Origin of the sequence: Nostoc sp. PA-18-2419, assembly GCF_005869855.1 — a bacterium.
Taxonomy (GTDB): Bacteria; Cyanobacteriota; Cyanobacteriia; order Cyanobacteriales; family Nostocaceae; genus Nostoc.
In genome coordinates this window covers 1-115,343 of sequence record NZ_SZNH01000005.1, presented here as the reverse complement: position 1 = coordinate 115,343, position 115,343 = coordinate 1, and the positions used below count along the sequence as shown (strand labels likewise).

General features: G+C 40.0%; 92 protein-coding genes, 27 tRNA genes and 2 pseudogenes (1 of these 121 running past the window's edge). 40 read left to right on the top strand and 81 right to left on the bottom strand.

Features of this window, described 5'->3' with window-relative positions; genetic code table 11:
* On the bottom strand, positions 1 to 401 hold the start of the coding sequence (locus FCR06_RS07525; protein WP_138498198.1) for a sucrose synthase. The gene continues 2,008 nt to the left of window position 1, outside the view; only the first 401 of its 2,409 coding nucleotides appear in the window; the start codon lies at positions 399 to 401; its stop codon lies beyond the left edge, outside the window.
* 504 nt (positions 402 to 905) lie between these two features.
* On the opposite strand from FCR06_RS07525, the gene FCR06_RS07520 reads away from it, so the two are divergent.
* A complete protein-coding gene (locus FCR06_RS07520) occupies positions 906 to 1,139 on the top strand; it encodes a HetP family heterocyst commitment protein (protein ID WP_138498196.1) in 234 nt (77 codons plus the stop codon).
* A 243-nt stretch (positions 1,140 to 1,382) separates the two neighbouring features.
* On the opposite strand, the gene FCR06_RS07515 is transcribed toward FCR06_RS07520, so the two are convergent.
* Entirely contained in the window at positions 1,383 to 5,258 is a 3,876-nt protein-coding gene (locus tag FCR06_RS07515; RefSeq protein WP_138498194.1) for a PAS domain S-box protein, read from the bottom strand.
* A 1,386-nt stretch (positions 5,259 to 6,644) separates the two neighbouring features.
* Complete coding sequence (locus tag FCR06_RS07510; RefSeq protein WP_138498192.1) at positions 6,645 to 6,866, bottom strand: DUF4327 family protein; 222 nt, start codon at positions 6,864 to 6,866, stop codon at positions 6,645 to 6,647.
* A gap of 517 nt (positions 6,867 to 7,383) precedes the next feature.
* On the opposite strand from FCR06_RS07510, the gene FCR06_RS07505 reads away from it, so the two are divergent.
* Positions 7,384 to 8,616, top strand: coding sequence for a cysteine desulfurase-like protein (locus FCR06_RS07505; protein ID WP_138498191.1), 1,233 nt, complete (start codon positions 7,384 to 7,386; stop codon positions 8,614 to 8,616).
* A gap of 21 nt (positions 8,617 to 8,637) precedes the next feature.
* On the opposite strand, the gene FCR06_RS07500 is transcribed toward FCR06_RS07505, so the two are convergent.
* Positions 8,638 to 10,401, bottom strand: a complete 1,764-nt coding sequence (locus FCR06_RS07500) for a Rieske (2Fe-2S) protein (protein WP_138498190.1) — start codon at positions 10,399 to 10,401, stop codon at positions 8,638 to 8,640.
* A gap of 152 nt (positions 10,402 to 10,553) precedes the next feature.
* Positions 10,554 to 11,831: a gephyrin-like molybdotransferase Glp gene (gene glp, locus FCR06_RS07495; RefSeq protein WP_138498189.1), complete on the bottom strand. Its 1,278-nt coding sequence runs from the start codon at positions 11,829 to 11,831 to the stop codon at positions 10,554 to 10,556.
* A 383-nt stretch (positions 11,832 to 12,214) separates the two neighbouring features.
* Here glp and FCR06_RS07490 point away from each other — a divergent pair, with 383 nt between their 5' ends.
* From FCR06_RS07490 to FCR06_RS07475, 4 genes are all read left to right on the top strand, one after another.
* Positions 12,215 to 12,772, top strand: a complete 558-nt coding sequence (locus FCR06_RS07490; RefSeq protein ID WP_138498188.1) for an RDD family protein — start codon at positions 12,215 to 12,217, stop codon at positions 12,770 to 12,772.
* A gap of 43 nt (positions 12,773 to 12,815) precedes the next feature.
* Positions 12,816 to 13,010: a 50S ribosomal protein L33 gene (gene rpmG / locus FCR06_RS07485; RefSeq protein WP_138498187.1), complete on the top strand. Its 195-nt coding sequence runs from the start codon at positions 12,816 to 12,818 to the stop codon at positions 13,008 to 13,010.
* A gap of 2 nt (positions 13,011 to 13,012) precedes the next feature.
* Positions 13,013 to 13,228 carry a 30S ribosomal protein S18 gene (rpsR, locus tag FCR06_RS07480; RefSeq protein WP_073639644.1) on the top strand — a complete coding sequence of 72 codons (216 nt, stop codon included), beginning with the start codon at positions 13,013 to 13,015 and terminating at the stop codon, positions 13,226 to 13,228.
* A gap of 314 nt (positions 13,229 to 13,542) precedes the next feature.
* Positions 13,543 to 15,603 (top strand): ribonuclease catalytic domain-containing protein, encoded by a 2,061-nt coding sequence (locus FCR06_RS07475; RefSeq protein WP_138498186.1) that lies wholly within the window; start codon positions 13,543 to 13,545, stop codon positions 15,601 to 15,603.
* A 259-nt stretch (positions 15,604 to 15,862) separates the two neighbouring features.
* Here the strand turns inward: FCR06_RS07475 and FCR06_RS07470 are convergent, their stop codons facing one another.
* Positions 15,863 to 16,297 (bottom strand): hypothetical protein, encoded by a 435-nt coding sequence (locus FCR06_RS07470; protein ID WP_138498185.1) that lies wholly within the window; start codon positions 16,295 to 16,297, stop codon positions 15,863 to 15,865.
* A gap of 205 nt (positions 16,298 to 16,502) precedes the next feature.
* Here FCR06_RS07470 and FCR06_RS07465 point away from each other — a divergent pair, with 205 nt between their 5' ends.
* Both FCR06_RS07465 and FCR06_RS07460 read left to right on the top strand, forming a co-directional pair.
* Complete coding sequence (locus FCR06_RS07465) at positions 16,503 to 16,694, top strand: hypothetical protein (protein ID WP_138498184.1); 192 nt, start codon at positions 16,503 to 16,505, stop codon at positions 16,692 to 16,694.
* 89 nt (positions 16,695 to 16,783) lie between these two features.
* Entirely contained in the window at positions 16,784 to 17,929 is a 1,146-nt protein-coding gene (locus tag FCR06_RS07460) for an AI-2E family transporter (protein WP_138498183.1), read from the top strand.
* Positions 17,930 to 18,265: 336 nt separating this feature from the next.
* Here the strand turns inward: FCR06_RS07460 and FCR06_RS07455 are convergent.
* Positions 18,266 to 18,535 (bottom strand): annotated as a pseudogene (locus FCR06_RS07455) (DUF4231 domain-containing protein); the annotation flags it as partial.
* Positions 18,536 to 18,652: 117 nt separating this feature from the next.
* Here FCR06_RS07455 and FCR06_RS07450 point away from each other — a divergent pair.
* Positions 18,653 to 19,822, top strand: coding sequence for a homocysteine biosynthesis protein (locus FCR06_RS07450; protein ID WP_138498182.1), 1,170 nt, complete (start codon positions 18,653 to 18,655; stop codon positions 19,820 to 19,822).
* Between the two features lie 128 nt (positions 19,823 to 19,950).
* Here the strand turns inward: FCR06_RS07450 and FCR06_RS07445 are convergent, their stop codons facing one another.
* Entirely contained in the window at positions 19,951 to 20,967 is a 1,017-nt protein-coding gene (locus FCR06_RS07445) for a hypothetical protein (protein ID WP_138498181.1), read from the bottom strand.
* 375 nt (positions 20,968 to 21,342) lie between these two features.
* On the opposite strand from FCR06_RS07445, the gene FCR06_RS07440 reads away from it, so the two are divergent.
* Complete coding sequence (locus FCR06_RS07440; protein WP_138498180.1) at positions 21,343 to 22,236, top strand: tetratricopeptide repeat protein; 894 nt, start codon at positions 21,343 to 21,345, stop codon at positions 22,234 to 22,236.
* Positions 22,237 to 22,324: 88 nt separating this feature from the next.
* Here the strand turns inward: FCR06_RS07440 and FCR06_RS07435 are convergent, their stop codons facing one another.
* The 4 genes from FCR06_RS07435 to FCR06_RS07420 form a co-directional block, all read right to left on the bottom strand.
* Positions 22,325 to 22,945 carry a TMEM165/GDT1 family protein gene (locus tag FCR06_RS07435; RefSeq protein ID WP_138498179.1) on the bottom strand — a complete coding sequence of 207 codons (621 nt, stop codon included), beginning with the start codon at positions 22,943 to 22,945 and terminating at the stop codon, positions 22,325 to 22,327.
* A gap of 485 nt (positions 22,946 to 23,430) precedes the next feature.
* Positions 23,431 to 24,312 carry an aldo/keto reductase family oxidoreductase gene (locus tag FCR06_RS07430; RefSeq protein ID WP_138498178.1) on the bottom strand — a complete coding sequence of 294 codons (882 nt, stop codon included), beginning with the start codon at positions 24,310 to 24,312 and terminating at the stop codon, positions 23,431 to 23,433.
* A gap of 176 nt (positions 24,313 to 24,488) precedes the next feature.
* The gene (locus tag FCR06_RS07425) at positions 24,489 to 25,244 is read right to left on the bottom strand and encodes an SDR family oxidoreductase (RefSeq protein WP_138498177.1); all 756 of its coding nucleotides are present in this window, start codon (positions 25,242 to 25,244) and stop codon (positions 24,489 to 24,491) included.
* Positions 25,245 to 25,334: 90 nt separating this feature from the next.
* Positions 25,335 to 26,300, bottom strand: a complete 966-nt coding sequence (locus FCR06_RS07420; protein ID WP_223280066.1) for a zinc-binding alcohol dehydrogenase family protein — start codon at positions 26,298 to 26,300, stop codon at positions 25,335 to 25,337.
* 298 nt (positions 26,301 to 26,598) lie between these two features.
* Here FCR06_RS07420 and FCR06_RS07415 point away from each other — a divergent pair, with 298 nt between their 5' ends.
* Complete coding sequence (locus tag FCR06_RS07415) at positions 26,599 to 27,519, top strand: AraC family transcriptional regulator (RefSeq protein ID WP_138498176.1); 921 nt, start codon at positions 26,599 to 26,601, stop codon at positions 27,517 to 27,519.
* A gap of 224 nt (positions 27,520 to 27,743) precedes the next feature.
* Here the strand turns inward: FCR06_RS07415 and FCR06_RS07410 are convergent, their stop codons facing one another.
* The 5 genes from FCR06_RS07410 to FCR06_RS07390 all read right to left on the bottom strand — a co-directional run bounded on the left by FCR06_RS07410 (position 27,744) and on the right by FCR06_RS07390 (position 31,904).
* Positions 27,744 to 28,700, bottom strand: coding sequence for a protochlorophyllide reductase (locus tag FCR06_RS07410; protein ID WP_138498175.1), 957 nt, complete (start codon positions 28,698 to 28,700; stop codon positions 27,744 to 27,746).
* Between the two features lie 236 nt (positions 28,701 to 28,936).
* Positions 28,937 to 29,146 carry a DUF6887 family protein gene (locus FCR06_RS07405; RefSeq protein ID WP_189523344.1) on the bottom strand — a complete coding sequence of 70 codons (210 nt, stop codon included), beginning with the start codon at positions 29,144 to 29,146 and terminating at the stop codon, positions 28,937 to 28,939.
* Positions 29,133 to 29,324, bottom strand: a complete 192-nt coding sequence (locus FCR06_RS07400; RefSeq protein WP_138498173.1) for a DUF6888 family protein — start codon at positions 29,322 to 29,324, stop codon at positions 29,133 to 29,135. The genes FCR06_RS07405 and FCR06_RS07400 overlap by 14 nt, the downstream gene beginning before the upstream one ends.
* Before the next feature lie 82 nt (positions 29,325 to 29,406).
* A complete protein-coding gene (locus tag FCR06_RS07395) occupies positions 29,407 to 31,134 on the bottom strand; it encodes a succinate dehydrogenase/fumarate reductase flavoprotein subunit (protein WP_138498172.1) in 1,728 nt (575 codons plus the stop codon).
* A 452-nt stretch (positions 31,135 to 31,586) separates the two neighbouring features.
* Positions 31,587 to 31,904 (bottom strand): hypothetical protein, encoded by a 318-nt coding sequence (locus tag FCR06_RS07390; RefSeq protein WP_138498171.1) that lies wholly within the window; start codon positions 31,902 to 31,904, stop codon positions 31,587 to 31,589.
* Positions 31,905 to 32,598: 694 nt separating this feature from the next.
* Between FCR06_RS07390 and FCR06_RS07385 the strand changes: the two genes are divergently transcribed.
* Positions 32,599 to 33,399, top strand: coding sequence for a hypothetical protein (locus FCR06_RS07385; protein WP_138498170.1), 801 nt, complete (start codon positions 32,599 to 32,601; stop codon positions 33,397 to 33,399).
* 162 nt (positions 33,400 to 33,561) lie between these two features.
* Here the strand turns inward: FCR06_RS07385 and FCR06_RS07380 are convergent, their stop codons facing one another.
* The 5 genes from FCR06_RS07380 to FCR06_RS07360 form a co-directional block, all read right to left on the bottom strand.
* Positions 33,562 to 34,830 carry an ABC transporter substrate-binding protein gene (locus FCR06_RS07380; RefSeq protein ID WP_138498169.1) on the bottom strand — a complete coding sequence of 423 codons (1,269 nt, stop codon included), beginning with the start codon at positions 34,828 to 34,830 and terminating at the stop codon, positions 33,562 to 33,564.
* A 309-nt stretch (positions 34,831 to 35,139) separates the two neighbouring features.
* Positions 35,140 to 35,227 (bottom strand) — tRNA-Ser (locus FCR06_RS07375).
* Between the two features lie 91 nt (positions 35,228 to 35,318).
* Complete coding sequence (crtB, locus tag FCR06_RS07370; RefSeq protein WP_138498168.1) at positions 35,319 to 36,251, bottom strand: 15-cis-phytoene synthase CrtB; 933 nt, start codon at positions 36,249 to 36,251, stop codon at positions 35,319 to 35,321.
* The gene (pds, locus tag FCR06_RS07365) at positions 36,235 to 37,674 is read right to left on the bottom strand and encodes a 15-cis-phytoene desaturase (RefSeq protein WP_138498167.1); all 1,440 of its coding nucleotides are present in this window, start codon (positions 37,672 to 37,674) and stop codon (positions 36,235 to 36,237) included. Before pds ends, crtB begins: the two co-directional genes overlap by 17 nt.
* A gap of 512 nt (positions 37,675 to 38,186) precedes the next feature.
* Positions 38,187 to 39,134 (bottom strand): hypothetical protein, encoded by a 948-nt coding sequence (locus tag FCR06_RS07360; protein WP_138498166.1) that lies wholly within the window; start codon positions 39,132 to 39,134, stop codon positions 38,187 to 38,189.
* Between the two features lie 362 nt (positions 39,135 to 39,496).
* On the opposite strand from FCR06_RS07360, the gene FCR06_RS07355 reads away from it, so the two are divergent.
* Positions 39,497 to 40,585 carry a glycoside hydrolase family 3 N-terminal domain-containing protein gene (locus FCR06_RS07355; RefSeq protein ID WP_138498165.1) on the top strand — a complete coding sequence of 363 codons (1,089 nt, stop codon included), beginning with the start codon at positions 39,497 to 39,499 and terminating at the stop codon, positions 40,583 to 40,585.
* Between the two features lie 89 nt (positions 40,586 to 40,674).
* On the opposite strand, the gene FCR06_RS07350 is transcribed toward FCR06_RS07355, so the two are convergent.
* The 26 genes from FCR06_RS07350 to FCR06_RS07245 form a co-directional block, all read right to left on the bottom strand.
* Positions 40,675 to 40,745 (bottom strand) — tRNA-Lys (locus FCR06_RS07350).
* A gap of 155 nt (positions 40,746 to 40,900) precedes the next feature.
* Positions 40,901 to 40,983 (bottom strand) — tRNA-OTHER (locus FCR06_RS32240).
* A gap of 7 nt (positions 40,984 to 40,990) precedes the next feature.
* A tRNA-His gene (locus FCR06_RS07345) sits at positions 40,991 to 41,064 on the bottom strand.
* Positions 41,065 to 41,070: 6 nt separating this feature from the next.
* Positions 41,071 to 41,144 (bottom strand) — tRNA-Ala (locus FCR06_RS07340).
* A 45-nt stretch (positions 41,145 to 41,189) separates the two neighbouring features.
* Positions 41,190 to 41,263, bottom strand: a tRNA-Arg gene (locus FCR06_RS07335).
* A gap of 87 nt (positions 41,264 to 41,350) precedes the next feature.
* Positions 41,351 to 41,422, bottom strand: a tRNA-Gly gene (locus FCR06_RS07325).
* Between the two features lie 115 nt (positions 41,423 to 41,537).
* Positions 41,538 to 41,610: transfer RNA gene (locus FCR06_RS07320), tRNA-Thr, on the bottom strand.
* Between the two features lie 8 nt (positions 41,611 to 41,618).
* Positions 41,619 to 41,695 (bottom strand) — tRNA-Met (locus FCR06_RS07315).
* Between the two features lie 10 nt (positions 41,696 to 41,705).
* A tRNA-Leu gene (locus FCR06_RS07310) sits at positions 41,706 to 41,778 on the bottom strand.
* Between the two features lie 3 nt (positions 41,779 to 41,781).
* Positions 41,782 to 41,855, bottom strand: a tRNA-Pro gene (locus tag FCR06_RS07305).
* A gap of 1 nt (position 41,856) precedes the next feature.
* A tRNA-Leu gene (locus FCR06_RS07300) sits at positions 41,857 to 41,934 on the bottom strand.
* A gap of 6 nt (positions 41,935 to 41,940) precedes the next feature.
* A tRNA-Leu gene (locus FCR06_RS32235) sits at positions 41,941 to 42,127 on the bottom strand.
* 9 nt (positions 42,128 to 42,136) lie between these two features.
* Positions 42,137 to 42,209, bottom strand: a tRNA-Gln gene (locus FCR06_RS07295).
* Between the two features lie 3 nt (positions 42,210 to 42,212).
* Positions 42,213 to 42,285, bottom strand: a tRNA-Gln gene (locus FCR06_RS07290).
* A 47-nt stretch (positions 42,286 to 42,332) separates the two neighbouring features.
* A tRNA-Asn gene (locus FCR06_RS07285) sits at positions 42,333 to 42,407 on the bottom strand.
* A 6-nt stretch (positions 42,408 to 42,413) separates the two neighbouring features.
* Positions 42,414 to 42,488: transfer RNA gene (locus FCR06_RS07280), tRNA-Phe, on the bottom strand.
* A gap of 81 nt (positions 42,489 to 42,569) precedes the next feature.
* A tRNA-Arg gene (locus FCR06_RS07275) sits at positions 42,570 to 42,644 on the bottom strand.
* 4 nt (positions 42,645 to 42,648) lie between these two features.
* Positions 42,649 to 42,738: transfer RNA gene (locus tag FCR06_RS07270), tRNA-Ser, on the bottom strand.
* Positions 42,739 to 42,742: 4 nt separating this feature from the next.
* Positions 42,743 to 42,825 (bottom strand) — tRNA-Tyr (locus FCR06_RS07265).
* 7 nt (positions 42,826 to 42,832) lie between these two features.
* Positions 42,833 to 42,951, bottom strand: a tRNA-Glu gene (locus tag FCR06_RS32230).
* 9 nt (positions 42,952 to 42,960) lie between these two features.
* Positions 42,961 to 43,032 (bottom strand) — tRNA-Trp (locus tag FCR06_RS07260).
* Between the two features lie 2 nt (positions 43,033 to 43,034).
* Positions 43,035 to 43,108 (bottom strand) — tRNA-Met (locus FCR06_RS07255).
* Positions 43,109 to 43,115: 7 nt separating this feature from the next.
* Positions 43,116 to 43,188 (bottom strand) — tRNA-Cys (locus FCR06_RS07250).
* Between the two features lie 3 nt (positions 43,189 to 43,191).
* Positions 43,192 to 43,268, bottom strand: a tRNA-Glu gene (locus tag FCR06_RS32225).
* A 4-nt stretch (positions 43,269 to 43,272) separates the two neighbouring features.
* Positions 43,273 to 43,365, bottom strand: a tRNA-Asp gene (locus FCR06_RS32220).
* Positions 43,366 to 43,484: 119 nt separating this feature from the next.
* The gene (locus tag FCR06_RS07245) at positions 43,485 to 43,676 is read right to left on the bottom strand and encodes a hypothetical protein (RefSeq protein WP_138498164.1); all 192 of its coding nucleotides are present in this window, start codon (positions 43,674 to 43,676) and stop codon (positions 43,485 to 43,487) included.
* A gap of 431 nt (positions 43,677 to 44,107) precedes the next feature.
* Between FCR06_RS07245 and leuB the strand changes: the two genes are divergently transcribed.
* The 4 genes from leuB (at position 44,108) to accD (ending at position 48,147) form a co-directional block, all read left to right on the top strand.
* The gene (leuB, locus tag FCR06_RS07235) at positions 44,108 to 45,196 is read left to right on the top strand and encodes a 3-isopropylmalate dehydrogenase (RefSeq protein ID WP_138498163.1); all 1,089 of its coding nucleotides are present in this window, start codon (positions 44,108 to 44,110) and stop codon (positions 45,194 to 45,196) included.
* A gap of 90 nt (positions 45,197 to 45,286) precedes the next feature.
* Positions 45,287 to 45,547, top strand: a complete 261-nt coding sequence (locus FCR06_RS07230) for a hypothetical protein (RefSeq protein ID WP_138498162.1) — start codon at positions 45,287 to 45,289, stop codon at positions 45,545 to 45,547.
* A 144-nt stretch (positions 45,548 to 45,691) separates the two neighbouring features.
* Positions 45,692 to 46,513, top strand: a complete 822-nt coding sequence (locus FCR06_RS07225; RefSeq protein ID WP_138498161.1) for a prepilin peptidase — start codon at positions 45,692 to 45,694, stop codon at positions 46,511 to 46,513.
* A 683-nt stretch (positions 46,514 to 47,196) separates the two neighbouring features.
* On the top strand, positions 47,197 to 48,147 hold the full coding sequence (gene accD, locus FCR06_RS07220; protein WP_138498160.1) for an acetyl-CoA carboxylase, carboxyltransferase subunit beta: 951 nt from the start codon (positions 47,197 to 47,199) through the stop codon (positions 48,145 to 48,147).
* A gap of 187 nt (positions 48,148 to 48,334) precedes the next feature.
* On the opposite strand, the gene FCR06_RS07215 is transcribed toward accD, so the two are convergent.
* Complete coding sequence (locus FCR06_RS07215) at positions 48,335 to 49,774, bottom strand: MFS transporter (RefSeq protein ID WP_138498159.1); 1,440 nt, start codon at positions 49,772 to 49,774, stop codon at positions 48,335 to 48,337.
* A gap of 581 nt (positions 49,775 to 50,355) precedes the next feature.
* Between FCR06_RS07215 and FCR06_RS07205 the strand changes: the two genes are divergently transcribed.
* The 3 genes from FCR06_RS07205 (at position 50,356) to FCR06_RS07195 (ending at position 55,704) form a co-directional block, all read left to right on the top strand.
* A complete protein-coding gene (locus FCR06_RS07205) occupies positions 50,356 to 51,615 on the top strand; it encodes an ABC transporter substrate-binding protein (RefSeq protein ID WP_411267987.1) in 1,260 nt (419 codons plus the stop codon).
* 88 nt (positions 51,616 to 51,703) lie between these two features.
* Entirely contained in the window at positions 51,704 to 52,585 is an 882-nt protein-coding gene (locus tag FCR06_RS07200) for a proline iminopeptidase-family hydrolase (protein WP_138498158.1), read from the top strand.
* Complete coding sequence (locus FCR06_RS07195; RefSeq protein WP_138498157.1) at positions 52,582 to 55,704, top strand: P-loop NTPase fold protein; 3,123 nt, start codon at positions 52,582 to 52,584, stop codon at positions 55,702 to 55,704. The genes FCR06_RS07200 and FCR06_RS07195 overlap by 4 nt, the downstream gene beginning before the upstream one ends.
* A gap of 187 nt (positions 55,705 to 55,891) precedes the next feature.
* Here FCR06_RS07195 and FCR06_RS33415 read toward each other — a convergent pair whose 3' ends face one another.
* From FCR06_RS33415 to FCR06_RS33405, 3 genes are all read right to left on the bottom strand, one after another.
* Entirely contained in the window at positions 55,892 to 56,104 is a 213-nt protein-coding gene (locus tag FCR06_RS33415; RefSeq protein ID WP_223280064.1) for a hypothetical protein, read from the bottom strand.
* Between the two features lie 111 nt (positions 56,105 to 56,215).
* Positions 56,216 to 56,509 (bottom strand): hypothetical protein, encoded by a 294-nt coding sequence (locus FCR06_RS33410; protein ID WP_223280063.1) that lies wholly within the window; start codon positions 56,507 to 56,509, stop codon positions 56,216 to 56,218.
* A 201-nt stretch (positions 56,510 to 56,710) separates the two neighbouring features.
* Complete coding sequence (locus tag FCR06_RS33405; protein ID WP_223280062.1) at positions 56,711 to 57,121, bottom strand: hypothetical protein; 411 nt, start codon at positions 57,119 to 57,121, stop codon at positions 56,711 to 56,713.
* Positions 57,122 to 57,363: 242 nt separating this feature from the next.
* Between FCR06_RS33405 and FCR06_RS07185 the strand changes: the two genes are divergently transcribed.
* From FCR06_RS07185 to petJ, 6 genes are all read left to right on the top strand, one after another.
* On the top strand, positions 57,364 to 58,272 hold the full coding sequence (locus tag FCR06_RS07185; protein ID WP_189523343.1) for a carbohydrate ABC transporter permease: 909 nt from the start codon (positions 57,364 to 57,366) through the stop codon (positions 58,270 to 58,272).
* A complete protein-coding gene (locus tag FCR06_RS07180) occupies positions 58,269 to 59,105 on the top strand; it encodes a carbohydrate ABC transporter permease (RefSeq protein ID WP_138498155.1) in 837 nt (278 codons plus the stop codon). The genes FCR06_RS07185 and FCR06_RS07180 overlap by 4 nt, the downstream gene beginning before the upstream one ends.
* 393 nt (positions 59,106 to 59,498) lie before the next feature.
* Positions 59,499 to 59,696: a hypothetical protein gene (locus FCR06_RS07175; RefSeq protein WP_189523342.1), complete on the top strand. Its 198-nt coding sequence runs from the start codon at positions 59,499 to 59,501 to the stop codon at positions 59,694 to 59,696.
* 97 nt (positions 59,697 to 59,793) lie between these two features.
* Complete coding sequence (gene psbV / locus FCR06_RS07170) at positions 59,794 to 60,285, top strand: photosystem II cytochrome c-550 (protein ID WP_138498154.1); 492 nt, start codon at positions 59,794 to 59,796, stop codon at positions 60,283 to 60,285.
* A gap of 374 nt (positions 60,286 to 60,659) precedes the next feature.
* On the top strand, positions 60,660 to 61,079 hold the full coding sequence (petE, locus tag FCR06_RS07165) for a plastocyanin (protein ID WP_138498153.1): 420 nt from the start codon (positions 60,660 to 60,662) through the stop codon (positions 61,077 to 61,079).
* Between the two features lie 254 nt (positions 61,080 to 61,333).
* Positions 61,334 to 61,678 carry a cytochrome c6 PetJ gene (petJ, locus tag FCR06_RS07160; protein WP_138498152.1) on the top strand — a complete coding sequence of 115 codons (345 nt, stop codon included), beginning with the start codon at positions 61,334 to 61,336 and terminating at the stop codon, positions 61,676 to 61,678.
* A gap of 219 nt (positions 61,679 to 61,897) precedes the next feature.
* Here the strand turns inward: petJ and FCR06_RS07155 are convergent, their stop codons facing one another.
* Positions 61,898 to 63,538 carry a hypothetical protein gene (locus FCR06_RS07155; protein WP_138498151.1) on the bottom strand — a complete coding sequence of 547 codons (1,641 nt, stop codon included), beginning with the start codon at positions 63,536 to 63,538 and terminating at the stop codon, positions 61,898 to 61,900.
* A gap of 614 nt (positions 63,539 to 64,152) precedes the next feature.
* On the opposite strand from FCR06_RS07155, the gene FCR06_RS07150 reads away from it, so the two are divergent.
* A complete protein-coding gene (locus tag FCR06_RS07150) occupies positions 64,153 to 64,848 on the top strand; it encodes an esterase/lipase family protein (protein ID WP_138498150.1) in 696 nt (231 codons plus the stop codon).
* A gap of 100 nt (positions 64,849 to 64,948) precedes the next feature.
* Positions 64,949 to 65,545, top strand: coding sequence for a cytochrome b N-terminal domain-containing protein (locus tag FCR06_RS07145; RefSeq protein WP_138498149.1), 597 nt, complete (start codon positions 64,949 to 64,951; stop codon positions 65,543 to 65,545).
* Positions 65,546 to 65,575: 30 nt separating this feature from the next.
* Here the strand turns inward: FCR06_RS07145 and FCR06_RS07140 are convergent, their stop codons facing one another.
* Positions 65,576 to 67,495, bottom strand: coding sequence for a cation:proton antiporter (locus FCR06_RS07140; RefSeq protein WP_138498148.1), 1,920 nt, complete (start codon positions 67,493 to 67,495; stop codon positions 65,576 to 65,578).
* Between the two features lie 328 nt (positions 67,496 to 67,823).
* Here FCR06_RS07140 and FCR06_RS07135 point away from each other — a divergent pair.
* A tRNA-Glu gene (locus tag FCR06_RS07135) sits at positions 67,824 to 67,896 on the top strand.
* A gap of 85 nt (positions 67,897 to 67,981) precedes the next feature.
* On the opposite strand, the gene FCR06_RS07130 is transcribed toward FCR06_RS07135, so the two are convergent.
* The 3 genes from FCR06_RS07130 to FCR06_RS07120 all read right to left on the bottom strand — a co-directional run bounded on the left by FCR06_RS07130 (position 67,982) and on the right by FCR06_RS07120 (position 71,828).
* Positions 67,982 to 68,587, bottom strand: coding sequence for an SRPBCC family protein (locus FCR06_RS07130; protein WP_138498147.1), 606 nt, complete (start codon positions 68,585 to 68,587; stop codon positions 67,982 to 67,984).
* Between the two features lie 9 nt (positions 68,588 to 68,596).
* The gene (locus FCR06_RS07125; RefSeq protein ID WP_138498146.1) at positions 68,597 to 70,618 is read right to left on the bottom strand and encodes a GAF domain-containing protein; all 2,022 of its coding nucleotides are present in this window, start codon (positions 70,616 to 70,618) and stop codon (positions 68,597 to 68,599) included.
* A gap of 874 nt (positions 70,619 to 71,492) precedes the next feature.
* On the bottom strand, positions 71,493 to 71,828 hold the full coding sequence (locus FCR06_RS07120) for a hypothetical protein (RefSeq protein WP_069070862.1): 336 nt from the start codon (positions 71,826 to 71,828) through the stop codon (positions 71,493 to 71,495).
* Positions 71,829 to 71,898: 70 nt separating this feature from the next.
* Between FCR06_RS07120 and FCR06_RS07115 the strand changes: the two genes are divergently transcribed.
* The 7 genes from FCR06_RS07115 (at position 71,899) to purT (ending at position 78,330) form a co-directional block, all read left to right on the top strand.
* Entirely contained in the window at positions 71,899 to 72,147 is a 249-nt protein-coding gene (locus FCR06_RS07115; RefSeq protein WP_138498145.1) for a hypothetical protein, read from the top strand.
* 80 nt (positions 72,148 to 72,227) lie between these two features.
* Positions 72,228 to 72,428: a hypothetical protein gene (locus tag FCR06_RS07110; protein WP_138498144.1), complete on the top strand. Its 201-nt coding sequence runs from the start codon at positions 72,228 to 72,230 to the stop codon at positions 72,426 to 72,428.
* Between the two features lie 153 nt (positions 72,429 to 72,581).
* On the top strand, positions 72,582 to 72,971 hold the full coding sequence (locus FCR06_RS07105; protein WP_138498143.1) for an alr0857 family protein: 390 nt from the start codon (positions 72,582 to 72,584) through the stop codon (positions 72,969 to 72,971).
* A 395-nt stretch (positions 72,972 to 73,366) separates the two neighbouring features.
* Complete coding sequence (locus FCR06_RS07100) at positions 73,367 to 74,317, top strand: ABC transporter ATP-binding protein (RefSeq protein ID WP_138498142.1); 951 nt, start codon at positions 73,367 to 73,369, stop codon at positions 74,315 to 74,317.
* 136 nt (positions 74,318 to 74,453) lie between these two features.
* Positions 74,454 to 76,223 (top strand): ABC transporter permease, encoded by a 1,770-nt coding sequence (locus FCR06_RS07095; protein WP_138498141.1) that lies wholly within the window; start codon positions 74,454 to 74,456, stop codon positions 76,221 to 76,223.
* Positions 76,224 to 76,536: 313 nt separating this feature from the next.
* Positions 76,537 to 77,016, top strand: coding sequence for a pentapeptide repeat-containing protein (locus tag FCR06_RS07090; RefSeq protein ID WP_138498140.1), 480 nt, complete (start codon positions 76,537 to 76,539; stop codon positions 77,014 to 77,016).
* Positions 77,017 to 77,166: 150 nt separating this feature from the next.
* A complete protein-coding gene (gene purT / locus FCR06_RS07085) occupies positions 77,167 to 78,330 on the top strand; it encodes a formate-dependent phosphoribosylglycinamide formyltransferase (RefSeq protein ID WP_138498139.1) in 1,164 nt (387 codons plus the stop codon).
* 207 nt (positions 78,331 to 78,537) lie between these two features.
* Here purT and FCR06_RS07080 read toward each other — a convergent pair whose 3' ends face one another.
* From FCR06_RS07080 to FCR06_RS07030, 11 genes are all read right to left on the bottom strand, one after another.
* Positions 78,538 to 78,852 (bottom strand): hypothetical protein, encoded by a 315-nt coding sequence (locus FCR06_RS07080; RefSeq protein WP_138498138.1) that lies wholly within the window; start codon positions 78,850 to 78,852, stop codon positions 78,538 to 78,540.
* Between the two features lie 160 nt (positions 78,853 to 79,012).
* Positions 79,013 to 81,211, bottom strand: coding sequence for a GumC family protein (locus FCR06_RS07075; RefSeq protein WP_138498137.1), 2,199 nt, complete (start codon positions 81,209 to 81,211; stop codon positions 79,013 to 79,015).
* A 163-nt stretch (positions 81,212 to 81,374) separates the two neighbouring features.
* Positions 81,375 to 82,568 (bottom strand): DegT/DnrJ/EryC1/StrS family aminotransferase, encoded by a 1,194-nt coding sequence (locus tag FCR06_RS07070; RefSeq protein WP_138498136.1) that lies wholly within the window; start codon positions 82,566 to 82,568, stop codon positions 81,375 to 81,377.
* 64 nt (positions 82,569 to 82,632) lie between these two features.
* Complete coding sequence (locus FCR06_RS07065; protein WP_138498135.1) at positions 82,633 to 83,706, bottom strand: peptidoglycan bridge formation glycyltransferase FemA/FemB family protein; 1,074 nt, start codon at positions 83,704 to 83,706, stop codon at positions 82,633 to 82,635.
* A 114-nt stretch (positions 83,707 to 83,820) separates the two neighbouring features.
* The gene (locus FCR06_RS07060; RefSeq protein ID WP_223280061.1) at positions 83,821 to 84,681 is read right to left on the bottom strand and encodes a hypothetical protein; all 861 of its coding nucleotides are present in this window, start codon (positions 84,679 to 84,681) and stop codon (positions 83,821 to 83,823) included.
* Positions 84,678 to 85,598, bottom strand: coding sequence for a hypothetical protein (locus FCR06_RS07055; protein ID WP_223280060.1), 921 nt, complete (start codon positions 85,596 to 85,598; stop codon positions 84,678 to 84,680). Before FCR06_RS07055 ends, FCR06_RS07060 begins: the two co-directional genes overlap by 4 nt.
* Before the next feature lie 36 nt (positions 85,599 to 85,634).
* Positions 85,635 to 86,288 carry a sugar transferase gene (locus tag FCR06_RS07050; protein WP_138498133.1) on the bottom strand — a complete coding sequence of 218 codons (654 nt, stop codon included), beginning with the start codon at positions 86,286 to 86,288 and terminating at the stop codon, positions 85,635 to 85,637.
* A gap of 183 nt (positions 86,289 to 86,471) precedes the next feature.
* Entirely contained in the window at positions 86,472 to 87,629 is a 1,158-nt protein-coding gene (locus FCR06_RS07045) for a glycosyltransferase family 4 protein (protein ID WP_138498132.1), read from the bottom strand.
* The gene (locus FCR06_RS07040) at positions 87,629 to 88,690 is read right to left on the bottom strand and encodes an NAD-dependent epimerase (protein ID WP_138498131.1); all 1,062 of its coding nucleotides are present in this window, start codon (positions 88,688 to 88,690) and stop codon (positions 87,629 to 87,631) included. Before FCR06_RS07040 ends, FCR06_RS07045 begins: the two co-directional genes overlap by 1 nt.
* Before the next feature lie 10 nt (positions 88,691 to 88,700).
* Positions 88,701 to 89,981 carry a nucleotide sugar dehydrogenase gene (locus tag FCR06_RS07035; RefSeq protein WP_138498130.1) on the bottom strand — a complete coding sequence of 427 codons (1,281 nt, stop codon included), beginning with the start codon at positions 89,979 to 89,981 and terminating at the stop codon, positions 88,701 to 88,703.
* Positions 89,982 to 90,491: 510 nt separating this feature from the next.
* Positions 90,492 to 92,135 carry a DUF4091 domain-containing protein gene (locus tag FCR06_RS07030; protein WP_138498129.1) on the bottom strand — a complete coding sequence of 548 codons (1,644 nt, stop codon included), beginning with the start codon at positions 92,133 to 92,135 and terminating at the stop codon, positions 90,492 to 90,494.
* A gap of 935 nt (positions 92,136 to 93,070) precedes the next feature.
* On the opposite strand from FCR06_RS07030, the gene FCR06_RS07025 reads away from it, so the two are divergent.
* On the top strand, positions 93,071 to 94,420 hold the full coding sequence (locus FCR06_RS07025; protein WP_138498128.1) for a pre-peptidase C-terminal domain-containing protein: 1,350 nt from the start codon (positions 93,071 to 93,073) through the stop codon (positions 94,418 to 94,420).
* A gap of 169 nt (positions 94,421 to 94,589) precedes the next feature.
* Positions 94,590 to 96,038 (top strand): PQQ-dependent sugar dehydrogenase, encoded by a 1,449-nt coding sequence (locus FCR06_RS07020; protein WP_189523341.1) that lies wholly within the window; start codon positions 94,590 to 94,592, stop codon positions 96,036 to 96,038.
* A 139-nt stretch (positions 96,039 to 96,177) separates the two neighbouring features.
* On the opposite strand, the gene FCR06_RS07015 is transcribed toward FCR06_RS07020, so the two are convergent.
* The 10 genes from FCR06_RS07015 to ilvN form a co-directional block, all read right to left on the bottom strand.
* Positions 96,178 to 97,344, bottom strand: coding sequence for a glycosyltransferase family 4 protein (locus FCR06_RS07015; protein ID WP_138498126.1), 1,167 nt, complete (start codon positions 97,342 to 97,344; stop codon positions 96,178 to 96,180).
* Positions 97,341 to 98,561 carry an O-antigen ligase family protein gene (locus FCR06_RS07010; protein ID WP_138498125.1) on the bottom strand — a complete coding sequence of 407 codons (1,221 nt, stop codon included), beginning with the start codon at positions 98,559 to 98,561 and terminating at the stop codon, positions 97,341 to 97,343. The genes FCR06_RS07015 and FCR06_RS07010 overlap by 4 nt, the downstream gene beginning before the upstream one ends.
* Positions 98,542 to 99,690, bottom strand: a complete 1,149-nt coding sequence (locus tag FCR06_RS07005; protein WP_138498124.1) for a glycosyltransferase — start codon at positions 99,688 to 99,690, stop codon at positions 98,542 to 98,544. The genes FCR06_RS07010 and FCR06_RS07005 overlap by 20 nt, the downstream gene beginning before the upstream one ends.
* Positions 99,691 to 101,019, bottom strand: a complete 1,329-nt coding sequence (locus FCR06_RS07000; protein WP_138498123.1) for an AMP-binding protein — start codon at positions 101,017 to 101,019, stop codon at positions 99,691 to 99,693.
* A 110-nt stretch (positions 101,020 to 101,129) separates the two neighbouring features.
* Positions 101,130 to 102,242, bottom strand: coding sequence for a glycosyltransferase family 4 protein (locus tag FCR06_RS06995; RefSeq protein WP_138498122.1), 1,113 nt, complete (start codon positions 102,240 to 102,242; stop codon positions 101,130 to 101,132).
* 85 nt (positions 102,243 to 102,327) lie between these two features.
* The gene (murJ, locus tag FCR06_RS06990) at positions 102,328 to 103,698 is read right to left on the bottom strand and encodes a murein biosynthesis integral membrane protein MurJ (RefSeq protein WP_138498121.1); all 1,371 of its coding nucleotides are present in this window, start codon (positions 103,696 to 103,698) and stop codon (positions 102,328 to 102,330) included.
* Positions 103,699 to 103,830: 132 nt separating this feature from the next.
* Positions 103,831 to 104,625 carry a hypothetical protein gene (locus FCR06_RS06985; protein ID WP_138498120.1) on the bottom strand — a complete coding sequence of 265 codons (795 nt, stop codon included), beginning with the start codon at positions 104,623 to 104,625 and terminating at the stop codon, positions 103,831 to 103,833.
* 194 nt (positions 104,626 to 104,819) lie between these two features.
* Entirely contained in the window at positions 104,820 to 105,827 is a 1,008-nt protein-coding gene (locus FCR06_RS06980; RefSeq protein WP_138498119.1) for a glycoside hydrolase family 32 protein, read from the bottom strand.
* 65 nt (positions 105,828 to 105,892) lie between these two features.
* On the bottom strand, positions 105,893 to 107,932 hold the full coding sequence (locus FCR06_RS06975; RefSeq protein WP_138498118.1) for a nucleoside-diphosphate sugar epimerase/dehydratase: 2,040 nt from the start codon (positions 107,930 to 107,932) through the stop codon (positions 105,893 to 105,895).
* Positions 107,933 to 108,802: 870 nt separating this feature from the next.
* Positions 108,803 to 109,321, bottom strand: coding sequence for an acetolactate synthase small subunit (gene ilvN / locus FCR06_RS06970; RefSeq protein ID WP_138498117.1), 519 nt, complete (start codon positions 109,319 to 109,321; stop codon positions 108,803 to 108,805).
* A 353-nt stretch (positions 109,322 to 109,674) separates the two neighbouring features.
* Here ilvN and FCR06_RS06965 point away from each other — a divergent pair, with 353 nt between their 5' ends.
* Positions 109,675 to 110,031: a phospholipid-binding protein gene (locus tag FCR06_RS06965; RefSeq protein ID WP_138498116.1), complete on the top strand. Its 357-nt coding sequence runs from the start codon at positions 109,675 to 109,677 to the stop codon at positions 110,029 to 110,031.
* A gap of 68 nt (positions 110,032 to 110,099) precedes the next feature.
* On the opposite strand, the gene FCR06_RS06960 is transcribed toward FCR06_RS06965, so the two are convergent.
* Positions 110,100 to 111,011, bottom strand: coding sequence for an alpha/beta fold hydrolase (locus FCR06_RS06960; RefSeq protein WP_138498115.1), 912 nt, complete (start codon positions 111,009 to 111,011; stop codon positions 110,100 to 110,102).
* Between the two features lie 554 nt (positions 111,012 to 111,565).
* Positions 111,566 to 112,375 (bottom strand): carbonic anhydrase, encoded by an 810-nt coding sequence (locus FCR06_RS06955; protein ID WP_138498114.1) that lies wholly within the window; start codon positions 112,373 to 112,375, stop codon positions 111,566 to 111,568.
* A 684-nt stretch (positions 112,376 to 113,059) separates the two neighbouring features.
* Here FCR06_RS06955 and FCR06_RS06950 point away from each other — a divergent pair.
* Entirely contained in the window at positions 113,060 to 113,464 is a 405-nt protein-coding gene (locus FCR06_RS06950; protein WP_138498113.1) for a DUF4112 domain-containing protein, read from the top strand.
* A 193-nt stretch (positions 113,465 to 113,657) separates the two neighbouring features.
* Here the strand turns inward: FCR06_RS06950 and FCR06_RS06945 are convergent.
* Positions 113,658 to 115,343 (bottom strand): annotated as a pseudogene (locus FCR06_RS06945) (ribosome assembly protein 4); the annotation flags it as partial.

Below are 115,343 nucleotides of genomic sequence, written 5' to 3'. Positions count from 1 at the left end.
GAACCTTCGTAAAAGGGGTGGAGGTCAATTTCCAAGATGTGATTTTGGTAGCGGTTCACCAAGCGATCCCTTGCATCTAGCAATGCTTGGGGCGTCATCTGCTCAAAGCTGCGATCGGCTCTCAATAGCCAAACTTCCTGGCTAGCAATCCTGGGTCGAACAACAAACCAAGTACACTCCTCCTCCAGAATTATTTCATGGGTATAATGTATGAGTTTTCCAATAGAAGAAGAGTGATAAAAGTAAGCTGGCTTTTGGAATTGCTGACAGCAATCGGCAAAAGTGTGCAAAATTTCATTTCTCAGAAAGTAACGTTTACCTGAGAGATTTAATACATCAATTAACTCACCTAGAACAGTTTTTTCATCGCTGTTCAAGACACCTTCAAATAATTCATACATGACGAATTCCAGATATCTAATTAGTTCAGAACCTCATTCTTTTCTCCTCAACATCTGTAATTTTACTTAACGAGTGTTCTATGAGGTACATTCTTATTTTGATGGTAAATAAAGCCAAAAATCCTTGCTTCTAGCTGTGGGCTGAAATATTCAGGTGAAACTCAAACTTATAGAATCCAGAAATACAAGTCTTTTTTTCGCAAAAAACTGCCAGTTTGGCTAAATTAGCTGGAAAGACATATTATTCTAGATGTGTATAAGTTCTCAGTCAGGCATAATACACAATAGGTTTCTTTAATAGTTGAGAACTGATTTAAGACTTTGCGGGTTGAAATCGGGCATATTCTTAGTTCAATGAGTTTACTTAGCCAAGACGACGTTGTGGGATCTAAATCAAAAGTAAAAATTTCTTTTTGTCTACAGCCGAGTCACTCTATCCAGACTAAGTTGCTGAGTAATCAGTATTAAACAGCACTGTTTCGGTAAGTTACATCAGGGTTAGCTATGAACTACCAAATTTCTTCTCAAAAAAATTTTCAAAAAGCCATTAGTCCAGAACAATTTGAGCAGGTAATCGAAGCTATTACCGATGGTCGATATTCCTGGGCTTGTGTACTGATTTTACGCTTTGTGGGTTACAATCCTCTACATTTTATTCCCCAGAGAACTTACAGTCGTTTAATCAAAGAAAATAGCAATGTTTCAAACTCACCTATATCTACTAGGCAAAATTCGTAATTCATAATTACTTTTAGGCAAGGAAATATACTCATTTTCTAGCTAGACAATTCTCTTATGTCACTCTCCAAAAACATTTGTCATTTCTGATTTTTAGAGCTTTTGCTTACTCAGCGTAGGCTTAGCCCGCCGCAGGCATCGCCAGATTTTTTTATAATAATAAATAGCTTGTATTAACTACCTAATGAGCTTTTTAGCGATCGCCCTCTTGGAGAGTGACACCAGAGGGATATGCTTCAATTGTTATTTGAGTAGCTGGTGTAAACTTTTCAATAATTCTCTGGCTGTATAGGGTTTCGATAAAACTGTTTGGACATTAGCCTCAGCAGCTTGAGTAAAAATTTCGATTGAGTTGAGTCCAGTGCAGGCAATGATTTTAACCTGATTGTTCATTTTTTGCAAGGTGCGAATAGCAGTGATTCCGTCCATTTCCGGCATCATGATATCCATTAATACAGCTTGAATTCGATGCTTGTGCTGGGCATAAAGTGCGATCGCCTCAATGCCATTACTGGCTGCAAGCATCTGGTAATTGTGATTTTCGAGAACGATTTTTGCAATGTCACGAATTTCAGCTTCATCATCTACAACTAAAACTAATTCTCCCTGTCCTGGGTAAGCTTGTGAATCTTCTATATTGAGTACTTGGGTTACTTCCATTGCTGGTAAGAAAACTTGAAATGCGCTGCCTTTAAGAATTTGGCTGGACACTTTTATAAAGCCGCCGTGGCTTTTAATGATGCCAAGTGCAGTTGAAAGTCCTAGCCCAGTACCTCTATTTATCTCTTTTGTGGTGAAAAATGGCTCAAAAATTTTATCTAATATTTCTGATGGTATCCCAATTCCATTATCAGCAACAGTAATCACAATGTAATTCCCAACTTTGGCATCAAGATTCATTTTGGTATAAGCTTCATCAATGAACTGATTTGTTGCAGAAATTTGGATATTGCCGCCATCTGGCAAAGCATCACGGGCATTGACTATTAGATTTATCAGCACTTGATGTACTTGTGTGGTATTTGCAGTCATAGCCAAAATGTCTTCTGAAATCACGGTAGAAAATTCAATAGATTTGGGAAATGTTTGCTTAGCAATTTGGATAATTTCTGAAATCAAATATCCGACGTGGATAATTGTATGCTCTTGTTTAAATCCTCGCGCAAAGGACAAAACTTGCTTGACTAAAGTTGCTCCGCGTTTAGCATTGCTTTCTACAAGTGCCATTAGCTGCTGAGAATGCTCCTCATCTTGGAAAAATTTATCTTGTAACAATTGAGCGGCAGCTAAAATCGGCGTCAATATATTATTCAAGTCGTGGGCAATACCACCTGCAAGGGTACCAATGCTTTCTAAGCGCTGAGTGCGAAAAAACTGCTCTTGGAGTTGTTTCTTTTCTGTAATGTCTGTGTCAACACAGAGGATGGATTTAGGTTCGCCGTCTGCATCGTGCATTAATGTCCATCGGCTTTCAACGACAATTTTCTTACCGGATTTGGTAACTTTATCTAACTCACCTTGCCAAGAACCAGTTTCAATTACGCTTTTGAGCGGTGCTTCTAATTGCGGTTGAGTTCCGACTGGGAATAAAATCTCTCGAGAGTCTTTTGCCAGAACCTCTGTGTCCAGCCAACCGTAGATCCGCTCTGCACCTTTATTCCAGAATAAAATTTGGAACTGGAAATCTCGAACTAATATAGCATCGGTGGCAATATCAAGTAGAGCGGCTTGTTCGGAGATTTTTTGTTCGTTGAGTTTGCGATCAGTGATATCTCTGTTTGTACCAAGCATCCGTATCGGCTTGCCTAATTCGTTATAGTAGACCTGACATGTGCAGTTTAACCAGTGTATGCTGCCATCAGGCCAGATAACCCGATACTCTACGGTTCCTCTTCCTTCTTCAAGGATGCTAATTATACTCACAACCAAAAATTCGCGGTCTTCTGAATGGATTAAATTCAGGTACTCTTCAAACGGTGGACATGGACTACCCTTGGACAAACCATAAAGTAGTCCCATATTGGCGGACCAAATACCAATATTGGTAATTAGATTGCGATCCCAGATGCCCATGCAGGCAGTTTCCAAAGCTAAATTCAATCGCGCTTCACTTTCCCGTAGTGATTCTTCAGCGAGTTTGCGATCAGTGATATCTTCGGCGATACCGCCATAATAATTAATTTTTCCTTGGGCGTCGCATACAGAAAAACCCCGATTCCAAATCCAGCGTAACGAGCCATCAAGTCGAGAAATCCGGTATTCTGCTGATGCCGACTGATTATTTAGCAGTTGTTCTATGAGTTTAGTGTGGCGATGCCGATCGTCTAGATGAACTGTGTATAGCCAGGAATCTGGTTGTTCTAACAAATTCTTACAAGCACGACCCCAAATTTTTTCATAAGCAGGACTAATGTACAAAGGCTGGAATGCCTCAGGGCTAGCAATCCAGATCGCTGCTTCGGTGTTTTCGGCAAAATTGCGAAATTTATCCTCACTTTGGCACAATGCTTCTTCGGCAAGTTGGCGATCGCGCTGTGCAGCTTGCTGTTCGGTAATATCTCTTCCTACTCCTTGTATTTCAATAATCTCTCCTTTTTCATCTTTAATTGGGATGCTCTTCCATTGAAACCAGCGAATACCATTGACAGTCAAGGCACGTCGCTCACCAGTTGTCAATGAACAAGATAAAGATATTAGATTTGTCATATTTTCCATTACTTGCGGCAAGTCATCTGGATGAAGAAACTCGAAAGATGATTGACCGCGAAATTCATCTTGGCTCCAGCCAAAGGTTTCACAAGCAGCCAAATTGGCAAAGGTAATTTGTCCTTGCAAATCAATGCGGATAATGATGTCTGTTTGGCTTTCCACAAGTTGGCGATAAAGGTTTTCGCTTTGTCGTAATGCCTCTTCGGCGCGTTGGCGTTGGCTAATTTCTTGTTGCAACAGCGTGTTAGCCAAGACAAGTTCTGTTGTCCTTTGTGCTACTCGTCTTTCTAATTCATCGTTAGCTTGCCGTAGTGCTTCTTTTGCTTGTTGTCGTTCGCTAATATTGCAAATTAACCAGCGCCAGCCAACCTGCTCGCCCTGTGAGTCGTACATGGCAGCCATTTTAATGCTAGCCGGGAAAGGTTTATTTTTTCGTGGTTTTAGGTAAGTTTCCCACTCCTGCACCTGCTGCAAATTATTCAGTCGCCTGGTGAAGGTCTGGCGGTCTTCCTGAGCAATAAACACAATTAATCGTTTGTTTATCAAAAATTCTTGGGGCATAGCAAGCAACATCGCTGCTGCATGGTTAACCTCTTGGATAATACCTGCTGCATCAGTTACTAAATAACCATCTGGAGCGAATTCAAACAAATCTTGGTAACGCTGACGCTCTAATTCTACTAGCTCACGAGCTGCGAGCAGTTCTTGATTTTGTTGGCGCAGTTCCTCTTGTGCCGTCCGAAATTCCTCGAGGGCCTGCTCAAGTTCGTGATTAACTTCCATGATTTCAGTAGATTGTGCGTCAAACCAAAGTCTTAAATAATTTTGAGTTTGGCAGCGTCCTTGGTCTATTTCAATTTGCCGAGCAATCTGGGTGAATTTATCTGTGGGTTTTTGTAAAGATTGCTGTAGTCCTTCAACAACTCCAACTATTTTCACCAAGTCAAACGCTTGTAGCAAGCTAGCCTCAGTAATGACTCCTACCACTTGCCTACTATCGTCCAAAATCGGCAGATGGCGAATTTGATGTTGACGCAATAACGATAAGGCGATAAAAATATCCTGACAATCTGATTCTCTTAGGGTAACAACTGGTCGCCTCATCACCTGGGTCATTCTCAGTGTAGATAAGTCAACTCTAGAAGCTACAAGTCTAACTATATCTTGTTCTGTAAAAATACCTAATAAATATCCTCCCTCCATAACCAAGATATAATCAGTTGATGATTGACCTCCAAGGGTTAAATCCAATGAAATATCTGAGTTAGTTGGTGCATAGTTATTACATCTTTCCTGAGTCATTAAGGCAATAGCTTCGACTACATAACTATCAGAGGTAATCGTAAACGGAGTACGATTAATAACATGATATAAAGTAGGTAAATTAATTAGCTGATCGTTGAATCCCATAGTTAATTAGTCAATTCTAATTATCTTGTTGATATCAAGAGAAACTAGCATCAGCTAGCAAAATTAAAGGCAAGGAAACTGTTGAGAATTGAGATTTTTATCCTCAAAGAAACGATTAATCAGGTATATGGATAAATACACCCTGTAAATTTTACTAGGCAATACAGAAAAAACAATACAATTTAGTAACCAAGCCAGGAACAATAAGTAGATAGAATTTTAGAGTAGACAAACTCATTCTATTGTCAAACTTAAGATAGATGAGCTGCTATTTAAAGAGATTACCTTAAATAACAGTATTGTAGTATGAAATTTTTAAAATTCATAACTGGATTGGAAGTATGAAACACCATAGCAGTGAAGAATTAGGTGGAATATAATAATTAGTAGTTTGGTGTTAGTTTAACGGTGTTAAAGGTTGCTTTGAGGAGTAATTATCAAAAAAATCACTCAATTTGAGCAAATATAAGTATCTTTGTCGAAATCAAGCTGTATACTCTTACTTTATATTGTCTTTAAAGGAGAGCCATTATATTTTTCCGTTGTAGTTATATCAATAAGATATGAGGAGCTTATTTCTCTTGCATTACTTTAGAGAAAAAAATAATCACAGGTTAAGCTTATCGTGTGAAAACCCAAAAAATTAAGAATATCTGGAGTTGAGTTCGGTTTATCAAACGCCACTCAAGGAGTCGAGAAACGGCAAGGGTGCAAGGCTACCTCAACCTAAATTCATAAAAGTATTTAAAAAATCTGGGTTTTTGATTTTTCTCTGCTAAAAGTGACAAAAATACCCCAGGATCGGATTTCCAATGGATGTAAATAAAAAATGTTTCTTAAAAGTCGCACATTCGCAGCGTACTACCCGCTAGGAATGAAATAAACACTTTCTTTCCCCATTCTCTATTTATGCTCCTGACTAAGGGTATTTCTTGACAGTAGGCGCACAAGCGGCACACCACCCGCTACGAATGAAATAAACAAGTCAAATCGTCTTCCCTTGTGCCTTTTACCCTCTGCCTCCTACCTAATACCAATTACTGAAATTAAATTAAGTATAATTATTTGTTATTTTATTTCAGTGATAAATTGAGAGAAAATGTGAGGCTTTAGCCCACTTATAAAGTATTACCTGACACAGATAGAAAAAAGTAGGGTAGTTAGGAGTGGCCAGTCTTGAGTAAGGAGTTATTCTCCTTGTTCTCCTGTTTCCCCTACCCTTGTTAAACTGGCCTATACCCTTTTAACCAACAAGATTGACTATTTACTTTAATAATCTTTTATTTATAACCCTCGAAGAGTTCGAGGATTATTCGTTTCAAAAATTAATTTTTAATTTCGATTTGATTGCGATATTGCTAATGGTTTCAGCTTCTATATACAGCTTCAACCATCTTCCCAAGATTCATGTTCTAGTAGATCAACAATTCTATCTCTGAGTAGAAATTCATTTTTTTCTAGCTCAAGTTCAAAATTAGACCAGTGACGATAAGGAATATGTTTACAGAGGGTATAGATTGGCTGCTGACGGTTAACAAGTCTCTTTTTAACAAGTTCAAGTGCTTCTCCCTTGATAACATCAATATCATATTTAACCGTAGTGTTCATGGGTCGTTCCTTTATTTTAAATCAAGGAATTAAGGTAAGAATTCAGGATTGAGCAGTGACAAGTCAGAATTGAGAATAAATCTCAGATGATTGATATATTGATTTATCAAATTTTCTTTAGATTATTCAACTATTCTGACTTTATGAAATCTCAATACTCACGGCGGGTTTCACCGATGCAAAAAGTCGGCGCTCTTAATTGTGTTAAATTCTGACGCGAAGGCGTACAGCGTCTTTGGCGAGGCTCCTGAATTCTGACGCTGCTTTGACTTTATCTTAAACTCATCAAAAAAATTCGCCAAAATTGTAAAGAATCAAGACATTAATGTTTGTGGCAAACTAAATATGTCGGTAATATACTCTTCGGTCTGATAAATATACCCCCTCTAGATAGAGATTCTTTAGGAATAAAAAGGCTGGGATGACAAACTATAAATAAAAAACAATACAGAGGCTTTCTGGGCAACTTGCCAAAAGTTAGGCTAKGGTAAAAAACATTCTCTAGAGGATTTCTACCATGCTMCTGAATCTTGATAAAGTTCGTCAATATTTTCCTGCTTTAGCTGGTGAATGGACTTTTTTTGATAATGCTGGCGGGTCACAAACTCTAAAAAAAGTAGTAGATAGAATTAGCGAATTTCTTTTAACTTCTGATGTGCAATTGGGAGCATCTTACGGCGTTTCCCAACTTGCAGGAGAACGATTAGCTTTAGCAACTAGAGGAATGGCTACTTTGATTAATGCCAATTCTACCAAAGAAGTAGTGATGGGGCCATCTACTACAATGATGCTAAAAGTTCTCTCAATTTGTTTGGGTCAAACCTTCACACCTGGTGATGAGATTATTGTTACTAATTGTGACCATGAAGCGAATATTGGTGCTTGGGTTGCTCTGGAAAAACAAGGAATGAAGGTTAAAGTATGGCAAATACGCCCGGATACCTGGGAACTTGATTTAGCAGATTTAGAACCATTGATGAATCGGCGGACAAAACTAGTAGCCTTGACTCATGCTTCTAATATTTTGGGAACTATCAACCCGATTAAAAAAATTACGGCATTTGTCCGCGATCGCGGTGCTATGATTTGTGTCGATGGTGTCGCTTATGCACCACACAGATTGATTGATGTCCAAGATTTAGATGTTGATTTTTATACTTTGAGTTTTTATAAAGCCTATGGTCCACATCATGCTTTACTTTATGGCAAAGAAGAACATTTATTAAGATTGCCTGGACTGAACCATTATTTTATTACCCAAACAGATATTCCTTATAAGTTTCAGTTAGGAAATGTCAATTTTGAATTAAGTTATGGAATGTTAGGTTTATCTGATTATCTGAGTGAATTAGCACAACTGCACTATGAGAATCAAACCGCGCCTGATTTGAGAAATCAGATGGTGCAAGCATTTGATTTAATTAGCATCCACGAAGAGAAGATTAGCGATCGCCTACTAAATTACCTCAACAGCAAGTCTAATGTCAAAATCATTGGTCAATCAAAAGCTGACCGCAAATCCCGTGTGCCGACCATATCTTTTGTTATAGATGGAATGCATAGCTCAACCATTCCACTAAAAGTTGACCAACATTATATTGGAATTCGCTACGGAGACTTTTATGCTAAACGGTTAATTGAATATTTGGGGTTAGTATCCCAAGGGGGAATAGTCAGGGTGAGTATGGTACATTACAACACCCTTGAGGAAGTTAACAGGTTGATTGAAGCTTTTGAGGAGATATTTTAATATTGGGCATGGGGTGTGATGTCAAGATTCTTCAAACAATCGATCGCCCTGATGTAATCGATAAGCGATTTGATAAGTTTGTCCTTGCGATCGCATTGTGGGAGAATGGGCTGCTAAATATCGAGAAGCAGCAACTAATACATGAATACCAGCCTGAGTATTACCCAGCAGGGAGTACTGACGAAAAGCTGCTTCTATTTCTTGAATTACATGAAAATCGCGGTTTTCTCGCAGCATCATTTTCCCCAGCATCGCCATCAGTCTTTCAGCATCACCACCACTATATAAATAATTAGCCACTAATTGCCCTGTCTGGTTTACTTGTTGCTGACGATTTAATAAATCCGGTAGTTGTTGGAGTAATTCTTCGGAATTTTTAATGGAGTCTTTGGGTTCTGGAAGCCGTGCTGGTGGTACATTCAAAAAACGATTTAAATAGACACTCATCGCCGCATCAAATACACCTTTTAGTAGTTCGACTGTTGGTACTCGTCGTAATCCTTGATGCACGGCGTTAGCAAAAGTAAATGGATGATGTGCGGAATTCCAATCTCCAAAGTCATTGTTGGTATGGAAACGAGCGACGCGCAGGGCTGCCGTATAAGTAACTACACCCGCTAATTGTTCTTCAGTACAACCTGCTTGCAGTGCATTTAGCAGCGAGTCGGCGATCGCTTGTGGGTCTTCACCTAATAAAATTGGTACTAATTCATCCCAGTTTGACCAAGTTCCTCGTCGAGATTTACCCGCACTTAAAACAGTAGGTAATTGCTCAAAAGCTGACTCTAAAATTGCTACCAAATCTACAGGGTAGCGCCAGGAATTAGATTCTTCCATACGCGATGCATCAGCTAAACTCGAAACTAAGCTAGCGAGAATAGATTCTGCTGCTTGCCAATTCACAGCATCAAGAGCTTCTAATGCTTTGTTGATAAAATCAACCGTATGCCCAACATCAAGATAGCGATGGTCTGTAGCAGCACAAAACAGCATATCTGCAACTTGCTTAGAATTAGCTCCTGAGCGAATCGCAGATATCAAGCATCTTTGAGCGGCTTCACCATCCCGTACCTCAATAAACTGGCGAAACCAGCTTTTAAGAGTCGGGAAATCAACCTTAGAGTTGGGTAACGGGTGAACGGCAAACAGAGGCGGCGCACCTGCGCTATCATTAGCTACTGCCGAAAGTCCTTGAAATAAAGCACGGGGTTTGTCTTCTGCATCTAGATAAGGTAGGAGATTCATCATGCAGGTGTGGATAGTTAAACCCGCACTCCAACCTGCTTTGTTGTAACGAGTGCCAAATTCTAGCCCGATTTGAAATGGTTGAGCTGGATTTACTCCTAGATCTAAAAGTGCGATCATTGATTTAGCAATCACTAAGGAAATATTCTGCTCTAAACCATCTTGGAGACGTTCGCATTGGTGGAGATGAGGGTTAACTGGAGGTGCTAAATTTACCCAAATTTCACCATCGCGGATTTCTAGGGGAAAAGCAGGCACATCATCTGCCCAAGAGTCGAAGGTGCCACCACTAGCAAGATCGAAACGGGCATAATGCCAAGGGCAGGTAACAATACCATCTTTGCAAGTGCTACCTTGTAGGGGAAAGCCCATGTGTGGACAACGGTTGTCAATTGCATAAACTCTATTGTCTGAGTAGAACAAAACAATAGTGTGTTTTTCCTTGCGGACTAACAAACTACCTGCTGCCTGAACATCTGCAAGTTTAGCAACACGCGTATAATAATCTTTATCGGTGGGAAGTTCAAATATTTGAGTCATTTAATTTGCACCCAAGTGAAATAAAAAGCTTTACTTCTACTGTGGCAAAATTTTCCTTTGTTTGAGCATTGGACTATTCTAATTTTTGTTAAAAATAACTCTGCCCTTTGTAGAGGATGTTCTCAAGTAGAGGCTATCGAAATCACGTGATTTTAAGGTATAATCAACTGCAAAACTTGTACCTCTTCTTGGGGAGAAATTAATGCTTTCCCTGGCGGGAGAACAGCCAAAGCATTAGTTTGAGCTAAATTAATTAAATTAGCAGAACTGTGACTACCACCAGCTTTGTGAAATTCATAAATTCCATCAATTAAATGTAATTTACCCCAAAGGTAAGTTTCACGCTTGCCATCCGATCGCAATTCATCATGTGATCGCACTTTTAAAAATACTGGTTCCCAACCTTCTTTAATTCCGGAAAGTTTTTTGATGGCTGGTAGTACAAACCGCCAAAAAGTTACTAATACAGATGCCGGATTTCCTGGTAAACCAAAGTAGACGGGAGAGCAAGTAGAGACGCGATTCATCGCATCTTTTACCGATTGGGGAGCAGGGAGTGTGGCAACGGTGAGGGGTTTACCTGGCCTGATATCTACAGCCTGAATGTGGATTTGGGCTTTGAGTGATTCGAGAATTTTGTCAACATAGTCATAATCTCCCACTGAAACCCCACCAGAAGATAGAACTATATCAGCGATCGCAGCAGCATGGGTAATGACTTTTTCTAGGGCAGCTGGTTCATCTTTGACAATGCCCAATAGTAATGGTTCTGCCCCACTTTCTCTGACTAAAGCTGCCAGCGCATACTGATTAGAATCGACAATTTGCCCTGGTTGCAGTGCTTGATTAACTGTTACCAACTCGTCACCTGTAGAAAAAATTGCTACACGTGGACAGCGGTAAACATTTAATTGCGGACACTGTGCTGCTGCTAACACGGCAATTTCTGAGGTATTTAATCTAATACCTGCTGGTAGTAATTCTGTTCCAGCTTGGTAAAAAGATGCTTTGTGTCTGACAAATTCTTGGGGTTTTGGCGCTGCAAGGATGAAAACACGGTTTTCTTCTCGACGCGTCTTTTCTTGCATAACAACAGTATCGGCTGCTGCTGGCATTAAGGCACCTGTGAAAATCCGCGCTGCTTGTCCTGGTTCAATCGTAGATTTAGGCTGATAGCCAGCCGGAATCTCTTCTACAATTTGCAAAACAGTTGGTTTTTCGCTGCTTGAGTGCTGCACATCTTCGTACCGAACTGCATACCCATCCATCGCCGAGTTATCCCAATGGGGAAAATCTAGAGTACTGGTAACAGGCATTGCTAAAATCCGATTAGCAGCTGCCAATAACTCGACAACTTCTGTATCCTGCTGGTTATCCAACGGCTGCACCAAATTTAAGATAATTGCTTGTGCATCGCTGACTGATAGCATAGCCAATGGCTCCGATTTTGTAGTTTTAAGTTAATGAATAAGTAAAATGGTGTGAAAAAACAAAACTATGTTAATAAAAATTAAATAGACTTAAACCCTCTTCCCTTCTGCCTCTGGCAAGAACTGCTTCCTGTCTCATCCCAACAATAAATATTCACACCGACCTATTTATAGCGATCGCATCTATGATTCTTCACTACAGAAGTCTCTCTACGCCATTAGACAAGGTGCTTTGAGTGACTTCTTTTCTCAGAAATATCCCACTGTTGGCAGTCAATGGTCAACAACTTCAAACGGAATAATTTATTTGTTGGAGTTCCCTTAATATTAAAAACAGGAGCGATCGTTGTTCTCCAATCCCTAAATAAAAGTACTTACTTTGTATGACCATCGAACACGTTCGGCAAAAACACTATCCTAAGGCTGATATTGGGCGACGAGGTATGGCATTGGGGTTAGATTTTTTTGTTGTTTGGTTAGTCAGTTCTTTACTGGGAGGCAGCGATATTGGGATTCAATTTGCTGAAATCTTAGTTTTTGTAATACTTTGGCTGGTTTTGCGGGTGCTATTGGTATACAACAACCAAGGGCAAAGTTTAGGGCGTTGGGCCTTCGATTTAAAAGTGTTGGAAGTTGAAGATGGGGAAATAATCTCCAGAATTCCAGATTTACAGGCGCTAGTGAAGCGAGAGGCGATCGTTGGCTTGGGTGCGCTTTTAGTCTCAATCGCCTTAAGTAATATTAGAGCCAATCCCACTGCTATACTGCTAGTATTTCCTTTAGCAATTGATTGTGGTACTGCCCTATCTGATACCCAGATGCGGCAGGCTTTACACGATCGCTATTGTGGAACTTTTATAGTTTCTTCCCGTCGTGGCTACTCGCTGGATATCAAAATCAAAAAATTAGTTGAAAATATCCGCCAGAATGTGAGAAGATAGTCATTTGTGTTAATTCTCTTCAGGCTTTACTGTTTGTAAGATTATGGCTAAGAGTAAAGGTGCCCGGATAATTGTGACATTAGAGTGTACCGAGTGTCGGGCAAATCCAGAAAAGCGTTCTCCTGGTGTTTCGCGTTATACCAGCACCAAGAATCGCCGCAACACCACTAACAGGCTAGAACTGAAAAAGTTCTGCACCCACTGTAATAAACATACTGTTCACAAGGAAATTAAGTAGAGATGAGCTATTTCCGTCGTCGCCTTTCTCCGATTAAGCCAGGAGAACCAATAGATTATAAAGATGTTGATTTGTTGCGTAAGTTTATCACCGAGCGGGGCAAGATACTGCCACGGCGGATTACAGGGCTTACGTCTCAGCAACAGCGAGAGTTGACATTAGCAATTAAGCGATCACGGATTGTGGCTTTGTTGCCATTCATCAACGCCGAAGGCTAAAACAATTTTGGATTTGAGATTTTGCAGAAAGTCTGTTGCGAAGTTTGTGGCGATAGAGTAGGGGCTTGCTGTATTTGCGAGCATCTAGCTTTGCCATAGAATAGGGTACAGAATTTTCTCAGACGAATTGTTAAGTAACACAATCTGTATCTAAAGAAGTATTTAGCTCGGTTTAGTGTGAGTCAAAAATCTCAAATCTGAAAAAGATAATGTAAAATAGATTGCTGCATAAAAAATCTTTGGATTTTAGAACTTATACATCATAAGTATGAAATCCAAAATTCAAAATCTAAAATTACTAGAGTGCGAGAGTTGTGGAGAAGGGGACGCTAGTTGAATTTAGGGTTCAAGGCGATCGCCGTCTGGGCATCGTAGAACGTCCGGACGGAAAAACCCGGTGGTTTGTGGTAGACGAACGCGGTCAATCCCACAGCCTCGCGCCTAGACAAATAACCTATACAGTTAACGGACAAACCTACAAGCTCTCGGAGATTACCAGCTTTTTAGAACAGGTCAAGCCTTATTTAGATCCATCTAGCTTAGAAGTAGCTTGGGAATTACTGGTTGAAGGTGGGGAAACAGTAACTCCCAACGAAATGGCAAATCTGCTATTTTCTCAATCAGGTACGCTTCATTGTTACGCCGCCTATTGCTTGCTATCAGACGACAAACTTTATTTCAAGCAAAAAGGAGACGCTTACGAAGCTCGAACTCCTGGTCAGGTTGCAGAACGCAAGCACCAGCTAGAAGTAGAGGCACTCAAAGCTAAGGGACAGCATGAATTTTTAGCTCGTGTAGAACAGGCGCTCAAAGGTGAAGCAGTAGAGTGGCAGCGCCACGATCGCCAGCGCTTAGAAGGAATAGAAAAATACGCAGCCTTGCTTGCTGACACCGTGCGGATGGGAGTCAATTATGACTCTTTAGCTCGCGCCTACCCTCCAAGCGCTCCAGTATTAGAAACTATGACCATGCTGGGACGACCGACAACACCCCAAGGAGCCTTTCAACTGTTAGTTGATTTGGGTTGCTGGAGTCCTCATGAAAACTTGTTCCTGCGTCGTTCTTTAATTCCGATTCAGTTTCCTCAGAAGGTATTAGAAGTGGCGCAACAACATTTGGATTTCCCGCCGATTGACTCAGATACAAACCGTCTGGATCTGACTCACCTGAAGGTGTACACCATCGATGATGAAACTACCACCGAAATCGACGATGGTCTGAGTTGGGAAGTCCTCGCTGATGGACGAGAACGCCTATGGGTACATATTGCCGACCCCACTAGATGGTTAGTGCCGGAAGATGAATTAGATTTAGAAGCTAGAAAACGAGGTAGTACAGTCTATTTACCTACGGGGATGATTCCCATGTTTCCAGAACTCTTGGCAACTGGGCCTATGAGTCTGGTGCAGGGACGGGTTTGTTGCGCCCTCAGTTTTGGAATTGTTTTACGTACAACTGGGGCAGTAGAAGATTACAGCATTCATACCAGCTTAATTAAGCCGACTTATCGCCTCACCTACGAAGATGTAGATGAAATGCTGCAATTAGGGGTACAAGCAGAACCAGAAATTGAAGCGATCGCTACTTGGGCAAATCGACGCAAAGCTTGGCGTTATGCCCAAGGTGCAATTAGCATCAATATGCCTGAGGCGACAATCAAAGTCAAAGGTGATGAAATCAATATTGACATTTTAGATGATTCCCCCTCACGGCAACTCGTAGCAGAAATGATGATTCTTGCTGGTGAAGTTGCTGCTCACTACGGTAAAACTCATAACATCCCTTTGCCTTTTCGCGGTCAGCCCCAACCAGAATTACCTCCGGACGAGGAATTACTCCAGTTGCCACCCGGATTCGTTCGTGCCTGTGCCATGCGGCGTTGTATGCCCAAGAGTGAAATGAGCATTACGCCTTTGCGCCACGCCGGTTTAGGTTTGGATACATATACTCAAGCAACTTCTCCTATCCGCCGCTACAGCGACTTGCTGACTCACTTTCAGCTGAAAGCTCACTTGCGGGGTGAAGTTTTGCCATTTTCTGCCGAACAACTTAAAGAAGTGATGATGACTGTTACCACTATCACCCAAGAGGTAACGATGGTGGAACGGCAAACTAATAGATATTATGCTCTGGAGTATTTGCGCCGTCATCCAGAGCAAGCTTGGCATGTAACAGTATTAATGTGGCTGCGGGAAGACAGTAACTTAGCCCTAATTTTGTTAGAAGATTTGGGCTTGCAATTACCAATGTCTTTCAAACGTTATGTGAATTTGGGCGAGCAGATATTAGTGAAAGTTATCCACGCCGACCCGCAAAAAGATTTAATTCAGTTTCAGGAAATAATTTATCAAGAAGCCCAAACAGCGGTAAATTAACTTTACTTTTTAACTTTGGTTTAGAGAAAGTGAAAATTTCCTTTATCATCGTCCTTGGTTACTTGTTCTTGGTCATTTGGAATTATAAAAGACAAAGTACAAAGTCATACCAATTCAAAATTCACGCATTAAGAAAGCCGGACATAACGAAGATTTGGGAGTATATATCTGTCGCATTCTTTTTTCAAATTGATATCACAACTCGCCAACTTAGGGTGATAGACCAACCATATATGTAAGTAATTAGCTAAACTTGATATCAGTTACGAAAATTAGTAACCTTCAGCATTAAGGGTGCTACAAGTAATAGCCAAAACATTGGCAATCCAAAATAAATGCCTGCGTAAACGGCGTTAGTAGCGCGTGTCTTAATGGGTTCAACAGAAAGCCAAACATTGATGATTGCAATATTAATTATTCCAAAAACAAAGTGTAAGGCTAACACCAAAATTACCAGGGCAATCATAGAGCCAGTCGCTAAGTTCAAATATTGCCCCCAAGCAATTACCGATAGAAACAGAGTACAAGCAAGAGCCAGCCAACGTATAGCCATAACAGGGAAAAAGATAATAACTGCTTCATTGGCAGTAATTCCCGGATGTGTAAATGGGGATATAGGCAATGACCAAAAAAATAGTAATGCGGTACTACCAAGTGAAATAAACCAGCAACCCCAGAACAAAACTTGTTTCATCAATGTCCCCTGTATGGAATATAGTTAATTCAATAAATGCTTAAGTAGTAATTAAGCTGCTACTAATAATGGCAGTTACTAGTAAAAAATGTGAGCAATAAAGGCTTTTATCTATATAGTATTTATTAGCTTATATTTTAGAAAATAGATAGTGTAGCCTAAATTTATCTATAGCGATAAAAATGTGTATTACTGTACAGTTATTATGGAAAATCAGCTAGGATTTGTTCTGAAATTACTTCTACTTTCAGCTTTTGTATCGGTATTAATTAAGTACGTTGCTCCAAGTTTATCAGTTTCGGCAACAGCAACTAATGCCTTAATTATAGTTTTGTTGCCGATCGCAATCGTGGCGCTCGCTCTATTGTGGCGATTCCAAGCACACAAACAAAGTTAACTTTAACTATCTAGGCATAAGTGATTAAAATCAGCTAACCTAACTGAATTGCAACAAAATTGCATCTCACCAACTGTTGGAGTCAGCCTGTGAAGCTCGGTCAATGGATCGGTTTAATCGCCATCGTTCTTTCTTTATACATTTTGTGGCAAATTCGGGAAGTACTTTTACTGATGTTTGCCGCAGTTGTCTTAGCCAGCACTTTAAATCGGCTAGCGAAACGCTTTCAAAGCTCAGGTATGAAGCGGGGATTCGCCGTTTTATTGTCAGTCGCTATCTTTTTTGCCGGAATCGTAGGTTTTTTCTGGCTAATTGTGCCACCTTTTACACAGCAGTTTCAAGAACTCACTTATCGGGTTCCCCAAGGATTGGGACGTTTTAATAGTTGGCTAGACACACTCAGAACCCGCATTCCCAGTGAGTTGCTTCCTTACATTCCAGATCTTAACAGCCTGATCCAACAAGCCCAGCCCTTCGTCAATCGCTTATTAGGAAACTCCTTCGCCTTTGTGTCTAGCTCTTTAGAAGTTGTCCTCAAGGTTTTACTAGTGCTGGTTTTAACAGGAATGTTATTAGCCAACCCTGTAGCCTACCGCAAAGTCTTTATACGGCTTTTTCCCTCATTTTATCGGCGACGAGTGGAAGGGATTTTAAACAAATGCGAAATTTCTTTGGGGGGGTGGATAACGGGCGCTGTGATTGCAATGGGTGTAGTGGGATTAATGAGTGTAGTTGGTTTATCAATTTTGCATGTCAAAGCAGCACTTGCTTTAGGAGTTTTGGCAGGATTTTTGAACTTAATTCCCAACCTCGGGCCGACGCTGAGTGTAATACCAGCAATGGCGATCGCTCTGTTAGACGAACCTTGGAAAGCGATCGCTGTTTTAATTCTCTACTTTATTATTCAACAGACTGAGAGTAATTTTATTACGCCGATTGTCATGGCGCATCAAGTCTCATTACTACCAGCTGTCACCTTAATTTCCCAATTATTTTTCGTTACTTTTTTTGGTTTTTTAGGATTATTTTTGGCACTACCTTTAACTGTTGTTGCTAAGATTTGGGTGCAAGAAGTTTTGATTAAAGATGTTTTAGACCAATGGGGACATCATGAACAAGAAACTGAACTTGTCATTGTTTCTAAATATTCTGAAGTAGACGATCCTTGGACAACAGAAACCTCAGTTATTGATAAAGAGCAACCAATTGATGATGTTTTATCCAAAGAAGAATAATTTTGAATATGTATGCGACTCCTGTTTGATTGTGTCAAACAACTCGCCTTCAACTTGAAACGGCTGATTTCCTATTTTCTGACGAAAGTGAAGCGTACCACTTCCCTGCGGGACGCTACGCGAACGTGGAAGCAAGCTACGTACAGCGTCTCGTAGAGAAGTAATCACAAAGAGTCTATTTCAGTTTTTTAATTTTGACCTACTTTTAGCAATCAATCATTTATAAATAATAAAATTCCCGATTTTTTAATAAGTCAGGAATTTCAACATTTTGAGTTAGATTTAATAAATCCTGTTTCCAACAATCACGATAAACAATAACTGACTACAATCAATTCATCGGGTTGGTGTTTGATTAGTTGTCTCTTTGCTTGACTCGTTAGATGAAGTTGATTCTACCTTCTCTGGTTGCGTCTCACCCGCTTGTTGCACTTGGTTGAGATGAATGTTATTCACTTGAACAATAAAGTATTCTAATGCTTGACTTACTTTTTGTTGCTGTTGGATTTCATCAGACATATCGTAGTAACGATAAGGCGAAGTCACTCCCAATATAAATTTCTCTTGCTCAGCTTCTAACAATTCAACGGCTGTGTTAGCAGCAATAATTCAGAATTAGTCATTGCCTCTTACTCAATTTAAAAATGTTTAAAATGTAACAACAGTAAAAACAACTGTCAATAGAACATAACTACTATTAATGTATTATTTAAAAATAATAAAATGCGAACAATTACAGAAATTAATGAGAAAATTAGCCGTCAACGTGCGGTGGTGCTAACAACTGAAGAATTAAAAGCGCGAGTCATAGAAATTGGTGTTACTAAAGTTGCTAAAGAAGTTGATGTCATTACCACTGGCACTTTTGAGCCGATGGAATCAAGTGGTGCAATTATTAATCTTGGACACACTGACCCTCCAATAAAAATTCGCCGTTGCTGGTTAGATGGTGTTCCGGCATACTCTGGTTTCGGGGCAGTAGATTTATATTTGGGTGCTAGTTGTGCAGTGGAAGTGATGGATGGCGAAGAAGTCCGAGAACGCGGTGGTGGTCATGTCATCCAAGATTTGATAGCTGGTAAACCTATACACGTCAGAGCGCAAGGACAAGTAACAGATTGTTACCCCAGAGCAAGCTTTGAAACTACAATTACCAGTGAAACAATAAATCAGTTTTATTTATTTAATCCACGTAATCTTTATCAAAATTTTATTGTCGGTGTAAATGGTGGCGATCGCCCACTTTTCACTTATCTAGGGCCTTTACAACCGCGTTTGGGGAATGCCGTTTACTCTAATCCCGGTGCTATTTCCCCTTTACTTAACGACCCCGATTTACAACTTATTGGTATAGGTTCAAGAATTTTTTTAGGCGGTGGTGTTGGCTATGTCGCCTGGGAAGGCACTCAGCACTTTCCCTTACAAAAGCGTTTAGCTAATCGCACACCTATTGGGCCTGCCGCTACTTTAGCTCTAATTGGCGATGCCAAACAAATGAATGCTCATTGGGTGCGGGGTTGCTACTTCAAAAGTTACGGGCCTTCATTGATGTTAGGCGTTGGTGTACCACTCCCGGTATTAAACGAACAAGTAGTTGAACACTGTGCAGTGCAAGATCGAGACTTAGTAGCGCCAATAGTAGACTTTTCCATTCCCCGACGCGTCCGTCCGACCTTTGGTTTAGTGAGTTATGCCCAACTCAAATCTGGACGGATTACCATCGAGGGCAAAGCAGTACGCTCTGCCCCCTTAGCGAGTTTGTTTTTTTCCAGGCAAGTTGCCCTAGAGTTAAAACAATGGATTGAAGCAGGTAAGTTTACTCTTACACAACCAGTTTCTCCAATTCCAATGGAGCGTTCTTTTCTACCCCAAGATCGTTGGACTGATTTTTGAGCTTAGGGACTGGATACTGGGGATTGGGGGACTAGGTAAGCAGGGTGTATGGGAAGTATGGAAGGATAAAGAAGAAATGCTTTCCCCCCTCTGTTCCCACACTCCCCACACTTCCCCATCTCCCCATCCTACTCCTGGGGTGGTTTCGGTCGCTTGACGGGCTTAGGAGTGGGTGTTTTGGGTATAGGTTTTGACACTACAGGAGTGTCGCCACCGACACTTGCTTTCTTGATAGGACGAGGGGTTTCGCCACTGCGTCTGGGTGGAAATGGTTTTCTACCACCACCACCGCTACCACGAGGGCCACCTTTGAATGGTGGTCTGCGTTTTTTGGGCAAATCAGCGATCGCCTCAGCTTTTTCTACCACTAAAACATCAGCTTCTCGCTTGGCTTGGAAGTCCCAGAATTTTCCCACTGCTTTAGTGGTTAGCACACCCCTCAATTTCAACTTAAAATACTTGGGTTTGTCAGTTGATTTGCGTGGAGCTTGCTTAATTTTGACTACCAAGCTCTTAGCATCAAAAGATTGGTATACTACCTCACCACGAACAGAAAAACCACCATCTGCAATTTCTGATGAGGGGATTACGGCAATTTGATTGAGTTCCGAGTCTTCGGGTAAGCCGTCATCAAGGGTTTCTACCTCTTGTAACTCCGAGTCTGGCTCGTCCTCATTGATTGAGTTTTTAGCCAGATTTTCTGGCTCCCAAACTCCAACGATTTGGATGTGCAAAGTATCATTTTCTTGTCTTGTACGTGGATATACTACCCACAAATGTTCTTTCTCTAAGTCTAGGTGATTCTTTACTAAGCTCATAATCCGTCCTAGAAGGACAGCGTTGAGTTCTACACTATCTGTGGTCAGCAGCGTACCTTGAGTAAATTGTTCGCTGCTAGCATGATAGCGACCCCGAACTAAGCCGATCGCTCGATATTGCATCGGCTCACTCGGAGGCGGAATTGGTTGCTGTCGATTGACTAAGTTCCCATTTGAGTCAGTTTCACTGGGATTAACAGGCGAATTTTCAACTTTAGAAGACTGGGCTGCTGTATTAATAATATTAGCGGTTGCCTCTATGTTATTTTGTCCCTGGTTAGAGGCAGAAGAATTGGAATCGGGTAACGGCATCAGGTCGGAATTCATGAAAACTCCTTGGGGCACAGACACATCCCATTGTGGGATTTTACAAAGGCAGCTGGAAAGAGCGTTTGTGCGGCGAAGAAAAGTGTATTTACTTTTCAGATCACACTAAAATACTCTACACAATCCTAAAGGCGCTAAATTTAGTGTGTAAACACTAAAAGTCTAATTTAGCGCTCACACGCTAGTTTCGGAAGCATATCATAGGTACAATTCTGACGGCTCCTCCTAAAGTCATCACTTACTTTAGCAGTGTAGATAGTTAATTGTTATAAAATTCACAGACAATGAGCGGTATTCCGCAAAGTTTTGGAAATTTTTAACTTTACGATTTGTGTAAATGGTAATCTCATTAGAGTTCAGGAGAAAGACAAAACTGTGTCTCAACCACGCAATCGCTGGATAGTTCAAGTTATCTTGGTGCTGGCAGTTCTTGCTTTTGTGGGTGTTTCGGTGATTCCTCTATTTGGAGCGTTTAATAATACGCCATTCTCCAACCAAAACACCGCTAACACCAGAGGCAGTTTGACTGACTCTGACCAAAAATCAAAGCTGGAAGAMCAAGTACGGGGATATGAACTGGTTTTGCAAAAAGAACCAGAAAATCAGACTGCGCTCAAAGGTCTATTAGAGGCGCGGTTACAATTACTCAGCCAAAAAGAAAAAAGTGAGGTTAAAGCATCTGATATTCAAGTCGTGATTGAACCTCTAGAAAAGCTAGCTAAACTCAATCCCGAACAGTCAGAATACGCAGTGCTGCTGGCTCAAGCTAAACAGCAAATAGGCGATCGCGAAGGAGCCGCCCAAGCTTATCGCTCGGTTTTAGACACCAAACCTGGTGATTTAAAAGCTTTGCAAGGAATGGTAGCTCTGTTGCTCACTCAACAACGCCCCGAAGCAGCTATTGGCTTGTTACAAGAAACTCTGACTAACGCTGCTCAACTAAATATAAATCAACCTGGAAGCATTGACACAGTGGCCGTGCAAGTGCTATTAGGTTCTGTTCACGCTTCTCAGAAACGTTACGCCCAAGCTGCCTCTGCTTATGACCAGGCAATTAAAAAAGATCCTAAAGATTTTCGCCCTGTTGTCGCCAAAGCGATGCTCCTAAAACAACAGGGCAAAAATGCCGAAGCAAAACCTTTATTTGATAGTGCCGCAGCTTTAGCACCCGCTCAATACAAAGACGAAATTAACWAAGCTGCAACTGCTCCTCTGACTCCCAATCCGGCTGCATCTGGCACACCTTCACCGGAAACTAAACCCAAGTAATGGGCATTCGGCAAATAGGGAGTGTTGAGTGTTAACTGTTAACTAGTTGACTAAGGAGTTTTTATTCTCCCCCAGATCGCCAGTCCCCTCACACTCCTTCTATAGCAGCAACGATACCAAAGATGAGAAACAGGCATCCGCCAATTATGGTGAGTTGACGCTCAGAAATGCGACCAGCGATCATTTTGCCACCGATAACAGCGATCGCAGCACAAATCGCATGTCCCAAAATTGCACCTGTGGTTACTCCAATTGGATTATTCCCGGCTGCCAAGGCAATGGTAGCAATCTGGGTGCGATCGCCCCACTCTGCCATGAATGTCAACATAAAGGCTTTGATTAAAATTCTTAAGGAAGTTTTTTGCTTTGGTAGCTGCAAATCTTCTTTTTTCACCGCAGCTTCAGCCTCTTCAATAACTTCTGTGTCACAACTAGCAGCAGACATTTTGCTAGCGTCATACAACAGCTTAATACCAAAGGCGATAAACAGAACTATTTCAGCGTAATGAATATAAGCTTTGGGTAACAAAGATACCGCTTGTCCAAATACCACTGAAAGAACTGTCATCGCCGCTAAAGCAGCTGTCACACCTATAAATACGAGCCGCCGTGAGTGATGCATTGCCAAAATCACAGCAATAAAAAACGTTTTATCGCCTAGTTCGGAAATTGTTATTAATAATAAGCCTGCGGTAAAAGCTGTTAACACTCTCTCAAGCTCCTCAAGAATCGTTGACCGATGTGAAGCTTGATGAGAACCAAAAAGACCTCACCAAGCTTACACTTTTGCGTGTGAACTTAGTGAAGGTCTCGCTTTCAAATATTTGATTACTTGCCACCTGAACCAGGCTCATCGCCAGTATGTTGATTCAGATGTACTGGCTTTTGAATTTTTTACCAGTAGCTACTCCCCTTCCTTCGCGTTCATGATTGTATATCTATTACAAGTAAAAGTCAAGACCGAAAACATGCATCTGGATTGAGTGCTTAGTGAGGTAAAAACTCATCATTGTATAATTTCTAGTAATTGGTATGAACAGGCAATTATTACAAGTGCCTCTTCGGGAGTTAGGGCAGCAACAGCAATCGCGCTTGCCGATCATTGTTCGTTGCGGCTCGCGAACATTTGCTCATAATTACCGTTCCTTTCGGCAAGTTGTGTTAAAGCTCAAATTACAAACTCAAGCGATCTGCTTACGGTCTTGCGGCGATCGCGTTGAGATCAGCCACCGTCTGCTGCGGAAGTTGCAGTGACGCAGCTTTGATATTCTCACGTAGATGCTCAACTGATGATGTGCCGGGAATCAGCAGGATATTGGGGGAGCGCTGAAGCAACCATGCCAGCGCTACTTGCATCGGTGTTGCGTTTAAAGACTTAGCAGCGCTTTCAAGTGCCGAAGATTGTAGCGGCGTGAACCCACCTAAGGGGAAGAATGGCACATAAGCAATTCCCTGCTGAGCGAGGTCGTCAATGAAAGCGTCATCTTCCCGGTGTGCCACGTTGTACTGGTTCTGCACGCAGACAATTTCTGTGATGGTTTGCGCTTGTGCCAATTGCTTAGGAGTGACGTTGCTCAAACCCAGGTGACGGATCAACCCCTGTTTTTTAAGTTCGACTAGGGTCGTCAGCGGCTCTGCAAGAGAACCCTCCGATGATCCATGACTGTCATCCATCAGTCGGAGATTGACGACATCGATCGCATCGAGTCCGAGGTTACGCAGGTTGTCGTGAATCGCTTCGGTTAGATCCTGCTGCGACATCGCGGGAACCCACGATCCATCTTCAGGACGACGCGCTCCCACCTTGGTCACAATCCCTAAATTTTCCGGGTAGGGATGCAGCGCTTGTTGGATAATTTGATTTGTGATGTGAGGTCCGTAGAAATCGCTCGTATCGATATGATTAATACCAAGCGCCATCGCTTCGCGCAAAACAGCAACGGCTGCATCTACATCGCGCGGTGGACCCGATACGCCCGGACCCGCGAGTTGCATGGCACCATAGCCGATGCGCTTCAGTGTGATTGAAGTGTTCGGCAGCGTAAAATTGCCACCAAGGTTCGTTTGCTCAGACATATAGCTACTTTCTCCAAGAATTTTTAGTGATTTAATGAAAGCAATTCCGAAAGTCCATTTCTCATTATTGATGTCGCTGCGTGCGATAAGCGAAGCTTAAGCCTTCTCCTTTGGAGACGCTAGCGCGAACGGTTATCGCAGCCCTCTCCTGCCGATTGATAGATTCCTAGCGCTTGTCATTTTTCGTTGCGGCTCGCGAATATTTGCTCATAGTCACCGTTCCTTTCGGCAAATCGATATGCTTTGGAACGATTAACAAGGATTTCGCCGTGGGGTAGGTTTGGAGTGCTGAGAATCTGCATCACTTCAGCAATATAGTCAGCCAGTGGCATTGCGGCAGGATCGGTCGCCTGACTAGCCCCGCCAAGCTCCGTCTGTACATAGGGTGGGACAAGTTCAAGAACTTCCACGGAGGTTTTCCGAAGCTGAACGCGGAGCGACTGCAACCAAGAGTGCAGAAAAGCCTTGCTCGCGCAATAAGTCGGATATGGACTGATGGGAACGAAAGCCAAGTTAGAGGTGGTGGTGATAATCGTTGAATGTGGTTGCTGTTTGAGAGTCGGGAGGAGTAACGCAGTCAGGTGAAGCACACCGACAATGTTAGTCTGAATCATAGACTGGATCGCAAAGAAATCGATCGGATCTGAGGTGAGGTCTTCCGTCTTAGAAATTCCGGCATTGTCGATCAGAACATTGAGTTTAGGGAACTGCTCTCGAATGCGGGACGCAAAGGCTTCGATGTCGGCTGGGTCTTGGACATCAAGTTGAATCCCGTGCATCCCGGAGTGAGCCGCGGTGATTTCGTCGAGGAGATGTTGACGGCGACCCGCGATAATCACTTGATTACCGCGTTGATAGAAGGCCTCGGCAAGCGCACGACCGATGCCGCTCGTGCCTCCAGTGATGAGGATGGTGTTGTCCGTGAGATTCATCAGTATTTTTCCTGCAAAGATGTCGAAATGAAGAATGTCAGAGTTTATTGAGAGTAACGTTATTGCAAAAGCTGGAAATTTAATCAGCGCTTATTCGCCGCTTACGCGCAGCACGATTTTACCTAGATAATGCTGTTTCATCGCTGACTGCGCTTGTGCCGCCTCTTCCAGCGCAAACGTTTGCGCGATGTGAACTTGAAACTCATCTATATCGATCAATCGGTTAAGTTCGTCTAACAACGTTGGGTTGGCGAACCCATTTGCTTTCTTGAGTTCCACCCCGTCGGGTGCTTTAGGTTCGGGCATCACGCCGTTAGGAAAGGAGATGATTCCGCCCTGACGCACCAAACTCAGTGTAGATTGAACAGTGTCGCCACCCACCAGCACCACCGCAGCATCGAAGCCATCGGGTGCGAAGTTGCGAGCGCGTTGCACAATGTCGTTGCTGTGTCCGTCCACTGCTTCATCCGCCCCCAACTGCTTAGCCAAAGCTACACCGTCTGCACCCGATGCGATCGCGAACACGTTCGCGCCCATGCGTTTAGCCAGTTGTAGCGCAACGTGACCTACGCCACCACTCGCGCCCCACAGCATCAATTTGGTTTCGTTGCCTATCTCCAGCGCTTGCAAATTGCTTAACGCCGTCACTCCAGCAATGGACAACCCACCCGCCACCAGCATATCAAGACCATCGGGTATCGGTGCGACCGTTTCTTGGGAGACAACAACGTACTGGGCATAGCTACCGCCCTTGTCGTTCATGAAGGTCTGGGCGTAAACGCGATCGCCAACAGCAAAACGCTCAACGCCGTCGCCAATAGCAACGATTGTGCCTGCACACTCGCCACCCAGCACACGCGGAAAGTGAACTTCGTTATACAGCAGCTCACCTTCACGCTCCATCGCGTCCCAGATGCCGACTCCGGCAGTCTCGATGCCAATCAAAACTTCGCCTGCATCTACTATAGGCACGGGTAATGTATGCAAAGTCAGCTTGTCAGCATGACCGAACTCGTCCACAGCCATTGCTTTCATTTGTTGGGGAGTATTTTGCATAAATAGGTTCTCCTGCTAATTGCTTGAGTTGTTATTAAGGGGTTCAAAGGCGTAAGACTGCTGACAAAGTTTGTTTGAATGAATTGCCATTTCCTCCAAAAAGTTTTTAATCGTTTAAGGAAAGCAATGCAGCATCCTTCTCTAGACTCTTTAACTCGCTTGAGATGCTTTCATCCTACGAATTCGATTCAGCGTTTCCAATGCCTAAAGCTCTTTAATCTTTGCCTAATTCTCCAGCGTGCATAACTTAAAGACCTTCTATAATTGTGTAGGGCGTTGAATGAGTTGAGGTTTTACCATGACAGTCAAAATCTCCAATTCTGATGTCGTTGCAGATCAGTGCCAAGCGTTGGCGGCATTAGTGGCTCGGCACACCAAATCTAGTCGCAACCTGATCTATCCAACTGCGATCGCACCCTTAAGCTTTTCGCGCTCGGATGCCTCCTCTGCCATCATCTACCAGGATTATGAACCGCGTCTGGCCATTCTCGTTCAAGGCAAGAAAGAAATTGTGCTGGGAGAGGAAACGTATCCGTATGAGATAGGGCAATGTCTTGTTGTCTCAGTCGATCTCCCCATCGGTGGGTGTATTGTTGAGGCGACAACCGAGCAGCCGTATTTAGGATTAAAGCTGACCCTAGACCGAATGCAACTCTGTGAGATGGTTGCTCAAATGAATTTCAGTTCAGCGAAGAAAGAGAACTCTGTCCGAGGCTTGTTTGTAAGTAACGCCGATCCCACGTTGCTGGACTGTGCCCTTCGCCTGACTAAGCTTTTAGATACACCCCAAGATATCCCCATGCTGGCACCGATGATCGTTCGGGAACTCCACTACCGTCTACTGATAGGGGAACAAAGTGAAGCCGTGCGCCAAATTGCTACCTCTGGCAGCAGTATGCAGCGAATTGCTTCAGCGATCGAACAAATCAAGTCTAAGTTTACTCAGCAGATGCGAGTCGAGGACTTAGCAAAGCAGGTCAGAATGTCTACTTCGTCGTTTCATCAGCACTTCAAGCAAGTGACCTCAATGAGTCCACTTCAATATCAAAAGCAGTTAAGACTGTTAGAAGCCCGTCGCCTGATGCTGACGGAAGATTGTGATGCAACCTCTGCCGCCTACCAAGTTGGGTACGAAAGTCCCTCACAGTTCAGCCGGGAATATTCTCGCCTGTTCGGTGCGCCACCAATGCGAGACATCGAACGGTTACGCTCGGCTTGACTTAGACTTGTTTCAAGAATGGCATAAAAACAACAATCGTGAAGGCGCTGTTATCAGTGTCACCTGTTCTCGAAACGAGGGTGTAGGTGTGGGTCTTGTTTGCACCTGCCTCCTGCTATTATCACCTCAACCATTGTTGACCTCTACATGATGTTAATTCAGCCAAAAAAGTAGATTGATGAATCCATAAATCATGGATAAGAGTAACGCCAATTACTATTTTGTTACCCAAGCCCAACCAACTTTGCGCTTAATTCCCACATGCGATCGCCTTTTTCATCATCGCGGGCTTGAGAAGAAACCTTTTGCACAAAGGACTTGCCATCTTTCTTCTGGCGATTTCCCCAACTCCAATAAATACCGGATTGATTATATTCAGAATCGGCAACCACCGCAGCAACTCTTTCTCCTGCCAACTCCTGAGACACATATCCCCCAGTGATGTATTTTTGGAATAATGGGAAAAGTTTCTGAAACAGCGGATAGTGGTTTCTAAATAGTGGCGTTTCTGCAACACATCCCGGATAGAGAGAACTGAAAACTATATCGGTTGACTCGTGATAGCGCCGATTTAGTTCTCTCATAGTCAGCACATTACAAACCTTGCTATCTTTGTAGGCCTTGACAGGTTCAAATTTCTTGCCGTCAATCATCGAAATCGGCTCTTGAAATCCTGCTGCGAAGCCTTCAAAATTGCCCAAATCTGGACGTGGCGGAATCTTTCCACCCAGTTCATCTGGGTTGTGGGTGACAGTTCCTAAAATCACCAGCCTTGGCTGTGAAGATGACTTTTTTAAATCCTCCAACAGAAGGTTGCACAAAAGAAAATGCCCAAGATGATTGGTAGTGACAGTTAACTCATAACCTTCTGGGCTTCGCAGCGGCTCTTTTAACAAAGGCATATAAATTGCCGCGTTGCACACCAAAGCATCCAGAGACTTACCACTTGCTCGAAAGTTATTCACAAACTGTCGAACGCTTTCCAATGAGCCAAGGTCAATATGTATGCTGGTATAACTGTTGTAAGGAATTTCCACAGCTTGGGCAGCTTGTTGTGCCTTTGCTAAATCCCGACATGCCAATACCACGTACCATCCTCTTTGAGCAAGAGCTTTTGCTGCGTATAAACCAACCCCCGAAGAGGCACCTGTAATTACAACTGTTTTCCTATCCTGTGCCATTCTATTGAGACTCTAATAATCGCCTTTTACTATCTCCAGGATTTTACATCACTGAGTTACTACATCTGATTGTTGCAGGTGTTATAGTTGGCGATCGCTTCTCACTCAGTTCGATTAAGTTTCTCTAGCAGCAGGGCTTCTACCTTGCTCTCAGGATTGTCTAAATCGAAATAAATTTGATATAGTGCCGCACCCTACGTTTAATAATTAAAGTTTTTTATTATAACCAAGAAATTTTAGACCGCTTCTGGTCTGTTACTTAGTTTTCTCTTAAGTATCTCTTCCATTTCCCTAAAATCTTCTTCAGTCTGGGGAAATGGATATTTTTGACTATCAGGATTTCCAAGATTAATTAAAACCTCAATGGCCTCATCATCCTCTCGATGAGCCAAAACATAGGCTCTTAGTTCTTGACGGCTCATTTTAGTGAAGTCAGGCTTCGTCATCGTTAAATTTCCATTGACCATCTGCGAAAATCAGAATTTCCAAGCTTTCAGTTACACCAGCAAGGATAAACACTGTCTTGGTATTTTGATTGTACCGAAATACATAAATAGGCTGATATCCATCTGAGAGCATCTGGCATACTCTGACGCAGGTAAGAGCCTGTTCTACATTAGGCATAATTATTTATATTTAATATTTTTAATCGAGGTGGATAAGGTTTTGTAGTCCCCTCGATTTTCCTGTATAAACTTACCTTTTGTTAATACTTCCGCTCTTTTGGCTCAAACATAGTAATCGCCACAGGTCGATACTGTATATCAATTCCAGCTGGTGAATAGTAAGCCATTGTATGTTTGAGAAAGTTAGCATCATCTCTTTGAGAATAATCTTCGCGGAAATGAGCGCCGCGACTTTCTTGGCGATTTAGGGCTGATGCCAAAATAGTCTGCCCCACTACCATCAAACTTCTCAATTCCAAGGCTTCCACAAGTTCTGTGTTCCAGCAAGTGCCTTTGTCATCTAAATAAATCTGAGAGTATCGCTGTTGTATTTCTTCTAATCTCTGCAACCCTTCACTCATTAATGCCTCAGTACGGAAAACACCGCAGTAATCAGTCATACAATCCTGGAAGGCTTGACGGACTTGATTAATGCGATACTGTCCTGGTTGTTCTAGCAAAGCTTGAATTTGTTGCTGAGCTTCTTTTAAATAGCGTTGCTCATCCACAGAGGGTAATTTACGTTTTTGTACAAATTGGGCGATCGCCGCCCCAGTCCGTTTACCATAAACTACACACTCTAACAGCGAATTACTACCTAAGCGATTTGCCCCATGTACGGAAACACAAGCTGTTTCCCCAGCGGCAAAGAAAGCCTCAACTAAACCATCGCCACTACTGCGGACTTGACCATCAATGTTCACTGGGATACCACCCATACAATAGTGAATTGTTGGGCGCACTGGCATCGGTTGAGTTACAGCGTCAACACCCACTAGGCGATGGGCTTCTTCCCAGCAGAAGGGAACGCGACTCATAATTTTTTCTTTACCCATGTGCCGCAGGTCTAAATAGACAAAGGGACCCCCAGCGCTACCATCAGTATGAATACCACGACTGGCACGAATTTCATAAGCGATCGCCCGTGAGGTAATATCACGCGGAGCCAGTTCCATGCGACTGGGTGCGTAATTCGCCATAAAGCGATCGCCTTCACTATTAATTAGATACGCCCCTTCACCGCGCACTGCTTCTGAAATCAACACTCCTACTGGATACAAGCCAGTAGGATGAAACTGGACAAATTCCATATCTTCAAGGGGCAAACCGGCGATCGCAGTCATTGCCAAACCATCACCCGAAGAAGCGTAATCATTAGATGTAGTATTATAAACCCGACCATAGCCTCCTGTAGCAAACATCACAGCCTTTGCCCGCACAACCTCGACATGTCCATCCAAAAGATGGAACATCACCACACCCTTGGCCTGCCCCTCTGACAAAATCAGACGCATCACATACCACTCTTGATAAACTTGCACCCCGTAACGCCGCAGGTTATTAACCAATTCATGCAAAATTGCATGACCAGTTTTGTCTGCCGCGTAGCAAGTGCGGTTGTGGGAATGTCCGCCAAAAGCCCGTTGGGCAATACGACCATCGGGTAAACGAGAGAACAAAACGCCCATGTGTTCCAAATCAATTACCACATCTGGCGCTTCCTGGGCGAGAATTGCTACAGCGTCTTGGTCTGCTAAATAGTCAGAACCCTTGACAGTATCAAAAGCATGTGCTTCCCAGCTATCTTCGGAATCTACATTTTTCAGTGACGCTGCCATACCACCTTGAGCTGCGACTGAGTGGGAACGAATTGGGTGGGTTTTGGCAACCACAGCGATATTTAAACTAGGATCGGTGCGGGCAATTTCCACAGCAGCACGACATCCTGCTAATCCACCCCCAACAATAATCACATCATGTTCCAACATAATTAGCCCCCGACTGCAAACCACTGCTGTTCTATTGTAGAAACCTGATGAAAGCGTTTTTCAATTGATTGAACTACACAACTTTTGGTGATAACCGTGGATATGTACAAAAAAATTCCCTGCCTCTAGACAGGGATGTGATTACAAATTTTGTTTGAGTTTAGGAGTGAAAAGTTAAAAATGAAGAGTTAGAGGACAGATGGATTGACTTTTGAGAAGGCAGAAGGCAGAGGGCAGTAGGTTTTATTAAGAAGGGGATTCAAACTCCTCCTTAATAAGAGCCACCTTTGTTAAAATTTGGTCGGGGTTTTAAACCCTTGTTCCCTTCTCTACGAGACGCTGTGCGAACGGTCACGGCAGAGGTTAAGAGTTAGAATTCCCTTCTTTCTGCCTTCTGCAAGAACTGCCCTCTGCCTTTCTTCGATAACTCTTCACTCATAACTGTTAACTCCTTAGCTAGTTGCTTGTACAGGTTGTTGCTGAGACACATTACCTGGGATCGGTTCCATTTTGGTTCCAGGTTCTACAGGAACCATTTCGATATGATTTAACAATGTGGTCACAAATGAAAACAGCAAGAAAGGCAGCGATAGCAGAACTACAAGACCTACTGTTGCTAAAGCATACACCGGTTTTTTAGCACCCATTAGTGCCAAGGCTGACGCCAAACTTAGGGTAATTGTAATTAACCAAACAATTATTTGACCGTAGATATCACCAAACGTCAGGGTACAGACATACCGATAGCTTTGAATATTATTTCCGCTCATCACATTTGCCTCAAGTCTCTCCTATAGGTTCTACCTTAGAACCATGTTTGGCTTCTAGACAATTTCTAAATATTTTTGCAAGGATTGTAATATAACTTCATATTTTATTTTTTTATTACATAAAGCAAATTCTGAGAGCGAATTAGTCAACAGTTATCCCAAGTCTGAGTTATAAATTTAAGGTTTAACTCAAATGAGCTACACAATAGTTGTGGCGCAGTGAAACCTCTGTGATAACTAATAAGTGATAATTGACAGGTAATTGTTGAGTGTTTAGAGTTTTTCTGTTGAATCTCAACACTAGAATAAAGCCCATTACAGTGAGAGTTAGAGTTACACCAAAAACGCTAACTTGCTCAATCATTGAATGAAAGACAAAAGAGTGCTTGATGTTGGCAAAGACTAACTTTTAAATAATTTACTGATTACTTCTTCTATAAAATCGACTCTTTGCTCTTAGGCACAAAAAATCTCATGGTGACTAACACAAGGATAATTTTTGTCATCTGTTAAATTTCGGATATTTAGAATAAAAAATTAAATTTTTGCTACTCGTTATTAAGTAAATAAATCGCTCCAAACCAGGATGTAAAAACCGATTTTTTGATGTTAAATTTTGAGTATTGCTCGAATTTGTTGACTTAAATCAACAAAACCTTTTGTTTTTCGTGGCAATATTGTTTTAGGAGTGAACGTGAATACTACTTTTCTTCGTAAAGGTGTTTTTTGGTTACCAACTATAGCTGTTTTTACAGTCCTGAGTAGCAGCTTATCTGCAATTGCCCAGACAGTGGATACAGTAAGCACTCAGCCATTAACTGAGCCTCAGGCAACCGTAGTGTCTGGCAACGAATTTAGTACTGAACTAAAGACTACAGAAATAACTCAACCATCTACAGTAGCAAATGTAACTAAGATACAGCAGTTACCCAATGCTGCAATTGAGGAAACGCTTACACCTATTCCAGGGACAGTAGCAACCTCATCTGCAAAGCTTACTTCTGAGCCTGACCAACCAAATTCTCAACCGTCTGCTCCCAAAGTCGCGCAATCAGATATCAATTTAGGTACAACTACTCGTGGCGGTAGCAGCTATATTGGGGTTGCTGGCAATATTGGTTTGAGTGGTGATGACTCATCTTTAGGCGATGGCAATTTTGCAGTAATCAGCAAAGTCGGCTTAACAAATGCTATATCAGTCCGCCCATCCGCTATATTTGGGGACAACACCACAATTTTGCTTCCCGTCACCTATGATTTTTCCTTCAAGTCAGCAGATGCTTTTAGCGAACCGTTAGCCATTGCACCTTACATAGGAGTAGGTGCAGCTTGGAAAACAGGTGATGATTCGCAATTTGCCTTTTTGTTATCTGGTGGGATTGATCTGCCTATAAGTTCTCAATTTACGGCAACAGCGTCTGTAAATGCGGGATTTTTCGATCAAACTGATGTTGGCTTATTGTTAGGTGTTGGTTACAACTTCAGTGGATTTTAAAACTAGAGACGCGACGCCAGTCGCTACAACGGGGGGAAAATACGCRACGCGCTAGCTCATTAATCGCGTCTGTACAAGGTTAGGACGCGATTAACCCAATTTTTCCCAAGAGTTAGCAGTTAATATTCAATTCATAACTCTTAACTCCTAATTCCTCATTTTCTACTTAGGGGTAACTTTATCGATTACCTTGATTTTGCCATCGTCTCCTACTGTCCAGACATCATAAACACCGACGACATCACCGTTAGCATCGACATCTACATTACCACTGGCTCCTTGATAGTTAATTTTTTGACCTTGTTTGAGCAACTTCAGTCCCTCGCAGACATCAGTAACTTCAGTACCAGGTCCATCAGCAACTTCACGGATATGCTTTGCTATACCAACGCCTGTATTTTCTTTAGCAGCTTGTGCCGCCAATACTAATAAAGCAGCAGCATCCCAAGATTGGGCAGCGAACTCCCCTGGTGAACCACCTTTCTTCTCCTGCCAAAGTTTTCTGAAAGCATCTAAAGCTTTACCATCAGAACCGGGTACTGTGCCGATAGTTCCAGAAACAATGTATTTACCGTCGCTAGCTTTGCCAACTTGACTAGGAAATTCGTCTGATTTCATACCATCTGTTAGCATCACCTGCACCCCTTTACTCAAACCTTGCTGATATGCTGACTTGAGCAGCAGGCTACCTGTTTCTACGTAAAAAACTCCAAGCACTGCATCCGGCTTCCCAGCAAAAGCAGCAGTGGCTTCAGTTTCAAAGGTAGTCGCTTTGGGATCGTAGCGGACGGGATTGTTTTTGTTAACTATGGTTCCCCCCAATTTTTCAAAAGCTTGAACAAATGCTTTTTCAAAACCTACACCATAGTCGTTGTTAATCACGATAGTGGATACCCGCTTAAAACCTTTTTTAGTAGCGAGTTGGGCTAAAGCCGGTCCTTGGTAGCTATCAGGCGGAACTGTACGTGCCCAAAAGCCTTTAAAATCACCTTTTTGTGCCTTTTGTGTAAATACAGGACTGGTGCTACCTGGGGAAATTAGCATCACTTGATTTTGAGCAGCAATTGAAACGGCCGCTGTCGAAACACTGCTAGCAAAAGAGCCAACGACGCCTGCAACTTTATCTACAGATGCTAACTTGGTCATACCAGCTGCTCCAGCTTTCGGGTCTGTCTGGTCGTCTACAGCAACAAGAGTAACAGGTTGACCGTTTACACCACCACAAGCGTTGACGGTTTCTACTAGCAAGGGGACACCAGGTGCCATCTGCTGTCCAATAGATGCTAAATCGCCTGTTGTTGGTAGCAGGGAACCAATTTTCAATCCGCTAGCTGTAGGGTTAGTTCCACCAGGAGCTTCACAAGCCCCTAAGAGAAATCCACTTGCTAAGGTAAGTATACTCAAAGTTAAAGCTGCACTAATTCTTTGCATAAGTTACTTTTACTCCTCATAATATTTAGGAGCCTAAAAGTAATATTCAAACTAGATTTACAAGTTAGTTTGATTTTATCAAGACTCCAAAGGATAAATCATATCATCCCTCTGAGAGAGTAAAAGCGGTTACTCCTAATGGTCAATTCTTACGCATTTAGCTTGTACATTTACCTGGTCACTGATGACCGTCGGTTGTCAACAGTTAATAGTCAATAACTATAGAATGCTTATATAATTTAAGCGCACATCAACTTATTATTTTTACAGTTGCAATTTAGTTTCAAGCGCAGCTCAATACTTAAAAAACGGAGAGGGAGGGATTCGAACCCTCGAGGGGATATAATCCCCTAACAGATTAGCAATCTGCCGCTTTCGACCACTCAGCCACCTCTCCAGGGTCACAAATAATGATATTAGCAGATTCATTGGTAATAATCAATAGTCATTTGTCTTTTTTTATTGACAAATGACCAATGACTAATTCCTCAAAGCACTTGCGATCGCATCCAGGCCACAGGCAAAGAACGTAACTTGCGCCACTGAGGGACGTAGGCGCGTTTCGTGAAGGCATTATAATCGTTACGTTCAATGACGCTTAAAATTCCGCTGTAATGCATCAGAGCCGCCCACACAGGCCAACGACCATCAGCAGCTAGGTAGGAGATTCCTTTTTCTGCCTGACGATAAAACTGTCGTGCCCGAGCAATTTGAAAACGCATCAAGGAACGCCAGCGCTCGTCTACTATACCCTCAAACAAGTCTTGTTCGGTATAGTTGAATCTTGCCAAATCTTCTAGAGGAATATAAATTCGCCCACGTCGGGCATCCTCGCCTACATCCCGCAAGATGTTGGTAAGTTGCTTGGCAATTCCTAAGGCTATTTCTTCTTCGGTGGGATTATATGGCTGTTGTTGACAGTTCCACGGAGCTGTATTTTTGCTACTATCCAATCCCATGACTGCTGTTGACATTAAGCCTACAGTGCCGGCGACACGATAACAGTAAAGATATAGCTCCTCGAAGGATTCATAGCGACTGCGGTATAAGTCCATACGTTGACCAGCAACCATATCCCGAAAGGGCTGGATGTCCATCGGGAAGCGTTGAACAGTATCAACTAAAGCTACGTCGAAATTATCCAATGGGCTTCCAGCAAAAATCGATTCTAGCTGCTGCTCCCATAGGTCTAGGGTTTCTGGCGTGGTAATAGCAGATGCAGGACCATCGACCAGTTCATCTAAACGGCGACACCAAGCATAGATTGCCCAAATAGCAGGACGCTTTTCCTTGCTCAGAAGCAAAGTACTGAGGTAAAAAGTCGTGGAATACTTGGCTATGAGATGACGACAAAGTTCGTAGGACTCGTCCACAGAGACCAGCGTTTTCATGCGGGCTTTGGATTCAGGCAGTTGCAGCATTCGTTGCAGGCGGTCGGGTGAGCGTTTGCAGGTTTGAGGAAATTGCTACCGGGAAGGCCTCAGAAATTGCCTGCGCTGTTAGCTTACCAGAAAGTACGGCACCTTCCATACTGCCTAAGTAGCGTTGCATGGTATAACTTCCAGCGAGATAGAAGTTGGCAATCGGCGTGACTTGTGCAGGACGGTACTGTTGGCGACCAGGAGTCGCTTTGTAAACTGAACGCGGCGTTTTCACCACATGAGATTTCAGCAGCTTTGCTGGATTGTCTCCCCCAAAGTGATCGGGGAAGAGTTTTTCTAACTCGGCAATCGTTGCAGCCACAATTTCCTCATCGGATTTGGCAATCCAATCTTTTGCCGGAGCTAGAACTAATTCCAGCATCGAGCGGTCGGGGTTGGCGTATTCACGGCAGGTATTGCTCATATCAGCATAAACGCTTAGGAGTGGCGATCGCGAAAATAGTAAGTGATCAATTTGTGTAAGTTTCCGATCAAACCACAGATGCAGGTTAATCACTGGTACTCCTTCTAAGCCTTCTAGCTTTTGGAAAAACTCCATCTGCTTCCAAGACCCAGGCAAGATTACTTTGAGGGGGTCAACTGATATGGCAGATACATAGGAATCAGCCGCGATAACTTCATCTTCTGCCCCATTTAACCCTCGAATCAAGTATCCTTTGACCGTATTATCGGGGTTGAGCAAAATTTCTTTTAACGGAGCATTTAACCGCACTTCCCCACCACGTTCTCTGATGTAATCTACGATCGGGCTGCATAGCCGTTCTGTGGGAGAACCATCCAAAAATGCAATTTTTGAACCATATCGTTCTTGTAGAAAACGATTTAGCGCAGTTAAGAGAATTGTTGCCGAAACTTCATTCGGATTGATAAAGGTGAGGGCTTTACATGCAGCAATAAAAACGTCACTAGTTACTCGTTCGTCAACACCTTGCCTTTTGAGCCACTCTAGAAAGCTGTATTTGTCCATCTCTTCGACATACTTTTGACCCCTTACCACAGCTGGAAGTAGTCCAATTGCAAATCGAATCTTCTGCTCCCAAGTCAACATGTCTTTGTTGCGAAGAATCGATGCAATCACGTTAAATGGAGATGGAATATCTGGAACATCGAAACGTGAAAGTGTTCCAGGCTTCTCCGGTTGATTGAAAATCAGGGTATGTTCTTTCCATTGAAGTCTGTCTTCAATGCCCAACTCCTTGAGTAATTGGAGCATATTGGGGTATGCACCAAAGAAGGCGTGTAAACCGACTTCGTACCAGTCGCCATCAGAGTCTTTCCACGCTGCAACAAGACCGCCCAGTACGTCCCGGCTTTCCAAGACAATGGGAGTATGACCTGCATCTGTGAGATATTTCGCGCAGGAAAGTCCTGCTAAACCAGCACCCGCGATCACTACTCGCATTTAACCTTACTGCCCTTCAATATTTCTTAATGGTTTTGCCGTTCTCATTATAAGTTGCAATCCGTTACATTTAGTAGTCGTTGGGCGATCACTTTTCCAAAAAACTTCTGGAAAAGGGAATTTTCACTGATATACATACACCAAGACAACCATTGTTGATAATCGCTTGCAGCCTTGATTAGATCTAAATTTAGACTACCAGATGTCGAGAAACAAAAGTCATTACCTTTGACTCAAAAAGTTAGTTCTTAACTGTTGTCTCAAAGTAGTTGATTTCTTTGGTAATCCGTGTATTAGTTTTCTTAGAAATATTTGGCGCAGTAGTCAACAGCGCTAATTGATTTAAGAGTTACTTTGCTTGAAAAAATTAGATTTTATGTAAAAAATACAACTATATTTATGATTGATTAAGTATCTTATATAAGTTAAAATACTTATATAATAATGTATAAAATAATATAAAAGTTATTAGCAGCTCCACTTTTGACGTTACTTGTGATCGCACAAATTAACTAAATACATTTCAGTAGAGAAGTTGCTCGTAAATCGTGCTGCATCCCATAATCAGTTATCGCAAATTCTATTTGCAATATTAAACGGTCTTTAATGGTAGGAGTAATTCCTTTATGGAAACAAAACGGATCTTCGACAAATCCGAAACCAGCGTTGCCGGAAATTTTGACTAAAGATTCAAAACCATAATAATCGATGATATCTTCATCTGTTTCTCTTTTGCGTAGCCAAAGGTGTGACCATTTCTTTTTATTATGACTACCACGAACACAAACATGAGGACCACTGCGATCATCTACATCAGTCAAATAGAAGAAAAACTTCAGAAAACGGTAATCATCAATGTCATAGTGAAACAATTGAGCAGCTTGACTTTTTTGATAAAATGTTGTGTCTCCTGAAAAGCTCCACCACATCAGATTCCCTTGATGTATTGGTTGAGCATCTAAAAATGCAGCAGCTATTGCCAATAATTGTGGGTCATTTTGGAGTTTTTTGATAGCAGGACAAAGTAAAGTCGTATTAAAATAACTGCCAATAATAAATTGTTTTCCTGACTTAGCTTGTGCTTCTTCCTTTTGATGATAAAAGAAACCCATATCTGTTTTTCTATTACCATAACAAGCTGTTGAATAAGCAAAATCTACTATTTCTTTAACAACATCTGGAGGGAGATTAATTCCTAAACATAAACCTTCAGTTTTAAGATGATTAACTATCTCATTTACATTGAGGTCTGAGAAAAAAGAATTCTTTTGATTGAAATCTAATTTAGTTGAGCGTTTTAAGAAAAAAATCATGATAGCTCGCCCAGTTTTAAATCGAGCTATTTTACGCATTAAAAGCCATTTAGGATTTTTAGTCAATCCTTTATAATTTTCATAACAAATATTATAAACTTTTGAAATAATTCTATCCAGACAATTATTAAATAAACTTATTGACATAAATCTCCTGAGATGAAAACAGCAGGATGCAATGCCTATGGCAAGTTGCTCTTGGGTCTATCCAAAAATGCTTTTGCCAAAAAACTGAAATATAATTACGTAAGTAATAACATGTAATCTGTATATTAGTTGTAAAAAATAAATAACGATATTTACTTAAGATATATTTACTGTTTCTTTTTATAAGTCACTCTTTTTTTAAAGAGTTACTCAAAGTTTGAACTGAATTGGGCATTGGGAGTGAGGTGGTGGGGTGAAATTCTTTTCCATCTTCCCATCTCACAATAAAAGTATAGGATTAGGCTGGTGTTTTCTCAGTTAGCATCTCGGTTATATTGCTACACAACTATAGGTAGAAAATTATGGCACGATCACAACAGCTAAACCGCTTTGGACATCACTTGATTTTAGGTATTTCCAGCAGTACATTAAGCGATGACGATAAACGCGCACTCAATGAATTAAAACCGATAGGGATAATATTTTTTGGGAAGAATTTTCTTGATGGCACTCCCTATGAGGTTTGGCTAGAAAAGTTCAAAGAGCTGAACAACCAAATAAGACAATATACTGAACGTGATTCAATGTTTGTGACTTTGGATCATGAAGGAGGTCGTGTTGTTCGCACACCGCTACCAATTACACGATTTCCTTATGCGTTGTTGTTGCGATCGCACGCCTACGAGGTAGCAAAAGCCACAGCTTTAGAACTCAAATCACTGGGAATCAATTTATCTTGGGCACCTGTAGCAGATATTTTTTCTCATCCTAATAATCCTGTAATTGGGCCTCGCGCCTTTGGTAGCACTCCCGAAACTGCTGCTCAAGGTGCCTGTGACTACTACCTTGGACTTCGAGATTCAGGAATTATCGGATGCGCCAAACATTTCCCCGGACATGGAGACACTAGCCAAGATTCTCATATCGAGCTACCAATACTCAATTTAACCTTAGAAAACCTGCGACTTCGAGAACTGATACCTTTCAAAAGCCTGATCGAAGCACAGATTCCTTTAATTATGACTGTCCATATCTTATTTCCCAAGATAGATGCCAATGTACCAGCAACCCTTTCTCAGGCTATTCTCAAAAACATACTTAGGAAAGAACTTGGTTTTCAAGGAGTTGTTGTTTCCGATGACTTGGATATGAAAGCGATTTCAAATATGTTTACTCAAGCTGGTACTATAGCACAGTCATTCAATGCAGGCTGTGACTTATTTATTGTTTCGCGTAATATTAATTCATCATCTATAGAAAGAACCTATCAAATTGCTGAAGATTTTGTCGATTCTCTGAGCAATGGTAGTTTAGATGAATCCGTTGTGGAAGCAGCGAGAGAAAGAATTGAGAAACTACTGACAATAACACCGCAACATTCCATCCAAGCTCTGGATAAAGATATATTATTGCAACATGCTCAACTGGCGATCGCTAGTTGCTATTCATAAATTTGACTTAGTATTCAACTTGAATATTAGCAATTGCTAAAAGGCTAGCTAGCATTGCATTTCTTAATTTTTAATTTTGAATTCATAAATGGGTGGTATAGGGGTCGAACCTATTTCTGCGGGTTAAAAGCCCGCTGCACAGCCGTTATGCCAACCACCCTGGTTAATTTGAATCAAGAAATGAGCAAGTGCGATCGTATTACATTGCAAATTTTGTAATACAAACGCTAGATATAAATCCACCAGGGAGGTACTGCCCCTCCTATTTCTGTGTTATCAGCACAGCGCCTCGCTTTTCGGCTTCAGGTGGATAAGTGGAAGATGGAGGAATCGAACCCCTACAGTTGCCCATACCCTGGTTTTCAAGACCAGTTGCCGTCCATTCAGCGGCATCTTCCATTCAGGGGCGTCTGACGGGACTCGAACCCGCTGTGACTGGTTCCACAAACCAGCGCCTCGACCACTTTGGCTTCAGACACCATCAGTGGAATCAATGGGACTTGAACCCATGACCTCCTGCTTGCAAGGCAGACGCTCTAGCCAACTGAGCTATGACCCCATAACAATTTAAAATTCAAAATTCAAAATTCAATATATTTTCAGGCGGGAGTGGTAGGACTCGAACCCACAACTTTCAAGGTAGAAACTTGAAGCTCTATCCCATTGAGCTACACTCCCAAGATTTGGTAGTCCTGGCGGGATTTGAACCTGCAACCTCTTGCTTGTAAGGCACTTGCTCTACCGTTGAAGCTACAGGACTACGCAAGCGAGTGGAGGGACTTGAACCCACGCACTGAGTGTGGCGCACTCAGATGCTACCAACTACATCACACCCGCAAGTTTCAGAGCGGACGGCGAGATTTGTAGACGCCCTTAAGGGCAGCTTCCCGCAGGGTACTCGCACGAAGACGGTGGAAACGTCCCATGCTGCCGTTAGATCACACCCGCGTCAAGCTGGTGACAGGAATTGAACCTGCAACCTACTGATTACAAGTCAGTTGCTCTRCCARTTGAGCTACACCAGCACTAATTTTGGTGACGGGGGCAGGAGTCGAACCTGCTGATGTTCAGGTTATGAGCCTGACGAGCCACCATTGCTCTATCCCCGCATATTCACCAATACCCCTGACTGGATTTGAACCAGCAACCTCTTCGTTCTAAGCGAAGCGCCTCTTCCGTTGGGCTACAAGGGTATATCGGGATGACAGGATTTGAACCTGCGACATCCTGCTCCCAAAGCAGGCGTGCTACCAAGCTGCGCTACATCCCGTTGGTACTCCTGGTGGGACTCGAACCCACAACGAAACAGATTTTAAGTCTGCCACCTCTTCCAGTTGGGCTACAGGAGCAAATTTTGGTACTCTTGGTGGGAATCGTAGACGCGTTCGCGAAGCGTCTCGTAGAGAAGCGGCTTCCCGTACCCCTACGGGGAAGCAAGCTACGCGTAGCGTCTCGTTGGCGCAGCCTCTCGTAGAGAAGATAAGGGTACCCACAACTTACCGTTTTTGAGACGGCAGCCTCTTCCAGTTGAGCTACAAGAGCTAAGTTTGATAGCCCCACCAGGACTCGAACCTGGAATCTTCGCCTTCAAAGGGCGCTATGTTGCCAATTACACCACAGGGCTTTATTGCCAGGGCAGGGTTTGAACCTGCAACCTCATCGTTCAGAGCGATGCGACTTACCAATTCGTCCACCCGGCATTAAATAATTCGTAGTTCGTAATTCGTAATTCACGAATTATGACAAATGGCTGCCTCAGTAGGACTCGAACCTACAACCGCGCGGTTAACAGCCGCTTGCTCTTCCATTGAGCTATGAGGCAGCGAAGCCCCCCAGGTCGGAATCGAACCGACGACCTCCTGTTCTTCAGACAGGCGCTAACTACCAACTGAGCTACCGGGGGATAAGGAGGAGAGATAGGTTTTACCCAGTGGACTGGTTTAATTCAACTCGAATCAGCCACTCCTTCATCTCTCCCATGTGACGAGAGTGGAGGGATTTGAACCCTCAAATCTTCAGTTTCGTAGACTGAGATGTTATCCAGTTACACCACACTCTCAAGGCGGAGAGGACAGGATTTGAACCTGCGACGGATATTTACTATCCGTTTCCTCTTAGCAGGAGGATGCTTTTAACCACTCAGCCACCTCTCCACAGTGGGTCGAGCAGGATTTGAACCTGCGTGCAAAATAGAACAGTTTTACAGACTGTCGCCTTCAACCAGACTCGGCCATCGACCCATAATGATTCCCCTGACGGGATTTGTAGAGGCGTTCGCGAAGCGTCTCGTAGAGAAGCCGCTTCTCGAAGAGTACCCGCAATCTCTGCTTTGAAAGAACAGCGACTTAACCGTTCCTCCACAGGGGCATAATTGACGCAGGGACTAGGATTTGAACCCAGAACATCGGATTTGGAGTCACGAGGTGTTGCCGTTACACCATCCCTGCATTGGTAGCAGTGGCGGGATTTGCACCCGCATCGACCAGGTTATGAACCAGGGGCTTTACGTTAAGCTACACTGCGACACTAGAGGCTGAGGTGAGATTTGAACTCACGATGTCGGTTTTGCAGACCAATGCCTTCAACCACTTGGCTACTCAGCCATTTGGGAGTCCCGACGAGATTTGCACTCGCAATCTTCAGTTTGAGATACTGACGGCTTCAACTATTCGCCTACGGGACTTCAACCAGGGTGATGGGACTTGTAGCTTGCTTCCCGAAGGGTACCCGCAACATTTCCGCAGACAACAGAACGCTCTAGCCAATTGAGCTACACCCCGATTTTTAAGAATCTGTGCCTAAATTTTAGGTTTTTAGGCACATGTTTTGTTGGTGAACTTGCCCATTTCTTATTCAGTTTTCAAGGTTCAGAAGAATTAGTTTTTTGTATTACAAAGTGTTAGCAAAACAACGGAAATTCTAAGTAATAAACTTGTTGCATATTCCTGATGTATTCCGTAGTTTTAATGAGTGCAAAGTTAGAACTTCTTTCGTTTGTTGCCTCTACTTCCGATGGTTTGGAAGCAGCAGCTTTGTTGTTTGGGGACTTTGGTTGATTCCAACGCCTGTCCTTAAGTTGTATGTAGAACATGACTTTGACCCTTGCGAAGCTTGTCTTTTGCTTCACTACATTTATACTACATAACACTATAAGATAGTGTCAAGGGGTTTCAGAAAATTTTTTTGAAATTGTCTATAAAAGCTTCTGTGCTTAAGTTTGAACTTACTAAGCACTTTAAAAAATTACACTACAACCGATCGGATGATTGAATAAGTGTTGAAAAAATGATTGGGGAAACAACAACAAGCTACAAAGAATAATTGGGTTTTTAGTACGTCAATAGTTGGACAATTACCCAAAATTAGTAATATTGTCTAGGCTTCTAAATTAATGGATTCTTGTGTCTGGTTACTGACGGGGCGATTCAGGCAACAAACATCTAAATAAATTAAAAACTCCATCGGTACATTTTGCTCGGTATGATATTTAATCTGCAAGCATTTACCCAATAGAAACTAGCTATGACCCAGAACTACCGCATTACCCTACTCCCCGGCGATGGCATTGGCCCTGAAATTATGGCAGTGGCGGTAGATGTGCTGAAAGTTGTAGGCAATAAATTTGATATTCAATTTGAATTCCAAGAAGCCCTCATTGGTGGCGCAGCAATTGACACCACGGGCGAACCTCTGCCCTCTGCTACTTTAGATACTTGCCGTAATAGTGATGCTGTATTACTTGCTGCCATTGGTGGCTATAAGTGGGATTCTCTACCATCGAATTTACGTCCAGAAGCAGGTTTGTTAGGGCTACGTGCAGGTTTGGGACTATTTGCCAACTTACGCCCAGCAAAAATTTTGCCCCAGCTAATCGATGCTTCGACTTTGAAGCGCGAAGTTGTGGAAGGCGTCGATATTATGGTGGTGCGGGAACTTACTGGTGGAATTTATTTCGGTAAACCCAAGGGAATTTTTGCTACGGAAACTGGTGAAAAACGCGGTGTAAATACAATGGTTTACACCGAATCAGAAATTGATCGCATTGGACGAGTGGCTTTTGAAGCAGCGCGCAAACGCAGCGGAAAACTTTGTTCGGTGGATAAGGCTAACGTATTAGAAGTATCTCAATTATGGCGCGATCGCATCACCCAACTTTCTCAAGAATATCCAGACATCGAACTGTCTCATCTTTATGTAGATAATGCTGCCATGCAGTTGCTACGCGCCCCCAAACAGTTTGATACTATTGTCACAGGCAATTTGTTTGGTGATATTCTCTCTGATGCTGCTGCCATGCTCACAGGTAGTATTGGGATGCTGCCTTCTGCTAGTTTGGGTGCTGAAGGGCCTGGTGTATTTGAACCAGTTCATGGTTCCGCCCCAGATATCGCTGGACAAGACAAGGCAAATCCTCTGGCACAAGTTTTGAGTGTGGGGATGATGTTACGCTACGGTATAAATCAGCCAGAAGCCGCAGACCATGTAGAACAAGCCGTATTACATGTATTAGAACAAGGCGATCGCACAGGTGATATAATCTCACCAGGGAAAAATCTTTTGGGTTGCCGCGCTATGGGCAATGCGTTGATTTTAGCTCTTGAAGATCAATAACTTAATAGTTCAACTTGGGCAATTTGGCAACCTTTGCCATAAGTTTCGGGTAGACTAAAGACAAATCTAGCAATCAAATAACAGTCGATAGTGTACGCATTACGACAAGGTCAAGCAAATTTTACCGCCCCAAGGAACCAGCCACCTTTGATTGATACCGCCGTAATCAGAGCCGCTGGGCAGATCTACTACACTCACTGTGAAGTACATCCCGAAATAGCTGGGCAACCTTCCGGTGTAGCAATTAATCGCGTGACTCATCGAGGTAAGGTTATTTTTACTAACCAACCAGTTCTCTTACCTCAAGAATGTTTTGTGCCCTTGAGTCAAATTGAATCGCACATGTATTAGTCATTGGTCATTAGTCATCGGTCATTCGTTCTCGACAAAGCACAAATGACCGATTGTCATTAGTCATTCGTCTTTTGCTCTCGACAAAGGACAAATGACAAACGATAAATGACAAAGGACAAATGACAAAGGACAAATGACTATATGGACATTTTGTTCGCCATCCCGGCGAGTGTAATTGTCTTTGCTTTGGGTGCATCTGTTGGCAGTTTTATCAATGTTGTTGTTTATCGGCTACCTGCTCGGTTGTCAATTCTTTGGCCACCTTCTCGTTGTCCGCATTGCTTAAACCAGCTAAAAGCCTACGACAATGTACCAGTGTTCGGTTGGATTACATTAAGGGGGCGGTGTCGATATTGCAAAAGCAAAATTTCTGTCCGTTATCCTGTGGTAGAAGGGGTAACGGGAATAATTTTTTTATTAGTTTTTTTAGTATTCAAAGCCTCGACTTTAACAATAGGCTATTGGGCTTTTTGCAGTTGGTTATTAGCGCTATCGCTGATTGATCTGGATACAATGACTCTACCCAATACACTTACTCAGTCGGGTTTGGTGGTGGGGATTTTATTTCAAATGGTGGTTGGTTTTTTACCAGAGGCTAGCACTGTAGCACTGGTAAATCACTTGATGATGGCAATAGTTGGTGCAGTATTGGGCTTATGGTTATTTGAGGCGATCGCCCTATTAGGTTCAATTGTCTTTGGTAAAGCTGCAATGGGTGCAGGTGACGCCAAGTTAGCAGCGATGATGGGAGCCTGGTTGGGATGGAAATATTTACTGTTGGCTAGTTTTATTGCCTGTGCGCTGGGAGCTTTAATTGGTAGTGGTGCAATTGTGCGATCGCATCATAAATTGGGACAAAAAATACCTTTTGGCCCTTTTCTGGCTTTAGGGTCTGTGATTACTCTATTTAGCGGTGAAGCGATTTTATCTAGCTACCTGCGGTTATTTTTTCCAGGATCATAAATTGGAATGGGGATTGAGGATTAGGGACTGGGTATTAGGAATTAAAAGCTAATATCTAATACTTAGTACTCAATCAATACTTCTCGGTTAAGGGTGGAAGGGGAAAAAGGTAAAGAAAAACTTTTAGCCCAAACCTAGTAACCTTTTGCCAAAACCTAATTTCAAGTTACAAATGCACAAAGCGAACAGTATTGAGTATTCAATACCCAATCTCCAATTTTCTCATATAATAAATTTTTATAATTTGTGACTGTAACTTGCATTACCCCATCTGCCCTTTGCATTTTGATAATATTCAGCTTGTGACTTGTATTTCCCTCTTCAAGACGATTACCTATTGGTAAGTACAACTTATAAAACAGATACTGATTGCTTATGACCCAGGAAAAAGAATAATAGATGTATCTGGGAGAGGGAGAGCATCTTATTTGGAGGTTAGTATTTGCATGGCTTTATGACTAAATTTATATAAAAAGTCCTCTAAAAAAAGAGCAAGAGACTTGTGTTGGCATAAGTATTTTCGTTAAGCTGGCAACCAAAGATGAAAATTAAGGTCTCAATTGCTTAAAAGCTTAATTTGACGCAAGCCATTACTCATCGAAAAAACAAATGGCTAATGGCTAAGGACAACCCCATACGGCTTGATATGGTTTTGACCTCTACCCACTTAAAATAAGATAAAAATGGCTAACAACGAAGAATCACGTGGTTTAAAGTCTCTATTTGATTGGTTTGCAAATCGACGGAAATCAGGGTCTACTAGTCCCGAACGCCAAGAACGTGAAATTGCTGACGGTCTATGGCATAAATGTTCTAGTTGTGGTGTATTGACATACACGAAAGACCTGAGAGCTAATCAGATGGTTTGTGTCGAATGTGGTCATCACAATCGTGTAGATAGCGATGAGCGTATCCGTCAATTGATAGATCGTGATACCTGGAAAGCTTTAGATGAGCATTTACGTCCAACAGATCCCCTGCAATTTCGTGATCGCAAACTCTACAGCGATCGGCTACGGGAAATGCAGGAAAAAATTGGCTTAATAGACGCAGTTAAAACTGGTTTGGGTCAAATTAATGGCTTGCCTGTTGCCCTTGGAGTTATGGACTTCCGCTTTATGGGTGGTAGTATGGGTTCAGTTGTGGGAGAAAAACTCACCCGCTTAATTGAGCAAGCTACTCAATGGCGGTATCCTGTAATTATTGTTTGTACCTCCGGCGGCGCGAGAATGCAAGAAGGAATGCTTTCCTTGATGCAAATGGCAAAAATCTCCGCAGCCCTACAGCGCCATCAAGACGCCCGATTGTTGTATATTCCCGTTTTGACAAATCCGACAACAGGCGGTGTTACTGCGAGTTTTGCAATGTTAGGCGATATTATTCTGGCAGAACCCAAGGCAACCATTGGTTTTGCAGGTCGGCGAGTGATTGAGCAAACCCTACGGGAAAAACTGCCTGATGATTTTCAAACTGCTGAAGATTTACTCGAGCATGGTTTTGTTGATGATATCGTACCGCGCACCCAGTTGAAAAATACCTTAGCTCAGCTGATTGCCTTACACCAACCTGCGCTAACACCACCCCATATGGTGTTATGGGAAACAATGTCCTTGACTTCAACTGCCGCAGAATAGAGCAGTCTTAGACTAGATTAACGTGAGTTAGACGAACCTCTCACTGTTTTGAACTCTAATTCAAGTCTGTCCCTCTCCCAATCAAAGAGGGACAGTTTTGCTTAGTAAAACTTGTTAAAGGTTTTTTGATTGAGTAAATTCGGCAGGCAACATATGAGTGATCAAATTCACGTTAGATTAATTCTCCTCATCCTCTGTCTGGGTCTTGGATAAACATAAGTGGAACAAGCGCCGCTAATCGAAATAAACTAGAGAAGGCGAACAACCCTAGTAAGCCTCCAGACTGATTAAATTGCACGATCAGACTGCCTATGGTTATGCCCAAAGCACCACTCACTCCAGCAACGGCAGCTGCGATTGCAAAATAAATAGACTGATTTTGAGTTGGTGCGATCGCCAATTGAATGTTATTACTGCACAAGTCAATCGCCGCCCAAGTACCTCCACCTAAGATGTGTAATAGTGGTAACCACAACCAGACATCAAAGTGATTAAACCCAATCCCTAGCCACAGCAGTGGTGTGGCTGCAACCAAAATCCCAATATAAATTAGGATGGGACGATTGCCGATTTTGTCTGCTAATTTTCCCCACAGAATAAGCATCAGCAAATTTGCCCCCGCCTGAAGACTATTGTAGATAGTCACATAGCTGACATCTAAATCCAGCGTGTCTAACATGTAGAGGTTAAAAAAAGGACTGCTGAGGTTAACAGCAAGTGTCCATAAGCTGAGATACACTATAAATCGCAAAAAGTTAGAGTTTTTCCAAATGCTTTTAGCTAATTGGTTTTGTAGAGTAGGTACATATGGTTGACAATCTAATTCAGATACACTAATAAAATGCTCGTTTTCTGTAACATCTGGCTGAATCTCATTTTTTTGAGGTAACTTGCCAACATAAGTGTTTTGCGATCGCGGATTCATATCCACTTGAAAATACTGGCATCCTAGCCCCAGAAGCCCAAAAATCATACTTAATAACAGAACTATTCCATAGCCTTGGATAACTCCTCCATACCAATGGGATATAGCTAAACCAGCTATTGGTACGCAAATCAAACTTGTGAGGCTAGCAGCACTATTGCGTATCCCAAAATACCTGCCTCGTAATTGTCGGGGAACTATCATTGCCAGCCAASTTAGCCATGATGCGGCTCCTAGTCCTGCTAAAAGATGGCTCAATAAAAGAACTAAGAGTGTTAATATCACTAACTGCTCACTATTCAACACTCCCCAACTTACGCCTGCAATCGCAATTACTAAAACCAACCACAATAGGCGAGCAATTCCGTGTGTCCGTAGTGCATAGCGAAAGCGGCTAGTGCTACTTTCTGACAAGTAAGCACCCAACGGCTGAATCACATTCACCAGCATAGGGATAGAGGACAACATCCCAAATATTACTGGACTAGCATCTAACTCCACCAATAGATTGCCAAGCAAAATCCCACTAGTACCAATGGCATAAACAGCTGCTAAGACAGAATCTACTGTGGAAGCTCTTAAACTTCTGCGAATATCATCCTTGGGAATGCGAGAAGTTTGAGAAACCGCTATTTGCGGTGTAGTGACCTGGGCAATTTCCAGATTCAGAGGCGCAGATATTTCAACTTGAACAAAATCCATAATCTTTGTTTATCGGTGAAGCATCCTGCATCAATCCAGTTTTCAAGTAATTCAGTATGCTTTTGTCGATATTGTTAATAATTCTTCATCATCTTAACTTCGTTTTTCAACAAAAAGTATAAAAAAAGTCTTAAAACAAAGATATTTATTACTTATAAGTTATATATGATACAAGTAAAGATAAAAAGTTTGATGCGAGATTAGCATATTCCGTTTGAAGTTGGTGACTGATGACTGTTGACGGTTGACTGTGAACAGTGGGATATTTTTTTATTTGTCAATGGAAGCGAAGTTATGAGGTTGATTAACGAGTATTAAAGGCTCGTTACCGAGTATCAAAGACTCATTAAAGAGTATTAAAGGCTCGTCGCCGACTATTAAAGACTCGTCGCCGAGTATTAAAGGCTCGTTACCGAGTATCAAAGACTCATTAAAGAGTATTAAAGGCTCGTCGCCGAGTATTGAATATGATTTACTTAGTGGAAAAGTTCTAGACCCGATTAAGGCACAGCCAATAAAAAATATCTCTGTGTCTAATTCCCAGTCTCTAATCCCTAATTCCCAATCCCCTTTATTTGTCAGTGATTAAAAGCAAGTTATTAAATTTTTTAGGAGTAGCGATTGCAGTGGCGATCGCTTTTATTGCTTGTGACACTTTACAATTACCAAGCAAGCACTCAGCATCTACCGCAGTTACCATTAAACTCAGTGGTTGGGGAGGCTCTATTGTTGAACAAAAGCTCTTGAGCCAGGTACTGCAAGACTTTGAAGCACGGCATCCAAATATTAAAGTCAAATATGAAGCGATTTCTGACCAATACATGGATGTAATTAAAACTCGTTTGGTTGGAGAAGCAGCGCCTGATGTCTTTTATCTGGAGTCGCTGGAAGCTCCTTTTTTAATGAGTCAAAATGTTCTTGAACCCCTAGAAGGCTACATTACTCCCGAATTTGACCTAGTGGACTTCGAGGGTAGCTTACTTAACAGCTTCAAATATCAGAACCATATTTATGGTCTTCCTAAAGACTATTCCACCCTTGCCCTGTTTTATAACAAAAAAGCTTTTGCTGCCGTGGGCTTGAGTAATCCTCCAGCGACTTGGGATGAACTACGCACCTACTCTAAGCAATTGACAGGCAAACTTAATAAATACGGCTTTGGAGAAATCCCGGAATTGGTGCGTCAGGCTTACAAAATCAAAGCTTTTGGTGGACAACTTGTTGACCAAAATGGTTACGCTACCTTTGCTGATGATGCAAGTTTGCAGGGTTTACAGTTGGTAATAGACCAGTATCAAAAAGACCGTTCCTCTGCCCAAAAATCTGATGTGGGGACAAACTCAGGTAGTGAAATGTTTGGTCAGAGTAAAGTGGCAATGGTGATTGAAGGTAACTGGGCAATTCCTTACTTAACTCAAACCTTTCCCGAAGTAGAGTTTGCTACTGCACCAGTGCCTACGATTAATAATAAAAAAGGTACAATGCTGTTGACCGTTGCCTACGTGATGAACAAGCAGGCACAGCACAAAGCCGAAGCTTGGGAGTTGATTTCTTATCTCACCGGTAAAGAAGGAATGCAGAAGTGGACAGGGACAGGGTTTGCTTTGCCAACACGTAAATCAGTGGCAAAAAATTTGGGCTATGACCAAGACCCATTGCGATCGCCATTCGTGGCAGGCGTTGATTCTGCCACACTGTGGCAGGTAGGTCAATATCCAGGGGCAATTATGAATAATTTTGATAATCAGTTTGTCAGCGCCTTATTGGGGCAACAACCATTAAAACAGGCGATGTTAGGGGCAGAAAACGCAGCTAATCAGCAAATAAAGGCGATGGACTGATTTAGGAAAGAGCGATCGCTAGTCAAAAAGGCGATCGCTACATACTACATCAAGGGTATATTTGTGTCAGCAATAAAACACACACTTCATGACTACAAATTCTGCCTTTGAAGGTTTTATCTCATTTCGCGGTCATCAGGTATGGTATCGGATTGTCAAACCAAACCAAGAAGATGCTAAAAAGCTACCGTTGCTGTGTCTTCACGGAGGCCCAGGAGTACCCCACGACTACTTAGAACCATTAGAAGCGTTGGCGGCAACGGGAAGGCAAGTTATTTTTTACGATCAATTAGGATGCGGTAATAGCGATCGTCCCACAGACCACAGCTTATATTCTGTTGATTTGTTCAAAGAAGAACTCGTTGCCGTCCGCAGCGCTCTAGATTTAAAGCAGATTCATCTTTTTGGGCAATCATGGGGTGGTTGTTTGGCGCTGGAACATGCTCTTTCTCAATCAACTGGGTTAGTCAGTCTCGTTTTAGCTAATACACCTTGCAATATTCAACAATTTGTGACTGAAGCTTATAGCCTCATGAATGAGCTGCCAATTGAAGTACAACAGGTCATTCGTAAGCATGAAGCTGAGGGTACAACTCAAGACCCCGAATATAAACAAGCAATGGAAGTGTTCAATCACTCTTTTCTTTGCCGATTAGATCCTTGGCCCAGTAGCTTAACTAGAGCTTACAGCAAAGTTGGTACAGAGTTTCGGGGTGCAGGCAAAATCATCGGGTGGAATATTCAAGAGCGTCTGAGTGAAATTATTGTGCCGACACTGCTGCTTTCAGGTCGCTATGATGAGGTGACGCCTACTTGTGTTGAAACAGTTCACCGGGGTATTTCTGGTTCTGAATGGKTACTGTTTGAAAACAGTTCGCACATGCCTCATCTCGAAGAGACAGAAAGATTCTTACAAGTCTTAGACGAATTTTTGAATCGTGTCGAAAATGAGCATCGTGCATATTTATGATCTATCCAGCTAGTTCAACGGGCGAAAGTAAGCCAATTCTCCTTAAAAAGCAAGGCAACACCAGGATTTACATATTTAAAACAGATAAACCTTGGGAACTGCCGTGTGACACTTTTGTGATTCCAGCAAGCCCCACAGCAGATTTTGGGGGGAGCTTTGCACAAGCGTGTATCGAATACTTAGGATCTCAAACCTACGAATCACTCCTAGAAAAGAGAGTAGAAAGTGCTAAAAAGTCACAAAATCTGGATAGAATCGCACCCAATATACCACTGCTAGTTCCTTTACCATCTGAGATTGTCAAGTTACTGCCCCCCCTACCTAACAAAGATGTAACTGAGCGCTTTCTCGTATTTACAACAGTGGAACCTGAACGTACTGTTGACAATGCTTTTATCGCTGCTGAGACAGTTATTCAAATGGCTGCCAAAAAAGGACTGACTCGTTTAGTTATTCCTCTAATCGGTGCTGAAGTTAATCGCCTTGATGCTTCAGAAGTCGCTGTTACTGTACTGGAAGCTATACAAAAAGCGCTAATAAATAAAAAAGTTGAAACCCAAAAAATTCAAACGATCACGATAGTAGCTCAGCAACAAGCTCCTGTTACCGCAGCCGTGGAAGCGGCGCGTCGCCTATTTCCACAAAATTATCTAGCTCAAAGACCATACAATGACTTAGCTCAAGGACAAGATCTGCTCAACATTCAAACCGAGGTTCATGCTTTAGCCGAGGTTTTATTAATGCGTGATGTTGAACCACCTCTAGCTGTTGGTATTCTGGGTGGCTGGGGTAGCGGTAAATCTTTTGTCATGCATCTCATGCAGCAAAAAATGAACGAAATTCGCAGTTTAGCTGTGAATCCAGATAAAGCATGGGACAAACAAACTGATTCTAATGGTAATGAGCTTTTTCACTACGTAGGACACATCTACCAAATTAAGTTCGATGCTTGGACTTATGCCAAGTCAAACTTGTGGGCAAGTTTGATGGAAACCATTTTCTTTGAATTAAACCGCCAACTAACGCTAGAAAAACAATTAAAAGATGCAGGAGTTGATCCTTTAAATGGAGGACAAATTTGGGAAGTATTGAATGATATGTCAGATGAAGAGAGACAGTCTTTGATTACAAAAAAGGTTGCACAGCGAAAATGGGATGAAACTTTATCTAAGGCTGAGTTAGAAGATCAACTTTTTCAAACTTTAGACAATATAAAAGAAAAAGAACAAAAAGATTTAATAGCAAAAGAGAATATTCTCAATCATGAGCAGGTAGAATTAGAAAAAACAAAGAACCAAATTAAAAAACAAGTTACTGAACAGACTTATAAAGATGATGCTCTCAAACCTGTTGAAGAAGAATTGAAGAAGTTATTAGGGACAAAATTTGATGATTTTCAAGACCAATTACGAAAAAAATATGTAAATCAAATAGAGATAGATTATGACAATATTGATTGGATAAAATCTAAAATTGAGAAAATTAAATTAACCCAATTAATTAGTGTTCATAGTTTAACAAAATGGGCACAGACAAACTGGAAGCTCATTTTCGCCTGTTTTTTATTTACTCTACTCTCAATTTTAGCTCCTATTCTACTTTCCAAAATCACAATTACAGACAATTTAGTTTCTAAGCTAACAGCTGCGTTTGCATCTCTTGTTCCAGCTATTGTTACAGCGCAAAGTTTATTAAAAACATTACGAAATTGGTATGAACTACTAGAAAATAGCTTTGATAGATATAGAAAAAGATTAGAGGAACTTAGAGAACAAAAAATTAAAGATAAATTGAACAATCCAGAAATAAAGCAAGCTGAAGAAAGGATTAGGCAACTCAAAGTTAAAGTTGAAGAACAACGCCAACGCTTAACTACCATTAAAGATTTATCATTTGGGGATTTTGTGAATGCCCAATTGGAGAAGGGATTATATGGCAAGCGTTTGGGTTTGATGCAGCAAGTGAAAAGTGATTTAGCAAATTTATCTCAACAACTATCACTCCCATCTAAAACAAATTGTGAGAGATATATTAAAAAAGTAGAAAAACTTAAACCTATTTTCCCTAGAGGGCCAGTGCGGGTTGTACTTTATATTGATGACCTAGACCGCTGTCCACCTGAACGGGTAGTAGAAGTGCTAGAAGCAGTCCAACTTCTAGTAAAAACACCTCTATTTGTCGCAGTACTAGCGATAAATGTACGCTATATTACACGAGCTTTAGAGAAAGTTTACGCAGGAATTTTAAACCGCAATGGTGAACCTTCGGGTATGCACTACATTGAAAAAATTATTCAGATTCCTTATCAAGTAAAACCTATAGAATCATCAGCTTTAGAAGGCTATTTACGCAAGCAAATGCAAATAGATTTTGAAGATGAGGTTCCTGAAAATCAGGTTGAGCCTAGGGAAAGTCGACCATCATATGATGATACCCCGGATAGTAGAAATTCTGGAATGAAAAATGGACAATCTCAAAATATAATAAACCCATCTATTCCAGAAGATGAACCAGACTCATTACCACCACAGGCGATTAAATTCTCTAAAACAGAGTTTAATATTGTACTTAAATGTTGTAAATACATTGACTTATCACCCAGATCTCTTAAACGACTAGTGAATGTTTACAAGCTAATTAAAATTATTTGGTTTCGCTCTAATCAACAGATTCAGGCAAAAGAAAATCAGGATTTAATTACCGTGGTTATCTCATTCCTAGCAATGTCAGGTAGATATCCAGACATTATGCGTAGTGTATTCGACCAACTAAAGATTCATATAGAGGAACTAGAAACACAAAAGGAAGCAGAAACAAATAAGACGTTTAAAAACTTTTTAACCAAATATTTGGCTAACTATCAACACCCATATAATGATAGCTATTTCCGCCAAGAATATAAAAGGTTTTGTGATGATGTAAATACATTACTAATACCAGTTAACCTAATGCTAGAGCAATCGGTATTAGAAACATTTAATATTATGCGTTCATTCTGTTTTATTTGTGATATAGGCTACGATCCGCGTGACTTTATTTCCACTGCTGCATCTCATCACGAATCAAACTCTATTTTTTCAAGAGGTGATGAATCTTTTGATAGTCTTGATTCAAAATAACCTGATTACATTTATGTTTTTCTAGAAAAATAGACAAATTGAAATATAGGCGATCGCCATTAACTCTATACTTCTTAGTAGCAGCTTGCAAATATTAAAATATACCATATTCTTCAGTTATTTTCTAACATTGCCAAAAAGAGCGATGTCTACGACAGGCTACGCCTACGCCATTTTTATTCAGCTATTAATCAAATCCCCATTCGAATTGGTATTCTTCATCATCTGAAATATCTTCATCTATTGTTTCTTCATCTTTTGAAGTCAACTCTACTTCACAGCCGATATGAGATAAATCATATCCTAGACCTTCCAAGGTTTTAATAGCAAAATACTTAAGATAGATATATTCTTTACTTTCCTGCTGCCACTTTAGTGTATAAAAATGAGCGGCTTTCATTTTCAGCAATAACTGTGATTCAGCTTGGATTTGAGCCTTTTGTAATTCGAGAAAATAATTCCGTAAAGATGCATCATTTTCCTCTATTTGATAATAGGGAAGTTCCAGCAGTCAACGGAAATGGTCATAGACTTCTTCTTTATATTTGATAGAGGCTTCATTTGGATATTTACACTTGAGAGTAAAAGTAAAAGGAATTTTCTGGACAACTCTATCTACCAAGTATCCTAAAGCATCTTCTTGTTGATGAGCTTGAATTTCTAATAGCGATGGACAATKAAATAAAATAAAAAACTGTTCAGAATTATATTTATTGGCATATAACGATATCTGTTCAAACTGCTGGTCAAATTTTTCAGAATCAAGTAATTCTAAACCAGTATTACCTAAGATAATGCTGGTCATCGTTGAGCCAGAGAACTGAAAAATATTAGCATCAGAAATAGAATTTTCTTGCTCATTTTCACAATCTTCGTCTGAGGTAATACTGGTAGTAATTTTCCTCTAGGCATTTTTGGGTATACTATTACTACAACTATACTGATATTTTCTAATTAATTCATAATTAAAGATTTTGACAACAATATCACAGAAGAAATCATCTACTTAGGGAATCAAAAATGTACCCACTGGTTGGTGAGAATCTAAACAGGCTTGGAATCGTTCATATTCTTGTTCAGATCCAAAATCAAATAAGTAGTAGAAAAAATAATGCTTAACTGAAATCTTGTCTCTTAGTTTGGCTGAAATTAATTGAGAGTTAGCTATTTCGCTAATTGGTTTTACACCTTTAATAGAAATAGCTATTTTTGTATCTAATGGAATATGCAAATCTAATATCGGATTTGCACAAAGCCCCAATTCATCAAGAGCAGTCTGAAAATCATTTAGGAATGATTGGCTTCTACGCTGGTAGCCTAACTGTTCTATGATAGTTTTGACTCGTAGGCTTTTTTTGGTTTTACCAGTTCTTTGGAGTTCATTTTTAATCGAACGCAAGTAGGCTGTATATGTCATTTTGTATCCTATTGCTTGAGTAGGGTTAATTAGCATTCCCAAGGAAACTAAATATATAGTTCTCTAAGTTATATATCCAGCTAACTCACGCAAACGATGTCTGTTGGCAAGCTTATGTCTACGATTTGCAAACATAAAGACTCATTTAATGAAGCTAAATATTTTTATAGAAATACCAAAAATAATCATCCACCACTCATCGCTACAGTCGGATTAGTGTGGGATAAATCGGAGGTGCAATAGTGTTTGAAATCAACAGGCGGCAAAGTAACCCCAGGTGGAACATTACAGAAGATTTGGCTGGGTATATATTCATGACGCCTACCATTTTAGTTTTAGGAACTTTTGTAGTCTTACCCATTCTCTGTGCCGTTTTTCTTTCCCTACAAAAAGTTCAACTTTTAGGCGGTATTCAGTATGAGTTCATTGGTTTTCGGAACTTCACGCGATTGGTTGAAGATGAACGGGTTTGGATTGCTTTGAGAAATACTGCACAATATGTAGCCGTTGTTGTGCCAACTCAAACTGTTCTGGCTTTAATTTTGGCGGTAACTCTCAATTCTGGGATTCGCGGTAAAAACTGGTGGCGCATTCTCTACTTTTTACCAACAGTTACTTCTTCAGCAGTGCTGACGCTGATTTTCATGTGGATTTATAACACCGATGGGTTACTAAACGATTTTCTGGCTTCTGTAGGGCTACCTACTTATAACTGGTTGGGTGACCCAGCAGTTGCCCTCAAAGGCATTATGATTATGAACATTTGGTCAACAGCGCCGTTTTTCATGGTGATTTACCTGGCGGCGTTGCAGGATATCCCTCAAACAGTGTATGAAGCCGCTGAACTCGATGGCGCAAATGGATGGCAGCAATTTATTTACATTACTATTCCTTTGCTCAAGCCTGTAACTTTCTTTGTAGTAACAATGGGAGTGATTGGCACTTTTCAATTATTTGACCAGTCTTACATTTTCTCTAGCGGTACTGGTGGGCCAAATAACGCTACCTTAACTATGGTGTTACTAATTTACCAAGCTGTATTTCGTAATTTACAGATGGGATATGCTGCGGCGATCGCCTTTTTATTAACAGCAGTAATTATTACCATCACTTTAATTGGGCGGCGGCTTTTTGGAGGTGAACGGATTTGACTAACATCTCTGGCTCATCCTGGCTGAAAGTGTTGTTGTATATTTTGCTGACACTATATGCCCTGATTACCCTCATTCCCTTCCTCTGGGCACTTTCAGCATCATTTAAGCCGCTAACAGAAATTGTCAGCAGTGAACCCAATTTTTTCCCAAAAAATTTTACTCTCGACAACTACAGACAAATCTTTTTACAAGAACCTTTATTTTGGCGTTGGCTGTTTAACAGCGTGGTGATTGCCGTCAGTGTCACTATTTTAAACTTGTTGTTAAATTCAATGGCGGGTTATGCCTTAGCCAGACTGCGCTTTGTCGGCAAACACTTTTGGTTCTTGCTAATTTTGGCAGTACTGGCAGTACCAGGGCAAATTACTTTAATTCCGACATTTTTAATTTTAAAAGCGATCGGCTGGCTGAATTCCTATCAAGGGATGATTGTCCMCAGTATGGTCAATGCTACCTTCATCTTCATGATGCGGCAGTTTTTCGTTAATTTTCCTCAAGAATTAGAGCAAGCAGGCCAACTCGATGGCTTAAATTCCTTTGGAATTTTCCGCTATATTGTCTTACCTTTGGCAAAACCAGCACTAGCAGCCCAGGCAGTTTTTGTATTTATGGGAAGTTGGAATAATTTCTTGCTGCCTATAGTTATCCTATTTGACCCAGAAATGTTTACCTTACCTTTGGGGCTAAATACCTTTAAAGGTCAATATATCAGCTATTGGAACTACATTATGGCAGCTTCTATGATATTTACCCTGCCAGCTTTAAGTATTTATGCCTTTTTTAACCGCTACTTCATTCAAAGTGTCACTTTTACCGGGGGAAAAGGTTAACTGTCAATACTAAGCAACAGGCTTGAAAGTTTCTCAGTGTCGGGGTTTGACCATGAGGTTATGTATTAACATAGCTGGCAAGTGCTATATCAAACTTTAAATTTCAAGCTCAGAGGTTCAATCGCGACAGTCATCCTGGCGGGATAGACTTAAACCTTCTGAGCAATAAATTAGGTATGGGGCATTGGGAGAAAGTAGGGGCGCCAGGAGGAGAACGAAAAATTACTTTTTTGCCCTCTACTGCCTACTCCCTGCCCCTTGCCTCGCTATTGCCCCATCTGCTCATTTCCCCACGCCCCATCCCCCAAACCGTATTTTGGGCAACAAATTGCACTCCTAACGTGATATTGGTATTACAGCGACTCAATCTCTATCTATCAGTTAACAAGCATTATGGGTTTTGCAAACCTATCAATCGCAGAGATAGCAGCCGACTACAGCATGACTGTAGAAAAATTGTTTTCTCTCGATAACCAACTCTTAATTGCCGACAAACACCAAAAGAGCCGTTTGGCGTTAGAGGATGCAAAGGCAATTATTTTCCGAATATCGTCTGAAATACGCCAGAAAGGTTGGGGACTCGGTGGGTGATACCGAAGTCACCTCAAGGGCTATTTCCGGCTTGGGATATGGAGATTGAGCATCGTTTTATTAGCTGTGTTGAGCGTCAAAATCTTTAAGGGGAAACATGTTTAGAAGACTAATTGGCGTTGTTGTGGCTACTGTTTTACTCACGTTTGGGTTGATTGTCGGTAACGCGACAGCAGTGGAACTGGACAAAACTACCCGGACAGTGGCATTAAACGATCAAGGTGATACTACCGTACTTAGCCTCAAACAAGTCAAAGAAGGCAAACGCTTATTTGCTTACGCTTGTGCCCAATGTCATGTTGGTGGCGTTACCAAGACTAACCAAAACGTGGGACTAGAACCAGAAGCTCTGGCATTAGCAACACCAAACCGTAATAACATCGAAGGTTTGGTGGATTACATGAAAAATCCCACTACTTACGACGGGGTAGAGGAAATTTCCGAATTACATCCCAGCACTAAGAGTGCAGATATTTTCACAGAAATGCGAAATCTGACGGATGATGATTTAGTAGCGATCGCTGGTCATATTCTTGTGCAACCCAAAGTTGTTGGCACTAAGTGGGGAGGCGGAAAAATCTATTACTAAATCCCTGAATTAGTACTTAGTGTTGAGTCCTTGGGGATTGGGTATTGGGTATTGGAGGGCATAGAGTATTGGGTATTGAAGGGATAAGTTAGACAAAGCCGACTATTCTTTTCTCCTAACTCCCCAGTCCCCAATCCTCAGTCCCCTGTTTTCATCCAAAAAACATAAAAATTTTTGATTTTAGCATTTACCCTTCATTTACAGAGTTTTTTAGGCTATAGCAGTCTAGTATTTATGACTGATTGAGGGCACAGCTTTTTGTTATAATTTTCCGCCCATTCTTAAAAAAAATTCTATCTATGACATATTGTCATATTTGGCGTTGATTTTATTTAAAATGAGAAAGGAAAAAAAATCTTTGTTAGGAGAGAGTCATGAAATTTATTTCGGCAAGCTGGCGACGCCTAAGTTTAGCTGTGTTGACAATCCTTTTAGTTGTTAGCAGTTTCGCTGTTTTTACTCCCAGCGCTGCGGCTGAAACATACAAGGTAAAACTTGGTACCGATAAAGGAATGCTGGCATTTGAACCGAAAAAGTTGACAATTAAGCCAGGTGACACAATTGAATGGGTGAACAACAAAGTTCCCCCTCATAATGTTGTCTTTGATCCTGCGAAAAACCCATCCAGCAGTAAGGAATTAGCAACATCTCTGTCTCACAAGAAACAGTTGATGAGTCCTGGTCAAAAGGTAACAACCACTTTCCCCGCAGATGCACCAGCTGGTGACTATACTTTCTACTGCGAACCTCACCGTGGTGCTGGGATGGTTGGTACAATCACTGTCCAAAGCTAAAAACATCGTCGTTGAGACTAGATGATTTTTTCAGTTTTTCTCAATGAAATCAGCTTGTAAGCAACACGCCACACTCTCAGAGTGACCCACACAATGGATAATGGCGGTAACGAGTTATCTGCCTACCTACGACATTAAGGACTATGTCGCAACGGAGGGGAAACTCGTTACCGCCAATTTTGATCGAATCTGACTTTAATCAGTGATTAATCGCGTTTATACTCTTTCTGGAGGCTTATTGCGAGGAAATTCTCTTGAGAATACTTTTATTAATTTTGCTCTTAGCGATCGCCATATTCAAATTAACACTCATTCCCCCAGCATTAGCTGCCGAAACATCCAATGGGATTAAAATTTTTGAGGCTAACTGTGCTTCTTGCCATATCGGTGGCGGTAACATCCTGATTAGCGAGAAAACCTTGAAAAAGGAAGCATTGTCAAAGTACCTAAAAAATTATGACCTCGACTCAATTCAGGCGATTATCTACCAAGTGCAGAATGGTAAAAATGCTATGCCTGCCTTTAAAGACAAGTTAAGCCCTCAGGAAATTCTAGAGGTAGCTGCTTACGTTTTTCAGAATGCAGAACAAGGTTGGTAAAGAAGCTAAAAGCTAATCACCTTAGTCAATAAGCGCTAGATTTCTCAACTGAGTTTCTAATATCTAAGACTTCTCGCTAATTTCTACTTTTGATGTCAAAGATAAATAAAAGTAAAAAGACAAAACAAAGAATAAAAAAGATTCCTCAGACACATTAATTTATAGAGATTCTTTTTTACTTTTTATTTTATCTTTTTACTTTTTAATAGTCAGTGACTATTATTGTGCATTAGAATTCTGTCTGTTTTCCTTCACTTGGCGCAACTGCTGTAGTAATTGTTGCTCTGATTTAAGAGTAGATGTGGGCTGATTTTTATTAACTCTTGGCAATGATAACGGTTCAGAAGTACTAGCTGCTGGTGAAGGTGCGAGTTGGTTGTTTCTAATCAGTATCTCGGATGATGGTTTAGAAGTAGCTGCTGGTAAGGTCTGAGGTTGATTGCTATTGAATTTTGGTACAACTAATGGTTTAAGAGTACCTGTGGGCAAGGACTGATTATTTGGGATTTGCAGCGGGGATGATGGTTGTGCAGTACCTCTAGTGGGTGAGTTCCTATTGGCTCCTGGCACAATTAATGGTTTGAGAGTATTTGCGGGTAAGGACGCAGGCTGACTATTTCTGATTGGCGCTTCTGATAATGGCTTAGAAGTAGATGCTGGCAATGGTGTCAGCTGATTGCTATTAACTCCTGGAGCCAATAAAGGGAATGGCTTTTGCTGTTGACTAGCTCCAATTGTATTATTTTGGAAAACTAGATTAAACGGATAAGAACTAATTTTTTTATCTCCCTTGGGGGATTGTTTGCTAAAGTATTCCCTTGCTTCTGTTCGCAATTCTGGCGAGAGTAACTTGTCTTGGAACTTGATATCTAACACCTTGCCATCGGGATCTACCACTAACATGCCCAAAACAGCTCCTTCCAGATTCGGCTTTTCTGTGGCTAGTGTTTGTCGAATAACTGGTTTTTGTTGGGCGTTGGGGTATTGTTGCTGGACTTCTTTTCTTAAAGCATTGTAAGAATCCAGTTGAGCTATTGCCTGTTGAGTTCCTTTGGGCGATAAATCGCTTGACTGAGGGTTATTGACTCTAGTTCCGATTAAAATATTCCCGCTTGGAGTTTGTCTTATAGAATTGATCGGCGGATTTTGAGCAACTTTAGACGCATCATCACTAGGTTGCGTTATTTGGGGAGTTGGATTTACCTGTGCTGTTGTAATCGGGGCAGTATCAGAAAGGTTCTGAGATTGGGCATTTTGGAGAATGTCATCAGGTATGTTCTGCGACTGCAATTGTGGCAACCTATTTACAGGTAGCGGTTTAAGTGCTTCGTATTTGCGATCATTCTCAGTCAAACGAGGAACTTGAGGAACTTGAGGAACTGATGGCGAGAATTTTGGGCTGTTATTGAATTTAGAACTGTCAAATTTAGAAGCGTCAAATCCCATATTATAACTAGGAATCGTCCGCAAAGACTGTCTTGTCGGCATTGAGGAAACCCGATAGTTATTTGCGGATGGAGGTAGGGGAGGGAGTACTAGCTGACTTGATGGCGGTGATCCCAATGAAGGTAATACAGTCTGGGCGGTAAAATTCGGTGGAGAAAGTGGCGCTATTGGCGGTAATTGTTGTAAACCAACTTGGGGCGTGCTTTGCGGCAGACGGCTTTGGTCGGCTTGGCTCAATTCTAAAAGTCCGACTGTTTTTGATGATGCCGTCTGTTGGGGCTTGGTAGAGTCTATGGGCATCAATGGTACAATCATGGCGATCGCACCGTGGATACCAACAGAGGCTAAAGCTGCTATCCCAATCGGTTGGCTAATGATTTCTGGTATGTTTTTCAGCAGGGAGACGTAAGACATAGCGGTTATCGTTCACTCGACTCAATTGCAGTTGATTAACAATTTTCTTTTTCAGACTAGATTTTCAACAGATGCGTGCCTCTAAGGAAATAATAACTTCCTCTACTGGCAGTTCAAATGCTCGGGTTGTGATTTACTCAACTTTTTTATTTCTTAAATGCTGTATCATTTCTTCCAGTTTTGTTTACTCAAGATGATATTTGAACAATTAGTATTTTTATTTTTTATTGTTATAAGACCACAATTGAAAGTAATATCTCAGATATTTATCAAGTTTGAGATATCTTACAAGTCTGACTAGATTGCAACATTTGCTTAGGTAGCATGACTTTTTCTCCTGTTTTTCAGTCAACCAAGATTCCGTAACAAATGGCACACTAACTCTTGATAGACTACGCCCTTTATCAAAATAGTACCACATCAGTCCCTGCCAAAACTGTTGTAAATTGTACTATTTTATTGACATTCTAGCTTTTAAACTCATCTATTAGGTATTTGGGTTTTGTTCTTAGGAATGAGGAAGTAAGACAATGGTAATTTGAGCTTCTAACTTCTAATCATTATTGATTAAAAAATTTCAAACCTTCAATCCTTGTAGCCAAACAAAATTTCAAATGCCGCTACCGACAGTTATTGTGCCTGGATATTTAGAAAGCGCGATCGCTTACCGCCAACTAGAACAATCTCTACAGCAGTTAGGTTTTCCCACCGTCACAGTACCACTACGACGACGTGACTGGCTGCCCACGATTGGGGGAAGATCTGTAACGCCGATTTTGCAACAACTTGATGGCACAGTCCAGAAGATATTGCAGCAATATCACCCTAATCAAATTAACTTGATTGGTCACTCAGCTGGAGGTTGGATATCGCGTATCTATATGGGAGAAAAACCCTATTTAGCACGCGGCAATCTCAAACCATCTCTTTGGCAAGCCCATCCCTTGGTTGCTACTTTGATCACCTTGGGCACACCCCACATTAGCCAAGAACGCTGGACACGCTCGAACTTGGATTTTGTTACCAAAAACTATCCCGGAGCTTTTTACAAAAACGTTCGTTACGTATGCGTAGCAGGCAAAACTATCTTTGGACAAAGACGGCGCGGTAGCTGGTTAGCTTACAGTAGTTACCAATTAACTTGTGGTAAAGGTAACACTTGGGGAGATGGAATCACGCCTATTGAGGCAGCTCAGTTGGAAGGTGCAGAAAATATTGTGATTCCAGGTGTGAAGCATTCTCCTAGAAGTCCTGGCATTTGGTACGGCTCACCAGAACCCTTAAAAGCTTGGGTGCAATATTTAATTTAAAAAACTTTATTTTTATATAAGAAAAGCAAAATATATTAAAATTTATTCGCTAGAATAGTAGTAAGAATAAATACCTACTTAAGAACAGGAGGGGTGAGCCATGCAAAGCACCCAGTTCGATAGGATTTTGCGACGAGTAGCAACGATATTATCAGTTGTAATTCTGACTCTGTGCTTAATTTACGTTTCTAGCGGAGTTTTGCTTTCTTTTTACTACGAACCGACAGCAGGCGGTGCTTATAACTCCTTAAAGATGATTAATACCCAACTGCCATACGGGTGGTTGTTTCGGAGAGCGCATGATGTTGCTGGTAACGGGCTAATTGCCATCGCTTTGATTCAAATAGTAGTCATGTTCTTGAGTCGACAATTTCGCAAGAGTTGGCTGACAGCTTGGATTAGTGGGATTTTGTTTACCTTGAGTGCGATCGGGCTAGATTGGACAGCGATGATCTTAGACTGGACTCAAGAAGGATATTGGCGTTTTAGCATCGAGCTAGGAACTATCGAAGCGATTCCTTTAATCGGTGGGCAACTGCGCGACATCCTCACAGGTGGTGGAGCGATTAGCACAGTTACTATCGAACACCTTTACACGATACACACTTATCTGATTGCGATGACGACAGTAATTCTGTCCGTAGTGCATTTATCTGCTTTAGTCTGGCAGGAATGGCAACAGAGTGCTGAGTGTTGAGTGTTGAGTTATAAATTCTCCCCATCTCCCTCATCTGCCAGCACTTTCACTAGTGGAAAGCTCAGATAATTGACCTAAGGGTAAATCTTCTACCTCTGGTAACTTTTCTAAAGATAGAGGAGTGGATTGGGTAGCGCCAGATAAACGTTTTAAAAGGCTAGGTCTGGGGTCATGCAATAGGTAGATAATGCGATCACCAATTTCCCACTCTTGGTTAGCTGGTATTACCTGTAAGCGTTCTTCTCGTTCTACCAATAGCGGTATTAGTACCCCAGTCCGAATTTTCTCTTGAATGCGATCATATTGAGTGGAAAATTCCAACTCATTGAGCGTAGTTGTCCCCAACTTGACTCGCCCATCATTGAGATATTCATTCCAAGTCTTAATGGCTAAGTCTGGGACAAAAGCTTGATTAACTTTATTATGGGCTGAGCTACTCGCTTGAGGATCGCGGGGAAAAACTGCTAACACACGAGGCGGACTAAACTCTTCAGCTGCTCGTTGAGCTAAAACGAAATTTACCTCACCATTATTTGTCATCGCCAAAAAAGTACCCATAGAGGCAAGTCCAGCTTCTTCCAAAACAGCCGCATCCAAGCCACTACTAGCAATCACGCGCAGATTTTGTGCCTCGGCTTGTACAAGACATTGGGGGTCAGTGTCAATCATCACTACGTTTTCTTCCCGCTCTTGAAAGAACCGGGCAATTAAAAGACTCAAGGGATTACAACCCACAATCACTACCCCAGTTGCGTCTTTCGAGGTAATTTCCAGGAATTTAGCAACCCAGCCAGCCGTTAGCCCTTGGCAGACAACAGTCATGATAATTGTCAAGAAGACTAAAGCTTTAATGGAGTCACCGCCATTGACACCCCGCTGTGTTAACAAAATCGCAAATAGAGAAGCAACGGAGGCAGAAACAATTCCTCTAGGAGCAACCCAGCTTAAAAACAATTTCTGTCGCCAGTTTAAGTCACTGTTCCAGGTACACAACAGGATATTAATCGGGCGAACGACGAACATTAATACCAAAACAGTGAATAAACTACCCCAACCCAAAGCAAACAGAGTGGCGATGGATAGGTCAGCGGCTAATAGGATGAACAGTACCGAAACGCTAAGAATTGTCAGCTGACCCTTAAAGCTTCTTAACAAACGTTCTTCTGGGACTGAGGAGTTGGCAAACACTGCTCCAGCAACTACTGTTGTCATTACTCCTGATTCACTGCGGATCATTTGCGATAAGGTAAACAGACTCCAAAGTATCGCCAGCACAACTAAGTTTTTCAGCTCGAATGACAGAAAACTGGCGCGTTTAAAAATCAAACTCATCAGATAACCGCCGGCGCCGCCTATTGCCGCACCAACACCTAGCCGCATCAGTAAACCCACGATCGCATTGATTGGGCCAGCATCGCCGTTCAAAATCGTATCGAGGACAACGAAAGCCAGAATTGCTCCTACAGGGTCAATTAAAACCCCTTCCCCTTCCAAAAGTGTTGCTACCTGCCGATCTACATTGATTTGTTTGAGCAGAGGCCCAACCACGGTTGGGCCTGTAACCACGACTATAGAAGCATAGAGAAAAGCTATGTTCCAAGGAAATTCACCCAGCCAGTGAGCAGCCATACTCCCACCAAGCAGTGTGATTAGGGTTCCGAGAGTGACGAGCAATTGTAAGCTGACTGAAACTCTACCTAACTCTCGCAGATCTAAATTGAGTCCACCTTCAAATAAAATTATTGCCGTTGCTAGGGCGACAATAACTTCTAGCCCAGTGCCTAGCAAATGAGGGTGCAACAGTCCTATGCCATCAGAGCCAAACAGGATGCCCAATAGCAACAACAAAACGATGCTGGGTACTCGAAAGTATGCAGCCAGCACTTGGGCGCTAATGCCTGCAAAGACAGCGATCGCCATCTGGAGGGTGATTTCAAAAGATGCTTCCATGTTCGAGATTTTGAGCTATTTATTTCAAAATCTTTTGTAAAAAACCGTAGATTACTAACTCTACAGGGTACAACATCATACCCTTTCTCCTTTCCAGAATTTTACGTTTTTTCTATTTAACCATCCACTAAAAATAACAGCGCCAGACGTTAAGGCACCCTGCCTAAAACTGCACAAGCACCTACAGACTTGTTTTTGTCTATCCATGTCTTGTGTATCCTCTTTAAACTTTTGCCTCCACCCAGTTTAGCTGCCACCAAGTTTCTTTGGCAAAAACTGTTGACATTGTTAAGGAAATTCGTTACCTTATAAAAGGTCTGAGTCTTACGCCCCCATCGTCTAGAGGCCTAGGACACCTCCCTTTCACGGAGGTAACGGGGATTCGAATTCCCCTGGGGGTACTAAAAAATTAAAGTATAAAAGCGCTGTTTGGCAAAAGCTCATCGTAAAAACTATCGTTCAGGAGTGACTTTGAACAGTATCTAGTCAATCAAATTTTTTGTTGGCTAATCCTTCTACACGTTGGTAAATAGCCAGAAGATTTAATCTCAAATCTTTACTCAGACGATTTTCAATGATTGACACGGGCATAGTGAGTTTAGGCCAAACTTGAATTGTGTAGCAGAGATTAGTTCCTATCAGATCGCCAACGAAGTAAGGCTCTAAGCACCAGCTACCCGAGAAATCTTTAAAATCTCCTTCTACCATGCGAAAATTAATTTTTTTTGGGAAGTATTCTTCAAGATCCAGAACTACCCGCGCACAAAAGTTGAAATTTAGTAAGCGCTGGGAACCTATTTGCTCGAGTCGAATACCACCACCAGGATGCTCGATCAAACGACTTTTAGCAAGGTTAGGAATAAAGTCAGCCAAGGCCTCATAATCTGTTATAACCTGCCAGATTTGTTCCATTGGGCGGGGAATTTTGACTTTAGCACTGATTTGCCGATGTCGCTGTGCTAATTTTTGAATTTGAACTTCAACTTTAGCCAACAAAGCAACTGCATCAGCAGCCAAATCAGCTTCTAAGTTGATCTCATCAGTGGAAAACTCGAAATCAAAGTTCTGTGTTGTGTTAGGTTCTTGAGTCACTTTATAGAATTATGGTTCACTTTCTGAGGAAAATTGGGGTAGAGTCAGCATGAAGCAAATTTCGCTCTGTTGAAAATCAGGGATTGGTTGACTTTCAACGATGATCGCCCCATTAAGATGCTGCACTAAAGACTTAACTAAAGCAAGTCCCAAGCCCGTTCCAGGAGTCCAGCGTCCCTTTCCGCGACGGAACTTGTCAAAGATGTAGGTCGCTTCTTCTTGGGAGATGGCACGTCCAATGTTCGTCACTTTTATGATAACTCGATCAATTTGTTGATCAACTTGATGAAAGGCGTGTAGGTGAACTTTGCTATCATGATCTGAGTATTTACAGGCATTGGTAAGCAATTCTTGGAGAATGCGGTCAAAACTTTCTAGTTCAGTTTGCAGTTTTAGCGACTCTTGTGGCAACTCTAAAGAAATGTTTAATCCCTTCTCAGCAAGTTTTTTCTCAAAAGATGCTGCTATATGGTGGATTCTGGTATTTAAATCTATAGTTTCTAATTGCGGAGCTTCGTKAGGTGACTCTAGTTTCTGGAGTGTCAGCAGGTCATTGATTAAGTTAATTTCTTTGGTACATTCCTGCTCTAAGATATCTAGATATCTAACCTGACGTTCTGGTGCTATTCCTGGCAAACGTAAGTTACGAATTGACATTAGCATGTTTGTCAGGGGGTAGCGTAAGCGATCGCTCATATTACTCAAAAATTCATCTTTGAGTTCGTTAAGTTGTCGCAACTGCTCAACATATTGCCGGGTTCTTTCATGCAATTTTGCTTGGAGTTCCAAACTGCTCTGTAGTTTTGCTGTTCGCTCATCTACCAAAGTTTGTACTTGACGCAATGTCTGTGACTGAATAATGGCGTTACTCACTTGAGCACAAACCATTTCCACAAGATTTAATTCTGCTGGTTGCCAACTGCGAGCAAGAGATTGCTGTAATACCAAAAATCCTAAGATTTTACCTTGACTTTCTAATGGCATTAACAGTACCGCAGGTAATTCCTCTAGCGCAAATAATCCAGCAGCAGAGAAGCTATCGTTTTGGGCTGTATAATCATCAAAAATTACTGGTTTTCCAGAATCTATGAATGCACGCTGGCATAAACCACACTCAGAAAGCAAAAAAGACTGATCTAAGATATCTGGTTTACTGGTGCGGCAATTTTTTGTTGACTTTGCCCATTCACCAACCACCGTACCTTTGGCTTTGGGAATTTGTTTTTTCGGTTGAGTCCTAAATAGTGGATCTGTATATTTCAACAGTATTAGCAAACCACGATCTGCCTGTAAAGATTCAGCAGTAGAGGTGATAACTAATTGGAGCATTTGATTGAGCTCCAAGTTACTGCGACTTAATATAGTTAATTGCTTGATTAAGCTTTGATGCTGGTTGCTCTTTTGCAAGTACTGCTGTTGTTCGGCAATTAGCTGCACTTGTGCAACTCGAGAAAAAGCGATCGCGCAAGACGATTCCACCTGTTTGAGCAGTTGTTTTTCTAATTCACTCCAATCATAGGGTTGGAATTTAATCAGACAAATCACCCCATTGTTATTACCACCAAATCGGGTAGGAATTGCTAAAACTGCTTTTATCGGTAGTGGCAGATATTGACAGCCAATTACCAGACTGTTTTGAATGATAGAAATGTCTTCAATAGTCAATGGCTCAGCAGCACATTGCAGCACTGGGGAGTGCATAAGCAACTGTTCCATCGAAAATATCTCTTCTGGGTGTGGTAACCCTAAATACTCATCAGCACACCAATTAGTAGTAGTTGGTTCGTCGGAAATCTCACCTGTTACTGAAACCAAGCAGCAACAATCCACTTCAAAAGTAACTCCTAGCAATCGGGCAATATCTTGCAGCATCAATTGCGTCGCCGACGAGCTATTGGCAATTATTTGATTAATCTTTTGTACCAACTGGAGGGCTGGTTCTTCCTGATGCTGCATCACCTTGACTTGGTAAGGTTGTAGTCGATCTACGTCATTTAAGTACTGTGGCGGCGACGATAAAGGCTTTTTCATTGTTGGCACGCCCTTGGATAATAAATCGATTGTTTTTGCACCCAACCTTTTGGCATATTGTTCACCGTTAGTTGTGTTGCTACACCTCGATCATTGACAAATTTTGGATGAATACTTTCTCTCACCTGTTATAGCCCTTTTCTATGTCAGATGGCCAAGTTTCCAAATATATTAAGCAAATTGCTACATGGATACTGAGATACTTAGGATATCTAAAATCCTTGGCTCAAATTATTTTTAGTTTCTTTATATTGATAAGATTATCTAACTTTGACTTAGAATATCTTGTCTGTAAGTATACATAAACCGTAATTTCTCTGGAATCAAGGCGTAATGTCAAGATTTTTAGCCGTAAAACCACTGAATTAATTTTACATATTTTGTAATATTTGTTTCTTTGGTAGTATACTTAACAAGCTATCTTTTGATGTTGTGTTAGTTTCAAATAGATATAGCAAAGCGAAGCTGGAAAAATATTAGGCTTAAAACCTATCCCAATACCTGATGGTGAATAAAGCCAAGTGGAATCTAGACCACAGTGCTTTTTAGAGGATGGTATCTAAAGTGCTAACCTCCAAGAACACGTAAGGAGGAGAAAGCCGCACTTCGTTTTTTCAAAGCGATCAAGCAGAGTTCTCGATATTTGAGTGATATTAGGCAGGTTTTGCTTTTGGGTTTGGTATTGAGAAGAAATTATTTAGCCATTGGCAGTTATCTATTACCAACTTTGTTTATATAAATGAAATTTATTAAACTAAAAAAAGTTATAATTTTTAACAATTAATTTTACTCACTATAGAAAATAAAACTAAATTTTGAATGCAGCCCGATCATTTAGTCATAATAACCGAGCTGCATTCGCCTGGATATAAGACTATCCAGCCAAACTCTCGACACTCAAAGGAACCATATCGCCATTCCTCGTTAGTCCTAACAACATCGGTTGTTGTGGTTGAATGAGTTGACCTGTGAGTACGCAGCGTTCTTCTTGCTGAGCTGTGGCGGCGATGCTAGCTCGAATATCCGCTCGGGAAAATCGCGGCTTCCACTCACCAGATTTTTGCTGAACATAATTCCAAAGAATATCTCGGATCAAAGCTTGGTATCCCTGATTACCAGCAATTTCTTTGAGTTTATCTTTGAGTTCTCGTTCTAGGCGGATGCTGGTAACTTCCATATCAGTGGTTGGGGTGCGAGCGATTGTATGCATGACTTTTCTCCTTAGAGGTATAGACAGGATAGTAATACAAGTGTAGTATGTTTAAAGGAATGTTCAATAGGTGAAATTTTCTGTGAAATCCATTTATCCCATCTCTACTTCCTTATGCGCTACCAATTGCCGAGCCGATTGGGAATCAGCTGCTGTGGGAGTGGAGTATTTATTTATGGGCGACAGTAGTCGAAATCATGGGCAAATCACAGAGGGTAATGATGAATTTAGATATCTGAGCATTAGTGGGCTGATTGCAAAACCACAACTAGATGAAGAAAGCGGGGGGTACAGGCGAAGGAATACTGTACCGATATAAGACCAGAAAATTTTTCGGTCAATTTCCAACCCCCGCTTCAGGCAAACAAGAAGCGGGGGTTTTTTATAAGGAGTGAAGCTGTGACGACTGCAACGCAACTGTTAGAGCAATCCGTAGTGATGTTTTATCAGAATTTTTTACCACTATGTGAGATTAATATCAAGCGGGTGCTTGTTTTATTAGTGACAAAAAAAACTCAAGTACTGGGTTTTACCACGGAAATTAAATGGCAAATTCACTTACTCAAGTTGGTAATGGATGTCGAAGGTTCTACGAGTTAATTAGCGGGAAGTATTGCTGGCAAACGATCGCAGTTGCCAAGATTGCGTTAGCAGCAAACATCTAACGCTAGATTATCTGATACCGCGATTTACAGGCTGAACAGTTTTGAATAAATGTGCAAGCAAACCTGGAATAACAGGAGAGCATAAGGAATGCTGAAATTAACTTACACTGAAAACAGTTTTTACTTAGAATTTATCACTCAGTCACTAGAAGAATGGGTAGCGCAACGAGTAATTTTGGCACTACGAGTTGGACAAACTCTGAGCGTTGAACCCAGTACAGCTTCCTTTTTGCTTCCTGTTGATTTACCAGGAGTAGAAGTGCTGAAGGCTGAGGTGAAAAGAGATGACAGAGAAATTATTGCTCTGTGTGTCTGCGATAGCGAATATGTAGAAATCACCTTGCGGGGTTCTTGGCTCTCAAATGGTTCTGAGGATGCTATAGGTGTATTTGTCACTACAATGAGCGATCGCGTTGAATTCTTTTTGCACAAACTTTGGCAGGAAGCTCAAGCCTGTGCTTCTGTGATGAGCGAATAAACAAATCAGAAAGGGTGAGAAATTTTACTCACCCTTTCTGATTTAATTTCTGAAAGTTTGGGAATTGTCACGAATTGCCAACCTTTTTGCTAAGTTATGACCTATTCCAAACTTTAATAAAAGGAATCACTGAAGATAATAGGCATATTTATAATCAATTCAAGATTCATACAGCTTTCACCTGATTAACTCAGAAGACTTAGACATTTCTAGCCTTAGTATTCCCGCTAGTAAAAGTTAATAAATATTATTTAATTATTTAAAACTTTAATGAATAGTGTCATCACACAAAGTGACTTTACATAAACTTAGTTTCAATTTCCGAAACCAGCCTGACAAATACTGGAGAAACAGGTTAGCTTAACTGTTAATCACGAGCCGTACCCCCCGCAGCGATGGTAAAAGAATTAGCAATTTATACCCGTGGACTAACTAAACAATTTGACCGATACGTTGCTGTCAATGACGTTGATTTAGAAATCCAGGCGGGTGAAGTATATGGACTCATTGGGCCAAATGGCGCAGGTAAAACGACTCTGATCCGGATGTTGGCGACTGCTGAGGAACCAACTACAGGCGAGATTTATATTAATGGCGATCGCCTGTTACGTGACAAGAGTAACCCTAAGCTCAAGCGTCGTCTTGGCTACTTACCTGATGACTATCCGCTGTATGAGGATTTGACAGTCTGGGACTACTTAGATTATTTTGCGCGTTTATATCGCTTGCGGGAACCGCGCCGCACCCAACGGCTGCATGAAGTTTTAGAGTTAATCCAACTTGGTAACAAACGCCACAGTCAGATTTCTACCCTGTCACGGGGGATGAAACAGCGTTTGAGTTTAGCACGAACCATTATCCACGAACCGATTTTACTATTACTAGATGAGCCTGTTTCTGGTCTTGACCCGATTGCAAGAATGCATTTCCGTGAAATCATCAAGGCTTTACGAGAAGCTGGGATGACAATCTTAATTTCCTCCCACGTTCTCAGTGATTTAGCACAATTGTGTACTTCTGTGGGAATTATGGAACTTGGTTTTTTAGTAGAAAGTACTTCGCTACAGCAACTTTACCAACGTCTTTCACACCAGCAAATTGTGTTATCTACTTTGGGGAAAATAGAAGTACTTTTGAGTGAGTTGAAGCATTATCCTTTAGTAAAAGAGTGGGAGGTGATACCAGGAAAAAACAGCATACGGGTAAATTTTTCAGGTACACAGGAAGAATCTGCCCAATTATTGCGATCGCTGATTCAAACAGGCATTCCTTTGACTGATTTTCACTGCATACAAGAAGATTTAGAAACTATTTTCTTAAAATTAGGTCACAAACAAGCATCTTGATTAGGACTGATAAATAAAAAATATCCTACTGTTCGCACTCAACAATCGTCAGTTATCAACTTCAAACGGAATAATTTATTTTTCAAAGTTCCCTTAGTCAATAACTATTACTCACCAATTTTTGGAGATTTATTCGATGATGCTCAATTTTATAGACAAAATAGGTGATGCAAATCCGCAATTATTACGGGAACTCAAAGGACGCCTGAAATTTTTTCATGTGGCGATCGCTGTTGCAACTTCCCTACTACTGCAACTAGTAGTTTTTTTATATCAGTTCCGTGAATTTCCTGGTGAGAAATATTCACTGACTAACACATACTGTCGTTTGCGGTCAGCATACGGGCAGCTACTAACACAAGCTTACCAGCAATCAGATCAATCTAAAATTGCTGAATTAAATAATTTTATCTCCAAGAATTTCTGCCCAGAAAACCAAATTGATTGGCAGTTGTGGTGGCGAGACCATTGGGAATATATATTCCTTTCTTTTAGTGTAATTTTTGTATTTACACTGTTAGTTGCAGGAACTTATTTACTAATTAATGATTTAGCCAAAGAAGAACGTCGTGGTACGCTGAATTTCATTCGTCTGAGTCCCCAATCCGAAACAAGTATATTGACTGGCAAGTTGCTAGGAGTTCCAAGTTTAATTTATTTGGTAGTCTTAACAGCCCTTCCTTTACATTTGTGGGCTGGACATTCTGCCAACATAGCTTTTAGTTACATTTTGAGTTACTACGCTATTGTTGTTGGTAGCTGTATTTTCTTCTACAGTGCTGCATTACTGTTTGGATTAGTTAGTCGTAAGTTCAGTGGTTTTCAACCGTGGTTAGGTAGTGGTGGAGTGTTATTTTTCTTGTTCATGACGATGATGGTGGCATCGTCTTTCCGCAATTTAAATAATTCAGGTGCTTGGTTGAGACTGTTTAATCCTTGGGATGTCACAAATTATCTGTTTCCTAACTTGTTCCGTATATATAATGGTTCACCTCTAAAAAGCTTACAGTTTTTTTATTTACCAATAGGAACAAATATTGTCAGTGTTGTTGGCTTCCATTTATTAAATTTTGGATTATGTACTTACGGCATTTTTCAAGCACTCAAACGTTGCTTCCGTAATCCTCAAGCCACAGTAATCAGTAAGGGACAAAGTTATATATTAGTAGCTTTTTCCCAACTGATGATGTGGGGATTTACCTTACAAAATTCGCAGACAGTTTTCAATTTAGATGAACAAATTGAGCGAAATATTGCTTTGACTTTGATAGCATTATACAACTTAGGGTTGCTTTTCAGTTTAATTGCAATTCTTTCTCCTCACCGTCAAACCGTACAAGATTGGGCAAGATATAGACAACAGCAAGTTTCCAGCCACAAGAGTGTTTGGCAGGATTTAATTTTGAGTGAAAAAAGTCCTGCATTAGTGGCGATCGCCATCCATCTGACAATTATTAGTATCCCTTGGCTGGTCTGGATTTTACTTACATCTGTTTTGGATACACATCATAGCCCAAACTGGACAAGTGACAATGTTGACAGGTTAAAATTACTTTTAGCCCTAGTGTTGTCTATCAGCATGATGTTGATTTATGCCACTATCGCTCAATTAATACTTTTGCTGAAAACTCCTAAACGTTCTTTTTGGGCAATTGGAACTATCGGTGCAGTAATGTTTTTACCACCGATGATTTTAGAATTTATTGGCATGTCTTCCGAAAAAAATCCCACTATCTGGCTGTTTTCAACTTTTCCTTGGGCAGCAATACAATACTCTGAGGCTACAACAATTTTTATGGCATTCATAGCCCAATTGAGTGTTTTGGCATTATTAAACTTCCAGTTAACAAAGCAGGTAAAATTAGCAGGTGAATCTGCTACAAAAGCATTGTTAGCAGGACGTTAGTTCAGTAGTTGAAACATCTTAAAATACTCGATTTCTTTGAGAAATCGGGTATCTTGTTTTTCCGGATTGCTATATTATATTTGTTTACAGAGAAAGGCAGAGGGTAAAAGGCAGAAGGCAGAAAGTAAAAAGTATTAATTAAAACTTTAGTTATTGACATCAACGGTTAGAAAGTTTTCCCAAATCTTGGCAACGTATAAATTAGCTGTAGCGATATACACCTATACATTTTTATTCATCTATCTGTAGTGGTAATTATATTAAATACTATTAAATTTTTGAATAGCACAACTACTATAATAATCTGAAAATCATGCTAGATCCTTCTCCTGAAGACCTACGCCATATAGCCATCCAATTTTTAGAACAAAGCCCTCTACAACGTTTAAAAATTCTTAAACAATTGGGTATAGCTCGTTATGAGTTTTTAACTAAGATTCGCTCCAATGAAGCAAATATCATTTGTATGATGAGATTTTTAAAATATCCAAATTACCTAAAGTTTCCTAATCTTCACAAAGCTGATTTATCTGATTTAATTTTAGATGGGGTAAACTTCATCCGAGGAAATTTATCAGCCGCAAATCTGCAAGGTAGCAGTTTAGTCAATGCTGACCTATTATTTGCAAATTTAACAAAAGCTGACTTGAGAAATGTAGATTTGAGAGGTGCAACTTTGAATGAGACTATTTGGTTAGATACATTAGTAAGTCGATGTCAGCTTGGTGCAGGTACTGGTTTAACTCATCTGCAACAGCAAGATTTGCAACTGCGTGGAGCTATATTTAACTAACTTAGAAATAAGGAGTAGGAAATAGGAGGTAGGATAAATAGTTTCATCTCCAGTTGTGAACTTTTATTTATGGATATCTCTTGAGAAAAAAGATAATTAAAATACAAAAAGTTATAAGATTATTAAATTAATATTGACTTGGATAAATTAATGAATGTTAAGCTACCCCAAAAACTGATGCTGCTTGGTTCTGGGGAACTAGGCAAAGAATTTGCGATCGCTGCTCAGCGTCTTGGTAATTATGTGATTGCTGTTGACCGCTACCCTAATGCTCCAGCAATGCAAGTTGCTGACTGTTTTGAAGTGATTTCTATGCTCAGTGGCAATGATTTAGAAGCTATAGTTACTAAACATCAACCAGATTTTATTATACCAGAAATTGAAGCCATCAGAACAGAAAAACTTACCRAATTTGAACACAGAGGAATTACAGTTATTCCGACGGCGGCTGCTACTAATTATACAATGAACCGCGATAGAATTAGGGAACTGGCACATCAACAATTAGGTATCAGAACACCTAAGTATGGTTATGCAATAAGTTTAGAAGAATTGATTACTGTTTCTGATGAAATTGGGTTTCGTAATGTTGTTAAACCTGTGATGTCATCATCTGGAAAAGGTCAGTCTGTAGTCCAGGATAAAAGCGAAGTAGAGAAAGCTTGGAATTATGCGATCGCTAATTCTAGAGGTGACAGTCAAAAGGTAATTGTAGAAGAATTTATTAATTTTGAAATTGAGATAACTTTACTAACTATTAAACAGTGGAATGCCGCAACAATTTTCTGTTCTCCTATTGGTCATCGTCAAGAACGAGGCGATTATCAAGAATCGTGGCAACCAGCAGAAATTTCTGAAGACAAAATATTAAAAGCCCAAGAAATAGCTATAAAAGTCACTGAAGCTTTAGGAGGAGCTGGAATTTTTGGCGTTGAGTTTTTCATTACTAAGGATGAAGTGATTTTTTCTGAACTTTCTCCCAGACCACATGATACAGGGATGGTGACATTAATTTCTCAAAATCTCAACGAATTTGAATTACATCTGCGAGCTATTTTAAACTTACCAATTCCTTATATAGAACAATTAGGAGCATCAGCTAGTGCAGTAATTTTAGCTTCAACAAAATCTGATTCTATTATTTTTGCTGGTGTAGCTGAGGCTTTATCAGAAAAAGATGTAGATATCAGATTATTTGGTAAACCGAATGCTCATCCATATCGGCGAATGGGAGTAGCTTTAGCAAAAGGTCTGAATGTCCAAGAGGCTAGAAAAAAAGCTACTAATGCTGCAAGGAAAATTAGAATTATTTAGTTTTCTTACTTAAGTTTACTTATAGTAAGGCAAGGAGTTTAGAAAGTTTTTCACCCAATCAAATATAAGTCTTATATAACTTATAAAATATCTTTATTTTAACTGTCATTAGTTCTGGTAATTAGTTTTTCCCAAGAACAAATGGCAAAGGATGATTAGGACAATAATTTTGACCTTATCATTTAAGATTCCTATATCAGTTTAATATTAATAAGTACAAGAGTTGAGAATATTCACCACTGCATGAAAGTTTACTCCGAGCATATATTGATTACTATTGGAGAAATTTTCTAAAATTAACAAAACTGTTTTTGTGCCCTGAGAGTTGCTTTTTTGAGGTTGAATTATAATTACTACTTCATTTGCTCCACCCGGAACGATCGCGAAATTAGCAATTGATTGATAATCTACTCCATCCTTGGCTGTTCCTCGAATGCTGTACTTTACTGTTAAATCTTTAGTAATATCACCATTACGAGTAATTACAAACTCACCAATTTCTCCAGATTGAGATGCATACATTTTTGTAGCTCTAATGCTTACAATTGTCGGGTAGCTAGACTTAGATTTTAAATAATTATATTTATTGTTATTTTCATCACCAAATGTTAAACAAAAGTTAGTTGATAGTGTATTTTTTTGATGAAAATTACTAAAATTAACAGTAAGACTTGGTTGTAGACTAGAAACCAGGCAGCTTGATTCTAACAGGTGATTTGTAGTTTGTGGATTCTTCATTATTTTCCTCATTTGAGTAGTAATAACTGTAACGTTCATGCTGGGAAACAACTCCGTTTACTACTTGTCCTAAGACATTCTGACCAGATTTTTCTAAAAGCTCTTTTGCAATAGTGGCACTAACAGAATCAACTACTCCTGGACGAACAACAAACAAAACACCATCAGCCATTTGACCTAAAGTAGCAGCATCAGCTGCAACGTTTAATGATGGAGCATCAATAATTACGAAATCGTAGTAAATAGAAAAAGTTTGAATTAATGTAGCCATCTTTTTAGAGTCCAGCAGTGAACCTGGATTAGGAGGTATAACTCCAGAAGTAAGGACATATAAATTATCCATTACTTGTTTGATGGCTGTATTAGTTTCAGCTTGCCCAATAATCAAATTACTAAGTCCTTGATTATTAATCAATTCCCAAATTTTATGTTGAACAGGACGGCGCATATCTGCATCTACTAATAACACTTTTCGCTCCATTTGAGCCATTGTGATAGCTRAATTAGCAGCTACTGTAGATTTGCCTTCTCTGGGGACGGAACTAGTGATAACTATAACTTTTAATTCCTTATCAGCACTTGTAAACTTGAGATTTGCTCGTAGCATTCGGTATGCTTCATTAATAGGCGATCGCGGCGCATCTCTAACTACAAGTCTTTTAGTATATAACTCAAGTTCTTCCTTCCCACGAAGAGAGTTTTTAGATTTATTGAAAGTAGGAATAATTCCTAATAAAGTAAAATCCAATAATTCTTTTGCCTGCTCAACATTCTTAATTGATTTATCTATTTTTTCTAAAATATATACAATTGCTAAAGCTGCCAAACTAGACAATAAACCTGTACTCAAATACAAAAACATTGGAGAGGAAATTGACTCTTCTGGAACTTCAGCTTCCGATATCATGCTGGCATTACCCAAATTTTGATTTTCTGCTATTCGGCTCTCTTGCAGCTTTTGGAGTAAAAGTGAATAGGTAGATTGCGCAGCTTCTACTTTACGTTCTAATTGTCGCTGTTGTTGTTCTAATCTTGGCAGATTGTTCAAACGTTGCTTATAAGCAGCTTGTAAATTAGATAAAGTAGTGATTTGGCTTGCTAAACCCATACGAGTTGACTCTAAATCTACAAGCTTTGCAGAAAGTTGCTGTTGTAGTTCTCCTAATTGAAAATTATTATTTAATTGTGGTGATTTTATACCGATAACGTTTTTAATCCGTTGTTGTAGTAGCTCATTTAAAGAGCTTAATTTGTATTGTAAATTGATAATTTCTGGATGATTGTCTTGCAAAACAGTCCGTTTAGCTGCCAATTGTGATTCTAGCTGTTGGATTTCTTTAAGAATATCTTGCACCCCTGAAGTTTGACTAAGGGAAGTCATAATTACAGCTTGTTGGGAGTTCATACCCAATTGTTTGCGGATTGCTTGAGTCTGTGCCTCAGCATCAGTAAATCTAGATTTAGCTTCACTAATTTGCTGTTGTAATTGTGTGATTAGTTCCAGCGATTTACTTGCTTCTTCTTGTAAGGAGACAATTTTATGTTTTTCTTTAAATTCTGCTAGTTCTGCTTCTGCTTGTCGAACTACTAATTCTGCATTTGGTAATTGTTTTTCTATAAATTTGCGAGCAGTTGCAGCTTGACTTCTATGAGAAGATATATTGTATTCTAAATATACATCTATGAGAGTATTAACAACTTTTGCAGCTATTTCTGGGTTTGTATCTTTATAAGAGATACTTAAAATATCAGCTCCTTTTATTTCCTTGACTGTCAACATTTGCAAAAATTGTTTTATTTTTAATTGTGAATTATTATTGTCTTTTAGATTAAGTATAGTTATTGTATTTTTGAGAACTGGAATAGAACGGATAACTTCTGCTTCTGTATTAAGAGGATTACTTTTATCATCGACTAATGGTTCTAATTTACCAATTTCTGTTCCTACTCCTGTTAAAGAAGAAGTAGTATTTATTCTTTGGAATTTTAGCTTTCCCTCTGCTAAGTAATAAGGCTTTTTAAAAAACGTAGCTACCTGTAAGATTATGAATACACAGATAAAAACACTCAAAGCAGGAATCCAACGACGTTTTAAGATTTGCCCATAATTATCGAAACTTTTAGAAGATTCTTGTATTTTCATAAAATAATCGCAAATACTTGATAATTGATAATTTACAAATTAAAAAACAGAATTTAGGAAGTAAAAAAGGTAATTATAAGTACATAAAAATACTTTAATTCGATAATAATAAATAAAAATATAAGGAAAGCTTTATTTTAATTAGGGTTTTTATTTTCATAATTCATTTATTACTTATACAAAAAGTCTTATCAATTATGAGTTCGGACTCTCGAATTATTTGTTGATGTTTCTGATGAACTGCTTGAATTTCAGTAATTACTATATCTAAATCTTCATCTGTAAGATTAGACCCAGAAGGTAAGCAAAGACCGCGTGCAAATAAATCTTCTGCCACTGCACCACCAAAACATTCACATTCAGCAAAAATAGGCTGGATATGCAAAGGTTTCCAGACAGGACGGGATTCTATTTGTTGTTCAAAAAGCGCAAGGCGAAGTTGTTCTCGGTTTGCACCAAAAGCCTCAGGTTCTACTGTTATGCAAGTTAACCAGCGAGTAGCGTATCCATAATTAGCTTCTGGCATGAACTCTACTCCTGGCAGATTTTTTAAAACCTGGTAATAATTTTCAAAATTACGTCGTCTAGCTGCTACTCGCTGATTTAAAACACTCAATTGACCGCGACCAATACCAGCTAAAATATTACTGAGACGATAGTTATAGCCAATTTCTGAATGTTGATAGTGAACAACGCGATCGCGTGCTTGGGTTGCTAAAAAACGTGCTTTTTCTACTAATTCTAAATCATCAGAAACTAACATCCCACCGCCAGAAGTAGTAATAATTTTATTACCATTAAATGAGTAAATACCAATACGTCCAAAAGTTCCTAACGAACGTTCTTTGTAGGTAGCTCCTAAAGCTTCAGCAGCATCTTCAATTAAGGGAATATCATAATAATTACAAGTCTGCAAAATAGGGTCAATATCTGCACTTTGACCATATAAATGTACAAGCACAACTGCTTTAGGTAATTTGCCTTTTTTAGCACGGTGTTGGAGTGCTTCTGCTAACAGTTCGGGATTCATGTTCCACGAAGTGCGATCGCTATCAATAAATACTGGTTTTGCTCCTAAATAAATAATCGGATTAGCACTAGCAATAAACGTTAAAGTAGAACAAAAAACTTCGTCACCAGCCTCAACACCAACTAATCGCAAAGCTAAATGTAGAGCCGCTGTACCCGAAGTCACAGCAACAGCATAACTAGCACTAGTTACTTGACAAAATTCTTGCTCGAAAGCATCAATATGCGGACCAACAGGAGCAATCCAGTTACTTGCAAAAGCTTCTTTAACTAATTCTAGTTCGCGTTCGCCTATGTGAGGTGTTGAAAGCAGAATTGGTTTATTCATTTAGATTAACTGAATCAGTTTGGTAATAAAATTATATTTTTGGATGAATATTACTAGTTTTTACTCAATTTAAAGAACGATAGGCCGGAAAAAAATTTGATTCTAGTAAATTTTTTGGCTTAGTTTTTAAATAGTTTGCTTGTAATTCAACTAAAGAATTATATTTTTCTATATCTGTAATTAGGCGGAGTGTTAAAAATGGATGCTTTTGTTTAGAAAACCCTGCTTTGAAATTGTAGAGACTATCTTTAGCTGAGCCAACACCACCACCCAAATGCAAAAATTTATTTCCACATTCTTTAGCCCAAAATCGCACATAATCAAACATTAACTTGCTAGGAGCTTGTTTTAAAAACTCATTTTTTGTCCCTCCCAGGTGGTATTGAACTATTTCACAACATTCGGTAAATATTCCAGCACAAGCAATTTGATTGTTGAATTCTACGAGACATAAATAAATATTTTTATTTAACTTTGCCAAATTATGAAAATAATCATTATCAAAATAAAAATACTTTTTTGCTTCTACACGGTTCATGGTTTCATTATATATACTTATAAATTTATCTAAATACTCTTCTAATTTCACTATTCTTGCAGTAAATCCATTACGTTTACACCTATTAATATGATTGCGATGTTCTGGTCTAGTTTGATGCCATATTTCTGATGTTGATAAACTTAAATCTACAGATACAGTTTCTCCAGTAACTTGAGATAATCCAAGTGGTAAAACTTCATTTAGCCCTTGGTTTAATATTGGATGCAATCGGAAAAATGCCGAACAAACTTGGCGATCGCGTAGCCCAGCTATTAACTGATTTACTGCTAATTGTAAAAACTCTGGTGTATTAGCTGCGGCTTGACTCAATAAAATTCCAGGATAACCATAAGGAGATACAATATCCCAAATCAAAGGAATTTCTAGTTTTGTAACAAATAAATTATTTACACAACGCAATAAATAAGGTAAAAACAATATTTTTTCATTTTCAAATATTAATATAGCTTCGGGAATAGCATTAATTCTTTTAGCTTCTAAATTTACATATTCAGGCAAATGGTATATATCATGATTTAGTTTTTCTAAAATTTCTAACCACAATGGATCTGATAAACTAACTATTTTAAAATCCATTGATTTCTCCTGTATTTAATTTCAATTATGTCTTCTAACTGATACCAACTTGCATGTAATTTGCATCATTGAAAAATTTTTATTCTCCTAATATGAGCAGTGTTTTTGTAAATATTAATCGTGGCCAGTCAAACGATAGTATTTATGCGGATACTTCCAGCGGATAAATTGCTCGACGAGCGGATTTATCTGCACTTTGGCAGGGATATATACCACCGGAAAGCCCATTTTCTCTTTGAATTGGACTATTCCTGGCTTTTCTCGCCAGTCCTGACCGATGGCAAATTCATAGATTCCAGCAGAACGACGGCAGACTTGCACAAACTCAAAAACTAATATTTTATTGATATTGTTCTTTGATGCTTCAGTGGTGATGTAGAGATCCTCTGCATATGCAATGCCGTTGACAGCGTACCCGCTGATATAACCACAAAGCTTTGCATCACTAAGTCCTGCAAGAATCAGGCGACGTTTGGGTACAACATAATCCACAAGATTCATCATATATTTCTCTCTAGAAAGCAATGGTTTCAATTGCGTTCGTGTAGCCGCTGAGAGAAAGACATCATATCCTTGCTCTTCTAGCAGTTGTGTACCAGTTAACTCGACAATATTAAAAAAATGGCGATTTTTACGAATGTTTTGTCTGTTATTTTTGTTGATGCTATACAAATCGTAGTCTTGAAGGTTAGACAATAAATGAATCGGAATTGACCCATTAGCACTTAGCACGTCATTTTCAGACAATGATGCTTGAAATCCCCAGCATAGTTGCATCGGAGGAGTTACTTGTTGAATCTGTAAGCGCGCTAACAAATGGATTGGCTGATAGAAACCAAAACGTCGTTGTTCCCAATAGCACCCACGATGAAAGATAACGTGTGCACCTTCCTTGCAGCGCCAACTGGCGAATTCTTCTTCCGTCATTGAAGTCAGCACTGCTTCGGATACATCTCGCATTTGTTGAAAACTCATACTCCTTTACTTTTTGTATTTTGATTACTAGTGAAAAGCTTCCTCTGGTGCGATCGCAGTTGACGACCGACTAGCCGATAATACTTATGTGGATATCGCCACCCGATAAATTGCTCAACAATCGGGTTCATCTGTACCTTTGCAGGAATATGCTTTACCTGGAAACCCATTCCTTGTTTGAAGACACAGAGTTTTTCATCTTCACGAGAGTGCAGACCGTTAACAAGCTCGCGAATTAACCCAGACCGGCGACAGACTTGGGCAAATTCAAATAGCAATCCCGTACCAATGTAGGTAGATAATGCCTCAGTGGCGATGATTACTTCATCAATGTAAGCAATACTGTTGACAGCGTATCCTGTAACATAACCGAGAAGCTGCTCACCGTTAAGACCTGCAAGAATCAACTGCTTCTCAGGGGTAGCATAATCACCAAGTGCGGTGAGATAGTCTTTTTTTGAAGGTATCTGACGGTAAGCTGTTCGCTTCAATGCCGATAAAAAGACTTTGTAACCTTGTTCTTGCAAAAGCGCAGGTTTATCTAACTGCACGATATTGACTCGTTTGTAACACCTTCTAAGATGATTTCGGCGATTTGATGTCACACTCTCAAGACTATAGTTTTCCAAATTGGGCAACCAATGAATCGGCATTGAGGCGTTAGCAGAGGTTGCGTCAACTTCAGATAAGGTTGCTTGGAATCCCCAAGATAGTAGTGTTGGTGAGTTTGCTTCTTGGGCACTCAAACGTGCTAACCAATGCAACGGCTGATAGAAACCTCGAATTGTCTCCTTCCAGTAGCGACCCCGATGACGAATCACATGCATTCCTCGTTTGCGGTGCCAATCAGCGCATTCTTCTTCTGTCATCGAAGTTAACACCGCTGCGGATAGATCTCGTATCTGTTGAAAGCCCATATTTTTCACTTCCTCTGCTATAGCCGATAAAAACCGCTATTGTTCATGAAGTTGACCTGTGAATTCCTCCGAAGTAACGTGACCTTCCTGGCTGATGCTTTTTCGCTGGATTACTTGCCATACAGTCATAAATAAAATTTTTAAATCAAGCCACAAACTCCAGCGGTCGATATACCAAACATCCAACTGAAATTTTTTATCCCAAAATCGATCCAATGTGCGGCGACCATTCACTTGTGCCCAGCCAGTAATACCCGGCTGCACTTCATGACGACGTGCTTGTTGGGGTGTGTAGCGGTCAAGATACTTGACTAATAATGGACGAGGCCCAACAAAACTCATGTCTCCTTTCAAGACATTCCAAAGTTGAGGTAATTCATCAAGACTAGTTTGACGCAGAAATTTACCGAAGGCTGTGAGGCGTTTTTCATCAGCAAGAAGATTGCCTTCAGTATCCCGTTCATTGGTCATCGTCCGGAATTTATAAAAGTTAAAAATTTGAGCATTTTTACCTGGACGAGGTTGGGTAAAAATAACCGGGCTACCCATTTTAAAATAAATCGCGATCGCTACACCCACAAATAAAGGAGAAAGAAAAATTAAGGCGATCGCTGCCACAACTCTATCCAATATAAATTTAATTAATCTGCTAAATCTTTTTAACTCAATCCCCTCAAAATTATTATTCATCAATACACCATCCACTCTCAAAATACTTCTCATTCCTCTTCTGTGCAGGCAGATCTGCGTGAATTTCTTTATTCACTATTTTTCTGACATATCAAAATTCCACTAGTTAATTTTTTAACCAATCACAGAGAATAATAAAAAGTTTACTAATTATTTTTAATTAATTTATTACTACATTTCTTTTCAAATAATCTCTAACTCTTGATAGTACTTCTTAAGTCGTCCAAAAACTAATTCTTCATCATAAGTAACTTCAACGCGTTCACGACTAGCTTGACCATAACTTTGTCGCAATTCCGAATTAGATAATAATATTCCCAAAGCCTCAGCTAACTTTTGACTATTTTGAGGTGGTACAATTAAACCCGTTTTTCCATGAATTACTGCTTCTCGACAGCCACGAATATCTGTAGTGACAACTGGTAAACCCATTGACATTCCCTCGAGAATAGAACGCGGTAGTCCTTCATGAGTGAATGTCGGTAACGTGAAGATATCTAGTAAACCTAAAACTTCTGGGATATCTTCGCGTTCTCCTGTCAAGATAACATGTTTTTCAATTCCTAAAGATTGAATTTTTTGAATTAATTCTGTGTAGAAAGGTTCAGGATCACTACTAAGTTGAGAGCCAATGATTAAAACTTGTAAATTTGGAAAATCAGGAAGTAGTTTGGCTGCGGCTTCAATTAAATATCCACTGCCTTTTTTCTGAGTTATGCGTCCAATTGTACCAATAATGAAGTTAGTATTATCCGGGATACCTAGAGATTTTCGTAATTGAATTTGGTGAGTGGAATTGAGGCGATCGCGTCGGAAGCGATTAATGTCTACACCATTACCCAAATAACCCAATTTTTCCGGCGGACAAAGATTTAATTTTTTAGCTGTGGCAATATCTTCATGATTTTGGGTAAGAATCAAATCAGTTATCAAAGCAGTAAATTTCTCAACAGTAAAATAAAAACGATATTGACTAGGTGAGGAGCGATCGTGAAACGGAAAGCCGTGAGCAGTATAGACAATTCGTTTAACACCAGCCAGCTTAGCAGCAATGCGACCTAAGACAGCAGCAATCGGAGTGTGTACGTGAACAAGGTCATATCGATTTTGCCTAATTAATTGCATCAATTGATAAATACTTCTCAAATTTCTCACCAGAGAAATCCGGCGATCAATTTCTATCGGATGAATTACATACCCTTGATTCTGGAGTTTTTTTACTTCTGAACCTGGAGAACAAGCTATTTCAACAGATAGATTCTGAGACAAAAAATAATCTATTTGAGGTCGTAAAAGCGCCTCAACAGTGCCTCCAATTGCACATATATGGAGTATCTTCATTATTCCCGACTCCCCACCCTCACCCAAGAATTTCGGCTTAGTCGAGTATTAGCTTTCTGATAATAAGAACAATACCAAGCTACAAAACGTTCAATTCCTACTTCTATAGGCGTGCTAGGTCTAAAGCCTACATCGTGAACTAAATCATCAACATCTGCATAGGTAACGGGGACATCACCAGGTTGTAGAGGTAGTAAATTTTTTTCTGCTTTCATTCCCAGACAATCTTCTAGCACTTCTATAAAGCGCATTAATTGAACCGGTTGATTGTTACCTATATTGTAAATTTTATAAGCAGCTTTACTCGTTCCTGGGTCGGGTGTATTTCCTGACCAAGCAATATTTGGCTGAGGAATTTTATCCATCACTCGGACAATACCCTCTACAATGTCGTCAATATAGGTAAAATCTCGGCACATTTTTCCGTAATTAAACACATCGATTGGCTGTTTTGTCAAAATTGCTTTAGTGAACAAAAACAGCGCCATATCTGGACGACCCCACGGCCCATAAACAGTAAAAAAGCGGAGTCCAGTTGTTGGTAGACCATATAAATGGCTATAACTATGAGCCATTAACTCGTTAGCTTTTTTAGTCGCAGCGTATAAACTAACTGGATGGTCTACATTGTCGTGAACAGAAAAAGGCATTTTAGTATTAGCACCGTAAACAGAACTAGAAGAAGCAAATACCAAATGCTGAACACCTGAATGACGACAACCTTCGAGGATGTTAATAAAGCCGACCAAGTTACTGTTTATATAGGCGTGAGGGTTCTTGATGGAGTAGCGGACGCCAGCTTGTGCTGCTAAATTGACGACCACATCAAAGCGTTGTTCAGCAAAGAGTTGGGCTATAGTTACCGAGTCTGACAAGTCTATCTGATAAAAACTAAAACCAGGTCTTTCTTGTAATTGAGTTAAACGGTCTTTTTTCAGCACAACATCGTAGTAATCATTGAGGTTATCTAAACCAACAACCTCATCACCTCTGGTCAATAGACACTGGCTGAGATGAAAACCGATAAAACCAGCAGCACCAGTCACTAAAACCTTGACCATAATGTTTCTCCTATAAGCTCCAGTAATGAATATGTGGTGGTAGTGTAGCTTGGCTAAAAATGGATTTGATATCCATCAATACTCCACCTGGACGCAAACAGTTAAGAAGTTGTTCGCAAGGCATATCTAAATAAGCTTGATGACTGACTGCAAATATTACTCCGTCTAAATTAGACAGGTTATGCCAATCGACTAAATTAATCCCATATTCTTGGTGTGCTTCATCAGGATCTACCAGAGGATCGTGTAAGAGTGGTTCAATACCAAATTGCTGCAATTCTCTGACAATATCTGGTATGCGACTATTGCGGATGTCGGGTACATTTTCCTTAAAAGTCAGACCGAGAATTCCTACTCGTGCTTGTTTAATCGACAAGTTAGCTTCAATTAAGAGTTTGACAAAACGCTGACCAAGGTAAGTACCCATACCGTCGTTAATCCGACGACCAGCTAAGATGACTTCGGGATGATATCCCAATTCTTCTGCTTTAGTAGTTAGATAGTAAGGGTCAACTCCAATGCAGTGACCACCAACAAGTCCGGGAGTGAACGGTAAAAAGTTCCATTTGGTGTTGGCTGCTGCTAAAACATCATGGGTGCGGATACCAAGGCGATCGCATATGAGTGCGAGTTCGTTCATCAAAGCAATATTTAAGTCTCGCTGAGTATTTTCAATGACTTTGGCAGCCTCAGCTACTTTAATCGAAGAGGTGCGATAAACACCGACATCAATAATCGCGGTATACACACTTGCAACTCGTTCCAGAGTTTGGGCATCTTCTCCAGCTACCACTTTGACAATCTTTTCTAATGTATGAGCTTTGTCACCCGGATTTATCCGTTCTGGAGAATAGCCCAACTTAAAATCAACACCTGGTTGTAAACCTGATACTTTGGCCAAAGTTGCTTTGCAGATATCCTCTGTCACCCCTGGATAAACTGTAGATTCATACACTACAATCGCTCCAGGTTGTAAGACTTTTCCAACGAGTTCAGAGGCTTTTATTAGCAAAGTCAAGTCAGGATTATGATTGCGGTCAACTGGTGTTGGTACAGCAATTACAAAAAAGTTCGTGTCTACTAAATCATAAAGTTCTGAAGTGATAATTAGACTAGAATTTATTAATTCGTCAGTAGAGATTTGATTTGTACAATCAATACCTTGCTTTAAACTTATAACTTTCTCTAAATTAATATCAAATCCAATAGTCTGGGGAAATTTTTTAGCAAATGCTAGGGCAACAGGTAGACCAACGTAACCAAGACCAATAACTGCAATACGGTTACTCATATCTCAACAAAAGTATATTTATAAATCTAAAATCAGTCTTATAGAGCTTTGCTGACTGGAAGTCGGCATTCAACGATAGTACTCTAGGAGAAGCCTTATGCTGGGCATCTACACACAAGTTGGGAAACACACTTTGAAGAATAACTCAACTTTCACAAAATCAAAAATGGTATTACTTGCTGATTTCTATCTCAATTTTGTAGCACTGTTTTGTTGTTTGAGTCATGCCAAATTGGCGCAGCTTCTACAAATAAAAAGACATAATCACATCTACGGAATTGTCTATGAGTTGTTATTCTTATATAGTAATTCGCTTTAATTTTTGAACTTATTTGTTATTGGCAGGGAGTAGGAAGCAGAGAGGAGCCAGCGCGCTCTGAAGGTTCCCTCTGTTGTAGCAAGTGGCGTTAGAAAATGGAGTTAAAAGTTTTACCCCACTCGCTCATCTGTTTAGATATATCAAAAAATATCTAAATTTTAGTCAAAGTAGCGAGCAATTTCTCAAAATACTTATTGAGAAGAGAGCCTGTCTATTTCCTCTCCCAACTGTCGCCGGACTGATTCGAGGAGATTTATATCCCGCGTCCAGTGCTTCCAGTCAAGACCGACACGCCGAGCTAATGAAAGCGCCCAATCTTGGCGCTCGTGACTTTTAAGTATTTCGAGATACTCGTAATCTTCTACCCCTTCTCTGAGCCACTTGAGTCTCATGGAAGGAACAACTCCTTTGATACCTACCTGTTTTCCAGGATAAAACAACATCCCTTCACCAGGAAAATAGTCTTTGTATTTCTTTTGGAAATAAGTTTGAACGTCGTTCCAGGGGTCTTTTGTCCAAAGGTCAACTCGCCAGTATAAAATTCCCGTCAGTCCAAGGCTTTGGCTAATGAAGCCTGGATGAATTCTGTAGTTGATTGGTTCAAAGTCTATCTGCCATTTCGGAGAGTACCCATCTTGTACCAAGGCATTATAAGACCAAACTTTATTTCCTTTTTGCAGAACTTCAGTAATTCGCTCAGGAGCTTGATCATAGGATTCTGGCAATACTACCCAGATATCTACAGCTGAGCGCCCAGTTCCCGAACCATCATCATAAAGCGCAGGTGTAGGAGTCATTGCTAAGGTGGTTGCGATTCCAGCTTGATGAAAATTTCGCGCCCATTGCTTAACTGGTTCAATTAAATTTGGGCAGTTATCAATTTCATCGGCATATCTAGCGTAGAGAAATAAACCAGATTCATGCTTAGCAGCAGTGGTTTTAATCTTTTCGAGAGAAGGGGCTGGAGCCATTTTGCAAGTATTAACGTTAGCCCCACTCCAAAAAGAAAGACTCCGGGAACGAAGTCCCCACTGCTTAATTAACTCAGGTTCATCTGCCGGATTAAAATGGGCATCAGGCATTAACTTATGTTTGAGAAGTTCTACCATGTCGCTTTTATCTTGATGTTCATAGAATGTGAACTCAGAATTGAGCGATGGTTTTATCGGTAACTCAAAATTCCAAACTTGGAGGTGGATTTTTCCTGCGATCGCTCCTTGGTTGCTGCTAACAGTAAAAGTGCCTTGATAGTCACCAGCTTGAGTGTTGCGGGGTACAAAAATGTCTACCCAAATAGGTTGATTATTCCTAGCTTTCAGGTTGAATGGAACTGCATCTAACTCCGCACCTGTAAGAGCTGTTTTGTTTTCAGGATTAATAAATGGAATTAGTCCATCAGCATACCATCCAGTACCTAAAGATGAATTTGTGCTGCCTTTTTTGTTAGGGCTAGAATGAACAACATGAACGTAATGTTCGCGATAAAGTGTAATATTTTTATTTGAAATTAGTCGATTATTTGATCCAGATAAGTCGGAGACTGTAACATTCACATTTGTTAGACCACCACTGGGTGCGTGAATTCCTATTTGAAAAGGTTCATATTCACCACGTGCAGCGTACAAATGAATCTGGGTTTTACTTGTTGGTGCGTCTTGTTGCTTTATCCTTTCTAGACTTGAAGCCACCCATACAAAAGGGCGATCGCCTAAGGATGAGTTGTTACCTAATAACCAGATACTTGAACAAGCAAATAAAGTCAATACTATTCCTAATATTCCTAAAATAAATTTGAGTACGTTAAAAAACCTAATTTTTTTGCGGAAAAGAGACATTTGAAGTTCTCCTAATTCAAATATTTCTGAAGCGAGAAATGAATTTAACGTTTGGAGATGAGTAAATGCTATAAATATTAATTTATTCTTTAATACTGTTTTTGAAAATAATTATGCAACTTTTGGAGAAAGATAAGTTTTGTTTTGACAGTTGCTATGGGTATGCGATCGCTAATTTTGTGATTATATACTAATTATTTTACTCTAATTATTCTCTGTTCAAAGGAATAAAAAACGGTTAAATACATAAATTATGCGTTAATAAAATTTATGTAAAGTTCAACTCTTGTCAGACTCAAAAATTTTATGGATAATCTATGAATTTAACTTATCTTTCTTTTTAAAATTTTCTTTAATCTCAAAGTATTTTTTTTATTGAAAAATAATACTTTTTTAACAAAATATCTAATATTGAAACCTAACTTAACTAGGAGAGCGCCTTAATTGAAAAAAAATCATAACTTTGACTAAAAGAATAAGGAAGTTTTAAAAAAGTTAATTAAATTTTGCATTTATTTTTATGAAACTATAAATAAATGGCATAAATTAATATTGTAAAGACTTTGTAAAGAAGTTAATGAAAACTTTCACTCATGATAATTAATATAGTTATGGCAGGAAAAAATTTTATAAAAATAATCAATATTAAGAAATTTTTGCCTATTACTTACAATTTGCCTAATCAATAAATTTGCAAGAAAGAAATTATCTAATCTTCTTGTATGGTGAGCGTTTTGTCTCTCTAACCAAAAGGGTGGATTTTGACTCAGCATAATCGATAGTTGGATATTTTTCTTTGGAAGTCGCTAATCCAATCAATAATTAAAGTTTTCCATCTAGGATTACGCAAATGGCAAGTAATTTAGATTGAACTAATAAAAAGTTATTTAATTAAGCCGGAAGTGAAGCTTAGTTAAAAATTGTGGAGAAATGATATGGTAGTTATTTACGGTACGACAGGTTCTGACATCAGAAATGGGACTTCGGGAGATGACACGATATATGGTTGGGCTAATGGTGGGAATGCTAATACTACGTCCGGTAATGACATTTTAAATGGTGCCGCTGGTAACGATAATCTATTTGGTGGGACAGAAAATGACAGTCTTATTGGTGGAGATGGCAATGACACACTTGATGGCGGTACAGGTACTGACAGCTTGAATGGGGGAACAGGTAACGACACTTACATCGTTGACAGTGGTGCTGATATTATCACCGAAGCTGCTAATTCAGGCACAGATAGCGTCCGGTCTTCTGTCTCTTACACACTCATGGCCAATGTGGAGAATCTGACACTGACGGGAAGCAGGGCCATCAATGGTACAGGTAACAGTCTTAACAACTTCCTGTTTGGTAATAGTAGTAACAATACTCTCAATGGTAGAACAGGCAATGACACGCTAGACGGTAATTTGGGAAATGATATCCTCAATGGTGAGGATGGCAATGACAGTCTACAGGGAGGGCCTGGTAACGATACACTCAATGGGGGATCTGGAGACGATGTCCTAATTGGTATTTTTCCTGGTAGTTCGCTCCCACCTGGTTCAGGGGAGATTGATAACTTGATTGGCGGGGTTGGGGTAGATAGATTTGTCCTAGGGAATGCGACAAATGTCTTCTACGACGATAACAACACTACGAACGCAGGTTTTGCAGACTTGGCTAACATTAGTGACTTCAACTCTAGCGACGATCGAATTGAACTCAAAGGATCTCTACAGAACTACCGTCTGCAAGTTGTTGGAAGCAACACACAAATATTCTTAGATAAACCAGGAACAGAGCCAGATGAGATTATAGGTATTGTGCAGGGGAGAACCAATCTGAGGCTTGATAGTGACGACTTCCTTTTCTATGAGCGGGAAAATGCTGGACAAGCTACAAATAATACACTAGCCAGCGCTGAAGGATTGGGTTCTTTATCATCAGGTTCAAATGTTAATCTTGCAGGTGAGTTAGTAACAGTTCAGCCAGGAGATAATCCTGATTTCGACTTTTTTAAATTTTCTATAGCAAATTCGGCAACTGTAACTATCAAAACAGTGACACCTGATGATACAGTCCTCGGTCTGTTTAATAATGCTGGAACTTTACTGCAATTTAATGATGATAGTGGTAATGAATCAGACTTTGGGTCATTAATCACTGCTTCACTAAGTGCGGGGACGTACTCTATTTCAGTGAGTAAATATGCTTTCTTTCCTCAAAATGGTGGAACTTTCTCTGGGGAAAGTGACAGCATATCTGTTCCTTATACCTTGGAAGTTAGTTTAGGATAAGCACGAATAATACCATTTTGGATTAGGAATTTTTGTGTTTGGGTTTTGTAAATCCATCTATTTCAATCCTTTTTAAAATTGGTATAAGTTTTTCAAACATTCTGTAAATCTTTTTACTGGATTAAAAAGATTTAGAAAAAATCATCTGATTATGTTTATGGAGAAAATCATGAATAATGCTAAGTCAACCAGCCCAGATAAGCGCAGATTTAGCAATAAATTCGCGCTGAAAAACCACTTTTTTTGGGAAAAAACACTTCTATTAACAATATTTTTGTTAAATTATGGAACTATTGGAGTTAATGCTGCACCTCAAGCCCTGCGTGCTGATATTAAGATTCGCAATATTCTAAATACGGCATCAATTTCTCCTTCTGTTCGGATTGTAAAAGATCCCCGAAATAATACACTTTATTATCTCAAACGCAATGGCGAGATTTATAAAGTTAATTTAGCTTTATCTACGAGTACACTTGTTTATGACTTTAGTAATCATAAGGTAGCTGAAACTCAAGGTATGGCCATTGGTCCTGATGGTACAATTTATCTAGTTGGCAATGGAAACCTTGGAAATGACCAGACCAAAGCAATTATTGTTAAAGGTGTAATTAACCCAAATACAGGAGTCCGTATCTGGTCTATTTTGGCTAAGAGTGCAGGGTATCCAAAAAGTAAAACAGCCTATGACCATCGTTTCAGCGGTGTGGTGGTTAGCCCAGATGGTAAGTATATCTATGTAAATAGCGGTTCTCGTACAGATCATGGTGAAATCCAGACTGCTGGAGGTTTATATCCCAATACTCGCGAAGTAGGATTAACGGCCTGTATAATCCGTCTTCCTACTAATGGTCAAAATCTCTTTCTGGCAAACAATCGAGCAACTTTAAAAACAGCTGGTTATATTTTTGCAGAAGGAACACGTAATACTTTTGATATGGCTTTTGCGCCTAATGGGGATTTATTTGGCACAGAAAATGGTCCCGATCGCGATATGTCAGAAGAATTAAATTGGCTACGTCAGGGTCAACATTATGGCTTTCCTTGGCGTATAGGTGGGACAGACAATCCCCAACAATTTCCCAATTATAATCCTGCCAATGACCGTTTATTAAACTCCAAATTTAGCGCAGTTATCAAAGGTTACTATTATAACGATCCAACCTTTCCACCTCGGCCTAATATCACTTTGACTGAACCAATTCCTAATTTTGGCCCGGATGCAGACAATTACCGCAATCCTCAAAATGGCCAAATCAAAGATGCGAGTGTTCTTGGACAAAGTTTGAGTACTTTTACAGCACATCGTTCTCCTTTGGGTTTAGTTTTTGATACACAAAGAGCAATGAGTCCAGAATTCAAAGGAGATGCATTTGTATTGAGTTGGACTCCAGGCGATCCTGTTGGTGAAACACTACCAGGTCCTTTTAAAGATCCCAGCCAAGATCTATTGGATTTGAAATTAACTAAAGTAGGAAATACCAACTACCGACTTCAAGCTAGACGTGTTGTCCAAGGTTTCAGTAATCCCATTGATGCTGAAATTATCGGCAATAAGATTTATGTTATAGAATACGGTGGAAACCAAGGAATTTGGGAAGTTACTATACCTACTAAGTAAGAGAATTTGGGATTTGAGATTTTGCGAGATGTTAGAGGGAAGGAAACTTCCGCGCTAAACTTTTGAAGACGGATTTTTAATTGGGAACAGCTTTCTAATTCCTAAGTTCTGAACCGCAGTTGCTCTACTTGGGGAGACCTTAAGACTGCACTACCTTCTGATGAATTCTGATGTTTTTTTGAACTAACACATTGTCATACAGTGCCTCGTATTGAGCCACAATGGAGTCTAAAGAAAAATATTTGATGACTCTTGCTCGTGCTGCTTTTCCTAAACTTTCTCTACCTTCTTTCCCGATATCGATTAATGCTTGCCAAGCATTTGCTAATGCTTCTGGATTCCTTGGGGGTACGACCTTTCCGGTATCACCGACAATCCAAGCTGAGTCTCCCACATCTGTGACTACACAAGGAACACTACAAGACATTGCTTCGCCAATAACATTGGGAAAACCTTCTCCAGAAGAAGAAGAAGAAGCGATATCAAAAGCAGCGGTTAAACAACGCACATCATGACGTTCACCTAATAGATGTATGTGCTTAACAAGCCCTAATTCATGGATTAATTCAGATAAAATCTGATTTTGCCAATCAACTTTACTGCCTGCGAGAACAAATTGAACGTTGGCAGACTTTTTAAGTAATAATGCAGCAGCTTGAAGAAAATTAAAATGGTCTTTGACAGGATGATAACGACCAATCAAACCAATCAACAAATTATTTTCGTCAGTATTTAATTCTAAACGGATATTGAGGCGAGCCTTGGTTGATGGGATAAATTTTTCTGTTTCAAAACCATTGGAAATTATACAGGTTTTATCAAAAGAGTAACCACTTTTTTCGTGTTGTTGAGAACTATTCTGAGAGTTATAAATAATTTTTGTAGGTAAGTATGAAACATTAGCACACAGTTTAATAATAGTAGTTGTTAGCGGTTTTTCTAAATCTAAAGAAGAAAGTGAATGACGCACATTCCAGAAAACAGGCACTTGTCTAAATATAAAAAGTTTAACAACTTGTGCAGCTAAGTTTCCGTGATACATCCAACCTTGAATTAAATCAGGTTTGAGTTGGCGTACTATGTGAATGATTCGCCAAATATCAACTAGTTTTAGCTTTCCTGGTTTCATACCAATGGTATAAACAGGAATGCCTAAATTTACAATGCGATCGCCCCATGTACCATAATGCATTAAAGAAACAACAACTGGACTAAAACGCTCTCGATTCATCCTGGAAAGAAGTTTATAAAGCATAACTTCAGCACCACCAGTGGAGAGTCCAGTAATGATATAAATAATTTTCATAATAGATTTTCTAGTTGATATTTTTGTTCTAACCAACTCCCTCTAGTCATTGCAGCCATCAATGAAAACATAATGAGGATATAGCGCTCCTCTAAAACATTATGGCTAAATAGTCCCCAAAGAAGAATAAAAGCCCCAAAAGCTAAGCCAATATATTTAGTTTCTCCACGGGCGTGCTGTGTCACTGCATATACTAATAGAGGTAAAATAAAAGCGCCGATAATTCCATGATCCGCCATATAATACAAATACATATTATGTGTGGATATATCCATATTCCAGGTTAAAGTTGAGCCAATTCCATTACCTAAGAAGGGACGTTTAGTAAACATCTGCCAAGCCAATTGAGCCACTTCTAAACGCGAATCAGCAGAATCTTCAGAATCAGAAGTTGAAATATTTTGAAACCAGGCAATTCTTTCGAGAGAGTTTTGATTTAAATTTAAATTTTGTAATAGTTCGTCCCACCATTGTGAGCCTAAGCTAATAATGAAAATCCCTATTCCCAAAGCCCAATAAAGTAATTTGTTAAAATGAAGCACGCCCACAAACGTAAAAATAATAACTACAAGTAACCAGCCAACAATAGCTCCTCGGGAAAATGTCAAGAAAACTCCAATACCGACGAGAGATACGAAAGGTAAACGATATATCGGCTGTAATAAACTTACACTAAAAATCATCCCAAGTATTAATGCACAGCCATTACTATTGGGATTTAAATAAAATCCAGCAGCCCGACCACCATCACCTAATGAATTAAATACGACGGGGTTAATAAATTCACAAAAATTATTAAATATACCCATCAATACTGCTAAAAATATAGCCCATCGAGTTAAGTAATGAATTTTTGGATGTTGAGAAAAAATTAATGACATGCAAAGGAGAAAAATTACTGTTAAGATTCGTTTTCTCAATTCTTCAAAAGCAAGTTCTCCAAAACTGGAAAATAGTACAAACCACAATAATGAAATAAAAATAAAACTAAAACACCAACTAATTATAGAGAGTGGTATGAACTTGTTTGATGAAAAAAGTAAGGGAAGAGAGAATACAGCAAACGCTATGATCCAAACTAAAGGAGGTTGAGAAATAATTCCTGATGTATATAAATAGGAATTAATATCTGTGAAAAAAGTGAAAATAGCCCCTAATGCCAGGGTAGATTGGTAAAAAAAGAAGAAATTAAATTTTTTATTTAGAGAATGATTCATGACATAAACTAAGAATAGTGGCTTCGGTTGTAAGGACTAATTGAGCTACTGAGAATTTGTCAATTATTCGTTGTCGAATTTGAGTACGATCGCAACCATTAAGAGCGAGATTTTCTATCAATTTCTTCATGGCAGTTTTCAAAGCTAGTGGAGTTTTGGGAGGTACCACTACATCGGTATCACCAACAATCCAAGCTGAGTCGCCTACATCTGTCACCACACAAGGTATACCGCACGCCATCGCCTCTCCAATTACATTGGGAAATCCTTCTGTATAAGATGAAGAAGCAGCAATATCTAGAGCATTGTAGATTGCAGGCATATCTGCACGCGCTTTTGCCCAGATAACTTTCTCAGAGATGCCTAAGTGATGAGCTAGTTCATCCAACTCGTGTGCATAATTTTCTGAACCACTACCTACACAAACAAAATGCACATTCTGGTTATCTTCACACAGTAGTGCTGCTGCTTTAAGAAATGTCGGATGATCTTTTCTAGAATCTAGTCGCCCCACTAAACCAATTAAAATCGTATTTTCTGAAATTCCCCACTGTGATCGGACTTTGGTTCTAGCTTCTAAGTCAGGCTGAAAAAGTTCGATATCAATACCATTAGAAATTACCATCATCTTGTCAGATGGAAATCCATGAGTTAGATAAGATGCTTGACCAGCATAAGAATTGATAATAATCAAGTCAGCAAAACTGGATAAAAGACATTCTAACTGTAAGATTAAACGCCCTAACCAATCATAAAAATTAGAATCAGTATCAGAATTACGTAATCCCCAAACCATACGGGTTGAGGGAAAAAAAGGCTTTAAGAAAATAGTGAGTAAATTTGGTGTTCCACCATATCCATGCAATATATCGGGATGTATACGGTGAAGATGCTGAACAAGACGCCGAAAAAAGCCAAATAAATGCCAACGTCCCTGTTTTTTTAAATAAATTATCGAGATATTACTATCTTGTAAGTTTTTATCTAGAGATAATGAATCACCAGCATAAAAGCATAAAATGGTTACATCAAAGTATTCTCGATCCAGAGCTTTTACTAGTGTGACTAATTGTCTTTCTGCTCCTCCATAGTTCAAAGAGCGAATCAAGAATACAATCTTCTTTTTCATTTAATCAACCTCGGAAATGGTGTAGCGATATTTACCAGAATGATTAACAGGAATATTATTCACGAACTCAAAATTGACTACACAATCTTTCCCCATCATCAGCTTGCACTTAGCGACTATGTCATCGAGTTCTTCAGTGAAATAATCAGAATTAGCTTTAATAATTTTGATGGTAATTTCTAAGTAGCTTTTTTGAATTATTTGAAATTTATGCACCCAATCTTTGAAGTATAGAAGATGAGTAAAATATTCTCCATCGATTAAAGTTCCGGTATGAGTTTTAAAAATATCAACATTTCTTCCGGAAACTTGCTGTAGTATTTGTCCAGATTTATATTCAGGAGATAAAGTACCGCGATCGCCAATTTTATATCGAATCAACGGCATAGCAAAGTTGATCAGAGAAGTAACTAAAATATTACCTTCAACTCCTGGTGGCACAGGATTATTATCATCATCTACAATCTCAATATAATTACCCCAAGGAGCTACCCACAACCCCTTCTCTCCTGGTTTTTCACAGGCAACATCACTAACTTCTCTAGAACCATAACGATTAAATACTTGACATTGAAATACAGCCTCAATCTTTTGGCGCATCCAAGTGTAAAGTGTTCCAGCAGAAGTTATAATTGCTTTTTGAGGAACAAGTTTAATTTGTTCAGATTCAGCAAATTTTGCTAATTCATAAATTGCTTGAGCGTAGGCAACAATTAATTTTGGTTGTTTTGTATTTAGCGATTTCAGAAAATTTCTCATTCTTTGAGGAGTCATCTGAAAGGCATTCATATATGTGGTATTTCTCAAAAAATTAAAAAAGTTTGCTTTCCATCCGATTGTACCCTGAAAAATATCTTTTTCTGAACCCCATAAATGAACTTCTGGCTCTCCTAATTCTCGTCCAACTAAATAAGAATAAAGTAAGCTAATTGCTGTAGAGTAGTCATTGTAGTCAGCATCTTGAATTAATTTAATTGGCTCTCCTGTTGAACCACCTGATGTATTTAAATACCACTGGCGCTGTGCTAAATCTGTAGATTTTATTTGTTCAAAGTTTGTACGAATAATATCTTTTGTCAGGATTGGAAATTGACAAAGATATAGTTTTGGTGTTTGGTGAATAATTTCTTTATTAGGTAGACTTTCGATTAATTTGGCATAGTATGGAACAAATCTATGGCAATGAATCAAAATTTTTGTTAATAACTCTTTAGTTGGATTAATAGAAACATTAAATAAACTTTCTTTAACGAATTGATTATACAGGTGAGGAAAACTGTAATTTCTATAAGAAGCATAAGTGAAGTAAAGAGATTTTCGGATATTCATTGTTTAATTTATTATATTTTCTCTAAAAATATATTTTTTGCAGTTTAAGGTGCAAAGAAGATAAAATAATGACTTTTCTAATAAAGCTAATTATCTAAAGTTTACAGTTTTCAGATAAACTTGGGTTTCTTTTTAATAACTTGAGCTAATACTTCTTCCCACATTCCCATTATTTTTTTGACACTAAATCGTTCAGTTACTTCTGGCGCACGAGCAGCTAAAGATTTTCGTTCTTGTTCGTTAGACATCAGTCGTTCTATTGCTGTGGCTAATGCTGAAACATCTTCATTCGGAACCAAAATACCATCTGTACCATCACGAATAATCTCTCGTGGGCCACTAGGACAATCTGTGGATATAACTGGTAAACCACATGCCATTGCTTCACAAAGAGCGTTGGGAAAACCTTCAAAACGGGAAGACATAATAAAAAACTCTGCCTGTTGTAAAAAAGTATAAGTATTGTTCACCATTCCCGGAAAATGAACGCGATCACTTAGTCTTAGTTGGTTACGTAAAGTTTCCAATTCTGGACGTAATTTACCGTCTCCTAAAATAGTTAATGTCCATTCTGGATAATTATCTTTTAGTTTGGCAAAAGCTTGTAGCAATAAATCAAAGCCTTTCTCTGGTACAAAACGTCCCATAGCAATTAGCGATCGCTCTGTTAAAAATTTTTCTGATGAATGTTTTTTTATTGGTGGTAATACAACCATATTAGGAATAATACAGCTATGATTTTGTAGTTCCGATGGAAAATAATCCTTTGCTCGTTGAGTTTGAAAAACAATTTTGTCTGCAAATGGATAAGTCCATTGTCGTAGTTGTTGCCAATTCCAACCTAAAGAACTTTTGATGGGATTACTACGTTCAGAAACTACTATTGGGATGTTCAACCACCGCGTTGCTAGTAAAGTGATCGTATTAGTTTTAGACATAAAGCTAATTACGGCATCTGGTTTACTATTAATAATTGCATCTCGGAGAATTTTGATGCGTTTTATATTATTCCAGATGCCAATTATTGCAGTCGGAGATTTTTCAGCTATCCCTAAGGGAATATAATTTACATGAGAGTCGAGATCAAAGTCCGGTACTTTATTGTTATCAAATGTTAATAATGTAATTTGCCATCCCTTAGCTGCCCAGTAGTTTGCCATAATTGACATAATCCGTTCGGCACCACCATAGGTAAGGGAATGAATAATTAATGTTAGTTTCATTGTGGTGCAATATGAGTATATATAAAATCACCCATAGGCGTTTCAGATGCAGATCCCAGAGATGAAGAAAGGGTCAATCTGAAAACTAGGTTGTTGAAGTTGCAGAGAATTTTTTGATTTTTTTATGAGCAAAATATGATAAAAAGAAAAATGCTAAGGCAGAAACACAGGCTGTTGATAGAGCAATACCTGCAACCCCAAAATAGTGGAGAAATAAATAGTTTAAAATAATATTGTTAATGAGATTATATGCAGAAGCCCACATCAATATATGATTGGCTTGCATTGCTGAAATTAATCGTACTACCATAATTCCCGCTACGTAAAAAGGTATTTGGAAAGCAAAAAAACTTTGAATTTGGGCTACTAAATGAGTGTCATCAGCTGTAAACGAACCTCTTTGAAAAAGTATTTTGACTATAGATTCAGAAAATACAAATAAGAATATTGACAGTAAAATAGTTGTGATAAAAATTATCTGCATATATCGCTTAAGTGTGCGACGTGTGCCTACCCAATCGTTAGCAGCAATCATTTTAGAAAAATAGGGAATCACAGCAGTACTTAATGCTGTAGTGGCTAGAGACATGGGAAATGCGATCGCTTTGTTACCGTAGTTGAGTGCTGCAACGCTACCAGGTAACAACATTGCTGCCATAGATTGATCGACTAAGTTTGTACTACACATTAAAAGTCCTCCCGCAATCATCGGGAAATATTGGCGAACAACTTGACGCAGATTAGTGTCAAATCCATACCATTTCGGAACCCATGAAATGCCTTGTCGGTGCAGCGCTGTTCCTAAGAGAATTATTTCTAGTACTGCACCGCAGACTAATCCAGCAGCCAAAGCGAAAATACTCAAAGATTTCAGCGTTAAAAGCAATACAACGGTAACAGTTGGAGTAATAATTGGTGAGAATGCTGCTAAAGCAAAACGCTCCCCTGCATTCAATACAGCACCCCAAATGACAATAATCCCACTTAAGAAAACAAAAGGTGCGATCGCGCAGAGCAAATGAAAAGTCAGCTCTAACTTTTGGGGACTAAATCCAGTCGCAATTCGTGGTAAATACAAGGGTGCTAGAACTACCATCAGTATTGTTGTAATTACTAACAGTCCCAAGCCACTGATTGTGGCTCCACAGAAAAGCCTTTGAGCAGCTTTTGTACCTTCCTGCTCTCGTATCTGCATATAAGTAGGTATGAGAGCAGTATTAAAAGAACCAGCGATTACGTTAATAATAAAAGAAGGTATCAACAAAGCAATTAAAAACGCATCTATGTCATCTCCAGTGCCAAACCTCTGAGCAACCACCAATTCTTTACCCACAGCCGCTACTTTAACCAATGCTGTCAATAAACCAACTATCATCGCAGCACCAAAAATTTGGCGATTGATAGAGCCACTTGTCAGCTTCTTCCAGTAATCAACAAAGCTTTGCAAATGCCACATTGTATAATTTTGTATTTTAGATTACCAATCATCTTGGTGTGTCTGATTTTTGCGAATTTATTGGTTGCAATGATTTTCAACTTATTTTCGCATAAGAGAAAATTTTTAATTTTGAGAAACTTAATCAAATATTTAAAATTTAAAATTCAAGAAATGTGATTTAGGAAATTGAGATAACCTGAAATATATTTTCAGAATATATAAATATAACTTCCCTTTCAAAGTAATACCATTAACACAATTAAAATTCTTGACAACTTCTCCGCCAAACTTTTCTTTAAACTCATTAATACCTAATTTTTCTTGGTCTGTATTTCCGGTATACCACCCGCCAAAATCATAGCTACAAATTCCCAAGTTTTTAAATCTCAAAATATCCTGCCAGTGATGATAACGGTTTGCTCGTCCTAAAATTGATTGGTAGGAAGTATCATTATTCTTTTTTAGAGATGCAGAATGTAAAAGACGAACTCTATTTTTATTTCGATAATAAACATGCCAAACTAAAGAACTACCATCTTTTGACTTGATACGTGAAATATCAATTACACCAGCGTTTACACGATTTTGAAGTTGAGTTTTATTAATTCTATTTAAGCCTTTTTGGAAAGCAAATAAATCATAAAAATCAGAAAAATCATCGATAATATTAGAGTCTATGGTCTCCCAATATTCATAAATTACCTGGTCTTTCTGCTCTGCTCGTCTAATTTTATATCTATCATTACTACTAATACTTTCCCAAAGTTCATCATGACTTTTAGTTAAATCAATTAATCTTGTATAAAATTCATCAGATTGACCACCTTGAATGGGGTGCATCCATTGTCTGTAGTGAAGTACATCCACGTTCGGTAATTCTCGTGTCTCTTCATCAAACCAAACTTCTCCTACTGAAAAGATAAATTTCTTTGTGATAATTAACATCTTTTCTATTCCTCACTATCTTATTCAAACTCAACTTATTAAAATATACTTTTAACTAGCAGATTTTAATTATGATTGCTGTCTGTAATAATAAATGACTTAGTAATCCTAAATTATTTATCTAAATCTCACTTTCTTTATTCTTCTCTCTGCTTTCTCGGTGACTCTGCGTGATAAAAAATAAATCTCACAAATCAAATTGAATTAATATTAGCCAAACTTTTAGTTATTAAAGTTTGATTAAAAACTAATTGATAACGCTTTCCATCTACACATGCAATCCATTTATCTTTATCAATTTGGTGAGCATCAATATGATGCATACCTATTTGATTCCAACCAAGTCCACTTGCTTTAATAACTGGATTATTTTTAATTTCCTTCTCTTGATAATTTGTTGTCGTCAATTCAGTTATTTGAAATGCTCTAACTTGATGACCATATACCCGCTCACAATCTTGGGTATATCTAATAATTTTGCCATCGAAGACTATAACTCTACCTGCTGGTCTGGCTATATTTTTACTTCCTTTAATCACTGGACTTTGAGGATGCTCAATCCAAGTATCCATCAAATTTTGGGAATAATAGAGACGTAATGTGTTTCTTGCTTGTGATGTTGCAGTCAACAACCACCAAAGATTATTGTATTGAAAAATACTAGGATCTACAAAATCTTTTTCAGAAAGTAAAGTTTGGATAAAAGACCATTTGGTTGGAAAATTAGTTGCTTTATATAAACGAATAGAACTAGCTTGTGAAGTTTCTGGAATCATATAGTAATCATTTTGAAATTTGAATACATATGGATAAGACAAATGAAACGGTTCATCAAGTACAATTTGTTGATAATTCCATTTGTATGCATCATTACTATTTGCTAGTCCTATTACTCCTTTATTTTGCAAACTATTTAATACTTCAAAGAACATATACCAAATGCCGTCCTCACGAACCATAAATGGGTCAGCAACAAAGTGTGCTGGGACATCTGTTATATCCTTGGCAGTCAAAACTGGATTAATAATTGTATTGGCAGAAACAAAACTAAAAGGAGATTCGCCTAGATAAATTCCAATTGACCACTCACTTCTTCTCGTGACAAATATCTTGGCAATATTCTTAATCCTAGATAAATATCTACTATTAACTTGAGATACTTTATCAAATACTTGCAAAATAGGATTAGAATTTTTAGACATATTTATTTTGACAGTTAAGTTAAATTACTCACGCTGAACAATCAAAGTAGATTACTATCTGCTAGTTACGATTTTACCTGTGCCAACATATTCATATTTGGCTTCGTTTGGAGTGAAGTATTGCTGGAAATATTTCCTCCCACATAACTATTTAAGTGTTTGGGTTTGTAGCCTGGTACCAATTGTTCAAGTAAAAATAGAATTAAACTCGTATCATTTTTTACTGCTGCTTGACACAAAGTTGTCACAGTTATATCTAAATTTTCTGGAATCATTTGACTAGCATTTTTTACTACTAAGAGTTTTTCGTGTTCGGTTGGTTGATATTCTTCTCCACTAATAAATAATTCTTCAAATAACTTTTCTCCTGGACGCAAACCAGTAAATACAATCTCAATATCTTGGTTTACTTTATATCCAGAAAGACGAATCAATTCCTTTGCTAAGTCAACAATTTTCACAGGTTTACCCATATTCAGCATTAAAACTTCACCACCATGACCAAGTACTGCAGCCTGCAAAACGAGTTGAACTGCTTCCGGAATAGTCATGAAATAACGACGAATATCTGGATGAGTGACAGTCACTGGGCCACCTGCTGCAATTTGTTTTTTAAAAGTGGGAACTACACTACCTCGACTGCCTAAAACGTTGCCAAAACGTACAGTTACATAAGGTTTGCCACTTTCTCTTGCAGCTTGCAGTACCAACATTTCAGCGACTCTTTTACTCGCACCCATAACATTGGTAGGATTAACTGCTTTGTCTGTAGAAATCATCACGAAATGTTTTACATCATATTGCAATGCTAGTTCTACTAAATTTTTTGTTCCCATTACATTGTTAGTGATTGCTTCTACTGGATTTAATTCCATTAATGGGACATGTTTATGAGCCGCAGCGTGGAAAATGACATCAGGTTGAAATATTTTAAATGCATGTTCTAATCGAGACTTGAAGCGAATATCAGCAATAAAGGTAGAAATATGAGGAGTATTAATGGATGATTTGCCTTCATTTTCGAGTACTTGAATAAGTTGTTCTAATTCTTGTTGGATATTAAATACAGAGTTTTCTCCATGTCCCATCAGTATCATTTCAGCAGGATTGCATTTAAAAATTTGGCGGCAAAGTTCGCTACCAATTGAGCCACCTGAACCCGTGATCAATACTGTTTTACCTTTGAGAAATTGAGAAACTTTTTCAAAATTTATTTGTACGGGTTCGCGTCTGAGTAAATCTTCAATTCGTACATCCCGAATGCTGTCAACTCGCACCCGACCATTGAGAATTTCATGTATGCCTGGTAAAGTGCTAGTTTGAGTTCCAGTTGCTTTGCAAATATCTACAATTTCTCGAATAACTTTACCTGTAACTGTCGGCATAGCAATGATCGCTTTATGGATTTGGAGAGATTGTAAAATATCAGGAATTTGATAGCGATCGCCAACTACAGGAATCCCACGTATGTATGCCCGAAATTTTCGAGGATCGTCATCAATGAAAGCAACAGGATAAAACCCTAATTGGGGATTTCTTTGCATTTCTCGTACTAAAGAAATTCCAGCATTACCAGCACCAATTATTAATACACGTTCTTGTGGTTTAAATACTGTATTTTGTTGACTAATTCTTTCTACAATTGGAATAGTAAAACGCAGTCCCCCAATGAAAATACATGAAAGCAATCCATCAATTAATGGTAGCGATCGCGGTAAAATATCCAATGTTAAATATGGGAATAATCGCATCACATCAAAGAATACCGCTTGGATTACTACTGAAATTCCCATAACAATAGTTATATATAAAAGTTCTTCAATACTTGCATAGCGCCAGTAAAGTCTATAAAAACCTAAATTCCACAATACAGTAAGCTTTATCACTAAAAAAAGTATTGTTACGATTCCTAATTCTAATTTATAATCTTCGATGAAAAACTTCCCATCTAAACAGAGATTCAGAGTTAATAAGACTGTTATTGAAAAAATAATAATATCGAACAAGAATAAATGTCTATTCCTAATATTTAGCAGATTATTTAATAACTTATTAATTAACTTTTTAGGTAGCCACTGAGAAACAAATAACAATGATAAATTCATGCCTGTCAAGACCTCTGAATCTAAAAAATTATCTCATTAACTAAAAACATTATTGCAACTGCAACAGAATCAATAAGGAAGAAAATATAAGCGAAAAACTCTGTATATTTTATTGAGTTTTTTCTTTTTTCTCACTTCTTGAAAAACTGCTATTAATGATATTGCTATTGTCAAAGCATTATCTAGATGCTGATTAGATGATTTGAGGCTGGAAATTATTTGTCTAATTTACCTGAAATTATCAATATCTCGAAAATTAACTATTTTTAGGGAAATTTGAGTATATTTCTTATTGAACATGATTACTTTTTCAATGAGATGAGATTTGGTAAATTACCTCTAATAAAATATTAAAGGTCAAATCAAGTAATCATAACAGGCAGAGAGTAGGAAAAAATTAACCTTTTCAAATTGTACAGAGCTGTTTTAAAAATCAAATAGGAGTCCTATAGCCATCTTGACGACTATTAAAACTTTTAGTTGTTTTTAGTGTTTTATTGTTCTAACAACTTTGTAGCAGTTTCTTATATGTTGCGTCATGCCAAGTTGGCGTAACTTTTGCATATAAAAAGACATAACTATATATACTTATTTATATGTTAGTAGCTATTATTACTTTTTAATTGATTAAAGAAGTAGTCCGCAATCAACAGTCAGAATTAACTTACATCTAGCAATCCTAAGTCGTTTGTGAAATCTTGCTACCCAAGCTGTTGACTGTTGACTGTTAAAAGTTGACACTTAATAGTCAACAGCCACCACTGATATTTTTTGCTTTCTATTTGGATTGCTATAGTATGTTACAGCGTTAGCTCAATGCACCCTGCTTGTTTTCGCTAATTGCATTGTGACTTCTTCTTTAATTCCTAACTAAACCTTTACTTCCAAAGATTTTAGTAATTCGGTATTTACACCCGATTCACGAGTGAGGGCAATTTTGCCGGTGCGGGCGATTTCTCTGAGACCAAATTTTTGTAATACCTGGACGATCGCTACCATTTTACCCGGATCTCCCACAACTTCTAAAGTCAGAGAATCTTCCGCCACATCCACGACTCGCGCCCGGAAAATCTGAGACAGTTCGATTACTTCTGAGCGATTGCTGCTAGTAGCATTGACCTTTAATAGCATCAATTCTCGTTCTACACAAGGAGTTTCGGTAATATCCTGTACCTTGAGGACATTGACTAACTTGTATAATTGCTTGGTGAGTTGTTCGATGATGCGATCGTCACCGGGTACAACCATCGTAATTCGCGACACACCACCTTGTTCAGCCGGGCCGACAGCAAGGCTTTCAATATTAAAACCACGACGCGCAAATAAACTAGAAATACGGGACAGAACGCCCGCCTCATCTTCTACCAAAACTGAAAGAGTATGTTTCATCTTCGCCAACACAGGCCAGAGCAGGATTTAAGTAACGCAGACATTAGTACAATAAGGCAAAAGTCAAAAGTCAAAAGTAAGAATACTTAGACCCCAAGCTTTTTACCAATTTCAGATAATGTACTAGCTGTAGGCTGCGCTATACGTACTGAGCCACTAAATAATAATAAGTGAGACCTTTTATTTTAAACTTAATAGTTGCACTCATTTCAATTTATAAAGAGAATTTGTAGATAAATTATTTCGCAAGCAGCATTCTCTTTAAGTAGATATCTTTTCATCGGCAGATGTTAGACCTTGCTAAAGCTTGTATACTCAAGTCTGATTTAACCTCTAATCGGAGATAAGTTGTTATGGGTTGGTTACAAAGATTATTTGGAATGGAAAAACCTGACAATGCTGAAGTAAATCCCACTGCCCAAGCAGTACCCCAAACTCCTAGTACTACTGATACGCAATCAATACCGCCAGAACGTCTAGGATTAAATGGTGAATATGACCAAAGTGGTTTAGCAAAGCGGGTAGCATTGGCATTCGACCAAGACGCCCAACTCGACGATGTTAATACCCTTTGGGTTGCTCAAACAGGTAGCACTGTAGTGTTGAAAGGTAAAGTACCCAGCCAAGATATTCTCGATAGAATGGTTTCTGTTGCCCGTACTGTGAATGGTACTACAGATGTTGATACTAACCAAGCTGCGGTTGAATAGGTAACAAGAAGGCAAGGTAGGCAGGAGGACAGGAAAAGCAGGGGAGAATAATTCTTAAATTTAAACTCCTAACTCCAAACTCCTCTCTCAATCCAATCTAAAATCGCTTGGTTGACTTGTTCAGGACATTCATCATGGGGACAATGACCCACGTTTTCTAAATTCAGCACTTCTAATTTTTCGTTGTACTGAGCAAATTGGTTTGCCAAAGCTGGGGGAACAAACCGATCCTTTTGTCCCCAAATTAATAGCATTGGTATTGTTAAGGTTGGTAATACTGCCTTGACATTGGGACTAAAGTTAATTCCAATTGCAGCTTTAAACAAAGCACTAAAAGCCCTCACTGAACCTCGGTCTTGGGGAGGGCCAGCTAAAATTTCTATCAGTTCATCGGTGATTGCCTCTGGTTTAGCGTAGGCGAGACTAGCCCAGCGACGCAACACGCCTGGACGGCGCACAAAGTTAAACACAGGCTTGAGAATCAACGGCGAAGCAACAATATTTTTAATTCCTCTGACCACTGGCCGCAGCACAGGAGGGATTGCTTCTTGTTCCAGTGAAGGATCTGGTAAACTCATCATCACCATACCCCGCACCATGTCGGGATGAGTGGCGGCGGCGGCTAAAGAAATCAGCGAACCGTTGGAATTGCCTATTAATATTGCTGGTTGACGAATAAATGTTTGCCAAAAATCATAAACTTGCTCTACCCAAAGTTCGATGCTGTAATTAGCTGCGGCTTTTTGAGAAGCACCAAAACCGAGCATATCTAGGGCATAAACTGTGTGATGTTCGGCTAACACCTCTAAATTATGTCGCCAATGACCAATAGAAGCGCCAAAGCCATGTAACAGAATTAGAGGTTGCGTGTTCTGGTGATTCTGGGCACAGCGAATATAAGTATAGCGAGTTTGCCAGCCCCGCCAAACCCAATCTCTTTGATTACCAACTCGCTCCTGCCAGTGTAGTGTAGTGGTCACAGTGTTCTCTAATTTTTAAGCGTTGAAATACTATTATAAAACTTTGATTTTTTACATTATCTGTAAAACTAATATCAAACTTAATCCTCAGCCCCTTCCCTACTAGCATTGGGGAGTAAGACTCAACGCCTCATATCATGTCCCGTTAAAGACTTGTCATTAAGACGGCAGGGTGCAGGGGGCAGGGAGCAGGGAGAAAGAGGTTTTCCTGGTGTTTTGCACAGATGCGGGAATTGTAACTAATTAGGCGGACATGATATTACCCCTCATTTTGATTATTATCCTCGTTAGTTAAGGGGTAATATTATCAGGACTTAGGCACTGACTACGATTTTAGGTCATTACGAGCGAAGCGAATGCGAGTGCGTCTCCTAGAGAAGTAATCGCCAAAAACTCTGGGATTGCTTCCCTACAGTACGTTCCGGTCGCAATGACAGAATAGTGCTTACGTAAGTCCTAATTGTTTAGAATCTTTTAAACCATCGGCTCTGGTATCTGTTACTTCTAGTCAACCAACTCATACCCTTACAAGGGATTTTTCATCTTCTACACTTTTACTTTGTTGCTGAGCCTCGATAAATTCGCTCCATTTGCTCTGGAGAAAGTACTGTCATTGGAAACCATTCATGTGCGCCATTAGGGACTTCTTCAGACGATGGCAACGCCCGTTGTTGAGTTTTAGTGAAACGTATTTCCACATTGCTTAGTGGTTCAAATATCTCATCTCTTTCTGATGGTAGAAGTTGATTTTGGGGCAAGATATAGGCGTGGTTTTGTGCATCGTATGCCAAGACTTCTCCTGTTTCAATTTGATAAATCCAAGCATAAATTTTGAGTTGCCCTTGGTGGAGCTTAGAGTGAATCACTGGATAAGTTCGTAAATTTTCGATTTGGGTGAGTACATTTTCAGCAATAATTATTTCTAAGAGTTCTTCGCCTTCGTAGTCGCTATAATTGTCTTTTACTAGTCGTCGGGTTGCCTCTGCATACTTGAGCCAGTCATGTACAAGCGGCATTTCTATCCGCAAGCTGTCTAACTTCATTAACCCCTTCATAGCACCACAATGCGAGTGACCGCAGACAATAATTTGTTGAATATCTAATGCTTGAACAGCATATTCTATTGTTGCCCCTTCACCGCCATTAGTCGCACCATATGGTGGAATAATATTGCCTGCATTGCGGATAACAAATAATTCACCTAAGCCAGCTTGTGTAATCAGGTTTGGATCGATACGCGAATCAGAACAAGTAATAAATAGTACTCTAGGCTTTTGACCATGAGAAAGTTGTTCAAACAGTTCTTCATTAGCGGGAAAATAACTACTTTTGAATTCGCGCAAACCTTTAATTAATTTTTTCATAGTAGTGGTAGATGTAATAACTAATACTTGGAATTTTTCGGAAAAATTGAGTTGTCGAATTAAGTAAGTAGGGACAGCTTGATAATATCTGTACAGGACTTACGCACTGACTATGATTTTACGTCATTACAAACGAACGCGAGTGCGTCTTTAACAGTTGCGTTCGCGGAGCGTCTCCTAGAGAAGTAATTGCCAAAAACTCTGGGATTGCTTCCCTAGACTCCGTTACGCTCGCAATGACAAAATAGTGCTTGCGTAAGTCCTATCTGTAAAGAGATTGACTTTAGTTAATTAGGCTTTTGCTATTGTACCAGAGGCTTAGTCAAAGGGTAAAATTGATTGTTGTATTGTTTAAGTAGTCTTGCTAAAGTACCGTCTCTGGTGGCAGTTGTAACGTTAAATCAATCTACAATGAGTAATAAATTTGGTATTTTTCCTCTTCAACTCAGCTAATTTTCCAGAACTGTAAGGGTCGGCAGTTTAATATTATTATCGCAATTGCGTTACTGATGTTTACGGACTTATAAAATTACGTTGCTAACAATTTACAGAAAGTGATTAATTATAATGATGACTATTTTTTAGGCAGAATTCGGAATTTTTATTCATACTTGTTATTTCTAACGGTACAAGACAAAGAACTAAAAATAGTGCAATCTTAGAGTAGTGCAAATATCAGAAATTATGGACGCTGCCAAACGCCTTGCTACTCTCAACCGCATTCGCAAACTCAGCCGTTTGATGGATACATCAATACGTATTCCTTTGACGGGTTTTCGCATTGGAATAGACCCAATTATCGGTTTAGTTCCCGGTGCTGGTGATTTAATCAGTACAGCGTTTTCAGCTTACATCATATTTTTAGCTGCCCGCTTCGGCATCTCACGCCAAGATTTAACGAAAATGATTTTTAACGTGGGTTTGGAAGCAGTCGTTGGTACTGTGCCTTTTGTGGGCGATTTGTTTGATGCTTTTTATAAGTCCAATATTCGGAATTTGGCAATTTTAGAGCAACATTTGACAGTGGTTGAACCAGAACTTAAAGAAGTGTCTGATGAACTTTACTCTGGTAAGTTCAGCCAAGTTTAAGTTGATAGACATAAATATAATACATTCTGTCATTGCGAGCGAAGCGAAGCAATCCCAGAGACCTTGTGATTGCTTCGCTTCGCTCGCAATGACATCTTAGATATAATCGTGTCTATCTACTTAGGATTACACTGCACATAACTGAGGCTGGTAATACTCATTGCTTTCGTAGAATATGGAAGTGAGGTTAAAACTAATTCTGTAACTTCTTAAGCTCTCCATCTGTAAACGGATTTTTCCCTGCCCGTAAATCTTTCACCCAGCGCTGCCGTTGTGCTTTAGTGTTTTTATCTTCAGGCTGGGCGATGTATGCTTCAAAGTCCTCAATTGCCCCTTGGGTGTTGCCTGTTAGCGCCCTAGCCAAGCCACGACTATCACGAATGTTGCCATCTTCAGGTGCAAGTGCAACGGCTTTTTCACAGGCTGGTAACACTTCGGCAGCTTGTTTTTGCAGACTACCTCGCCAGCATAGTGTATTCCAAGAGCTTATAGGAATTTCCACTTTTGGATCGAGCTTGAGAGCTTCGGTGTAAGCTGCTAATGCTTCCTGAAACTTTTTCTCTTCTAAGCGGCTATTTCCTTCATCAACTGAGCGTTCAGCCTTGCCTTTGTTAACAAACTCTGTCGCTCTGGCGTGGAAATCAAACTTTAACTTATTATCCCACTGCTGTGCTTGGCGGAACTTTTCAACAGCGCCATTAATATCATCATTTCGCGCTAACTTCTCACCTTGGATGACTAACACTTTTGCCCCCAGCACCTTCCGTGATGGAGTTTGACATTTTTTCAAATCCTCTAGTACTTCTGGATGGGCAACTAGGTAATTATTTAGCAAGTTGCAACCACTGAGTAATAAATTATCGAAATCCAAATCCCATAAAATCACGGTCTTGTCATCACTGCCAGAAGCCAGTGTCTTGCCATCGGGGCTGAAGACGACGCCCCAGACCGAACTGCTATGCCCACTCAGGGTTTTGATGGCTTTGCCTGTGCTCACATCCCAGAGTTTGATGGTCTTGTCATCACTGCCAGAAGCCAGTGTCTTGCCATCGGGGCTGAAGACGACGCCCCAGACCGAACTGCTATGCCCACTCAGAGTTTTGATGGCTTTGCCTGTGCTCACATCCCAGAGTTTGATGGTCTTGTCATCACTGCCAGAAGCCAGTGTCTTGCCATCGGGGCTGAAGACGACGCTATAGACCGAATTGCTATGCCCACTCAGGGTTTTGATGGCTTTGCCTGTGCTCACATCCCAGAGTTTGATGGTSTTGTCAAAACTGCCAGAAGCCAGTGTCTTGCCATCGGGGCTGAAGACGACGCCCCAGACCCTACTGCTATGCCCACTCAGGGTTTTGATGGCTTTGCCTGTGCTGACATCCCAGAGTTTGATGGTCTTGTCATCACTGCCAGAAGCCAGTGTCTTGCCATCGGGGCTGAAGACGACGCTATAGACCGTACCGCTATGCCCACTCAGGGTTTTGATGGCTTTGCCTGTGCTGACATCCCAGAGTTTGATGGTCTTGTCAGCACTTGCAGAAGCCAGTGTCTTGCCATCGGGGCTGAAGACGACGCCCCAGACCGAACTGCTATGCCCACTCAGGGTTTTGATGGCTTTGCCTGTGCTGACATCCCAGAGTTTGATGGTCTTGTCATCACTGCCAGAAGCCAGTGTCTTGCCATCGGGGCTGAAGACGACGCTAAAGACCGTACTGCTATGCCCACTCAGGGTTTTGATGGCTTTGCCTGTGCTSACATCCCAGAGTTTGATGGTCTTGTCAWMACTGCCAGAAGCCAGTGTCTTGCCATCGGGGCTGAAGACGACGCTAAAGACCGTACTGCTATGCCCACTCAGGGTTTTGATGGCTTTGCCTGTTGTGCT

What these genes read in the sequence shown, in the direction of transcription:
- FCR06_RS07025 (WP_138498128.1), top strand. Translation starts at nt 93,071, where the DNA reads ATGGTAGTTATTTACGGTACGACAGGTTCTGACATCAGAAATGGGACT.
- FCR06_RS07140 (WP_138498148.1), bottom strand. Translation starts at nt 67,495, where the DNA reads ATGGAAGCATCTTTTGAAATCACCCTCCAGATGGCGATCGCTGTCTTT.
- FCR06_RS07425 (WP_138498177.1), bottom strand. Translation starts at nt 25,244, where the DNA reads ATGAATCTCACGGACAACACCATCCTCATCACTGGAGGCACGAGCGGC.
- FCR06_RS06955 (WP_138498114.1), bottom strand. Translation starts at nt 112,375, where the DNA reads ATGAAAAAATTAATTAAAGGTTTGCGCGAATTCAAAAGTAGTTATTTT.
- murJ (WP_138498121.1), bottom strand. Translation starts at nt 103,698, where the DNA reads ATGTGGCATTTGCAAAGCTTTGTTGATTACTGGAAGAAGCTGACAAGT.
- FCR06_RS07065 (WP_138498135.1), bottom strand. Translation starts at nt 83,706, where the DNA reads ATGGATTTTAAAATAGTTAGTTTATCAGATCCATTGTGGTTAGAAATT.
- FCR06_RS07175 (WP_189523342.1), top strand. Translation starts at nt 59,499, where the DNA reads ATGGGTTTTGCAAACCTATCAATCGCAGAGATAGCAGCCGACTACAGC.
- FCR06_RS07095 (WP_138498141.1), top strand. Translation starts at nt 74,454, where the DNA reads ATGATGCTCAATTTTATAGACAAAATAGGTGATGCAAATCCGCAATTA.
- FCR06_RS07445 (WP_138498181.1), bottom strand. Translation starts at nt 20,967, where the DNA reads ATGAATTCCGACCTGATGCCGTTACCCGATTCCAATTCTTCTGCCTCT.
- accD (WP_138498160.1), top strand. Translation starts at nt 47,197, where the DNA reads ATGGCTAACAACGAAGAATCACGTGGTTTAAAGTCTCTATTTGATTGG.
- FCR06_RS07490 (WP_138498188.1), top strand. Translation starts at nt 12,215, where the DNA reads ATGACCATCGAACACGTTCGGCAAAAACACTATCCTAAGGCTGATATT.
- crtB (WP_138498168.1), bottom strand. Translation starts at nt 36,251, where the DNA reads ATGCTGCAACTGCCTGAATCCAAAGCCCGCATGAAAACGCTGGTCTCT.
- FCR06_RS07420 (WP_223280066.1), bottom strand. Translation starts at nt 26,300, where the DNA reads ATGCAAAATACTCCCCAACAAATGAAAGCAATGGCTGTGGACGAGTTC.
- pds (WP_138498167.1), bottom strand. Translation starts at nt 37,674, where the DNA reads ATGCGAGTAGTGATCGCGGGTGCTGGTTTAGCAGGACTTTCCTGCGCG.
- FCR06_RS07040 (WP_138498131.1), bottom strand. Translation starts at nt 88,690, where the DNA reads ATGGTCAAGGTTTTAGTGACTGGTGCTGCTGGTTTTATCGGTTTTCAT.
- FCR06_RS07060 (WP_223280061.1), bottom strand. Translation starts at nt 84,681, where the DNA reads ATGAGTTTTCAACAAATGCGAGATGTATCCGAAGCAGTGCTGACTTCA.
- FCR06_RS07500 (WP_138498190.1), bottom strand. Translation starts at nt 10,401, where the DNA reads ATGACTCAAATATTTGAACTTCCCACCGATAAAGATTATTATACGCGT.
- FCR06_RS07005 (WP_138498124.1), bottom strand. Translation starts at nt 99,690, where the DNA reads ATGAAAAAGAAGATTGTATTCTTGATTCGCTCTTTGAACTATGGAGGA.
- FCR06_RS07380 (WP_138498169.1), bottom strand. Translation starts at nt 34,830, where the DNA reads ATGCAAAGAATTAGTGCAGCTTTAACTTTGAGTATACTTACCTTAGCA.
- FCR06_RS07150 (WP_138498150.1), top strand. Translation starts at nt 64,153, where the DNA reads ATGCCGCTACCGACAGTTATTGTGCCTGGATATTTAGAAAGCGCGATC.
- FCR06_RS07030 (WP_138498129.1), bottom strand. Translation starts at nt 92,135, where the DNA reads ATGTCTCTTTTCCGCAAAAAAATTAGGTTTTTTAACGTACTCAAATTT.
- FCR06_RS07465 (WP_138498184.1), top strand. Translation starts at nt 16,503, where the DNA reads ATGGAAAATCAGCTAGGATTTGTTCTGAAATTACTTCTACTTTCAGCT.
- FCR06_RS07100 (WP_138498142.1), top strand. Translation starts at nt 73,367, where the DNA reads ATGGTAAAAGAATTAGCAATTTATACCCGTGGACTAACTAAACAATTT.
- leuB (WP_138498163.1), top strand. Translation starts at nt 44,108, where the DNA reads ATGACCCAGAACTACCGCATTACCCTACTCCCCGGCGATGGCATTGGC.
- FCR06_RS07145 (WP_138498149.1), top strand. Translation starts at nt 64,949, where the DNA reads ATGCAAAGCACCCAGTTCGATAGGATTTTGCGACGAGTAGCAACGATA.
- FCR06_RS07070 (WP_138498136.1), bottom strand. Translation starts at nt 82,568, where the DNA reads ATGAATAAACCAATTCTGCTTTCAACACCTCACATAGGCGAACGCGAA.
- FCR06_RS07360 (WP_138498166.1), bottom strand. Translation starts at nt 39,134, where the DNA reads ATGTCAATAAGTTTATTTAATAATTGTCTGGATAGAATTATTTCAAAA.
- FCR06_RS06950 (WP_138498113.1), top strand. Translation starts at nt 113,060, where the DNA reads ATGGACGCTGCCAAACGCCTTGCTACTCTCAACCGCATTCGCAAACTC.
- FCR06_RS07035 (WP_138498130.1), bottom strand. Translation starts at nt 89,981, where the DNA reads ATGAGTAACCGTATTGCAGTTATTGGTCTTGGTTACGTTGGTCTACCT.
- FCR06_RS07120 (WP_069070862.1), bottom strand. Translation starts at nt 71,828, where the DNA reads ATGCATACAATCGCTCGCACCCCAACCACTGATATGGAAGTTACCAGC.
- FCR06_RS07515 (WP_138498194.1), bottom strand. Translation starts at nt 5,258, where the DNA reads ATGGGATTCAACGATCAGCTAATTAATTTACCTACTTTATATCATGTT.
- FCR06_RS07390 (WP_138498171.1), bottom strand. Translation starts at nt 31,904, where the DNA reads ATGAGCGGAAATAATATTCAAAGCTATCGGTATGTCTGTACCCTGACG.
- FCR06_RS06975 (WP_138498118.1), bottom strand. Translation starts at nt 107,932, where the DNA reads ATGAATTTATCATTGTTATTTGTTTCTCAGTGGCTACCTAAAAAGTTA.
- FCR06_RS06965 (WP_138498116.1), top strand. Translation starts at nt 109,675, where the DNA reads ATGGGTTGGTTACAAAGATTATTTGGAATGGAAAAACCTGACAATGCT.
- FCR06_RS07470 (WP_138498185.1), bottom strand. Translation starts at nt 16,297, where the DNA reads ATGAAACAAGTTTTGTTCTGGGGTTGCTGGTTTATTTCACTTGGTAGT.
- FCR06_RS06985 (WP_138498120.1), bottom strand. Translation starts at nt 104,625, where the DNA reads ATGTTAATTATCACAAAGAAATTTATCTTTTCAGTAGGAGAAGTTTGG.
- FCR06_RS07155 (WP_138498151.1), bottom strand. Translation starts at nt 63,538, where the DNA reads ATGTCTTACGTCTCCCTGCTGAAAAACATACCAGAAATCATTAGCCAA.
- FCR06_RS33415 (WP_223280064.1), bottom strand. Translation starts at nt 56,104, where the DNA reads ATGAAAGCCGCTCATTTTTATACACTAAAGTGGCAGCAGGAAAGTAAA.
- rpsR (WP_073639644.1), top strand. Translation starts at nt 13,013, where the DNA reads ATGAGCTATTTCCGTCGTCGCCTTTCTCCGATTAAGCCAGGAGAACCA.
- FCR06_RS07050 (WP_138498133.1), bottom strand. Translation starts at nt 86,288, where the DNA reads ATGAATAATAATTTTGAGGGGATTGAGTTAAAAAGATTTAGCAGATTA.
- FCR06_RS06995 (WP_138498122.1), bottom strand. Translation starts at nt 102,242, where the DNA reads ATGAAACTAACATTAATTATTCATTCCCTTACCTATGGTGGTGCCGAA.
- glp (WP_138498189.1), bottom strand. Translation starts at nt 11,831, where the DNA reads ATGCTATCAGTCAGCGATGCACAAGCAATTATCTTAAATTTGGTGCAG.
- FCR06_RS07395 (WP_138498172.1), bottom strand. Translation starts at nt 31,134, where the DNA reads ATGTTGGAACATGATGTGATTATTGTTGGGGGTGGATTAGCAGGATGT.
- FCR06_RS07430 (WP_138498178.1), bottom strand. Translation starts at nt 24,312, where the DNA reads ATGTCTGAGCAAACGAACCTTGGTGGCAATTTTACGCTGCCGAACACT.
- FCR06_RS07415 (WP_138498176.1), top strand. Translation starts at nt 26,599, where the DNA reads ATGACAGTCAAAATCTCCAATTCTGATGTCGTTGCAGATCAGTGCCAA.
- FCR06_RS06980 (WP_138498119.1), bottom strand. Translation starts at nt 105,827, where the DNA reads ATGTCTAAAAATTCTAATCCTATTTTGCAAGTATTTGATAAAGTATCT.
- FCR06_RS07405 (WP_189523344.1), bottom strand. Translation starts at nt 29,146, where the DNA reads ATGACGAAGCCTGACTTCACTAAAATGAGCCGTCAAGAACTAAGAGCC.
- FCR06_RS07020 (WP_189523341.1), top strand. Translation starts at nt 94,590, where the DNA reads ATGAATAATGCTAAGTCAACCAGCCCAGATAAGCGCAGATTTAGCAAT.
- rpmG (WP_138498187.1), top strand. Translation starts at nt 12,816, where the DNA reads ATGGCTAAGAGTAAAGGTGCCCGGATAATTGTGACATTAGAGTGTACC.
- FCR06_RS07195 (WP_138498157.1), top strand. Translation starts at nt 52,582, where the DNA reads ATGATCTATCCAGCTAGTTCAACGGGCGAAAGTAAGCCAATTCTCCTT.
- psbV (WP_138498154.1), top strand. Translation starts at nt 59,794, where the DNA reads ATGTTTAGAAGACTAATTGGCGTTGTTGTGGCTACTGTTTTACTCACG.
- FCR06_RS33405 (WP_223280062.1), bottom strand. Translation starts at nt 57,121, where the DNA reads ATGACATATACAGCCTACTTGCGTTCGATTAAAAATGAACTCCAAAGA.
- FCR06_RS07080 (WP_138498138.1), bottom strand. Translation starts at nt 78,852, where the DNA reads ATGTATGCATCTCAATCTGGAGAAATTGGTGAGTTTGTAATTACTCGT.
- FCR06_RS07400 (WP_138498173.1), bottom strand. Translation starts at nt 29,324, where the DNA reads ATGCCTAATGTAGAACAGGCTCTTACCTGCGTCAGAGTATGCCAGATG.
- FCR06_RS07090 (WP_138498140.1), top strand. Translation starts at nt 76,537, where the DNA reads ATGCTAGATCCTTCTCCTGAAGACCTACGCCATATAGCCATCCAATTT.
- FCR06_RS07510 (WP_138498192.1), bottom strand. Translation starts at nt 6,866, where the DNA reads ATGAACACTACGGTTAAATATGATATTGATGTTATCAAGGGAGAAGCA.
- FCR06_RS07520 (WP_138498196.1), top strand. Translation starts at nt 906, where the DNA reads ATGAACTACCAAATTTCTTCTCAAAAAAATTTTCAAAAAGCCATTAGT.
- FCR06_RS07225 (WP_138498161.1), top strand. Translation starts at nt 45,692, where the DNA reads ATGGACATTTTGTTCGCCATCCCGGCGAGTGTAATTGTCTTTGCTTTG.
- ilvN (WP_138498117.1), bottom strand. Translation starts at nt 109,321, where the DNA reads ATGAAACATACTCTTTCAGTTTTGGTAGAAGATGAGGCGGGCGTTCTG.
- petE (WP_138498153.1), top strand. Translation starts at nt 60,660, where the DNA reads ATGAAATTTATTTCGGCAAGCTGGCGACGCCTAAGTTTAGCTGTGTTG.
- FCR06_RS07410 (WP_138498175.1), bottom strand. Translation starts at nt 28,700, where the DNA reads ATGGCACAGGATAGGAAAACAGTTGTAATTACAGGTGCCTCTTCGGGG.
- FCR06_RS07105 (WP_138498143.1), top strand. Translation starts at nt 72,582, where the DNA reads ATGCTGAAATTAACTTACACTGAAAACAGTTTTTACTTAGAATTTATC.
- FCR06_RS07355 (WP_138498165.1), top strand. Translation starts at nt 39,497, where the DNA reads ATGGCACGATCACAACAGCTAAACCGCTTTGGACATCACTTGATTTTA.
- FCR06_RS07245 (WP_138498164.1), bottom strand. Translation starts at nt 43,676, where the DNA reads ATGTTCTACATACAACTTAAGGACAGGCGTTGGAATCAACCAAAGTCC.
- FCR06_RS07000 (WP_138498123.1), bottom strand. Translation starts at nt 101,019, where the DNA reads ATGAATATCCGAAAATCTCTTTACTTCACTTATGCTTCTTATAGAAAT.
- FCR06_RS07055 (WP_223280060.1), bottom strand. Translation starts at nt 85,598, where the DNA reads ATGGGCTTTCAACAGATACGAGATCTATCCGCAGCGGTGTTAACTTCG.
- FCR06_RS07015 (WP_138498126.1), bottom strand. Translation starts at nt 97,344, where the DNA reads ATGAAAATTATTTATATCATTACTGGACTCTCCACTGGTGGTGCTGAA.
- FCR06_RS07045 (WP_138498132.1), bottom strand. Translation starts at nt 87,629, where the DNA reads ATGAAGATACTCCATATATGTGCAATTGGAGGCACTGTTGAGGCGCTT.
- FCR06_RS07010 (WP_138498125.1), bottom strand. Translation starts at nt 98,561, where the DNA reads ATGAATCATTCTCTAAATAAAAAATTTAATTTCTTCTTTTTTTACCAA.
- FCR06_RS07450 (WP_138498182.1), top strand. Translation starts at nt 18,653, where the DNA reads ATGCGAACAATTACAGAAATTAATGAGAAAATTAGCCGTCAACGTGCG.